General features: G+C 55.0%; 86 protein-coding genes and 1 tRNA gene (1 of these 87 cut by a window edge). 52 read left to right on the top strand and 35 right to left on the bottom strand.

From position 1 onward, the window contains the following. A protein-coding gene (locus G491_RS0101275) for a flavin reductase family protein (protein WP_028313299.1) crosses the window boundary here: on the top strand, positions 1-195 show its end. The gene continues 369 nt to the left of window position 1, outside the view; 195 of the gene's 564 nt are visible here — the last part of the coding sequence; its start codon lies off the left edge, out of view; it ends in the stop codon at positions 193-195. A 140-nt stretch (positions 196-335) separates the two neighbouring features. On the opposite strand, the gene G491_RS0101270 is transcribed toward G491_RS0101275, so the two are convergent. The 11 genes from G491_RS0101270 to G491_RS0101220 all read right to left on the bottom strand — a co-directional run bounded on the left by G491_RS0101270 (position 336) and on the right by G491_RS0101220 (position 12,180). Then, positions 336-1,841, bottom strand: a complete 1,506-nt coding sequence (locus G491_RS0101270) for a hypothetical protein (RefSeq protein ID WP_028313298.1) — start codon at positions 1,839-1,841, stop codon at positions 336-338. Between the two features lie 301 nt (positions 1,842-2,142). Further along, positions 2,143-3,714, bottom strand: a complete 1,572-nt coding sequence (gene lnt / locus G491_RS0101265; RefSeq protein WP_028313297.1) for an apolipoprotein N-acyltransferase — start codon at positions 3,712-3,714, stop codon at positions 2,143-2,145. Between the two features lie 408 nt (positions 3,715-4,122). Continuing rightward, entirely contained in the window at positions 4,123-4,965 is an 843-nt protein-coding gene (locus tag G491_RS0101260; RefSeq protein WP_028313296.1) for a hypothetical protein, read from the bottom strand. Between the two features lie 107 nt (positions 4,966-5,072). Beyond that, on the bottom strand, positions 5,073-5,696 hold the full coding sequence (locus G491_RS0101255; RefSeq protein ID WP_028313295.1) for a TetR/AcrR family transcriptional regulator: 624 nt from the start codon (positions 5,694-5,696) through the stop codon (positions 5,073-5,075). A gap of 991 nt (positions 5,697-6,687) precedes the next feature. After that, entirely contained in the window at positions 6,688-7,197 is a 510-nt protein-coding gene (locus G491_RS0101250) for a MogA/MoaB family molybdenum cofactor biosynthesis protein (RefSeq protein ID WP_028313294.1), read from the bottom strand. A 26-nt stretch (positions 7,198-7,223) separates the two neighbouring features. Then, positions 7,224-7,697 carry a hypothetical protein gene (locus G491_RS33175; protein ID WP_012610687.1) on the bottom strand — a complete coding sequence of 158 codons (474 nt, stop codon included), beginning with the start codon at positions 7,695-7,697 and terminating at the stop codon, positions 7,224-7,226. A gap of 167 nt (positions 7,698-7,864) precedes the next feature. After that, complete coding sequence (locus tag G491_RS0101240; RefSeq protein WP_136360589.1) at positions 7,865-8,671, bottom strand: NUDIX hydrolase; 807 nt, start codon at positions 8,669-8,671, stop codon at positions 7,865-7,867. Between the two features lie 189 nt (positions 8,672-8,860). Then, on the bottom strand, positions 8,861-9,634 hold the full coding sequence (locus G491_RS0101235) for a TIGR03943 family putative permease subunit (RefSeq protein WP_028313293.1): 774 nt from the start codon (positions 9,632-9,634) through the stop codon (positions 8,861-8,863). Further along, positions 9,631-10,677, bottom strand: coding sequence for a permease (locus tag G491_RS0101230; RefSeq protein WP_051326944.1), 1,047 nt, complete (start codon positions 10,675-10,677; stop codon positions 9,631-9,633). The genes G491_RS0101235 and G491_RS0101230 overlap by 4 nt, the downstream gene beginning before the upstream one ends. Before the next feature lie 90 nt (positions 10,678-10,767). After that, complete coding sequence (locus tag G491_RS0101225; RefSeq protein ID WP_028313291.1) at positions 10,768-11,742, bottom strand: metal ABC transporter solute-binding protein, Zn/Mn family; 975 nt, start codon at positions 11,740-11,742, stop codon at positions 10,768-10,770. 54 nt (positions 11,743-11,796) lie between these two features. Next, entirely contained in the window at positions 11,797-12,180 is a 384-nt protein-coding gene (locus tag G491_RS0101220; protein WP_028313290.1) for a hypothetical protein, read from the bottom strand. A 44-nt stretch (positions 12,181-12,224) separates the two neighbouring features. Between G491_RS0101220 and G491_RS35215 the strand changes: the two genes are divergently transcribed. The 6 genes from G491_RS35215 to G491_RS0101190 all read left to right on the top strand — a co-directional run bounded on the left by G491_RS35215 (position 12,225) and on the right by G491_RS0101190 (position 17,634). Then, positions 12,225-12,377, top strand: a complete 153-nt coding sequence (locus tag G491_RS35215) for a hypothetical protein (protein ID WP_157467890.1) — start codon at positions 12,225-12,227, stop codon at positions 12,375-12,377. 143 nt (positions 12,378-12,520) lie between these two features. Next, the gene (locus G491_RS0101210; RefSeq protein WP_028313289.1) at positions 12,521-13,102 is read left to right on the top strand and encodes an SCP2 sterol-binding domain-containing protein; all 582 of its coding nucleotides are present in this window, start codon (positions 12,521-12,523) and stop codon (positions 13,100-13,102) included. A gap of 67 nt (positions 13,103-13,169) precedes the next feature. Further along, positions 13,170-14,111 (top strand): AAA family ATPase, encoded by a 942-nt coding sequence (locus tag G491_RS0101205; RefSeq protein ID WP_028313288.1) that lies wholly within the window; start codon positions 13,170-13,172, stop codon positions 14,109-14,111. Positions 14,112-14,133: 22 nt separating this feature from the next. Next, entirely contained in the window at positions 14,134-15,441 is a 1,308-nt protein-coding gene (locus tag G491_RS0101200; RefSeq protein ID WP_028313287.1) for a DUF58 domain-containing protein, read from the top strand. Next, on the top strand, positions 15,438-17,480 hold the full coding sequence (locus tag G491_RS0101195) for a transglutaminase-like domain-containing protein (protein WP_028313286.1): 2,043 nt from the start codon (positions 15,438-15,440) through the stop codon (positions 17,478-17,480). The genes G491_RS0101200 and G491_RS0101195 overlap by 4 nt, the downstream gene beginning before the upstream one ends. Further along, entirely contained in the window at positions 17,446-17,634 is a 189-nt protein-coding gene (locus G491_RS0101190; RefSeq protein ID WP_028313285.1) for a hypothetical protein, read from the top strand. Before G491_RS0101195 ends, G491_RS0101190 begins: the two co-directional genes overlap by 35 nt. 27 nt (positions 17,635-17,661) lie before the next feature. On the opposite strand, the gene G491_RS0101185 is transcribed toward G491_RS0101190, so the two are convergent. Further along, positions 17,662-18,141 (bottom strand): CBS domain-containing protein, encoded by a 480-nt coding sequence (locus tag G491_RS0101185; RefSeq protein ID WP_028313284.1) that lies wholly within the window; start codon positions 18,139-18,141, stop codon positions 17,662-17,664. A gap of 319 nt (positions 18,142-18,460) precedes the next feature. Between G491_RS0101185 and G491_RS0101180 the strand changes: the two genes are divergently transcribed. Beyond that, positions 18,461-18,715 (top strand): hypothetical protein, encoded by a 255-nt coding sequence (locus G491_RS0101180; RefSeq protein ID WP_157467887.1) that lies wholly within the window; start codon positions 18,461-18,463, stop codon positions 18,713-18,715. 38 nt (positions 18,716-18,753) lie between these two features. Here G491_RS0101180 and G491_RS0101175 read toward each other — a convergent pair whose 3' ends face one another. Then, positions 18,754-19,233 (bottom strand): CBS domain-containing protein, encoded by a 480-nt coding sequence (locus tag G491_RS0101175; RefSeq protein WP_028313282.1) that lies wholly within the window; start codon positions 19,231-19,233, stop codon positions 18,754-18,756. Between the two features lie 228 nt (positions 19,234-19,461). On the opposite strand from G491_RS0101175, the gene G491_RS0101170 reads away from it, so the two are divergent. From G491_RS0101170 to G491_RS0101160, 3 genes are all read left to right on the top strand, one after another. Beyond that, positions 19,462-20,241, top strand: coding sequence for a cyclase family protein (locus G491_RS0101170; RefSeq protein ID WP_028313281.1), 780 nt, complete (start codon positions 19,462-19,464; stop codon positions 20,239-20,241). 20 nt (positions 20,242-20,261) lie between these two features. Then, entirely contained in the window at positions 20,262-21,185 is a 924-nt protein-coding gene (locus G491_RS0101165; RefSeq protein WP_028313280.1) for a beta-keto acid cleavage family enzyme, read from the top strand. A gap of 230 nt (positions 21,186-21,415) precedes the next feature. Then, a complete protein-coding gene (locus tag G491_RS0101160) occupies positions 21,416-22,960 on the top strand; it encodes a bifunctional GNAT family N-acetyltransferase/carbon-nitrogen hydrolase family protein (protein WP_028313279.1) in 1,545 nt (514 codons plus the stop codon). A gap of 110 nt (positions 22,961-23,070) precedes the next feature. Here the strand turns inward: G491_RS0101160 and G491_RS0101155 are convergent, their stop codons facing one another. After that, positions 23,071-23,667: a TetR/AcrR family transcriptional regulator gene (locus G491_RS0101155; RefSeq protein ID WP_051326943.1), complete on the bottom strand. Its 597-nt coding sequence runs from the start codon at positions 23,665-23,667 to the stop codon at positions 23,071-23,073. 473 nt (positions 23,668-24,140) lie between these two features. Here G491_RS0101155 and G491_RS0101150 point away from each other — a divergent pair, with 473 nt between their 5' ends. The 8 genes from G491_RS0101150 to G491_RS0101115 all read left to right on the top strand — a co-directional run bounded on the left by G491_RS0101150 (position 24,141) and on the right by G491_RS0101115 (position 32,179). Continuing rightward, a complete protein-coding gene (locus tag G491_RS0101150; protein ID WP_028313277.1) occupies positions 24,141-24,731 on the top strand; it encodes a hypothetical protein in 591 nt (196 codons plus the stop codon). A 241-nt stretch (positions 24,732-24,972) separates the two neighbouring features. Beyond that, on the top strand, positions 24,973-25,824 hold the full coding sequence (locus G491_RS0101145; protein ID WP_028313276.1) for an SDR family NAD(P)-dependent oxidoreductase: 852 nt from the start codon (positions 24,973-24,975) through the stop codon (positions 25,822-25,824). A 415-nt stretch (positions 25,825-26,239) separates the two neighbouring features. Then, positions 26,240-27,796, top strand: a complete 1,557-nt coding sequence (locus tag G491_RS0101140; RefSeq protein WP_028313275.1) for an ABC transporter substrate-binding protein — start codon at positions 26,240-26,242, stop codon at positions 27,794-27,796. Positions 27,797-27,883: 87 nt separating this feature from the next. Next, the gene (locus G491_RS0101135; RefSeq protein ID WP_012610666.1) at positions 27,884-28,858 is read left to right on the top strand and encodes an ABC transporter permease; all 975 of its coding nucleotides are present in this window, start codon (positions 27,884-27,886) and stop codon (positions 28,856-28,858) included. Then, positions 28,855-29,775, top strand: a complete 921-nt coding sequence (locus G491_RS0101130) for an ABC transporter permease (protein ID WP_012610665.1) — start codon at positions 28,855-28,857, stop codon at positions 29,773-29,775. The genes G491_RS0101135 and G491_RS0101130 overlap by 4 nt, the downstream gene beginning before the upstream one ends. An 11-nt stretch (positions 29,776-29,786) precedes the next feature. Further along, positions 29,787-30,767: an ABC transporter ATP-binding protein gene (locus G491_RS0101125; RefSeq protein WP_028313274.1), complete on the top strand. Its 981-nt coding sequence runs from the start codon at positions 29,787-29,789 to the stop codon at positions 30,765-30,767. After that, the gene (locus tag G491_RS0101120; RefSeq protein ID WP_028313273.1) at positions 30,764-31,786 is read left to right on the top strand and encodes an ABC transporter ATP-binding protein; all 1,023 of its coding nucleotides are present in this window, start codon (positions 30,764-30,766) and stop codon (positions 31,784-31,786) included. Before G491_RS0101125 ends, G491_RS0101120 begins: the two co-directional genes overlap by 4 nt. Positions 31,787-31,801: 15 nt before the next feature. Further along, on the top strand, positions 31,802-32,179 hold the full coding sequence (locus G491_RS0101115; protein ID WP_028313272.1) for a hypothetical protein: 378 nt from the start codon (positions 31,802-31,804) through the stop codon (positions 32,177-32,179). A gap of 1,442 nt (positions 32,180-33,621) precedes the next feature. On the opposite strand, the gene G491_RS0101110 is transcribed toward G491_RS0101115, so the two are convergent. Next, positions 33,622-34,449 (bottom strand): amidohydrolase family protein, encoded by an 828-nt coding sequence (locus G491_RS0101110; protein WP_028313271.1) that lies wholly within the window; start codon positions 34,447-34,449, stop codon positions 33,622-33,624. 119 nt (positions 34,450-34,568) lie between these two features. Next, positions 34,569-35,006 carry a MarR family winged helix-turn-helix transcriptional regulator gene (locus G491_RS28935; protein ID WP_051326942.1) on the bottom strand — a complete coding sequence of 146 codons (438 nt, stop codon included), beginning with the start codon at positions 35,004-35,006 and terminating at the stop codon, positions 34,569-34,571. A gap of 677 nt (positions 35,007-35,683) precedes the next feature. Between G491_RS28935 and nifH the strand changes: the two genes are divergently transcribed. The 13 genes from nifH (at position 35,684) to G491_RS0101030 (ending at position 48,998) form a co-directional block, all read left to right on the top strand. Further along, positions 35,684-36,508 carry a nitrogenase iron protein gene (nifH, locus tag G491_RS0101090; RefSeq protein WP_012610655.1) on the top strand — a complete coding sequence of 275 codons (825 nt, stop codon included), beginning with the start codon at positions 35,684-35,686 and terminating at the stop codon, positions 36,506-36,508. A gap of 41 nt (positions 36,509-36,549) precedes the next feature. Continuing rightward, on the top strand, positions 36,550-36,906 hold the full coding sequence (locus tag G491_RS0101085; RefSeq protein ID WP_012610654.1) for a P-II family nitrogen regulator: 357 nt from the start codon (positions 36,550-36,552) through the stop codon (positions 36,904-36,906). Further along, a complete protein-coding gene (locus G491_RS0101080) occupies positions 36,903-37,283 on the top strand; it encodes a P-II family nitrogen regulator (RefSeq protein WP_028313269.1) in 381 nt (126 codons plus the stop codon). Before G491_RS0101085 ends, G491_RS0101080 begins: the two co-directional genes overlap by 4 nt. Positions 37,284-37,467: 184 nt before the next feature. Next, positions 37,468-39,132: a nitrogenase molybdenum-iron protein alpha chain gene (gene nifD, locus G491_RS0101075; RefSeq protein ID WP_028313268.1), complete on the top strand. Its 1,665-nt coding sequence runs from the start codon at positions 37,468-37,470 to the stop codon at positions 39,130-39,132. Between the two features lie 63 nt (positions 39,133-39,195). Continuing rightward, positions 39,196-40,575 carry a nitrogenase molybdenum-iron protein subunit beta gene (gene nifK / locus G491_RS0101070; RefSeq protein ID WP_028313267.1) on the top strand — a complete coding sequence of 460 codons (1,380 nt, stop codon included), beginning with the start codon at positions 39,196-39,198 and terminating at the stop codon, positions 40,573-40,575. Between the two features lie 101 nt (positions 40,576-40,676). After that, on the top strand, positions 40,677-42,038 hold the full coding sequence (nifE, locus tag G491_RS0101065; protein ID WP_028313266.1) for a nitrogenase iron-molybdenum cofactor biosynthesis protein NifE: 1,362 nt from the start codon (positions 40,677-40,679) through the stop codon (positions 42,036-42,038). Positions 42,039-42,049: 11 nt separating this feature from the next. Beyond that, the gene (locus G491_RS0101060; RefSeq protein WP_028313265.1) at positions 42,050-43,426 is read left to right on the top strand and encodes a nitrogenase component 1; all 1,377 of its coding nucleotides are present in this window, start codon (positions 42,050-42,052) and stop codon (positions 43,424-43,426) included. A gap of 70 nt (positions 43,427-43,496) precedes the next feature. After that, on the top strand, positions 43,497-44,771 hold the full coding sequence (nifB, locus tag G491_RS0101055; protein ID WP_028313264.1) for a nitrogenase cofactor biosynthesis protein NifB: 1,275 nt from the start codon (positions 43,497-43,499) through the stop codon (positions 44,769-44,771). A 68-nt stretch (positions 44,772-44,839) separates the two neighbouring features. Further along, entirely contained in the window at positions 44,840-45,142 is a 303-nt protein-coding gene (locus G491_RS0101050) for a (2Fe-2S) ferredoxin domain-containing protein (protein WP_012610647.1), read from the top strand. Positions 45,143-45,197: 55 nt separating this feature from the next. After that, positions 45,198-45,593 (top strand): hypothetical protein, encoded by a 396-nt coding sequence (locus G491_RS0101045; protein ID WP_028313263.1) that lies wholly within the window; start codon positions 45,198-45,200, stop codon positions 45,591-45,593. Between the two features lie 49 nt (positions 45,594-45,642). After that, the gene (locus G491_RS0101040; RefSeq protein WP_028313262.1) at positions 45,643-46,101 is read left to right on the top strand and encodes a GNAT family N-acetyltransferase; all 459 of its coding nucleotides are present in this window, start codon (positions 45,643-45,645) and stop codon (positions 46,099-46,101) included. Between the two features lie 16 nt (positions 46,102-46,117). Continuing rightward, positions 46,118-47,242 (top strand): homocitrate synthase/isopropylmalate synthase family protein, encoded by a 1,125-nt coding sequence (locus tag G491_RS0101035; protein WP_028313261.1) that lies wholly within the window; start codon positions 46,118-46,120, stop codon positions 47,240-47,242. 280 nt (positions 47,243-47,522) lie between these two features. Then, positions 47,523-48,998: a vWA domain-containing protein gene (locus G491_RS0101030; RefSeq protein WP_169829374.1), complete on the top strand. Its 1,476-nt coding sequence runs from the start codon at positions 47,523-47,525 to the stop codon at positions 48,996-48,998. Between the two features lie 34 nt (positions 48,999-49,032). Here the strand turns inward: G491_RS0101030 and G491_RS0101025 are convergent, their stop codons facing one another. Further along, positions 49,033-50,175 carry a type III PLP-dependent enzyme domain-containing protein gene (locus G491_RS0101025; protein WP_169829373.1) on the bottom strand — a complete coding sequence of 381 codons (1,143 nt, stop codon included), beginning with the start codon at positions 50,173-50,175 and terminating at the stop codon, positions 49,033-49,035. Positions 50,176-50,465: 290 nt separating this feature from the next. Here G491_RS0101025 and G491_RS0101020 point away from each other — a divergent pair, with 290 nt between their 5' ends. Next, positions 50,466-52,715 (top strand): hypothetical protein, encoded by a 2,250-nt coding sequence (locus tag G491_RS0101020; protein ID WP_028313258.1) that lies wholly within the window; start codon positions 50,466-50,468, stop codon positions 52,713-52,715. 5 nt (positions 52,716-52,720) lie between these two features. Here the strand turns inward: G491_RS0101020 and G491_RS33170 are convergent, their stop codons facing one another. The 3 genes from G491_RS33170 to G491_RS0101005 form a co-directional block, all read right to left on the bottom strand. Next, a complete protein-coding gene (locus G491_RS33170; protein WP_051326941.1) occupies positions 52,721-53,731 on the bottom strand; it encodes an ABC transporter ATP-binding protein in 1,011 nt (336 codons plus the stop codon). Next, on the bottom strand, positions 53,731-54,426 hold the full coding sequence (locus tag G491_RS0101010; protein WP_012610636.1) for an ABC transporter permease: 696 nt from the start codon (positions 54,424-54,426) through the stop codon (positions 53,731-53,733). The genes G491_RS33170 and G491_RS0101010 overlap by 1 nt, the downstream gene beginning before the upstream one ends. Before the next feature lie 128 nt (positions 54,427-54,554). Then, on the bottom strand, positions 54,555-55,439 hold the full coding sequence (locus tag G491_RS0101005) for an ABC transporter substrate-binding protein (protein ID WP_012610635.1): 885 nt from the start codon (positions 55,437-55,439) through the stop codon (positions 54,555-54,557). 496 nt (positions 55,440-55,935) lie between these two features. Between G491_RS0101005 and G491_RS33165 the strand changes: the two genes are divergently transcribed. Then, positions 55,936-58,542 carry a PAS domain S-box protein gene (locus tag G491_RS33165; protein ID WP_169829372.1) on the top strand — a complete coding sequence of 869 codons (2,607 nt, stop codon included), beginning with the start codon at positions 55,936-55,938 and terminating at the stop codon, positions 58,540-58,542. A 13-nt stretch (positions 58,543-58,555) separates the two neighbouring features. Here the strand turns inward: G491_RS33165 and G491_RS33160 are convergent, their stop codons facing one another. Together G491_RS33160 and G491_RS0100980 are read right to left on the bottom strand one after the other, a co-directional pair. Next, positions 58,556-61,099 carry a response regulator gene (locus tag G491_RS33160; RefSeq protein ID WP_051326940.1) on the bottom strand — a complete coding sequence of 848 codons (2,544 nt, stop codon included), beginning with the start codon at positions 61,097-61,099 and terminating at the stop codon, positions 58,556-58,558. 345 nt (positions 61,100-61,444) lie between these two features. Next, complete coding sequence (locus tag G491_RS0100980; RefSeq protein WP_012610632.1) at positions 61,445-61,927, bottom strand: single-stranded DNA-binding protein; 483 nt, start codon at positions 61,925-61,927, stop codon at positions 61,445-61,447. 162 nt (positions 61,928-62,089) lie between these two features. On the opposite strand from G491_RS0100980, the gene G491_RS28915 reads away from it, so the two are divergent. The 3 genes from G491_RS28915 (at position 62,090) to G491_RS0100965 (ending at position 65,810) form a co-directional block, all read left to right on the top strand. Then, a complete protein-coding gene (locus G491_RS28915) occupies positions 62,090-62,896 on the top strand; it encodes a class I SAM-dependent methyltransferase (protein WP_168161166.1) in 807 nt (268 codons plus the stop codon). Next, complete coding sequence (gene amrS, locus G491_RS0100970) at positions 62,853-63,866, top strand: AmmeMemoRadiSam system radical SAM enzyme (protein WP_028313256.1); 1,014 nt, start codon at positions 62,853-62,855, stop codon at positions 63,864-63,866. The genes G491_RS28915 and amrS overlap by 44 nt, the downstream gene beginning before the upstream one ends. A 123-nt stretch (positions 63,867-63,989) precedes the next feature. Beyond that, on the top strand, positions 63,990-65,810 hold the full coding sequence (locus tag G491_RS0100965) for a C45 family peptidase (protein WP_169829371.1): 1,821 nt from the start codon (positions 63,990-63,992) through the stop codon (positions 65,808-65,810). 98 nt (positions 65,811-65,908) lie between these two features. On the opposite strand, the gene G491_RS0100960 is transcribed toward G491_RS0100965, so the two are convergent. The 6 genes from G491_RS0100960 to rfbA form a co-directional block, all read right to left on the bottom strand. Next, on the bottom strand, positions 65,909-66,421 hold the full coding sequence (locus G491_RS0100960) for a CGGC domain-containing protein (RefSeq protein ID WP_248635289.1): 513 nt from the start codon (positions 66,419-66,421) through the stop codon (positions 65,909-65,911). A gap of 146 nt (positions 66,422-66,567) precedes the next feature. After that, a complete protein-coding gene (locus G491_RS0100955) occupies positions 66,568-67,416 on the bottom strand; it encodes a lysophospholipid acyltransferase family protein (protein WP_028313254.1) in 849 nt (282 codons plus the stop codon). A 75-nt stretch (positions 67,417-67,491) separates the two neighbouring features. Next, positions 67,492-68,499, bottom strand: coding sequence for a glycosyl hydrolase family 18 protein (locus G491_RS0100950; protein WP_028313253.1), 1,008 nt, complete (start codon positions 68,497-68,499; stop codon positions 67,492-67,494). Positions 68,500-68,559: 60 nt separating this feature from the next. Beyond that, positions 68,560-69,966 carry a mannose-1-phosphate guanylyltransferase/mannose-6-phosphate isomerase gene (locus G491_RS0100945; protein ID WP_028313252.1) on the bottom strand — a complete coding sequence of 469 codons (1,407 nt, stop codon included), beginning with the start codon at positions 69,964-69,966 and terminating at the stop codon, positions 68,560-68,562. Between the two features lie 173 nt (positions 69,967-70,139). Next, complete coding sequence (gene rfbC, locus G491_RS0100940) at positions 70,140-70,694, bottom strand: dTDP-4-dehydrorhamnose 3,5-epimerase (RefSeq protein WP_028313251.1); 555 nt, start codon at positions 70,692-70,694, stop codon at positions 70,140-70,142. Positions 70,695-70,705: 11 nt separating this feature from the next. Then, a complete protein-coding gene (gene rfbA, locus G491_RS0100935) occupies positions 70,706-71,581 on the bottom strand; it encodes a glucose-1-phosphate thymidylyltransferase RfbA (protein ID WP_028313250.1) in 876 nt (291 codons plus the stop codon). Positions 71,582-71,867: 286 nt separating this feature from the next. On the opposite strand from rfbA, the gene G491_RS0100930 reads away from it, so the two are divergent. Both G491_RS0100930 and G491_RS33155 read left to right on the top strand, forming a co-directional pair. Then, positions 71,868-72,878: a transposase gene (locus G491_RS0100930; protein ID WP_028313249.1), complete on the top strand. Its 1,011-nt coding sequence runs from the start codon at positions 71,868-71,870 to the stop codon at positions 72,876-72,878. A gap of 258 nt (positions 72,879-73,136) precedes the next feature. Continuing rightward, positions 73,137-73,322 carry a hypothetical protein gene (locus tag G491_RS33155; protein ID WP_051326939.1) on the top strand — a complete coding sequence of 62 codons (186 nt, stop codon included), beginning with the start codon at positions 73,137-73,139 and terminating at the stop codon, positions 73,320-73,322. A gap of 175 nt (positions 73,323-73,497) precedes the next feature. On the opposite strand, the gene G491_RS28910 is transcribed toward G491_RS33155, so the two are convergent. Further along, positions 73,498-74,658, bottom strand: a complete 1,161-nt coding sequence (locus G491_RS28910; protein ID WP_035217271.1) for an IS4 family transposase — start codon at positions 74,656-74,658, stop codon at positions 73,498-73,500. A gap of 1,080 nt (positions 74,659-75,738) precedes the next feature. Between G491_RS28910 and ercA the strand changes: the two genes are divergently transcribed. From ercA to G491_RS0100865, 7 genes are all read left to right on the top strand, one after another. Beyond that, positions 75,739-76,902 (top strand): alcohol dehydrogenase-like regulatory protein ErcA, encoded by a 1,164-nt coding sequence (gene ercA, locus G491_RS0100910; protein WP_028313246.1) that lies wholly within the window; start codon positions 75,739-75,741, stop codon positions 76,900-76,902. Continuing rightward, positions 76,886-78,157: a two-component system sensor histidine kinase NtrB gene (locus G491_RS28905; protein ID WP_051326938.1), complete on the top strand. Its 1,272-nt coding sequence runs from the start codon at positions 76,886-76,888 to the stop codon at positions 78,155-78,157. Before ercA ends, G491_RS28905 begins: the two co-directional genes overlap by 17 nt. 230 nt (positions 78,158-78,387) lie before the next feature. Beyond that, entirely contained in the window at positions 78,388-79,176 is a 789-nt protein-coding gene (locus G491_RS33150; RefSeq protein ID WP_051326937.1) for a FadR/GntR family transcriptional regulator, read from the top strand. A 1-nt stretch (position 79,177) separates the two neighbouring features. Continuing rightward, positions 79,178-79,909 (top strand): V4R domain-containing protein, encoded by a 732-nt coding sequence (locus tag G491_RS0100890; protein WP_028313245.1) that lies wholly within the window; start codon positions 79,178-79,180, stop codon positions 79,907-79,909. A 219-nt stretch (positions 79,910-80,128) separates the two neighbouring features. After that, positions 80,129-82,624, top strand: coding sequence for a pyruvate formate lyase family protein (locus tag G491_RS33145; RefSeq protein WP_028313244.1), 2,496 nt, complete (start codon positions 80,129-80,131; stop codon positions 82,622-82,624). Between the two features lie 1,474 nt (positions 82,625-84,098). Further along, positions 84,099-86,540, top strand: coding sequence for a pentapeptide repeat-containing protein (locus G491_RS33140; RefSeq protein WP_051326936.1), 2,442 nt, complete (start codon positions 84,099-84,101; stop codon positions 86,538-86,540). A 46-nt stretch (positions 86,541-86,586) separates the two neighbouring features. Beyond that, on the top strand, positions 86,587-87,033 hold the full coding sequence (locus G491_RS0100865) for a hypothetical protein (RefSeq protein WP_028313241.1): 447 nt from the start codon (positions 86,587-86,589) through the stop codon (positions 87,031-87,033). Between the two features lie 948 nt (positions 87,034-87,981). On the opposite strand, the gene G491_RS0100855 is transcribed toward G491_RS0100865, so the two are convergent. After that, positions 87,982-88,368, bottom strand: a complete 387-nt coding sequence (locus G491_RS0100855; protein WP_012610611.1) for a nuclear transport factor 2 family protein — start codon at positions 88,366-88,368, stop codon at positions 87,982-87,984. A 31-nt stretch (positions 88,369-88,399) separates the two neighbouring features. Beyond that, positions 88,400-88,546, bottom strand: a complete 147-nt coding sequence (locus tag G491_RS35210) for a hypothetical protein (RefSeq protein WP_157467884.1) — start codon at positions 88,544-88,546, stop codon at positions 88,400-88,402. A gap of 221 nt (positions 88,547-88,767) precedes the next feature. Between G491_RS35210 and G491_RS0100850 the strand changes: the two genes are divergently transcribed. From G491_RS0100850 to G491_RS0100835, 4 genes are read left to right on the top strand one after another with little or no spacing between them, the layout of a single operon-like run. After that, positions 88,768-99,822 carry a right-handed parallel beta-helix repeat-containing protein gene (locus G491_RS0100850; RefSeq protein ID WP_028313239.1) on the top strand — a complete coding sequence of 3,685 codons (11,055 nt, stop codon included), beginning with the start codon at positions 88,768-88,770 and terminating at the stop codon, positions 99,820-99,822. Next, positions 99,819-103,778 (top strand): T9SS type B sorting domain-containing protein, encoded by a 3,960-nt coding sequence (locus G491_RS0100845; RefSeq protein ID WP_028313238.1) that lies wholly within the window; start codon positions 99,819-99,821, stop codon positions 103,776-103,778. The genes G491_RS0100850 and G491_RS0100845 overlap by 4 nt, the downstream gene beginning before the upstream one ends. Continuing rightward, positions 103,778-104,533 (top strand): rhodanese-like domain-containing protein, encoded by a 756-nt coding sequence (locus G491_RS0100840; protein ID WP_028313237.1) that lies wholly within the window; start codon positions 103,778-103,780, stop codon positions 104,531-104,533. Before G491_RS0100845 ends, G491_RS0100840 begins: the two co-directional genes overlap by 1 nt. Next, positions 104,530-105,456: a hypothetical protein gene (locus G491_RS0100835; RefSeq protein ID WP_028313236.1), complete on the top strand. Its 927-nt coding sequence runs from the start codon at positions 104,530-104,532 to the stop codon at positions 105,454-105,456. Before G491_RS0100840 ends, G491_RS0100835 begins: the two co-directional genes overlap by 4 nt. Before the next feature lie 1,012 nt (positions 105,457-106,468). Here the strand turns inward: G491_RS0100835 and G491_RS33135 are convergent. After that, positions 106,469-107,395 carry a hypothetical protein gene (locus G491_RS33135; protein ID WP_051326935.1) on the bottom strand — a complete coding sequence of 309 codons (927 nt, stop codon included), beginning with the start codon at positions 107,393-107,395 and terminating at the stop codon, positions 106,469-106,471. Positions 107,396-107,709: 314 nt separating this feature from the next. Continuing rightward, a tRNA-Asp gene (locus G491_RS0100820) sits at positions 107,710-107,788 on the bottom strand. Positions 107,789-108,088: 300 nt separating this feature from the next. Between G491_RS0100820 and G491_RS0100815 the strand changes: the two genes are divergently transcribed. Then, positions 108,089-109,888 carry a dipeptidase gene (locus tag G491_RS0100815; RefSeq protein ID WP_211239124.1) on the top strand — a complete coding sequence of 600 codons (1,800 nt, stop codon included), beginning with the start codon at positions 108,089-108,091 and terminating at the stop codon, positions 109,886-109,888. 487 nt (positions 109,889-110,375) lie between these two features. On the opposite strand, the gene G491_RS0100805 is transcribed toward G491_RS0100815, so the two are convergent. Beyond that, entirely contained in the window at positions 110,376-111,413 is a 1,038-nt protein-coding gene (locus tag G491_RS0100805) for an APC family permease (protein ID WP_157467878.1), read from the bottom strand. Positions 111,414-111,929: 516 nt separating this feature from the next. Here G491_RS0100805 and G491_RS28885 point away from each other — a divergent pair. After that, positions 111,930-112,685 (top strand): GNAT family N-acetyltransferase, encoded by a 756-nt coding sequence (locus tag G491_RS28885; protein WP_084511203.1) that lies wholly within the window; start codon positions 111,930-111,932, stop codon positions 112,683-112,685. A 515-nt stretch (positions 112,686-113,200) separates the two neighbouring features. Here G491_RS28885 and G491_RS0100790 read toward each other — a convergent pair. Beyond that, a complete protein-coding gene (locus tag G491_RS0100790) occupies positions 113,201-115,018 on the bottom strand; it encodes an acyl-CoA dehydrogenase (RefSeq protein ID WP_028313231.1) in 1,818 nt (605 codons plus the stop codon). Positions 115,019-115,343 lie beyond the last annotated feature (325 nt).

Genomic DNA, 115,343 nt, shown 5'->3' with positions numbered 1-115,343 from the left:
CAAAGCATGGAATTGGGCTTGCACACCATGTTTGTGGGCAAGGTCATGGATGTGAAGGCGGATGAGTCCGTACTGGCGGAGGACGGCCTGCCGGACGTCTCCCTGATCAAGCCCATTGTCTACGATCCCATGCACAAAATATACAGCGGCTTGGGCGAGTCCCTGGGCAAGGGCTTTTCCGTGGGCAGGAAGTAGACGGAAGGGGCGGAAAATTTCGCCTTTGCCAAATTCGATTTTGAACGGATTCTCCCGCCCCCAAAGCCTTATGGGGGCGGGAGATCTTTCACAGCAATCGGCTTGTTTTACCCCGGAAAGCACCTGCAGGGCGCCTTCAATTATGGAGAGACTCCGGAAACCACCTGCAAGGCCCCGACAGCGTCTTCAACCCCAATTTTCCCGTCATAGTTAAAATCCCCTTTGGGGCTGCTCAGATAGCCCAGGTCCCCGAACATGAGCGGGTTTTCCTTGGTGGGAATCCGTACGTTGTCCACCTTGGCGTTCAGGGTGGTCGCACCCGGGTCCACGCTCATGAAAATGCGAATGCTGTCATCCCTGTATGTAATGTTCGAGGGCAAGGGAACGGAGAATGAGCCCCGGCCTTCCGACCAGAACACAACATTGTCGTTGACCACGGCCAGCCCCATGGGCACGGGCTGGTTCAAGCTCCAGCCGTAGGTTTGGTTGACGCGTACAATTTCGCGATAAATGCCGCCGGCGTCGTTGCGTTCCCGGACCCGGCAGTGGATGCGTGTGTTTCCTCCGCTCCATTCCGAACGGATTTGGGCGGATATGTAAGTTCCTCTATTCGTGTCCGCCACGTTCAGCCGCAGGCCCACGGCGGCCCACTCGCTTTGGGCGGAGGTCGTGACGGTGAGCACGGTAACGTCGGCTATAAGGCCTATGGCGTCGCCCTTGGCTCTTCTAATCTGGCCGTCGGAAGCGTCCTGGTCCGTGGAGGTGCATTCAAAAAAATAGCGGCTGTTATCCACGGGGTCGATATCAAGATCAGCGCCGAATTCCTCCTCTTCCGTCCATGTGGAAAGGTCTTCCTTGTCATAGCCCCCATGCCTGATGACGTGGGCCGAACGGTTAAGCACCTGGTCGGTGTAGCGCGTATTTGTGTCCGACTCCGGATGATATTGCAACGCCCTGATCACTACCGGGTAGTCAACGCCGTTCTTAAACAGGTCCCCAGTATAGGTATAGGAATAAGGATCGGAAGATCCGGTGTCGGGAATCGGCGGAGAGAAGAAAAGCGGCTGGGAGAAAACAGGCTCCCGGTTCTGGTCCGGGGGGAAAATCACCACATCGTAGGCGTCGGCGCCTGCCGCGCCGTTCCAGGAGAACGTGGGGTTTTCGCCCGCAGTAGCCGACACGGAGGTGACAACCGGCAACTGCACCAGTGAATTGGATGGAATTTGCCATACGCTTTGGGCGGACGGCCCCACGGCAAAGGTATAATCGCCCACCCAGGTCTCGCCCGGCACGTCGTAACCTCCTCCCAGATACCAGGGAAGCAGTCCGTCCGAGGAAAGGTGGTTAAAACTATAATAAGGCCCATTGTAGGTTAATTCATGAAGGCCTGTGCGAATGGACACCAGTCTGACGGGAAAAGGCGCGTCTCCGTCCGTAAGGGCGCTGCCGATCATAAACCACCGAGGCTGATCATTGGCCCATGGATGGCCGTCAGCGTAATAATAATCCTGGGATGAATACTGGCGGTTTTCCGACATAACGGCCGCGTGATGAAAAACCTCGGCGGCGAAAAGCGCCGGGGCGGCAAAACACATCAATGCTGCGCACAAAGTGAACATCGCCATTGGGAACCTGGCTTTTTTCATGGCTTATCCTCCAAAAAATTCTTGTTATCCTGTCTTATATGCTGTTTCCGGCAATTTGGGGGCAGGCGGGGGACCGGACGGCGTCCGCTCCGGCGGTTTGTGGGGACTCTTCAAATAGCGCTGGCAATGCGATATCGGCCTTAATTCATAAAGATTTTTAAGGCGGTCTATAGGGCAGGTCCCCGATCATTTTTTGCAAAAATAAATAATGTACGGGCATCATACTGCAGGAAAAAAGGAATATCAAATTTTTTTACACGATCGGACAAGAACTTCGAAAATATACCCGAAAACAGCGCTATCACTTGGTTTTTGGGCCGGCGAACATGAGAATAATCACCAATCCCATGCAGATGAAAGCGAAGAGATCGCCCAGTTCCGTATACAGGGTCCCGGTTTTTAGAAGCGGAAGGCTTGTTGTTCTGGTATCCTCGACGAACAGGTTCGTGGCCGCCAAAATTTTGCCCGTGGGATCGATGAAACCGCTGACGCCCGTGTTGGCCGCCCTGGCCACGGCTCTACGATTTTCCACGGCGCGGAAAACCGCGGTGGAAAAATGCTGGTAGGGGGCGCTGGATCTTCCGAACCAGGCGTCGTTTGTGATGGTCACCAGCAGATTGGCGCCGTCAAGGACCTGATGCCGGGCAAGGGAGGGGAAAATAATTTCGTAGCAAATGAGGACGCCCAGGTTCACCCCGTTGGCGGGCAGGGCTTCGCCTTTTCGTCCCGGGGAAAAGTCGCTGACTTGCTCCACCAGGTTATTGATAAAGGGCATGTACTTTTTCAGGGGCACGTATTCCCCCCAAGGGACCAAATGGGCTTTGTCGTACTTACCGAGGACTTTGCCGTTTTGCCCGATTAGAAAGGCGCTGTTGTAAAAAATCGGGTCTTTTTCCGTGCGCTCAAAAGACATGCTGCCCGTAAGCAGATATAGATTGTCTTCCCGGGCTTCGTTCAGCACGCGGGCCGTTAAAAAAGGCTCTGTGGCCGAAAAATAAAAAGGCATGGCGCTTTCGGGCCAGATCGCCAATTCCGTCTTGGGGCTTACGGCGCTTTTGGTAAGGCGGACATAGGTGTCTACGGTGTGCTCCTGATAGGCCGGGTTCCACTTGATGTTCTGGTCGATATTGCCCTGGATCACGGCGACTTCTATGGCCTCGGCGTTTTTGCAGGATTGCTTCACCTGGTCCAGGCGGAGCACTCCGTAATAATAGGCGCCGCCCACAATCATGCCGGTGAGCAAAATGGCCAGCATTCCTCGCGTCCTGGATAACGTGGGGCCGAACAGCGTGCCCGAATACAGGGACGCTCCCAAAAGGTATAGGCCGTAGTTGACCAGGATGATTAGGGCGGAAACGCCATAGGCGCCCGTCAGGTCGGCAATCTGGATGATTTCAAGATTTTGATATTGGGTGTGGCCCAAAAGCCCCCATGGAAAACCGGTGATGAGATAGGTGCGGGCGTACTCCAGGCACACCCATAAGGCCGGCGCAAAAAACAGACTACGCAAGGGCCGGACAGGGCCTTTTCGTGTGAACGCGGCAAACAGGCCCATGTAGACGGATAAATAAACGGCCAGCAGGAACAATAAGGGAAATGAGGCGTACCATGGAATCCCCCCGTATTGACGCATGACTCCGTCCACCCAGTAAACCAGTCCAATATTATGAATCAGGCCGGTCAGGAATCCCAGGCCGAAAGCCGCGCTCCATGATTTGTTGCGCACGGCGAACAAGAGAGGCAGAAAGGCGAACCATGCGATCCACCATAAATCCGCCTGGGGATAAGCCAAGGTCAGGAGCACGCCCGAGCACATGGCTGCCATTAAACGGATCAGTGGGCCTTTTATGCTTTCCTTGAAAAAAACCGCCACGTTCCGATGTCCTCGCTATTCAATATCGAACCCAAAAAAAGCTGTCTGAGGGGCTAACCAAAACAGCCTGAGTCAAATTTCTCTATTCGTTCAAATCCCCGCCCTTTTGCTGTAAGAATCCGTTCCTGCATTTTTAATGCAGGCGGCGTCTTATCTACTTGTAATATCCGGCGTTTTGTTGCCCGGGAAGGGATTTTTGTGAATATACAGCCGAAAAAAATCATGGATGTTTTCCGGAAACAAATAATGCCTCGAAAAATCAGGCTTTGTCAATGCCTCCCGAGATTGTTTTTCTGCATGAGAGTATGAAATGCATCATAAAGATGGGCGGAACAGGCGAGAATTGAAAGCGCGGAACGGTTTTTTAACCGGTCCGCGCTATTTGCACTGCGTTAATAGACGCCCATGCTATGCAGCAGGCTCTTCAATGAACAATTGTTGAAACACCCGGTAACCCGGCATATGGGGTTTAAATAAAAGAAAATAGGCGGCCGCGCCAAACGCCGCCAGGCCAATAATAAACCCAAGCCCCTGGCTGCCCAGCAACTTGCCTATGTAATGGACGGCCAGTCCGGCCCCTCCGGCGGAAAGCAGGCTGACCGCAAAAATTGCGGTAAGAAGCCATACTCCCAGCATCACGGGATTTTGGCGGGATTTTTCCTTAGGCAGGGTGGCGTCCATGGCCGCGCCTTGGGCGATCCACCGGATGACCGGTATCCCCAGGCCGGGAACCACAAACAGGCCCATGCCCAAAAGGGTGTAGCATACATTGGAGGTTAAAAATCCCAGGCCCATGTGCATACCCGGCGCCCAGGGCGCCCCGTTGTTCACCGACGAATCGTACAAAAAGCGCTGCCAGCCCAGGCCGTCCCAACCATGGAGTAAAATAAAAAACATGAAAAAATATCCGAGAAACCATTGCATGTGGGCGGCGAAAAACTTCCCCATGCGAATGAATTTGTACGAAATCCAAAAACCTAATATTCCCTGGGTGATGTTGGTCACGGAAAAAATCACTACAAGCCAGGCCGGCAGATCCAAATGCGACCTGGCGACCTGCATGGTCTCCCAATCCGGAAAATTCCAAAGCAGGTAAATGCCTGACGGCGCGAATATGCACGAAAGAAAAAGCAGATTGTATACAAAATACTTGGAGGTAAAAGGCTTATCCTCCTCCTTCAACTGCCTGGCCGCCGCCGAGGCGAACGTCGATCCCAGGGCGTAAGCCCAAAACACGTCAACCTGTACCATGATATCCCTCCCGGTTTGCTTTGATTAACTATAGACCCCTCTAAACAATCATGTTCAAACCGGCTTATAGAAGGCCGCCGGCGCTATATCTCATTCATGACCTCGCCTCAGCCCATGCCGTTGATCATGAGTCCTGCGATGGTCCTGGACCAGCGCTTGGTCACGGCTTCCGGATCGGACGCGGCCATCACGTCGCGCACACCGGCGACCAACACTCCGGTGATCGCCTTGGACAGGATGAGCGTGTCCAGATCCTGGCGTAAAAATCCCTTTTTAACCCCGTTGATGAAATACAACTCCGTGGCCTGGGCGATGGCGTCCAGCAGGGCTTCCATCCTCGCGTTTAAAGCCGGGTCCACGCCCAGGGCTTCGTAAAAAAGGATGGGGCCGAACCGCATATCCTCCCGGAACACTTCAAAGATGCGTTCGCCCAGACGGATGATCTGCTGGTGGTATTCTTCGGCGGAGTTGGTCGCCGTGGGATAGTCCGACTCCACGATGGACGCGACCTTGCCGATAATCAGATCGATGACCGAAATGAAGATGTCCAGTTTGTTTTCAAAATACCGGTAAAAGGTTCCGTGGCCCATGCCGAGCCGCTGGGCGATGTCGGATATCTTGGTGGCGTGATATCCGTTTTCCGCAAAGGCGTCCATGGCCGCGGCCAGTATTTCAGCCCGTTTTTGTTCCGTCTTGTCGGGCTGGGCGGTTTTTGAGCTTTTTCCTTGCATCGTGAAAAACGGTCCTTTTATTTTCATGGATGAGCATTGATGACGCAGGATCAAAAACGGAATGACTCGTCATTCTGTACATTCGGATGAAAATTTGTGCAAGAAAAATTTTTCACGATGTGAAAAATACCAAACTTCCTGCCAATCATTAACCTTTGCAGTTGCAAAGGCAAGGATCCAAGGCTTGCCCTGCATCTTTAGGGTGGCCCAGGCAATGTAGTGTATTGCCTGGGTTGCTTTAGCAACAAAAGGAGCGGCCGGGATTGTTTGAGGAGTTTGGACAAGGTCGGCGGGCGAATGGACTCGGTTGATGCCAAGTTGGTGTCATTCGAGTAACTTGCTCATTCGTTTTCCTGGCTTTAGATCCACACCCCGCCGCTATCGGGGAATGACGTTGGGTCCCCGTTTCCGGGAGAGCGTCACGATGATTGCAAAACAGCCGACATCATCCCGCCGCCCTCCCTCCACGGGGATGACGGAGAGCGGCGGCCATACCAGGAACGCTGGGGAGAGGCCGCCCCCGGCAGCCTCATAAAAGGGCTTCAAGCGCCCTTTGCACTTTCGCTTACCGCAAACAATTGTCATCCCGGCAAGGGACGGCCTGTTTTTTTAGGCCCGCCCGCAAGCCGGGACCCAGCGTTTTGATTTAATCAGGAATATTATTACCTTTGAATGCAACTTGGTATGAATCCGTAGTTTGGCGCTGGATAGGGCGTTCGTGCACGCACCCATAATGGATTCTGCAGGCAGACCGGTTAAACTACATGTGCTTGCGCACCCCGGCAGGATACTGCTCTGCCGGGGCTGCCCTACCGAAGGTGCACGGCCTTTTGTTGGGCAGAGCATTGGAAGTGGTATTTGAGGTTCTGTTGGATGCTTTTTGCAAGCATGCATGTAAGGTTAAAAATATCTCCGCTGAACCCAACAAAAGACCTTTACGGCTTCTGTTCTCGGAAGAGCTTTGCAAGGCAAAGGGGGCGGCAAGATTTTATCAGGAATCCTTGGCGATGTGTTTGATGAGGTGGCCCAGTTCGGGAAAGATGAGGGATGTGCAGGCCAGCTTGCAGGCGCCCAGGCTGCCCGGCATGCAAAAGACGGCGGTTTTTCCCACGACCCCGGCGGCCGCCCTGGACAGCATGGCGGCGGAGCCGATTTCTTCGAAGCTTAACTGGGCGAAAAGCACGCCGTAGGCGGTGAGTTCCTTGTCAAACAGGGGGCGCACCGCCTCTACGGTCACGTCCGACGGGGTGACTCCGGTGCCGCCGTTGATGAGCACCACGGAGACCTCCCCGGATTGGACCAGCCTTTTCACGGCGCTTTGGATTTCCGGCGCCGAATCGGGCGTCACAAAGTGCTCGATCACTTTATGCCCCTGTTCCCTCAACTGCTCCGCTATCCAATGGCCGCTTTTGTCCTGTTCCAGGCTTCGGCTGGTGGACACAGTAATAACGGCCGCGTTTACGGAAACAGGGGCCTGGCTTTTATGTTCACGGACTCCCATGATAGGCGCCTTATCGCCGGGCGAGACTAGTCCAGGACGTCGTCGTCCGAGTCATCGTCATTGTCGTCAGCGCTGTCAGCGCTGTCGTCGCTGGAGTCGCCCAGGTCCAGGTCGTCGCTTTCCAGGATGTCTTCTTCCGGCATATCGTCATCCACGTCATCATCGTCTGACTCGTCTACCTCTTCGGCCTTGAAAACTTCTTCCACAATGACGTCGATTTCATCCACATACCCTTCCTTGACTTCCTCCCTGTTGGGTCCGTAGAGTTGATTGACAAGGTCAACCATATCCATGGCCACATGTTCGGGCGGATACATGCCGTGGGTGCGGAGGATGTCCACCACAGCCATTTTTCCCTGGGACAGGGCGGCTTGAATGGCCTCTCCGTCCACTTCCCGGGAGCCCATGATGGACAAATGCTCGTCCACTCCGCGGGCGAATTCGCTGATGGTGAGTTTGTTTTTAGAATCATCCCGGGTAAGGACATATCTATATTTCATCTAAGATTTCTCCTCGTAGCGCTTTTGGGCGCGTTTTGATTACGCCTTGCGGCGGCAGGAAAACCAACCCTAATAAAACAGGAACTCAAGAACCATAAAAACAGACGGCTGTCAACAAGACGCAAAACATTTTCCTGACTTGGCAGCCGATAAAATTTTGTGGCGCTTTAGGTCGCGGCCGGATACAAATCCGCCTTCGCTCGTACAGGCCCGTCCATGGGGGGGGTAAATCCAAACACCGTCTTTAAAAGGTTCATAAGAATCATAAAGGTGGCCCCCCAAAGAATATCGCGCGAGCCGTCCTTTCCGGCCACGGCGAAGCAGGGGAGGTTCCAGACGTCCGTTCCCGCCAGTTCCCGGTATTTTCCGGTGAGCTTGAGGGAGTACAACCCGTAATTGTCGGGATCCCACAAGTCCTCCAACGGCAGGCAGACGTTTTTTTCAATTTCATAGCTTATTTTGAATTTGACAGGCTTGGTCAGACGCCCAACCATGGGATATACGATCTTGCGTCTGCCCACAAGCCTATAACACGGCAAAGCTCCCAAAAAATCAATTTTTCGCGGCCCCACCCGCATTTCCTCCCAGCACTCCCTCAGGGCGTTGGCAAGGTAAAACGAGATAGTCTCAAAGGTTTTCGGCCTCCGTTGTCTGGCGGCTGCATACCCTTGGCTCTTCCGCATGGGCAGGACGTAAGGGATGATCCAGTTCGCCATGAAACGATCCGCAATAGGCAGGGGATGTCCGCCGGGAAAGCATAGATCTCCCGGCTGCGAGACCTCCTGGGACCTTTTATTCAGAATAAATGACAGGCCGTTTTTCCCTTCGGCCATCAGGACGAGCACGCCCGCCTCCTGCCAGGATATCCCTTTTTTCTTCTGGCTGCCCACAAAGGCCTTTTCCTCTTCATAATCAAGAGGGGCGCCGGCCAGGGCGTCCGTCACTTTTTCTATGGTCCTTCTATATGGCGTCACAACAAAACCTGCGTATATAGCCGCCCCCGCGCATGATGGTTTTCAAGGCTGCGCCCATACAAAAACGGGCGAAGAGGCTTATTTTAAAATTTAAGTCATTTTCCGGGTAGGGCCGGGGGCGTCCCCCGGGCCTTGCAGGAGGAAATAACCTTAGCAAGCAAGGGCGGAGCCGTCAAAGTAAAAACAGGGTTAAAAATACAGATATTGCTCGCTCACGTCCGGGGCGGGGAGGATTTGCGCCTCCTCCAGGGTCAGGGTCGGCAGCTTCCGGCCCATCACGTCCTCCTTGCTGCACACGCCTCGCACCCGCACCCATTGGTCGTTTTTCAGGGATTCCAGGCTTTTTCCCTTTACAAAGACTCCAACCGGAACCGCGTCGGCCGCACAGCATGTTATATAAAAACGGAAGACCATGCCCAGGCCTTCGGGCGCGTCCTCCGGAGCGTAGTACATGCCTTCGGTCAACACTTCCCCGCCCTCATAATCCTCCCAGTTGCGGAGCAGCTTGCTTAGGAGCACCGGCTTCTCCTCTTTCTTCACCGGCGGCAGGTCCTTGATGGCCATGGTCCATAAGCTGGGATCGTCCCGCTCGATCTTTTGCTTCAAAGACTTGCCTGGCACGGAGGTTCCCAAAGCCCTTTTGGAAAGGGCGAAGCCGCCTAAACCCGTATTATGGGCACCGATGATGAACAAAATGGGCAGCAGCAGGAATCCCGCCCGAATCCATTGTATATGCGAGGAGCCGCGGGCGTGTTTTCCACGCCCGGCGGAAACCGCGGCCAGGGCGAATAACCCCGCGATTATCAGCCCCATGTACATCAGGCCCGCAAACCTGGGCTGTAAAAAAGCCAGATACCGGTCCTGCTCAAGCAGCCATCCGTAGGCAAGCACCCAGGCGATAAGCACCCAGGGCAACAATCGTACCGCAAACCATTTTTCCAGGATATGGATGGTGGACCTCATAGGCTGATGTACTCCATGACAAGCAAGCTGAAAAAGACCAGTCCTGCGGTCAGTGCGCTAAGTGTGATGATCGCCCGTTTTTTAAACAAACTTAAATACATAAGCATCAATTTGATATCCAGCATGGGACCCAGAACCATAAAGGCCATCTGGGCGGAAAAAGGCATGCCCGTATACCGGAACGACGCGGCGACGAAGGCGTCCGCCTCGCTGCACAGGCTCAGGACTACGGCCAGGACCATCATAAGCAGGATGGAGAAGACCGGGACGCCTACGGCGGCGGCGAAAAGATCCCGTGAGATCATGGTCTGCATGAGCGCCGCCACAAAGGCCCCGATGATCAGGAATCGGCCTATGTCGAAAAAATCCTCCGCCCCGTGAACCAGGCCCGCACGGAGCCGGTGGAAAAATCCCCCGCCGTCATGGGAGTCATGGCAGCAGTCGCATCCTACGTGATTTTCCGGCAGGATGGCCTGTTCCCTTGTGAAGAACATGTCCATGAGGACTCCCGCCGCCGAGGCGATGGCGAAGCCCAAAAAAAGCCGGATCGCGGCGACCTTCCACATCATGCCGTAGGCCGCCAGGGTGGACGCCGCTACCAGGGGATTTACAATGGGGCCGCCCAGCAAATAAGCCACGGCCGCGCCCAAAGGCAGGCCTTTTTTCACAAGGCGCCTCACCACCGGGACGATGGCGCACTCGCACACGGGAAAGATCAAGCCCAGTCCCGCAGCCAGAAAAATGGTCAACACCGGCCGGTTGGGCAGCAGATTGGCGATTTTCTCCCGGGGGGCGAAGACTTCAATCAAGCCTCCGATGAGTGCGCCCAGGAGCATGAAGGGAAAGGCTTCCAGAACAATGGACGAAAAAATAATGCTGAAGGTCTGAAATTCCTCCCGCCTTCCCCACAAAATGAAAAAGAGCGCCGCAGCGAACAAAAACAAGCCTTGAATCCACAAGCCGGCGCGGCCGGACTTGGGCTCGGCGTGCTCATGCCCGCAAACAGGGTGGATAGGCGTTAAATGAATAGTCGGTTTTTCCATGATTCCGCAATGCAGTGTTAAAAAGAAGGGGCTCCGCGCCCCTAAAGAATAAGGCCGGCCCTTGCGGCGCCGGCCTCGTGGATTTTTGCTTTATTGGCTCAATGCCTGGGAAATGGCTGTCGCCATGCTCTTCATGTTGGTAAAGTAGTCCCGCGCCAACGGATTCAGGGCAAGAACCGCGCCGTTAATGGATCGGGCGATGTTTTCCGCCGCGTTCTTGTCAAACTGGGGCTGGACGAAGATCACCCGCACGTTGTCCTTTTTGGCTTTGGCGATAAACTGGGCCAGCTCCCGGCCTTTGGGCGTTTTTCCTTCCAACTCAACGGCCAGTTGCTTCAACCCGTAGGCGTCGCACAAGTAGCCGTATGCCGGATGGAACACAAAGACCGTGCTCCCCTTGACAGGCTTTAAAGCCTGGGAGATTTCACGGTCCAGACCGTCCAGCCCCTTTAAAAAGCTTTCCAGGTTGGCTTCGTAAAAAGCCTTTCCCTCGGGATCCAGGTCGATTAGCGCATGGCAAATGGTTTTCGCCTGGATTTTCACCAGATTGGGATCCAGCCAGATATGAGGATCCTTGCCCCGTGCGTGATCGTCCAAAGACTCGCCATGATGATCGCCGTCATGCTCATCTGCGTCGTGACGATGCTCTTCGCCCTCGTCCCCGTGCTCCTCCATGTCGTGGTGTTCCTCCTCGCCCTCATGGTGGTGATGGCCGGACATGGTGCGCAGGCGAATTCCCTGACGGGTGTCCACAACCAGGGTGTTGGGCGCAGCGGTTTTAATCTTGGGCATGAGCGCGTTTTCAAAGGGCACGCCGATGCGGAAAAACACCTTGGCCTTGGCAAGGCCCGACATCTGGGCCGGGGTGGGGGAATACACGGCGGGGCTTTTGCCCGGGGGGATCAAGACGTCGACGCTCACCCTGTCGCCGCCAATCTGCCCCACAAAAAAAGCCTGGGGCGAAATGCTGACATAAACCGGCATGGGGGCGTCGCCCGCAAAGGCTCCCGGCGCCCATAGCTCCAGGACGCAAAAAAACACTAGCATACGAAATAATATTTTCATAAGTCGCTCCAACGGAAAAACCACGTGAATAAACAGACGGATTCTAAAATGATGCTATAGTACGGCCGAGAAATGAAATCCAGGCGGCCCCCTGGAACACGGGGCGTCTATATTGGCGCCGGCCAACCTTTCCTGCGCAGCTTCAACAAGGCAAGACGCCGCCTCCTGCGCCCTTTCCATTGAAAAAGCCTTGAACTTTGCAGCGTTTTGGGGAACCGCGGAGTGCACAAGGCATAGCGGGCAGTCGTGTTTGTGCAAAGACGAGCCGCTAAGAGACGGCCCTTTATGGGGATGGCCGAAGCGGCCGCCCAATTGGCAATCGTGGCGGCAATGGTGATGATCGCCGTAGGCCAGGTGCAGGCCGTAAAAGGTCGGCGCCATGGAAAACAAAAGGGCGGGTATGATTATAAGCAAACGGACTATTTTGTTCATAATCATGGATCCCGTCCTTGTTTAACTATTGGAAAGCACTGGAGCTTTCCATGAAAAGCCGCTTCCTGCGCCCAACTGAATCAATAAAATATGCTTTCTTACACGAGTTTGTCAATCTAATGAAAAAATCCACAGGCGCGGCGCTGGGATTCTCCCGGGGTTTTGCAAAAGCTGTTCGGCTTTTTTCCGTCGACAGGCTGTGACACGGTCCGGGGGTCAAGGCCGCTTCCAGTAGGGGGGCGCCTTCAATTTGCACCTTCAATTTGTTGCGGAGGGGGGCCGGGTGTGATAGTCTTCCGGCATAAGTTCGCTGTTCTTCCAGTAACCCTTTTTATAGGGGCAAACCATGACCGAATCCATGTGCATCACCCTCAGGCTGGATGTAAAGGAACTCATGACCGAGTTCATTCCCAAGGTCGCCCGGGAGTTTATGCGCCACGCCGGCACGGGCGCCCAGTTTCAAGGCGCTGAATTGTCCCTGGTCGTGGAGATTTCCGGGAAGCCGTATTTTTATGTCTTCAAAGACGGAGAGGAGCTGTCGGCCGGGGAAGGGGACCTTGACTCGCCCACGGCCCGGATTTGCATAGACCTGAAAGACATGGAACGGCTTATTTGCATGAAAAACATCGACCTGTTTGTGGGGCTGCCCGCAGACAGCGCAGCCAGGGCCGGGAAGAAGCAGTCTGCCGTTAAGGAGGTCAAAGGGCTGTTGGGGCTGGAACTGACCAATGACGACGACAGCGTCAGCAAGGTCAGCGTCATACTGAACAACGCCAGGGAGCCCAACGCCGTATTTAAACTGACCATGAAAGACGCCCGAAAATTAATGTCAGGCAAACAAAACCCCGTCAGCATGTTCATGAGCGGCCAGCTTCGCATTGACGGCGACATCGGGTTTGCCATGGCTCTTCAACCATTGTTCACCTGAAAGCCCGCATGGGCCGCGGGGCAGGGCGTCCATCCCGCCCTTGCGCACCCTTCAAACGGAGAAACACATGCCTCATTCCCAGGCGCGGGAAATCTGCTCCCGCGTTACCGCGAACATAGAAACGGTCATGCGCGGCCAGGCTAAATCCATTCGTTTACTCATGGCGGGATTCGCCAGCGGCGGGCATGTATTGCTGGAGGACGTCCCGGGCACGGGCAAAACCACCCTGGCCAAGGCCCTGGCCCTTTCCGTGGACCTGGATTTTTCCCGGATTCAGTTTACCCCGGATTTGCTGCCTTCGGACATCCTGGGGGTGTCGGTTTTCGATCAAAAGGAAAACGCCTTTAATTTTCATAAAGGCCCTATATTCACGAATATTCTTTTGGCTGACGAAATCAACCGCAGCTCCCCCAGGACTCAAAGCGCCTTGCTGGAAGCCATGGCCGAAAGCCAGGTCAGCATCGACGGAAAGCTGCGCAGGCTGGAAAACGTGTTTTTTGTGATCGCCACCCAAAACCCCGTGGAAACCTCCGGAACCTACCCCCTTCCCGAAGCCCAGATGGATCGGTTCTCGCTTCAATTTTCCCTCGGATACGTGAGCCCCGAGGTGGAGGTCTCCATTATGTCGGACCAGGGCGCCAGGCATCCGTTGGAGCAGTTAGGTCCATGCGTGGGCATGGAAGAGGTTTTGACGTTGCGCAGCCAGGTTCAACAGGTGGCCATCAGCGAAGAGCTTAAGCGCTACATCGTGGATCTGGTGGGCGCCACGCGGAAGGAGGAAGGCATCCTCATGGGCGCCAGCCCCCGGGCGTCCCTGGCTTTGATGAAGGTTTCCCAAGCCCTTGCGCTGATAGACAACCAAAGTTTCGTCTCTCCGGACCATATCCAGGAGGTCGCCGTGTCCGTGATCGCCCACAGAATGGTCATGGATCCCCAGGCCAGATTCTCCGGGCAAACAACAAGGGCCGTGGTGGAAAACATACTCAAAAGGGTTCCGGTTCCTGCTTGACAGGCGGCATCCAAGGGGCAAGATGATCAGCCGCATCGTCCACAATTTTTTCAGGATCAGGGCTAACCTCAAATATTGGTGGCGGGAGCGGTTCACCATTCCCGGCAGACTGGTCTGGGCGATCATAATTTTTTCCGCCATGGTGGGGGTGGACACCAACCGAACCACCGCCTTTCAGGTGTTTTGCTTTTTCTGCGTGGTCATGCTTTTTTCCTGGGTTTTTAGCAAATTTTTTTCCTGCTCCATCCAGGCGGAACGGCGCCTGCCCAAATTCGGAACCGTGGGACAGCCGTTTCATTACGCCATTCAATTGAATAATCAGGGCAAACGCCGGGAAAGGGGATTGGGCTGCATGGAAATCATGCAGGACGACCGGCTTAGCCTGGATCAACTAAAAAAGGCCGATTGGCCCAAAGGCCTTTGGGCCAGGCTTGTGCGATTGGGGGAAAGCTCCAGGCGCTCCTATCCGCGTGGCGTGGTCTCCCCCGTGCCCGACATGGGGCCGGGAGCGTCAACCGAGATTGAGGCGAGCGTCACGCCTGCCTCCCGCGGGCGTTTAGGCTTTTTGGACGTCGCCATTGTCCGCCCCGACCCATTTAATCTGATCAACTCGTTCAAACGGGTTTCCCGCAAGCAATCCGCATTGATCCTGCCCAGACGATACGAGCTGCCGCCCATCCATTTGCCAAGCGTGCGAAAAAGGCAGCCCGGAGGCTTTTCCATCGCCCATTCCGTGGGGGATTCCGAGGAGTTCCTGTCCATGCGGGACTACCAGCCGGGAGATCCTCTCAGACGCATTCATTGGCGAAGCTGGGCCAAAACCGGCAAGCCCATCATCAAGGAGTTTCAGGAAGAGTTTTTCGTGCGCCACGCCCTGGTGCTGGATACCTTTCCGGAAGGCCGCTCCTCCCGGATTTTTGAAGAGGCCGTGTCCACGGCGGCGTCCTTCGCCAGTTCCGTGCAGACCAAGGAAAGCCTGCTGGACCTGATGTTCGTGGGCGCCAAGGCCTATTGCTTTACCACGGGCCGGGGCATGGGCCATGAAAGCCTCATGCTGGAAGTGCTGGCCTCCGTAACGCCCAGCGAGGGCAAGCCGTTTTCCGTCCTGCCTCCCGCCGTATTGCAGCGCGCTTCGGCGCTTAGCGGGGTGATTTGCGTGCTCCTGGCCTGGGACGACGAGCGGCGCAATTTCGTAAGGGAGCTGAAAGCCCGGAGCATCCCGGTGCTGGTGCTGGTCATTACCGATAAGGCCGCAGATCAGGATGAGGGCGGGGGCGAATGCCGCTATATACACGTTGATTCCATGGCGGAGGATTTAGCGAAGCTATGAAAACCCCCCGCTTGTTTTTAGGCGCCACGCTGCTTTTTTGGGGGTGGCAGACCAACATGCCGATCATGGGCGCGATCATGGCGGTTGTCATCGAGGCTTCCATTTTTCTGCCCTGGAGGTGGACCTTTACGGCCAAGGATCTCAACAAGGCCGCCGATGTTTGCGCGATTTTGTTTATGGCCCTGCTTGTATACCGTTTCAGCCAGGACGCCTCTTCCCAGACCCTGTTGGATTTGCTCCAACAGATTCCCATTCCGTTTTTTCCCTTGCTGGCCTGCCAGTATTACGGAGTGGCCGGCGGCATAGACGCCAGCGCCTTGTTTTACTCCGCACGCCAGAAGCGGAAGAAGGACCCCGAGTCGCCGCGCAAGGTGGTGGACATCGGTCTGCCATTCGCCCTGGCCTGCGTACTATCGGCCAGCGCCGCCAACGCCAGGACGACCTTTTTTTTAGGATTTCTTGTGTTGTCGGTTTGGGCTTTGTGGAAAACCCGGCCCAAACGATACCGCCGGAGCCTGTGGATTCCCTTGATTCTGTTGGCGGTGGGAGCCGGTTATGCGGCGCAAAACGGGCTTCATACCCTGCAAGGATATGCAGAGCAGGCGTTTCTGGATTGGTACGGCGATTCTCTGGAAACCAAAGAGGACGCATACAGAACCTTTACCCACTTGGGGGACATGGGCCGCCTTAAGCTGTCCCATCGCATTGTAATGCGCATTTTATCCAAGCCGGGGGAGCGCGTTCCCGCCCTGTTGCGCTCCGCCGCTTATAACGCGTATTTTTCGGGCAACTGGACGGCTCGGGATGCGGATTTTTACCCCGCTCCCCGCGACAACGCCAAAGACCTTTGGTTTTTCGGCGATGCGCCGGATTCCAGCCGGGAAACGGTCATATCCATGTTTATGAAAGACGGGGAGGGCCTGTTAAGCCTGCCTGCGGGGACTTATGAAATCCAGGGGCTAAAATCCCGAACCCTGGAACGCAATCATTACGGGGCGGTTGTGGTGGACTTTGCGCCCCGCCTGGCCGTATTTAATGTACGCTACGGAGACGGCCCTGACCTGCTTAAGCCTCCGGGCCCCGAGGACATGCGCGTTCCCGTGGAAATCGCTTCGCTTATTTCCTCGCAGGTTGACTCCCTGCCCCTGGAGGGAGAGACGGATTTGGAAAAAGTCCGCATTATCCAGGAGTATTTTTTGGATAATTTTAAATACACCCTGGATCTTGACGGCGGGGGAGGGAGGAACGCCGCTCTGGCCCGCTTTCTCCTGAATAGCAAAAAAGGGCATTGCGAGTTTTTCGCCGCAGCTACGGCCCTGTTTCTGCGCAAGGCCGGGATACCGGCCCGGTACGCCACGGGATTCGCCGTGATAGAGCAAGGACCGGACGGCCAGTGGCTTGTAAGGGCGCGCCACGCCCATGCCTGGGCTCTGGCCTATGTGGACGGCCGGTGGCGGGACGTGGACTCCACCCCGGCGGTCTGGGCGGAGGAGGAGAAAAGAGGCGAGTCTGTGTTTCAAGGGGTTTTTGACGCCTTTTCCAACCTATGGTGGCGCATGTCGCTAAAACGCATGCAAGGGCATGGGACGGGTCGAAGCCTCACGGATTATCTGCTGTGGGGGCTTATTCCCCTGGCGGCGTTTCTCGTTTGGAGGCTGTTTCGAAAGGAACGGGTGGGCAAGGATAAAAAATCGAGGGAAGAACGTTTTATGCCGGATTTTCAGGGCGGGGACTCCGAGTTTTATCCCATAGAGGAAATGCTTAACGCCCAGGGGTATTCCCGGCGGCAAGGGGAAAACCTCAACCAATGGGCGCTTAGGCTCGGGAACGACGTGCCGGAGGGCTTAAAGGTTGACCTTCTCCGGGAGATCATTAATTTGCATTATAGGTATCGCTTCGACCCCGCAGGGTTGGATGAAAATGATCGCCGCCGTCTTGCAGCTCTTGCCAAAGAGTGGCTGGAGAGTTATACCCGGGGCATGGACGTAAGAAAGGAAAAGGACCATGACCAAAATTTCGGAAACGACCTTCAGCCCTAAATGCATTGAATGCGGGGGCGAAACCTCCATCAAAGGCAAATGCGAAAACTCCAAGGTGGTTTGCAAATCCTGCAACAAATCCTACCCCTTTGAGGAGTATCAGGAGGCTTTCGAGGATTACATAGAAGACTCCTGCGTGTTTGAAGACGAGTAGGCGTTCATCCCGGCCCGCACCGGGCTGCTAAACTGCAATGCCCAGCCAGTCCTCGCACAATCTCTGAAACACCTCATGAATATAAACCACTCCGATCACGGTTCCGTTTTCCAAAACCGGAAGGCGGCGGATTTTTTTCCGCACCATGCGATCCACCAGAACCAGGATGTGTTCGTCCGCTGCTGCCGTGGACGCCTGGGTGGTCATGACATGCCGCACGCTTAAGCCTTTGAACCGTTCAATATAGGGCGTAATGTCGTCCATATCCATGCCGGCGTTGTCCTCCATATAATTGAAGAACGGCGGCCGCAGATTGTACAGGATGTCCACCATGGAAATGACGCCGGCCATTCCCCCTACGGGATCGGTGACTATCAGGCTGATGGTCTTGTAGCCCGATTCCCTGACCTTGCCGTGGGCGATTCTTTCCACAGCCTCCATGACGGGCGCGTCCATGGGGATGGTTTCGTACTCCAGATACATCACGTCTTTGGCGGTCAGCTTCATAATCTCCTCCTCCTGAAAATGAGAGTTTGACCCGGCGCATAAACGCCGGATGGCGTGGAGCTTTTCTTATGATAAAGCGGACGGATAGATTATAACCCGTTATAAGGTCTCAGGGCAAAATCCGATTAAAATGGAAAGCGGCGCGGCCTGATACCAAGTTGCTGTCATTGGAGTAATTTGCTCATTCGTTTTCCGGGCTTTGGATCCACACCCCGGCGCTATTCGGGGATGACGGAGCACCTCAGCCGTCTTTGTGGGTGGCCCAGGCAAGGCTTTTTTTGCCTGGGTTCGAAAGAACAAAAGGTGCGGCCGGGAAAGAATGCAGAAACTGGATGTGGTTGGCGGGCGAACGAACCCGCTTGAATTCATGTTTTTATTTGGTTTTGGAAAGGGCTTTCGTCCGCAGGAGATTGATGGTTTCCATCACGCTAAAGGCCGCTCCAACTGCGCTGGCGCGCCTATGCAGGATACTGCTCTGCCAGGCCCCATTATCGGCTGCGGCCCGGACCGTCATCCCGGCAAGGGCTCCAATAATAAAGCGAACAATAAAAAAGGCGCGGGAAGGGCTTCTTGAATCAAGCCCTCCCCGCGCCTTTCATTTTTGGATAGGGATTAAAGCTCCGCTCCCAGCCATTCCTGGCAGATCTTGCGATAGACTTCCGTAATGTACACGACTCCAACCAGAATGCCGTCTTCCAAAACCGGAAGGCGGCGGACTTTTTTACGCACCATCTGGTCGATAAGAGGCAGGATGTTTTCTTCCGGGTAGGCGCCGGAAGTCTGAATGGTCATCACATGCTTGACGCTGAGGCCTTTGAATCTGTCGATGTACAGGGAGACATCGTCCATGTCCATGCCTGCGTTGTCGGCCATGTAATTGAAGAAAGGAGGGCGCACATGGTAGAGGATGTCCAGCATGGATATCACGCCGGCCAGCCTGCCCATGGAGTCCGTCACCATCAGGCTGATGGTTCTGAACCCCGACTCGCGCACCTTGCCTTTTAGAATGCGTTCCACCGCCTCCATCACAGGGGCGTCCAGAGAGATGGTTTCATATTCCTTGGACATAACTTCTTTTGCGGTCAATTTCATAGACAAGATTCCTTTTCCGCGTAAGCATAAAGAGTTAAAGAACACATTTTACTCATTGACTGCGCCTGCTGCTGTACGGTGGTAGAATAACTCCATTTTAAGAGATTTTGCAAGGGCGGCGTGCAAAATCATCCGGTGTAAGCTTGCTCTCAAAAGCCTTTCAGGGGTACTATGCAGGCATCATAAGGCCCTGGACTCCCCACACCTATAACCATAGCGAGGCGAATTATGGGACAAACATTCATTGATTTATCCATAGCCATTGAAACCGGTCTGCCGTCCGACCCTGAAATGATGATTCCCAAGGTGGATTTCATCGACCACGCCATGGGCGCGGACCAGATGGAAACCTTCTTCCCCGGCCTGAAAAAGAACCAACTACCCAAGGGCCTGGGTTGGGCCGTGGAATTTGTGCAACTGACCACCCATTCAGGCACCCATCTGGACGCTCCGTACCATTACCATCCCACTATGGATAACGGCAAAAAGGCCCTGACCATCGACGAAGTGCCCTTGGAATGGTGCTTTCAGGACGGCGTGCTCTTGGATTTCGCCCACAAGGCGGACGGAGAACGCATTACCGCCGGGGACGTGGAAGCGGAGTTGAAGCGCATCGATTACACCCTCAAGCCCCTGGACATCGTCCTGGTGCGCACCGGCGCGGACGCCTATTGGGGGAAGATTGACTATCTGGTCAAGGGCGCGGGCATGACCCGCGAGTCCACCCTCTATCTCTGCGAGAGGGGCGTGAAAGTGGTGGGCATCGACGCCTGGTCCTGGGACCGGCCCCTGCCGTTTCTGGCCCAGGAGTTCAAGGAAAAAGGCGACCCCGCCGTCATCTGGGAAGCTCATTTTGCAGGCATTGAAATGGGCTACTGCCACATGGAAAAACTGACCAATCTGGATAAAATCCCCCGGCCCCACGGATTCAAGGTGGCCTGCTTTCCCATAAAGATAACCGGCGCTTCCGGCGGGTGGACCCGTCCCGTAGCCATAGTAGAAGACTAACCCAAAGAAAGGCCCCCATCATGCCCAAATTCATTCTCAATTGCGCTGTAACCGGAGCCATCCACACCCCCACCATGGCTCCCTATCTGCCCATCAAGCCCAAGGACATCGCGGATCAGGCCGTGGACGCCGTCAAGGCCGGCGCCTCCACCGTGCACGTCCACGCACGGGACCCGGAAAACGGCATGCCCACCGGCGATCTGGACGTCATGGGCGAGATCGTTTCCTCCATCAACGCCCGGTGCGACGGCGTCGTTTGCATCACCACCGGCGGCGGCATCAACATGACCGTGGAGCAGCGTCTGGCGGCCGTTCCCAAATACAAGCCCGAGCTGGCCTCCTGCAACCTGGGGTCCATCAATTTCGCGCTCTTTCCCGTGGCGGAAAAATTCACGGAATGGAAATACGAGTGGGAGAAAGTCTACCTGGAAGGCTCCAGGGATTTTATATTCAAGAACACCTTCAGCGACCTGGACATGGTTTTCAAGATCATGGGCGAGGCCGGAACCAAGCCGGAGCTGGAAGCCTACGACGTGGGCCATCTGCACAACGCCCATTATTACTTTCAGACCCGGCAGCTTAAAAATCCCGTGTACGTCCAGTTTGTCATGGGGATTCTGGGCGGCATCGCCTCCACCATTCCCCATTTGCTGCACATGAAGCAGACGGCCCAGTCCCTGTTCGGCGATAAGTGCATGTTCTCCACCATCGCTGCGGGCAGAAACGAATTCGCCATGGGGACCACTTCCATGCTGCTTGGCGGCGGCGTGCGCGTGGGCCTGGAAGACAACCTGTGGCTAGCCCCCGGCGAAATGGCGACCAATAACGCCCAGTTGGTGGAAAAAATGATCCGCATCGCCAAGGAGTTCGGGTACGAGCCTTACACCCCGGACGAAACCCGCGAAATTCTTCAGCTCAAAGGCCGCGACAAAGTGGCGTTTTAAGGGTTTAAGCAATACTCCGGGAGCGGGGGGACGGCAAAAGGATGCTTAGCCTAACCCTCCGCTCCCCATGCAAATCCATCCGGCGGTTTCCTCTTTGATTTTTTTTGGCAGGCTTTAATCAGATAGAATGTTTTGAATTGTTTCGGCCCTGAAGAGATGATAGGAGCGTGTCTCTTTCGGATTGGCTGAAAGAATAATCCCGGCTCAAACAATAAAGGCATGGATCTATTATGAATGATACGGAGCAGCAGGAACACAAGTTTATACTCAGGGGCCTGAAAGATAAGGACTACGCGGATATCAAACGTATCATGGATCGGGTCTATAAAGGAATGGGCGGCGCCTGGGAGCCGGAAGAGTTCGGCGCCTTGATCAAGCAATTTCCGGAAGGCCAGATTTGCATCGAGGATAACGGCAAGGTGGTGGGGGCGGCCCTTGCCATTCTGGTCAACGCCGAGGCGTTTGAAAACAGGCGGCATACTTATGAGGACGTCGTCAAGGGCGGAGAGATGTCGGCCCATGAACCCGAAGGGGACGCCCTCTACGGCGTGGACATCTTTGTGGATCCTGATTATCGCGGCCTTCGCCTGGGCCGGCGCCTGTATGACGCCCGCAAAGAGCTTTGCGAAACCCTGAATTTGAAAAGCATCATTTTCGGCGGCAGGATTCCCGGTTATGGGAAGCACTCCCATGACATGACGCCGGCAGCCTACATCCAAAAGGTGAAGGACAATGAAATCTACGATCCGGTTTTATCCTTTCAGTTGCTCAATGATTTTCACATAAAGAAAATAATGAAGAATTATATTCCGGAAGACGCCCAGTCGGACTCTTACGGGGTGTTGATGGAATGGAACAATATCTACTACGAAAAAAAGCAGAAACTGTTCGGCGGCAGAAAGTCCTATCCGCGCATCGGGGTGGTGCAGTGGCAGATGAGGCCCTTTGACAAAGTGGAGGACTTTTTGCATCAAGCCGAGTTTTTCGTGGATGCGGTGGCCGGCTATAATTCCGACATCGTCTTATTTCCCGAGTTGGTTAATGCCCCGCTTTTAAAAAATTTCAACCAGGAAAATCCGGCGGAAGCCATGCGATCCCTTTCCGAATATACCGAGGAAATCCGCATGGCTTTTGTTAACATGGCAATCACCTACAACATCAATATTGTGACGGGCAGCATGCCCGAGCTTCGGGACGACTTCCTGTATAACGTGGCTTTCGTCTGCCGGCGGGACGGAACATGGGACGCCCAGTACAAATTGCACATCACGCCGGACGAGTCCCAGTATTGGGGCTTAAAGGGCGGGGATCAATTGAAAATTTTCGATACGGACCTTGGGAAAATCGGGGTCCTTATTTGCTATGATGTGGAGTTTCCCGAGCTTTCACGCAATCTTGCCGACAAGGGCATGACCCTGCTGCTTGTGCCGTTTTTGACGGACACGAAAAACGCCTATTTGCGGGTCCGAAGATGCGCCCAGGCCCGGGCCATCGAAAATGAGTGTTATGTGGCCATTTCAGGCAGCGTGGGCAACCTGCCCAAGGTGGAAAACATGGACATCCAATACTCCCAGTCCGCCGTCTTCACGCCGTCCGACTTTGCCTTTCCCCACGACGCCATAGCCGCCGAGGCTACGCCGAACACCGAAATGACCCTGATGGTGGATTTGGATCTTGACCTGCTCAAGGAACTGCGCCAGCAGGGAAGCGTGCGGAACCTGCAAAGCCGCCGCAATGAGTTGTATGAAGTCGTCTGGAAAATGACGGAAGAGTGAAAAGTCCTGAGTATCGCCCTGTAGAAGCGGTCTCTGCGTATTTTACAGTTCCTGCGCGACGGCAAAGCAGCGTTTTAAGGCATTGAATAAAGATTGAAAGGGGCGGCCGATCAGGTTATCCCTTTTTTTTGCCGTGCTTTGGCCCGGGCCGCGGCGCCGTCTCCGGCGAACACCCATAAGGCCGCCAGATCGTCGATGAACTGCTCCCGGGACATGGCGATATTGCCGTCAAGCCAGGTGAGAACCGCCTCCATGCTTCCTCCGATCAGCAATGCGGAGGCCAGAATGTCCAAGGGATCCTCTTCCCCCTGGGCGTTATGATGCTCGTGCCCGTAGGCGGACAGGGCCTTTGCAAGGCCATGGATCGTGGCTTTGCGATGGGCCATGGCCTGGGGGCTGGCTGCAACTTCCGTGAATAAAACACGCGCCCTGCGCGGGTCGTCCGTGACGTACTCCACCACGGCTGCAATGGCCTTGCGAGCCAGGTCATCCGTGGACAATCCTTCCTCCCAAGCCTCTTGAACCGCCTGAAAACCCTGCTCCAAAAGCCCCTGGGCCAGCTCGTCCACCACCGCGGCCGCAAGCTCATCCAAGCCCGGAAAGCTCTCGTAAAAATAGCGCTTGTTCAACTTTGCCTGCCTGCAGATTTTGTCGATGGTCGCTTGGCGCCAGCCGTCGGAGGCCAGCAATTCAAAGGCCGTATCCATCAACAGGCGGCGGCGCCCCTGTATGCGCTCCTCGGCGGATTTGCCTAAATATGGTCGTACCGGAGATGTTGTCATAATCGCACCATGGCAAAATGTTCTTGACTTTGCAACGCAAACTTGGTTAAACTTGGTACAAGCTCGTACCAAAATTGTTTGAAGTATGTTCCAGTGACGGCTGGCGCCATTGCCATAGATGCGGGCGATAAGACTTTCAGCAGCGGAATGGGGCGAAAAAATTCCCTCCCCCTTGACGGGGGAGGGTTAGGGTGGGGGTGATATGTTGCGCCTTTTCAGATAGTTCCCCCCCCATCCTGTCCTTCCCCCGCCAGGGGGGAAGGGACGAAGACTCATCGGCTTTCGCTTTAAGGCAGTTCGTAGACGCGCACGTATGGACCGGTTTCATTTATTTCTTTTCGACCATGGCAGTTTTGCTGACACGTTTAATTTTCGTGGGTAAATCAGGAGGGGAGATCATGACAATACCTTTGGATGCCACGTTGACGACAGCCCTGGGCGTTGCTTTTCATATGGCGGCGGGGGAGCGCCTGGCGGCCGGCGGTTCGGCCGAAGCAGTTGCAGGCGCCCCGTCCGGCGCCCGATCTTTGTTAAGCAGCCCGTATTATCGTTGGGGCATGGCTTACAATGCGGCGGTGGGGATGGGCATTGCGGTATCGGCCTACGCCTTGCAGCCGGACTGGATGTGGATGTACTGGCTGGACGCCTCGCGTTTGCCGATTTGGACGGTCCTGTACGTTTTTTTGCTGTATCCGGCCATGTTTACCTTTGGGTTTTTGCTTGCCCATGAGGCGAAAAAGCTCAGGCCCGGGGGAGGGGCTGCGCTTTTAACCGGTCTGCTGGCCTTGCTTCTCTGCTTCATTGTCGTCACCTGGGGCCGGATCTGGAACGTGGGGACGATTTCAGAATGGGACGTCGGCGCTTGCACGCCTTTGATCGGCGCCGGGTTTGCGACCCTGCCGCTCACTTGGGTTTTGTCGATCGGGTTTGTTGTTGCCATTGTTTCTCTTGTTTGGCTGTTTAAGAAATTCGCCAGGGGGCTGGAGTAATGCCGGTGCGTAGCGGCGGTTGATATGTTGGGTTTCGCAAGCTCTACCCAATCTACGTCATTTCAAGTAAAAATAGTAGGTTGGGTTAAGAAGTCCTGCTTTCCGCCTTCAATCGCCTAAAGAGCTATTGGACTTCGAACCCAACATGCGGATTGGCTGCGGATGTGTATTGTGAAGGAGTTTGCGTCAAAAATAGTCACTATTTCTCGTTTTCCGTCTTCCTAATCCAAGGAGAGGATCCATGACCCAATTCAAGGATAAAGTCGCCATCGTCACGGGCGGCGGCTCAGGCATGGGCGAATCCCTTTGCCGGAAGCTGGCGGCTGCGGGCGCAAAGGTCATTGCAGCGGACATAGCCTTTGATGATGCAAGCCGGGTCGTTGAAGAAATTCGCTCCGCAGGAGGAAAGGCCGAGGCCGCATCCCTGGATGTGACCGACAAGGACGCGGTGTACGCCCTGGTGGAAGAGGTTGCGCAAAAGCACGGCCGTCTGGATTATATGTTCAACAACGCCGGAATTCTTGTGGTGGGCGAAGTTCGGGACATGGCGCCGGGCCAGTGGGAAAAGCTCATGGCGGTAAACGTCATGGGCGTATTGCACGGAACCCTGGCCGCTTATTCCGTGATGCTTCGGCAGGGCTTCGGGCATATTGTCAACACGGCTTCCATGGCCGGGTTGATTTATCAGCCTGTGACGGCGGCGTACGTCATGACCAAACAGGCCGCTGTGGGGCTTTCCCTTTCCTTAAGGGCCGAGGCGGCGGCCCTGGGCGTCAAGGTTTCCGTGGTTTGTCCCGGCTTGGTGGACACCTCCCTGTACACCAATTGCCAGTCCGCAAAGGCGGACGTCCAGGATGTGCTGGGCATGCTGCCTGTCCGGGCCTGCTCGGCGGATAAGGCGGCGGACAAGATTCTTTCCGGCGCAAAAAAGAATAAAGCCGTGATCGTCTTTCCCCTGCACGCCCGCATTCTTTGGTGGGCCTATCGCCTTTCTCCCATAGGCATGCTGAAAGTCATGGAAGTCCTGACCTGGGCTTTTAGAAAAAAAGCCCGCAATGATGAGCAGCAAGGGGTTTGCATAGACGAATTATAAATGGCCTGTTCCAGAAAAAACAGAGATTTATTTAGGCCTTTCGACTATAGTCGGCGCTTGTCAAGTGCGTCCACAATTGTTACGCTCCGTCGTTCCGTCCGCAAAACGGCCTTATTCAACTTCCGCCCAATTTTTTTTACTTCCCGCAAAAATTTTTTCGAGGTTTTTACACAAGTTTACATGAAGTTCTCTAATGTGTATAATGCGAAAATAAGAATCATCACCAACATAAAAGCCCGAGGCGCCGTTTTTCCTTGACCCCTGTCCTAACATTGTCTAAACACAGCGGCGGTTGATCCACGGGAGGGCGTCAATAGCTGTTTAATGCTGAAATTAAAGCATATTTAAACCTTAATGCAGTGAGGCTATGCCTGGATTTTCAACCGACCACAACTCAATTACCAGGAGGTTTGCCATGAAAAAGATTTTAATCGCTGCGTGTCTGGCCCTGTGCATCGTGCTTGCGTTCGGTGCAACGGTTCAGGCCAAAACCCTCAAGCTCGCCATGGATGCTGACCCCGTCTCGTTAGACCCCCATGTTCAGCTTTCCGGCGGAATGCTGCAGTACAGCCACATGGTGTTTGATCCGTTGGTGCGCTGGACCAAGGATATGCAAATTGAACCCCGTTTGGCGGAAAAATGGGAAAGACTCGACGACCTGACCATGCGCTTTTATCTGCGCAAGGGCGTCAAGTTCCATTCCGGAGCCGAGTTTACGGCCAAGGACGTGGTTTTTACCATTGATCGCCTGAAAAAAAGCCAGGACTACAAAGCCCTGTTCGATCCCTTTACGGGCCCCGTGGCTGTGAGCGACTATGTGGTTGATTTGAAAACCACCAAGCCGTATCCCCTGGTTCTGAACATGGCAACCTATGTTTTTCCCATGGATTCCGCTTTTTACACGGGAACCGATGAAAAAGGCCAGCCCAAGGACGCCATCGTCAAAATCGGCCCCTCCTTTGCCCTGACCAACGAATCCGGCACCGGCCCCTACAAGGTGACCTACCGGGAACAAGGCGTGAAAAACGTGTTCACCCGTTTTGCAGACTACTGGGACAAAGCCTCCCCCGGCAACGCCGATGAAATCGTCCTGACTCCCATCAAGAACGACGCCACCCGCGTGGCCGCCCTTCTTTCCGGGGACGTGGACTTCATCATGCCCGTGCCTCCCCAGGATTACGAACGCATCCGCAAGGAAAAAGGCGTACAGTTGGCCACCATGGCCGGCTCCCGCATCATCACCGTGCAGTTGAACCAGAAACGCCGCCCTGAATTCGCCAACCGCAAGGTGCGTCAGGCCATCGTTTACGCCATCAACAACGAAGGCATCGTGAAAAAGATCATGAAGGGCGAAGCCCTGGCCGCCGGCCAGCAGGGCCCCATGGGATTCGCCGGTTACGATCCCGCCCTGGTTCCCCGTTACGACCTGGAAAAAGCCAAAACCCTCATGAAGGAAGCCGGTTTTGAAAATGGCTTTTCCTGCTCCATGATCGCCCCCAACAACCGGTACGTAAACGACGAAAAAATCGCCGAAGCCATCGTGTCCATGCTGGCCAAGATCAACATCAAAGTGAACCTCAAAACCATGCCCAAAGCCCAATACTGGGATGAATTCGACGCCCAGGTGGCTGACATCCAGATGATCGGCTGGCACTCCGACACCGAAGACTCCGCCAACTACACCGAGTTCCTGTGCATGTGCCCCGACAAGGAAACCGGCTACGGCCAGTACAACAGCGGCAACTACTGCAACCCCCAGGTGGACGAGCTTGTTCTGGACTCTCAGAGCGAAACCGATCCGGCCAAGCGGTCTCAGATCCTCAAACAGGTGGAACGCATCCTGTATGACGACGCCGCCTACGTGCCTCTGCATTGGCAGAACCTGTCCTGGGCCGGCAAGTCCAATCTGGACATCGACCCCATCGTCAACGTCATGAACTTTCCCTACTTTGGGGATCTCGTGATCAAATAAGCTGCTCCCAAACCCCGGATCGCAAACGCGGTCCGGGGTTTTTTTCGCTGGAATTCCAAACAATCATTTAAAAATTGCGCGGTAAATATGTTCGCCTTTGTCATTCGACGCATTATTCAATCCTTGTTCGTGATTCTGGTCATCGGCTTTATCGGATTCGCCATCAAGCACCAGATCGGCGATCCCGTGCGCGATCTGGTGGGGATTTCCGTCTCCAAGGCCGAAAGGGACGCGCTCCGGGAACAGTTGGGGCTGAACGATCCTTTTATGTCCCAGTACGTGCGTTTTATGAAAAACGCCGTCCACGGGGACCTGGGCATGAGCTTTTTCTACAAAAAGCCCACCCTGGAGGTCATCGTCAAAAAGGCCCCCGCCACCCTGGAGCTGGTTTTCGTCTCCAGCCTGATCATCATTTTTCTTTCCATACCGGCCGGAGTCTATGCGGCCATACGCCCTCGAAGTTGGCTGACCCGGTTTATCATGGGCGCCAGCATTGTGGGCGTCTCCATTCCCGTCTTTTTAACGGCGATTTTATTAATCTATGTATTCAGCGTGGAGTTGGGGTGGCTTCCTTCCTACGGACGGGGCGCCACCGTCAGCCTGTGGGGATGGGAAACCGGCTTGCTGACTATCGACGGGTGGAAGCATCTCATCCTGCCCAGCATCGCCCTTTCCTCCATCATGCTCCCTTTATTTATCCGTTTAATCAGGTCCGAAATGATGGAAGTCCTTCAGAGCGAGTACGTCAAATACGCCTGGGCCAAAGGGCTGGCCCCCAGACGGGTGTATTTCGTCCACGCCTTTAAAAATACCTTGTTGCCCGTCATCACCGTGGGCGGGGTGCAGTTGGGAATACTCATCGCCTACACCATCCTGACGGAAACGGTCTTCCAGTGGCAGGGCATGGGGTTCATGTTCCTGGAAGCCGTGGAGCGCTCCGACACCACGCTGTTAGTGGCCTACATGATGGTTGTGGGCGTGGTTTTTGTGGCGGTGAATACGATGGTTGATATCATTTACGGGTTGGTCAACCCCACGGTACGGATAGCAGGCAGGAAATGAAAAAACTTTGGCGGCGTTTTAAAAATTCTTTTTTCTGGTTCAGCTTTCGCCGGGATCCGGTGGCCATCGCCAGCTTTTCCATCCTGGTCATCCTGACGATTCTCAGCTTTTCCGCGCCCTGGATCGCTCCCCATGACGTTTACGAGTCCGCATCCATCGACATCATGGACTCCGAGCTTCCCCCCGCCTGGATGGAGGAAGGCTCAAGCAACTACCTCCTTGGCACGGACATCCAGGGGCGCGACATGCTGTCGGCCATGCTATACGGCATGAGGCTGTCCATTCTCATCGGGCTTGGAGCTGTCTGTCTTCAGGCCTTTCTGGGCGTGATGATCGGTCTGATTGCCGGATACGTGGGGGGCAAGGTGGACTCCTTTCTCATGCGGGTGGCGGACGTGCAGCTGTCTTTCTCCACCCTCATGGTGGCTATCATCATATCCGCCATATTCCAGCTGGCTTTCGGCCTGTCCAAGTATGAAGAGCTTGCCGTGCCCTTGCTGGTCGTCATCATCGGCCTGGCGGAATGGCCCCAATACGGGCGCACGGTGCGGGCCAGCGTTCTGGGCGAAAAGAAAAAGGAATACGTGGAGGCCGCCCGGGTTATCGGCCTGCCCCGTTGGTGGATCATGTTTCGGCACATCCTCCCCAACACCTTGAGCCCGGTGCTGGTTATCTCCACGGTGCAGGTGGCCAACGCCATCATGAGCGAGGCGGCCCTGTCCTTTTTGGGCCTGGGCATGCCGGTAACCAAGCCCAGCCTGGGTTCTTTGATCAATTCGGGCTTTGAATACATCTTCTCCGGGTCCTGGTGGATCACCCTGTTTCCGGGCGTCCTCCTCGTAACCCTGGTGGTCGTGATCAATCTTCTGGGAGATTGGGTGCGCGACGTGCTCAACCCCAAACTGTATAAAAGGTAATTCAAGCGGCTATGGATCATTTGCTGGAAATACACAATCTGGAAGTAAAATTCCGCCTGCGCTCCGGAGAGGTCACGGCCATCAATGACGTGAGCTTTTTCCTGGATCAGGGGGAGCGCGTGGGCCTGGTGGGCGAAAGCGGCGCGGGCAAGTCGGTAACCGGCTTCGCCATTATCAAGCTCATCAGCAAGCCCGGTTTCATCTCCGGCGGCAAGGTGCTTTTTGAAGGCCGGGACATCGCCGGGCTTTCCATCGAGGAAGTGCGCAATATCCGGGGCAATCGCATCAGCATGATTTTTCAGGACCCCATGATGACCCTGAACCCGGTGCTTTCCATCGGAACCCAGATGACGGAAACCATCCTGGCGCACAAGAACGTTTCCAGGGCCGAAGCTCAGGCCATAGCTCTCGATAAGCTGAAAAAGGTGCACATTCCCTCCCCGGAAAAAAGGCTGGATCAATACCCCCACGAGTTTTCCGGCGGCATGCGCCAGCGCATCGTCATCGCCATAGCCTTGTTGACCGACCCGGCCGTCATCATAGCCGACGAACCCACCACCGCCCTGGACGTGACCATCCAGGCGGAAATCATGGATCTTTTGTCCGAGCTTTGCGAATCGGAAAGAATGGCATTGATCCTCATCACCCACGACTTGGGCGTGGTCAGCCAGGTGACCGACCGGATCATCGTCATGTACGCAGGCCGCATTGTGGAGCAAGGCCTCACCCGGGACGTGGTCTCCAACCCCCGTCACCCCTACACCCAAGGGCTCATCGCCGCCCTGCCCGAAAGCCAGCAGCGGGGCAAGACTCTGTGCCAGATCCCCGGAAACATGCCGTCTTTGACCGACATGCCCCAGGGATGCTCCTTCCATCCCCGATGCGAACTGGTCATGCCCATATGCAAGGAAAAAGTCCCGGAATTGATCGAATTGGATAACGGAAACGCCCTTGCCGCCTGCCACGCCCTGGCGAAAGGAGGGGCCTCATGAACACCCAGGCCAAGCCCCTTCTTAAGTTGGAAGACGTGTACAAGGAATTCGACGTCACCGGCGGCTTCTGGGAGCAGTTCCGATGGGAAAACGGCCGGCCCGTGCGCAAGAAGGCCATCGTCAAGGCGGTCAACGGGGTTTCTTTTGACATCTATCAGGGGGAAACCTTCTCCGTGGTCGGGGAGTCGGGCTGCGGAAAGTCCACCCTGGCCAGGACCGTCACCGGCCTGTTGCAGCCGGAATGCGGAAAGATTTTCTACGACGGCGACCGGATAGACGATCTGTCCTACTCCCAAAAGACCCCGTACAAAAAACGCATGCAAATGGTCTTCCAGGACCCCTACGCCTCCCTGAACCCCCGGTTCACCGTACGCAAAACCCTGGAGGAGCCCCTGTTTTTTCACTACCCGCAGCTTACAAGGGAACAGCGGCTGGATCGCATCGCAGAGGTTATGGAGCAGGTGGGCGTCCATCCCGCCTGGGCCGAACGCTTTCCCCACGAGTTTTCCGGCGGGCAGCGCCAGCGCATATCCATCGCCCGGGCCCTGATGGTGGACCCGGAGTTTGTCGTGGCCGACGAGCCGGTGAGCGCCCTGGACGTGTCCGTGCAGGCGCAAATTCTCAATTTGTTCATGGAAGCCCAGGAAAAACGCGGCCTGACCTATATGTTCATCACCCACGATCTTTCCGTGGTGGCCCATATTTCCACACGGGTGGCGGTCATGTATCTGGGCAGCCTGTGCGAGCTTTCCCCGGGCGGCGAGATTTTCAACAATCCCAGGCATCCCTACACCAAGGCCCTGTTATCCGCCATTCCCAGACTGGGGGAGAAAAAAGCCAAGCATATCCGCCTGAAAGGAGAGGTCACCTCGCCCTTGCACCTGCCTTCGGGCTGCGTGTTTCATCAAAGATGCACCTACGCCAAGGACATCTGCACAAAGGAAATCCCCCAGCCCTTCAACGCCGGAGATAACGCCGTCGTCGCCTGTCACGGCGTGGAGCAGGGCTGGGTGGAATAAAAAAAGGAGGTTATAATGGCTGAGAGAACAGAATTTCAAGTATTGTTATTTTCGCCTCGTTGGGGAAGAGATGATACCTATAATTTGCAATTTTCCAGAGAAAAAATGCAAATTGATGGGCCAAAAAGTGCCGAATGCACCTGGGTAGAGGATGGCGATCCAGTATGGACTGGTTATCAAATTGGACAAGGAAATCCTCTTGTAAACATTATGAAAAATGATCATATTTACCCTCCTTCTGTATTTGTTTCCGCTCTGGAATGGGCGTGGAGCGAGTGGCGGAATACTGGTTTGAATGAAGATATCATTCAGGAAGTTAAAGGCCTTTTCGAATGGGTAAATCAGATCACTATGTCCAAACCTTCCTCCGCTTTCTGGAGTAAGTTCTTTTAAAGTATAAAGAGGGCACTGAAAAGCGTCAAATCAACGTTTGACGTTTGAGAGTTTGTAATATGTAGATGCAGGCCGAACTCTGCCCAAGGCGCACTAAGCGCGCCGGCGGCGCCCACAGGGGGGCGCGTCTACAATGGGGTTGGGTAGCCCCGGCAAAGTAGTATCCTGCCGGGGTGCGTGAGTACATGCAGTAAAACCTAAGCGGCGTTAGAATCCTGAATTGTTTAATAAATGGCAGACCATCCAAAACAAGGGCAAAAAAAAAGATCTCTCAAGAAAAATTTTCATCCGTCCATAGTTCCCGATTTCAACAATTCCTTATGGTCGCACCTACTGTTGCTTCGCAACACGGCGGCAAACGACGCTGCCAGTGCCACCCTTTCATATGATCGACCTCGGTTCACAGCAGTCCATTGGCCTTTGAACCTTTTTCGGTCGACATATTGGCCTGACGGCCCCTGGCATTGCATGCCAGGGCTGGCCTGGGGAGAATCCATTGCCATGGAGGCAATTAATAATCCTGTGCAGATGGAGGGTGGCCGCGGCAGGGCAGTATCCTGCCGGGGCGCGTGAGCGCACTTGGTTCGGCCTCGTCAGCCGTGGAAATCAGAGGAGATTATTCGTTCGGACGCTCTTCCCAACGCCAACCTCGTTCCCATGCTGCGCGTGGGAATGCATATGGAACTATCAGAAATCACATTATTTTCAATATGTCCATAATGCACTGAAAATCCAAAAAGCGTGGGTTCAACAAAATTCATACGCCCGCCGACCTTGCACAATTTCAATGCTCTTTTTTGGCCGCACCTTCTGTTGCTTCGCAACCCAGGCAACAAACTGCCTTGCCTGGGCCACCCATAAAAAAACACGCGAGAGTTTGCCGCCGGAAGCGCGGCCGAAAATCGCCCCCCTCTCCGGGGCTCTGTAGATTCAGGGCTTGCCCTGCTTATGCGTGCTTTGCACGCCGTTGGCGCCCACAGGGGGGCGCGTCTACAACGTGGATTGTGGCGCTCTGGTCGCCGTCCGTAGTAGGGTGGCCGCGGCAGGGCAGTATCCTGCCGGGGCGCGTGAGCGCATTTTTTTCGGCCTATGCTGTAGTGGAAATCAAAAAAGATTAATCGAAGCGACGTTCTATCCAACACCCAACCTCGTTCCCATGCTTTGCGTGGGAATGCATATGGAAGTATCAGAAATCATATTATTTTCAATGTATCTATGATGCATTTAAAATCCCAAAAAATAGGGAATTCAACCCACTCCAACCTCCCGCCGATCTTTCACCATTTCAAGACTCTTTCTTGGCCGCACCATCTGTTGCTTAGGCAACCCAGGCAAGAAACCCTCTTGCCTGGGCCGCCTAAAAAAAACACGGCCCCCGGCATTGCATGCCAGGGCTGGTCAGGAATATGTCACGCCCGGCGCCACAAATCCGTCGCCGCCGGCTAATCCAGGTTGAACACCTCCCGGGCGTTTTTGTAGAGGAAGCATTCCCGGGTTTCTTCCTCCAGGCCCAGGCTGTCCAGATCCTCCAGGCATTTGGCATGGGGGATCATGGGATAGTTGGTGCCGAATATCACTTTTTTCTTTCCGTTGGTTTTCATATACCGGACCAGTTCGGGCGGGAACCGCTTGGCCGTGTACGCGGATGTGTCGATGTATACGTTGGGATGCTTGGTGGCCACGGCGATCATCTCCTGGGTCCAGGGGTAGCCGATGTGCCCGCACACCATCTTCAACTCCGGAAAGTCCAGGGCAACCTCGTCTATATAAGGGATGGGTCTGCCCGGCTCGGACGGACATAAGGGGCCGGTATGCCCGACTTGAAAGCAGATGGGGACGTCCAGTTCCACGCACCGGGCGTATAGAGGATAGTAACGCCTGTCCGTGGCGGGGAGGTTCCAGAACCACTGCACCTGCCGCACTCCCACGAACCCGCGCTCCTTGATATAATAGGTCATCTCCCTTAAGGCCTCCATGGGCTGATACAGGTTGACCGAGGCCAGGCCCTTGAACCGGTCCGGATAGGATTGAATCAGGGACAAAACCTGCTCGTTGGAGATCAGCGGGCCGCAAGGCCCATGCCATGCGCAGAGGATTCCCAGATGGACCCCGGCCTGATCCATGGAATCCAGGGTCCATTCCATGGGCAGGTCCTGTTCGATCAAATCGATTCCCATCCATTTCCTTAAGGAAGCGAACATGGGGTGGTTAAGGAATTCCCTGGTGGGCTGCTGCATCCATACGTCGATGATGGGGTTATCTGATTTCATTGCTCCTCCTTTTTTTTGCCTCAAAATGCGGCTGCGCATTCACACATCCCGCATATTTTATTAGATATCTAACTAATTGAGTGCACAAATACACGTTTCATCCCAATTTAGACCATATTTTATTCGCCGGGATTAAAATTGCGCAGGGCTTTTGCCGCCAGTCCGGCCAGGACCTGCTTCTCGTGCTCATCAAAACCCGCGTACAGCCGCTCCCGAAGCTCCCGGGAGATGGATTCCAGGTCCCGGGCCAGTTCCAGGGCCTTGGGCGCCAGGCTCACCTGAAAGACCCGCCCATCCTCGGAATCCCGGACTTTTTCCACGTACCCGTGCTTCATGAGTTTGCGGACCAGCACCGTGACCGTGGGCTTGGTGCGCCCGGTCAGGCGGGCCAGGTCGCTCATGGTCAAAGGGCCCTGGACGTGCAATTGCCGCAGGATGACCCCGTGGGAAGGCTCGATCCCCTGGACGCCTCTTTGCTTGAGGGCGTTGGAGAGAAAGCGGTGAGCGCTTTCCTGAAGGCGTGTAACGAGAAAAACAATGTGGTCCGGATTGGTCATGGCGTCTCCTGGGCGCATCTAATTAGATATCTAACTAAATGTCAAGGGGGATTTCCATCCATAAATAAAATGGCGACGACGTTTTGGAGGCGCCGACATTCCCTATACACATTTTTGTATGAACCCTGGCGGGACAGGGCCTTAGGGGCGTGCGTTCCTTGGGGGCTGGACAATTTTTCCCCGGAAGGGGCCGTGTAAATAAGGGGCGACCCTGTTTTTGCCTGCGGGGAGGACAAAAGGATCATGGGGCCCCGGGCGGCCTGGGGTGGGGGAGGGGGCTTGGGGATCGGCGGGGAGGGGAGGGCCGGGTCCATCGCTTCAGAATTCAAAAATTTTTTTATCTAATAAAAACAAAGTATTAATTTAATAGAATAGGGTCTGTTTCATTTTTCTTTCAGTCTTTATATACAAAATTGTAAAAAGTAGATAGTTCATAAACAAAAACGTAGATTGAAAAGAGTCTATGCACAAAATTGTAATAAAATAGGGGTTGTTTTCGCCTGCAAAATGCCCGGCTTCGCCCTTTTTTTAAGAAATATCTCCCATGATACCAACCTGTTATAATTATATGAAGCATTCACTCCCCCCCTTGGCACATGCGTTGCTCTTATACCCAGGCAACCGGTTGGGATTAAGTCACCCTATACCCCTGGCTAACTAACAAAGGAAACAGAAAAATGAGAAAAATCGCAATTTACGGCAAAGGCGGAATTGGCAAATCCACAACAACCCAGAACACAGTGGCTGGTCTGTCTGAAATGGGCAAGAAAATCATGGTGGTCGGCTGCGACCCCAAAGCGGACTCCACAAGACTTCTTTTGGGCGGTCTGGCCCAACGTACGGTTTTGGACACCCTGCGGGAAGAAGGCGAGGATGTGGAACTGGACGACGTGCGCAAGGTCGGATACGCCGGCACCCTCTGCACCGAGTCCGGCGGCCCTGAACCAGGGGTGGGCTGCGCCGGCCGCGGAATCATCACCTCCATTAACCTTCTGGAGCAACTGGGCGCTTACGCCGACAGCGAAGAATTGGATTACGCCTTTTACGACGTCCTGGGCGACGTTGTCTGCGGCGGTTTCGCCATGCCCATTCGCGAAGGCAAGGCCCAGGAGATTTACATCGTGGTTTCCGGCGAGATGATGGCCATGTACGCCGCCAACAACATCTCCAAAGGCATCGTGAAGTTCGCCGAAGCTGGCGGCGTCCGTCTGGGAGGCCTCATTTGCAACAGCCGCAACGTGGATAACGAGCGTGAAATGATCGAAGCCTTTGCAGCCAAGCTGGGAACCCAGATGATTCACTTCGTCCCCCGGGATAACATGGTGCAGCGGGCGGAGATCAACAGGAAGACCGTCATCGAGTTCGATCCCGCCCATTCCCAGGCGGACGAATACCGCACCCTGGCCAGAAAGATCGACGCCAACGAGATGCGGGTGATTCCCTCGCCTCTGGAAATCGAAGAACTGGAAAAACTGCTCATTGACTACGGCATTGCGGCCTAAGAAAAAATCCGGAAACCAGAACCTTAAGGAGAATTTAAACCATGATAATGATCCGTTCAATCGTCCGTCCCGAAAAAGTAGACAACGTGCTGGCAGCTCTGATGGAAGCCGGCTTCCCGGGAGTCACCAAGATGTCCGTGGTGGGGCGCGGCAAGCAACGCGGAATAAAGATAGGCGAAATCACCTATGATGAAATCCCCAAGGAAATGCTTCTGGCCGTAGTCAAGGACTCAGACAAGGATTTCGCCGTCAGAACCATCGTAAAAGCCGCTCGCACCGGCGACAAGGGCGCCTTCGGGGACGGCAGGATCTTCATCATCCCCGTTATCGAGACCTACACCATCAGCTCCGGCATCAAGGAAACCGAAGACGGCGCAACGGAAGAGGTGCAGATATGAAAGAACTGATCGCCATCGTACGCATGAACATGATGAACAAGACCAAAAAGGCGCTGGCGGATGTAGGGCTGGGCTCCATGTCCGCCCGGGACGCCCTCGGCCGCGGCAAGGGAATTGTGGACCTCAACCTGCTGCAAGGCGCGGAGCTGGGATACGAAGAAGCCATCTCCCAACTGGGCCAGAGTCAACGCCTGATCCCCACGCGCGCCATCATCATGGTGGTGAACGACGACCTGGTGGACAAGGCCGTCAAGACCATCATCAAGGTCAATCAAACCGGCAAGTCCGGGGACGGAATGATCTTTGTGATGCCCTGCGCGGAAGCGGTCCGGGTTCGCACCGGGGAAGAGGGAGAAGATACCCTGGACGAAGGATAAGGCCAGGATTGGAGGCAAGTTCCTCAACCGGAACCCTGTAACGGCCCATGCCAAAGCCTTTGAGACGCCGCTTGAAAAAGCGGTGTCCGAATCTCAGGGCGTTAACGCGACTAGGTCATCCCTAAAAAAGACGGGATGCCGGGCAATGAAGACACTGAAATGTTTTGAAATAGGAGAATAACCCATGGCCGAGGCCGCAAAGGATTTATCGACCGAAAAGGTAACTCTGGATAACCTTGATCCGGAAGAAGTCAAAGCCAGAATCATGGCCAAATACCCGCCCAAGGTGGCGCGTAAAAGGTCGAAACAGTTTGTTATCAACAAGGTGGGCGAAGACGGCAAAACGCCCGTGATCAACGCCAACGTGCGCACCGTTCCCGGCCTCATGGGCCAGCGCGGCTGCTGCTACGCCGGCTGCAAGGGCGTGGTTTTGGGACCCACAAGGGACATCATCAACATCACCCACGGCCCCATTGGATGCGGTTTCTATTCCTGGCTGACCCGCCGGAACCAGACCGATCCGGAAAGCACCCCGGACGGCCACAACTTCATGACCTACTGCTTTTCCACCGACATGCAGGACGAGGAAATCATCTTCGGCGGGGAAAAGAAACTGAAACAGGCCATCCAGGAGGCTTACGACAATTTTAAACCCAAAGCCATCGCCGTATTTTCCACGTGCCCCGTGGGGCTCATCGGCGACGACGTGCACTCCGTATGCCGTGAAATGAAGGAAAAGCTGGGCATCAATATATTCGGCTTCTCCTGTGAAGGATACAAGGGCGTCAGCCAGAGCGCGGGCCACCATATCGCCAACAACGGCATCTTTAAACACGTGGTGGGCCTGGACGACACTATTAAGGAAGGCAAGTACAGGATCAACCTCCTGGGTGAATACAACATCGGCGGGGACGCTTTTGAAATTGAAAGAATCTTCGACAAATGCGGCATCACCCAAGTGGCCGCATACAGCGGCAACTCCAGCATCGATGCCTTCGCCAACTCCCACACCGCAGACCTGAACTGCATCATGTGCCACCGCTCCATTAACTACGTGGCCGAAATGATGGAAACCAAGTTCGGCGTGCCCTGGATCAAGGTCAACTTCATCGGCGCGCACGCCACGGCCAAGTCGCTCCGCAAGATCGCCCAGTACTTCGGCGAGCAGGAATTGATCGACAAGGTGGAGGAAGTCATCGCCGAGGAATTGCCCGAAGTGGAAGCGGCGTGCGCCGAAGTCAGGCCCCGCACCGAAGGCAAGCGCGCCATGCTGTTCGTGGGCGGCTCCCGCGCTCACCATTACCAGGAGCTGTTCGGCGAATTGGGCATGAAAACCCTGTCCGCCGGCTACGAGTTCGGACATAGGGACGACTACGAAGGCCGCAAGGTGCTGCCCGATATCAAGGTGGACGCGGACAGCCGGAACATCGAAGAATTGACCATTGAAAAGGACCCGGAACGCTTTAATCCCCGGATCAGCGAAGAAAGAAAAGCGGAGTTGGAGAATTCCGGTTTTGAGTTCAACGATTACGACGGCATGATGCCTGAAATGCCGGACGGAGCCATGGTCATCGACGACTTGAGCCAGTGGGAGACCGATCAGCTCATCAAGATCTTCAAGCCTGATCTTTTCTGCGCAGGCATCAAAGAAAAATACACCGTGCAGAAACACGGCATCCCGCTCAAACAGCTCCATAGCTACGATTACGGCGGACCTTATGCAGGCTTTAAAGGCGCTGTCAATTTTTACCATGAGATCGATCGCATGGTGAACAGCCGCGTATGGGAATACATGAAGGCGCCCTGGGACAAGAACCCCGAACTGGCGGCCACATACGCCTGCGATTAACGGGCGCACGCTTAGAATTACATCGGGAATCAACACCGATCGATAACAGGAGAAAGAATTCTCATGCTACTTAGACATACTCCAACAGAAATCAAAGAACGCAAGGCCCTGACCGTTAACCCGGCCAAAACCTGCCAGCCGATCGGGGCCATGTACGCCTCCCTGGGCATCCACGGCTGCCTGCCTCACAGCCACGGGTCCCAGGGATGCTACGCCTACCACCGCAGCGCCTTGACGCGTCATTTCAAGGAGCCTGTGGTTGCGGCCACCAGCGCATTCACCGAAGGCGCTTCGGTATTCGGCGGGCAGGCCAACCTGCTGCAGTCCATAGACAATATCTTTACGGTATACAACCCGGACGTCATCGCCGTGCACACCACCTGCTTGTCCGAAACCATCGGCGACGACATTCCCCAGATCGTGGCCAAGGCCAGAGCGGACGGCAAGGCGCCGGCCGGCAAGTACATCATCCATGCCAATACTCCCAGCTATGTGGGATCGCATGTGACCGGCTACTCCAACATGGTCAAGGCCATGGTGGATTATTTCGCCACATCAACCGGCGCCAAAACCAAGGCCGTCAATCTGATTCCCGGATTTGTGGAGCCTTCGGACATGGCGGAAATCCAGCGCATCGCCGAAGTCATGGGCGTGCCTTACATCATGTTCCCGGACACCTCCAAGGTCCTGAACGGCCCCCTGACCGGGAAATACAAGATGTTCCCGGAAGGCGGAACGACCATTGAGGACTTGCACATGACCGGCGACAGCAAAGGAACCATCGCCCTGGGCCGCACGGGCGCCATGGCGGCCGCCCGCGCTCTGGATTCCAAGTGCAAGGTCCCCTGCGAAATCCTGGACCTGCCCATCGGGCTGCAAGGCACGGATGCGTTCGTGGATAAGCTCCGTCTCATGGCCGGCGTGAACGTTCCGGACGTCCTTAACCTGGAACGCGGCCAGTTGGTGGATTGCATCTCGGACTGGCACCAGTACTTGTACGGCAAGCGCGTGGGCGTGGTGGGCGATCCCGATCAGGTTTTGGCCCTGACCAAGTTCCTGGTCTCCCTGGACATGAAGCCGGTGCACATCGTTTCCGGCAGCCCGGCCGGCAAGAAGTACGTCAAGGCCCTGGAAGAAGTTGTGGCGGACATTGGGGAAGAGGTTAACATCAAGGTCCCCGGCGACATGCTGCTTTTTCACCAGTGGATCAAGAACGACCCCGTGGACCTCATCATTGGCAACACCTATTGCAAGTACATCGCCAAGGACGAGGACATCCCCATGGTCAGGCACGGGTTCCCCATTTACGACCGCATGGGGCACTCCTACTTCTCCACCATGGGATACCGGGGCGCCATGCGCCTGATGGAGCAAATCCTGGGCGTCCTCATGGATCGTCAGGACAGGGACGCCACGGACATCACCATGGAACTGGTTATGTAGCAGAGAGGAAATATGACGATGGACGGAGGTCCCTTGCAAAAGGGACTCCGGCCCGGAGTCAAAGTCCTCCATAAAAGAGCAGCATGGATTAGGAGTGAAATATGCCGTCCATACCCATCCTGAAATCGCGTGAGGCGCAAATACACACCAAAGGCGAAAAGCCTTTTGACATGACCTGCGGAAAGCACAGCGTAGCGGGTTCCGTCAGCCAAAGGGCCTGTGTGTTCTGCGGATCCCGGGTGGTGTTGTACCCTATAGCCGACGCTTTGCATTTGATACACGGCCCCATTGGTTGCGCAGCCTACACCTGGGACATCCGGGGAGCGCTCTCTTCCGGACCCCAATTGCACAGGCTCAGCTTTTCCACGGACCTGCGGGAAAGGGACGTCATATTCGGCGGCGAAAAGAAATTGGAAGCCGCCCTGGACGAACTCATCGACCAATATAAACCCAAAGCCGCCTTTGTTTACTCCACGTGCATCGTGGGAATCATCGGCGACGACGTGGCCGCAGTCTGCAGCAAGATGCAGGCCAAAAAGGGAATCCCCGTCCTGCCCGTCCATTCGGAAGGGTTTAAGGGCACCAAAAAGGACGGCTACAAGGCGGCCTGCGACGCCCTGTTCAAACTGGTGGGAAAAGGCTCCACCGAAGACGTCTCCCCCATCAGCATCAACATTCTGGGCGAGTTCAACATCGGCGGCGAAGCCTGGCTCATCAAGGAATACTACGAACGCATGGGCGTGCAGGTGGTCTCGGTCATGACCGGCGACGGCAGGGTGGACGAGATAGGCAAGTCCCACGGGGCGGCCCTTAACGTGGTCCAGTGCTCCGGCGCACTCACCTTTCTGGCCGAGATGATGAAGGAAGAATATGACACACCTTACATCCGGGTTTCGTACATAGGCATCGATGACATGGCCAAGTCCCTGTACGACGTGGCCGCCCGGTTCCCGGACAACCCGGAAATCATGGAGCGCACACGGAAGATCGTCCGGGAGGAAGTGGAAGCCATACTGCCCGAGCTTAACGGGATCCGGAAGGACCTGGAAGGCAAAAAGGCCGCCATCTATGTGGGCGGGGCGTTTAAAGCCTTCTCCCTGATCAAGGCGCTGAACTACCTGGGCATGAAAGTGGTGCTTGTGGGCTCCCAGACCGGCAACAAGGAAGATTATAAAACCCTGCAGGAGATGTGTGATGACGGCACTATTATTCTTGATGACGCTAATCCCCTGGAACTCTCCAAGTACATCATCGAAAAGGACGCAGACCTTTTCATTGGAGGAGTCAAGGAACGTCCCATCGCATTCAAAATGGGCATTGGCTTTTGCGACCATAACCACGAAAGAAAGATCCCCCTGGCCGGATTCCGGGGCATGCTCGCCTTCGCGCGGGAGGTCCATACATCGGTAACCAGCCCGGTTTGGCAGTTTTGCCCGGCTCGCCTGGGCAATAAAGAAGAGTAGAGGAGGCGATCATGAAATTTGCGGGAAAGACCGATAATTATGCAGCCACACAGAACGCCTGCAACCTGTGCTCCCCTCTGGGAGCGGCCCTGGTGTTCAAAGGCGTCTCCAATTGCGTTCCTCTGCTTCACGGGTCTCAGGGCTGTTCCACCTATATCAGGCGCTACATGATCAGCCATTTTAAAGAGCCCATGGACATCGCCTGCTCCAATTTCGGAGAAGACACGGCCATTTTCGGCGGCGGCGCCAACATCAAGCTGGCCATCGATAATATCCGCAGCCAGTACAGCCCGGAGTTGATCGGCATCGCCACTACATGCCTGTCCGAAACCATCGGCGACGACGTGCCCATGTTCATCCATTCCTATAAGGAGGAATGCGAGGACAAGGAAAATCTGCCCGCCCTGGTTCATGTGTCCACCCCCAGCTACCAGGGGACCCATATGCAGGGCTTTCACGGAGCCGTAAGGGCGTTGGTGGAAACCCTGGCCGAGGCCGTGGAAACCGGAGACAAGCCTCTGATCAACCTGTTTCCCGGCATGGTCTCTCCATCGGACTTGAGGCTGCTTAAGGAAGTCGTCGCGGATTTCGGCATGGACCCCGTCCTGATCCCGGATTACAGCGACACCCTGAACGGTCCCCTGTGGACTGAGTACCAGCGTATTCCCGAAGGCGGAACCACCATCGAGGCCATCAAATCCGCCGGCGGAGCCGCAGCCAGTCTGGAATGCGGAATGATCCTGGCCGGAGAGACTGAGACCGCCGGAACCTGGCTGGACAAAAAATTCAGCGTGCCCGCCCATCGGATCGGCCTGCCCATGGGCATTCGTGAAACCGACAAGATGATGGACATCCTGGCGGAAGTGAGCGGAAACCCCATCCCGGACAAATACCTGGGGCAGAGGGGCCGCCTGCTGGACGCCATGGTGGACGGGCACAAACATCTGAACGGCGTGAAAGCCGCGCTGTTCGGCGAGGAGGACCTGGTGGTCGGACTGGCCGCCTTCTGCGGAGAAATCGGCGTGATTCCCGCTCTGTGCGCAACGGGCGGCGGCGCCGGACGGTTTGAAAAAACCATCAAAAGCGTGGTTCCGGAAAGAATCCATAGCAAAATGGAAATCATGGAAGACGTGGATTTTGTAACCATAGAAAAGGCCCTGGAAAAAACAGGCGTGGACCTGCTCATTGGTCACAGCAAAGGCTACGCCATGTCACGGAGACTGAAAACCCCCCTCCTGCGGGTGGGATTCCCGGTCCATGACCGGGTGAACGGCAGCAGAACGCTGCACCTGGGCTATCGCGGCGCACAACAGCTTTTTGACAGGATAGTCAATAAAATCATCGAAATAAAACAAGATCGCTCGGACGTAGGATACACCTACATGTAGCTTCGGACGGAACGAACAGGCCGAAACCCTCTAAGAATAATAAAAAATCCGAGATGGAAAGGGTCGCACCATGAATTTTGACAACCATCCCTGCTTTAATCCCAATGCATGCAAATCCTTCGGACGGGTCCACCTGCCGGTGGCCCCCCGTTGCAATATACAGTGCAAATTCTGCAACCGGAAATTCGATTGCGTCAACGAAACCCGCCCCGGCGTAACCAGCGCCGTGCTTTCGCCAGCCCAGGCCATGGTTTACCTGGACGAAGTTTTCGCCAAAAAGGGCAACATCTCCGTGGTTGGCATAGCAGGCCCCGGCGATCCTTTCGCCAATCCGGCGGAAACCCTGGAAACCCTGAACCTGACCCGGGAGAAATACCCGGACGTCATGCTCTGCCTGGCCACCAACGGGCTGAACCTTTACCCGTACGTGCACGACCTTAAACAGTTGAACGTCAGCCACGTGACCGTCACGGTGAACGCCATTGATCCCGCCATTGGAGCCAACATCTACTCCTGGATGCGTGTGGGCAAAAGGGTGGTGCGTTCCGAGGCCGGCGCGGCCGTGCTTTTGGAGAGGCAGTTGGAAGCCATCCAGGCTTTGAAAGCCGAAGACATGATCGTCAAGGTCAACAGCATCATTATTCCCGGCATCAACGAAGATCATATCGTCGAGGTGGCGAAGAAGATGTCCGACCTGGGCGTGGATCTGTTTAACGCCATGCCTTATGCGCCCAATCCGGGCTCGGATTTTGAAAATCTGCCCGAGCCTCCCAAAGACACGGTGGACAAGATCCGGTCCGAGGCTTCCCAGCACGTCAAACAGATGCGCCACTGCACCCGGTGCCGGGCCGACGCCGTGGGCCTCCTGGGCGAGGCCCATGATCAGGGCCTGATGAAAACCCTCCAGGCCTGTCAGCGCCTGGACGTGGAGCAGGCTGTGGTCGGCAAGGTTTCCTCCAGGCCGTGCGTGGCGGTTGCCAGCATGGAGGGCGTGCTGGTCAATCAGCACCTGGGCGAGGCGGAAACCCTGTTGGTCTACGGCGAGAAGGACGGACGGGTCCAGTTGCTGGAAGCGCGCACCACTCCGGCGGCGGGCGGCGGCATGGAGCGCTGGGCGCAGTTGGCGGAAACCATTTCGGACTGCGGCGCGCTGTTGGTAAGCGGCATAGGCCCTAATCCCCAGCAGGTGCTGTCGGAGTCCGGCATCAAGGTTTTTGAAATAGAAGGATTAATCGATGAGGCGATCCGTGCGGTGTTCGCCGGACAGCCCTTGAATCACATGGTCAAACGCTCGCTCACCGCCTGCGGCGGCGCGTGCGGCGGCAACGGCATGGGGTGCGGTTAACTAGGGAGAGCGCCCCCAGGCTAAATGGTAAGAACAACCCTTTATTGAGTGTGTAAGGAGCATCACAAATGGAAAAACCTGAACATCACATTTTTGTCTGCGCCAGCTTTCGCGCCGACGGCGACGCCAAAGGCGTTTGCAACAAAAAAGGCGCTGTCAGCCTGCTGCCGTACATTGAAAACGAAATCATAGACCGGGGCCTGGACGCTCAGATTACCAGCACAGGCTGTATGAAGGCCTGCGACCACGGCCCGGTCATGGTGATCTATCCCGCCGGACTTTGGTACGGCGGAGTGGAAAGCGAAGACGCCGTCGACGAAATTCTGGATGCCTTGGAAGACGGCGAAGTAGCCGAGTCTTACGCCTTGTGATGAAAAAGCGCGGCGCCCTGTATGCGGGCGCCGCCTTTACCTTGAGGAAAAACTCATGTCCAAAGAAAATTGCGGCCTTTTTGTGGATGAAGCCAACAAGTTCCTGCAGACTGCCAGGCGCGGCCATCGCCGCAGTGCGGTTTTCAACAACAGCATGATTTACCACATTGTGTGCCTGAGCATCGAAAAATACCTGATGGGCCTGTTTGCCTTTCATAACACATTGCCCATGCATAACACCCTGACCTCCATGATTCGGGAGGCGGCCCCGTTGGTCAATCTGCCTCCTTTTTTAATCGAGGAAGTCACGGCCATGGACAACATTGTCAACCTGTGCGATCCCGGCGCTCCTTTGGAGACGACCCTGACAGACGATCAGTTGCAGGGAATGATTATGACCGGGGAAAAGGTGCGGGAACTCGTCAACGGGGTCGTGCTCTGCGCCGCCTAAGGCCGCCCTTCGCCGACTGAGGCGCAACATTGCGGGAAAGGCCAAGGCTATGAACATAACGATTCGCAATGCGGAGTTTGAGGATCTGGAGGCCATGATCGGCCTGCTGGATGAGTTGTTCGCCATAGAAGCCGATTTCGTCGCTGATAAGGCTAAACAGGAAAAAGGCCTCAAGCTCATGCTGGACGGATGCGGCAAGCATCGTTGCGTGAAAGTTGCAGAAGCCGGCGGCAAAGTGATTGGCATGTGCTCGGCCCAACTGCTGGTTTCCACGGCGGAAGGCGCCTACTCCGCTTTGGTGGAGGACATGGTTGTGTCCCAATCCATGCGGGGCCGGGGCGCCGGGACCATGCTGCTAAACGCCGTCGTCGAATGGTCCAGGCTCCGGGGCGTCACGCGTATGCAGCTTTTGGCGGATAAGAACAATAAACCCGCTCTCAGCTTTTACGGAAAGCAGGGATGGAGCGGAACCAAGCTCATTTGTCTGCGAAAAGCGGACGTCAGTTAGAAATGCGAGATTCAAGATGGAAGAAAAAGTTCCGGTCCATATCATCGACACCACTCTGCGCGACGGAGAGCAGGCGCCTGGCGCAGCCTTTGACAAAAAGGAAAAGATCGCCCTGGCCATAATGCTGGATCAGGCCCATGTGGACGAACTGGAAGCAGGCATTCCGGCCATGGGGGCGGCGGCCCAGGACGAAATCAAGGCCATCGCCGGCTTGAATCTAGATTGTCTGCTCACCGCCTGGTGCCGGGCTTTAAAAGACGACATCGATCAATCTTTGCCATGCAATGTGACCGGAGTGCACATCAGCTTTCCGGTTTCAGACATTCATTTGGATGCCATGGGCAAGACAAGCAGCTGGGTTTTAGATCAGCTCAGCGAGTTAATTCCTTACGCCTTAAAAAGGTTTTCCCGGGTTTCCGTGGGCGCGCAGGATGCCTTCCGGGCGGACATGGCGTTTTTGAAGCAGTTCGTTCACTCAGCCAACCTCTGCGGCGCCCATCGGGTGCGCATCGCCGATACCGTGGGGCTTGCCAGGCCCTCCCAGGTGGAAAACATGGTGCACGTTTTATCCAGGGCCGCAGGGAAAATGGCCCTGGAGTTCCACGGTCATAATGACCTGGGCATGGCCACGGCCAACACCATTGCAGCCATCGAGGCCGGCGCCCAGGCCGTCAGCGTGACGGTCAACGGGTTGGGGGAACGGGCTGGCAACGCTCCCTTGGAGCAGGTTGTGGTGGCAGTCGGGACCCTGGACTCCCGCTCCTCATGCGTGGACGCCAGACATATGAATAAAATATGCCGGTACGTGGCCGAGGCCGTCAACAGGCCTATCCCCGCGGATCAGCCCATAACCGGCCAGGCTGTTTTCACCCATGAGTCCGGGATTCATTGCGCAGGCATCCTGAAAAATCCCGATACCTATCAGCCTTTCAACCCCGAGACCGTAGGCCGGGAAAGGGCGCAGCTCGTCATCGGACGCCATAGCGGCTCCGGGATGGTTCGGCACGTGCTGGCCAAGGCTGGGGTGCGCCTGGAAGAGGGCAAGACCGAATCCCTGATGGCCGCCGTAAGAATGGAGGCCCTTAAAAAACGCTCCGTGCTTTCCCCCGGCGAATTGGTCAGGATATACAACACCGTTTAGCGAAAACATGCGCTCATCCCGGCAGGGTGCAAGGCTGCATTCTGTCGGGGCTTCATGGCTGAAAAATCTCCTCTCTCTTGACAGAATTCATCTTTTAAAAATATTCTGGCCTCATCATCCCCGAACAATGCCTCCGTTCGCCGGCTGCGCCCGGTTGTACGCCGTATCCATACGAATTGGAAATTTTGGGGAAAAATATTATTATTTCATCGGGTTGTACATAGTTTAAGAAAGGAAGAGCATGCGAAAAGGTTTTGCTTGGCAATGTCTTCTGGCGATTATGTTGTTTGCTTTCATCTTTGATCCGGCTGCGGCCGAACCTCCCGGAAACATGCTGGTTCTGGATTGCTCCCAAAGCATGCAAAGAACCCTGGATACAAGGCCGGGCATGGAAAATGCGCGGCCTGCAGCCTTGCGTTTCGTTAAGTCGCTGCCCCAGAACTCCCTGGCGGGCATTGTGGCTTACGGCCAGAACGCAGCCAAGGGCTGCGACGACGCGGAGGTGCTCGTCCCTCTCGCCCCCTATGACAGGAGGGCGCTAATTTCAGCCATCAAGAAAGTGCAGCCCCAGGGCAAGGCGCCTTTGACCACGGCTTTGCGCAAGGCCTGGGAGCAGGCGGCGGGCCTGAGTCAGGGCTGCGTCATCACCTTGATAACGGACGGTTGGGACGACTGCTGGGGCGATCCCGTCTCCATGGTGCAGGATCTGAAAGCCCGGGGCGCCGGGATTATTGTGAATATAATCGGAGTGGCGCCCAATCGCGAGGACGCCGCCAAGCTGATGCGGCTGGCCCGTGCGTCGGGAGGCGCCTATAGGGCTGCAGATACGCGTGCGGACCTGATTCTTAAGGCTGCGGAAACCGCTGAAAGCGTCTCTGCAGCAAACCCCTTCGTCCAGGTCGATCAGCCTGGCAGAAAGCCGAGGAGGCCTCAAGAGCAATTCGGCCATGGCTCCAGGCGGCCTCTTGCTGCGACGGATGAAGTCCAGGGAGGAGGCGGCGCCCCCGGAGCGCTGCAGGCGCAGTTTGTAAAACTGCCTGGTTGGACCGGAAGCAAGGTTTCCATTCAGGATTACACAAAAAGCGGCGCGTCCATGCTCATTGCCGACCAGACCCTGCAAAAAAATCATGCGCGAATCCGGACCGCGGTCAAGGCGGGCTCCTCAGGCATCGCCTCCAATCCGTATTCCGTTGAGGGAATGCCGGACCTGACGGACCCGGGCGTTACAAAAACAACTTCCACAATTAACGGGTTTTCCGTGCAAAATGTCTATGACAAGCGCCGCAACAAGGGCTGTTTGGTCATCCTGCTGCATAAGGACAATAAATCCAGGCGGCACGCCCTGTTAGCCCTTGTATACAATAACATCAGCGCCGACCGGGCCATGGAGCTTTCGCGGTTTTATGATTGGCGGGCTTTAAGGGAAATCACGCGCGACTATAAGGCCATATTGCGGGAGGCCGAAGGACAGGGGAATGCAAATGCCTATCCGGGCCCGGGCTTTAAAGGCGATGGAAAAATATTCATGACGGCATTAAAAAGAGGGAAGCCCGTACCGGCCAGGGTGCGCTTTTTCAAGCGCGGAACCATGGAAGTGGTGTTCACCAAGGAGATTCCCGGCCGCCGGCGGGTTGAACTGAAAATTCCCTATGGCAGGTACGATGTGGGCGTTAAGCCCGAAGGCGAGCGCGAAACCATAGAAGCCAATGTGGACGTGCTGCGCGGCGAGTCTCCGGAAGTGGTTATGCGTTTTTAAAGGTTCGCGGCGGCGGTGCGGCAATAAAATGCTGTTAGTAGTCTTTTACCAGTTGTTCTCCCTTGAGAAAGTACAGCCCGGGGGCCTTGGACCCGTTAAAACCTGTTCTGACGGAATTCCGAACGAATGAAGCGCAATAGGCGCCGGCGTTGCATATGACTATGCGGCTGGATCGGCTCGGATTCACATGATCCACGCGCACTTCGGGAAGCAGGGCGTCCGCCGCGAATGTATCCACCCCGGAGCTGGTGCATCCGTGCACTTGGTAGTGGTAGAATCTGCTCGCCGGCGCCAGACCGCAAATAGGGTATTGGAGGCGATTGTTCATGGTCAGAACCTCTCCATGCCCGGCAAAGACCGAGGCGTCCACAAAAAGCCTGCGGGGATAGCAGGATTCGTCGGTGTGGACCGCTGTCGTCAGGGTCACGGCCGCGTCAGCCGTCAGAAAACGGCTGGGCTGCATCCACAAAACCGGGGTGAAGGGGTAATATTTGCCAATCGCCTGTCTGATGGCGTCCGCCACAGTGCATGCATCCGGCGCGGAGCCTTGATAAAGAGCGGGAAAACCGCCTGCAATATGAAGGATTTTCAGGGAGGGATATTCCCTCGCCAGCCTGGCGCAGGCAGAAATTCCCGCCTTCCAGTTTTCCAAATTCACGCATTGGGAGCCCGGATGAAAAGATAAACCGCAAACCTCCAACCCCCTTGCCGCCGCATAATCCAACAGCCGATTGGCGTGGTTCTCCTCAACACCCAAACGGTGGCTGTCGGCGATCACGCTGCCGGCGTTGGATGATGATACTCGGATAAGAACCTTGGCGTTAGGCGCATTGGCCGCCAGGTTTTCCACCTGACTGGCGCTGTCCGCGGAAAAAATGCGGAACCCCTGGGCGTACATTTCCCTCACGCTGTCCGCCGAGGCGATGGGGCATCCGTTAAAGCAGTCAGCCCCGTCCCCTGCAACCTGTTTGACATACTCCAACTCCGCCGGATTGCCCACGTCAAAACCGCATTGGTTCTGGTGCAGAATTTTTAGCACCTGAGGCAAAGGGTTGCACCGGACGCCGAACAGGATTTTATCCGGTCGAAGGGCCTGTCGTAATTTCTGGATGTTTTTTTCTATAATGTTTAGATTATAGACAAAGCAAGGGGTGTCCAATTCATGGATACGGGGCATCAAGATTTTAAATAACGTATTGAGATCCATTCCTTTTAGAGCCTGCCTTAAAAACCGAACGGGGGACGAGCGCTGGAAAAACATACATCAATCGGGATAGGGGCGCAAGCAATAAATACGCAAATAATTGAAATAAATTTGAAATTTTTATGGAAATAGCGATTTCAACGAGAATTATCTTGAAATTTCATTGAAAAAATGAAATATCACTAAAGTAACGCTGAAATAATTTTTCCGGTTTCATTATACTGCTTGGTATTATTTTTTTCATATGACTTAGGGAGTCAAGCATGCCCCATTTTGATCAAAGTACGGAAAATGTCCGCGAAGCCTTTTCCCGCGCCTTTCCTTCCCCCAAGGATTTTCGGAATTTCAAGGAAAATGACTTGAAAGTTTCACCGGGCGCTCTGGCGAAAATCCTGGAGATCGCCGACTCACAGGGCTTCCTGGTTTCGGATTACCCGGACATTCCCATGAATAAGGAGGCTGCCTTTCAAAGATTTCTGGCTCGGGAGGGGGCGGAGAGGGATAGGAGGCAGGTTGAGCCCATACCCTCGGATCTTGGCTTTGCAGGGTTTCTTAGGATACTGTGGGACCATACCGGGGTGGGGTCCGCCTCCGCCCTGGTTGAGAGTCTCAATGAGGTTGCCAAAAGGCTCGGCATGGCGCCGGTTCAGGAGTCCATGGTCAGCCGGCTCAAGGCCCATTTCAGCCTCAATACCCCCAAAAAACGCAACTTCATCAGGCTGTTATGTTTTTGGATCGGGTTGCGGGCCGCCCAGGCCTTGCCTTGGGATTACAACACCTTTTCGGCCCTCCCCTTGGATGAAACCGCCCCTGCTCCGGTTCCTGAGACCGAAGGCGTCCGGCTGAGTTTGATTGCGTCGGACAAACGGATGATGGACTGGCTGCATAAGGAGTTGTTGGAGAGCCTGAAGTATCTCCGGTTTCACCATCTGGACCCTCGAAAAGCGGTGCGTTTTGAACGCATTATCTCCATGGACATCCCCAAATCGCCCGGGCCGTCCCGTGAGCCCAGGCTGTTCGGAAAAGCCGTCACCGAGGCCTTGTCCCTGTCCCACCAGGCCACAGTCCGGTGGCTGCTGTCGGATTATCACGAGCCGGATGTGCGTTTGGGCGTTCTGATATGCGCAGGAAATTTCGACGCGATGGAAACCAGCGTGAAACTGTTATCGGCGGCGTCCTCTTTCGTAGGGGCAGGCATACTGGTAAATGATTTCGGGAGGTTGTGCGCTCGTATGGCCGAGGTTAAGGTGGTTTTCAGCCAAGGGCCCATGGGCTTAAATCTTCAGGACGAGGCGGATCCTCTTTGGGAAGTAAAAGGTTTTTGGCCGTCTTTTTTTAAACTCGTCCCCCAGCTCCACGAGCCGGATGTGATTCCCGGGAAAAAGGAGCAATTTCAAGCCTTTCAAGAGGCCCTGTATACGGCGGATCATGCAAACGCCCCTTCCTTCCGCGTCCTGACCGCTATCAAAAGATACCCCCAGAACTCCTTTGTCATATTGGAAGTTTTCAAGGCCTTGTTTTTAAGGCGGATGTTTCAGGAAGCGAACGAGGTCCTTTCCACCCTGCTGGCTGTCGAACCGGCCAACATCATCGCCCGATCCATGCGCATCTCCTCCTGCTTTTTCCTTGGCATGAAACACGCTTCCAAAACAGCCGTGTCGGATTTATACTTTGACAGGGCTCTGCAGGAAGCCAGGTATGTCGAAGAGCATTGCTTTATAGACGACGAGGAGTTTTACGGCAAGGTGGGGAGGATACACCTGGCCAGGGCCTTGCGGGATCTGTCTTCTTTGTGGGAGGGAAAAGGCCGGGAGCGGGTCTGCCTGGAAGATGTGCTCGACTCTCTTAAAAAATGCCTGGCCTGCTATGAAAAGGGCGTTGTGGCCTCCCCCACGGGCAAAGGCGCTCAATCCATCTTTTGGATGATTCATGTGAAGTCTTTGTTGGAGATTGTGGAGAAAAATCCGGCGCCTCCTCCCGACGGCGTTTTGATGGACGAACAAGGGATTTACCTGCAGAACGCATGGGATCTATTTGTTTTTCATGGCTGGGTGGATCCGGAGGACGGACGATTTCTCATGCACCGCGTTCAGCCATTGGTGGCGTCCTATGGAACTGCATCTCAATTAGCGTCAATCACGCCGTATTCATTATATTCCGTGGCCGCATTTTTGCATGACATGGCGCCGGTCCTTTCGGTGGGCGGCGTCAAACTAGCCCTGGCCTATATCAACGAGGCGGAAAAGGCCGCCGTCCGGGTCCCCCGGTTCGTGGGACTGTACTCCATTGGAGGTTGCTTATGTCTTATTCAATCGCTGGAGGAGTTTTTAGAGTGTTGCGGCGCATCCCGGCAGGCTATCCGGAAGAAGTATAAGGACTATTTGGAAGGAGATCGGGATGACCAAGTGATTTCCTGGAAGGATCGCATGGGGCTTCGGCTGTGCTTGATTAATTTAAACCGGCAGCCGGGGTCGGACGCCCTGTTTTGGGAAGAGGACGAGGAGGAGGAATAAGGAATTCAGCCGTTGAGGATTTTTACGGCATTGGGTGGAATGGCCACTTGCACCTTATCCCCGATGCCGGGCGCCATGGCCTTGTACTCTTTCTCCGGCATGATGACCGAAATCAGGGCGCCTGCGTCCACCACGATGCGTATCCCGTTTTTTTCCCGGCTGATCTGATGGACGCGCCCTGAAAGCCCGTCTCCCTGCCCTGGGGCGCTGGAATGGTTGATTTTCAGGGCGGAAGGGTCCAAAGACACCCGGACTTGCCCCTCAATGCCTTCGGGCAAGGGGAGCCTTGTGCCGTCTCCGGAGGCGAACCAGACCTCCCCGGCTTCCGTCCTGGCTGCATTGCCCGAAAGAATGTTTTCCAGCACGGAGTCTACCGGCTTGCCTCCATCCAGATACACCGTCTCGTGGGCCAGGTTTCTGGCCCAGACCGCGTCATGACTGGTGAAGATGACCGTGATGCCCCTCTCTTTATTGATTTGCCTGAGCAGACTGACAATGATCGCCTGATTTTGGGAGTCCACGCTGGCCAAGGGCTCATCGCATAATATCACCCTGGGCGACAGGGCGAGCGCCCTGGCTATGGCGATCCGTTGCGTCTCCCCGCCGGACAGCTTGTGAGCCCGCGCCTGCTCAAAATGGTCCAAGCCCACCAGCTTCAGGTTTTCCCGGATGATTTTCCTGCGCTCCTCCTTGCCGACCTTGCGCAGCTTAAGCCCGAACTCCATATTTTTATATACCGTCTGGGAAAACATGATGGGGTGTTGGTTCATCAACACCACTTCCCGGCGCAGGGGATGCATATGGGATTCCGTAAAACGCACTTCCCGGGAGTCATAGGCCAGGGAGCCGCTGGCGGGCCGGCTTAAAAAGGCGAGGATGGACAGCAGGGTGGTCTTGCCGGCGCCATTGGGGCCCAGCAGGGCGGTGATTTTGCCCTTGGGAATATCCAGGGATTCCACGTCCAGGACAGTCCTGCCTCCGAAAATTTTGGTCATTCCCCTGATGGAGTAAATCATCAAGCCCGCACCCGCGACTGAAAAAGATTAAGGGCGAAATTCAACCCAAAAGCTATGGTTAAAAGCACCAGCCCCAAGGCCACGGCCAGGATGAACTCCCCTTTGTCGTACTCCAGGGCCATGGCGGTGGTCATGGTGCGGGTGAAGCCTTTGATGTTTCCGCCGAGCATCATGGACACGCCCACTTCGGCGATCACCCGGCCGAACGCCGCCGTGATCGCCGCCATGATTCCGTACCTGGCCTCCATGGCGACAACCATGGCCGTCTGAAACCGGTTGGCCCCCAGGGTCATGGCGGTTTGGCTGTAGCGTTTATCCACTTTTTTAACAGCGGTGATGGTAAAGGCGGCTACGACCGGAATAATGAGGATGGACTGCCCGATAATCATGGCCTGCTGGCTGTATAAAAGGTCCAGCGGGCCGAGAATTCCCCGGCGGGAAATAAAAGCGTAGACGAACAGGCCCACAACCACCGTGGGCAAGGCGAGCAAGGTGTGAAGGATTGTGGTGACCATGCCTTGCCCTCGAAATCGGCCGAAGGCGACCCAAAAGCCCAGCGGGACTCCCGTAACAGCCGCGATAAGCGTGGAAAAGCCGGAAACCGTCAAAGAAACCTTGACGATTTTCAATAATTCCTCATCGGCGCTGGCCAGCAGCAGCAAGGCCGACCAAAAGCTGTCAATCAGTAAGTCCACGGTTATCCAAAGTTCTTTAGGGTCAGAAAGCAGTCCTTTTGAGTTGGTAACATACTAAGGCGGATGAATCGAGATTAAAACAGGGAAAGGCCGGAAAGCATTCCGGGCCTTTCCCTTATTAAAATCTTCTATTTGGCGTCTCCAATGAACAGAGGACGTCCCACCAGGCGGTAGTCGTTGATGAGCTTCTGTCCACGGGCGGAAACCAGCCATTCGGCGAATTGCTTGGCCAGGTCGTATTTAACATGGGGGAACTTTTCGGGGTTGATGGGAATGACCCCGTAGGGGTTGAAAAGCAAAGGATCCCCTTCGCAAAGCACTTCCAGGTTCAGGCCCTGGTCCCTTCCGAATTTGTACTTGAGATACGTGCCCCTGTCGCTGATGACGTATCCGGCCTTTTCTTCCGCAAAAGTAAGGGCTTTGCCCATGCCCTGGCCAATGGAGTTGTACCAGTCGCCATTGGGCTGCACGGCGGTTACGGAAACCTCCTTGCCTTTTTTGACAATGGTCTGGGTTTTTTCTTCAAGCTGCAAACCCGTGGCCTGCCACAGCGCCTGCTCCTTGGTATGCGTTCCGGAATCGTCGCCGCGGGACACGAACAAGGCTTTCGCCAGGGCGATCTTTTTCAAGGCGTCGGCGGCGCTGGCGTCGCCTTTGATCCCGGCGGGGTCGGAGGCGGGGCCCAAAATCACGAAATCGTTGTGCATGACGGCGTAGCGCTTGGTCCCGTAACCTTCAGCAACAAAGGCTTCTTCGCGGGATTTGGCGTGCACGAAGATAACGTCCACGTTGCCGTCCATTCCGTCGCGGATGGCTGCGCCCGTTCCCTTGGCGATCACTTTCACCTGAATGCCCGTGTCCTTTTCCAACGCAGGAAGCAGGATGTCCAGCAGCCCGGAGGCCTGGGTGCTGGTGGTTGTGGACATTTTGATGACCTTGTCGCCGGCGAAAGCTGACGGCGCCAGGCAAAGGCAAAGCAAGGCGATCACAAACAGAGTGGCAATGCGTTTCATTTGATAAGTCTCCCTTTCTTTATGAAAATGACGATAACCCCAGGTACTGGAGCCGAACGATAATAGGTATTTGTATCTTTTTGTTAATATTTTTATCAAGAAGTTTTTTTAATTACCTTAAGGGGGTAAAAATAACAAGAATTAACTTATATGGAGTGTAAATGCCGCCTTTTGCAGGCCTTCTTAGGAAAAACACTTCATTTAAGGGCTGCGAATGAGACCCTGCCTCAGAAAAAGCATCCGGGAAGCCGGCAAAAGGACGAGAGAGCGCCGACATTTCTTTTTTTTGTGCTGAGACCTGGGAAAATTTGATACATGATACAATTATGTGCTTTTAAATAATGTTATGATATTGCATAATTGCCTGAATTTCATGGAGGATGCGTAAGCTCCCTTGACTCGTATGACAGCGTGTTATAGTTCAATAGCCGTATTCAAATTTAAACCGACTCCCCGCCCCATTCAGGGTTTTGTTGCGGCATTTTTGAGAGCGTTCATGACCTTTTTGTCGTCCTTGCACATATTATCCATGGCGTTTGGTTTGGTTTTGGCCGTGCATGTCACCGGCAAGGACTTTCGTTCCTGGACGGGGCGGTGGTGCTCCATACTCATCGTATGCTTCAGCATCTGGAACGGAGGGATGGCGTTCAAGCATCACCCTCTTTCCACCGCGGAGCTTCAACCGATTTTATCCAGCGTCAACGCCATTGGATGGATATTCGCCCCAGGGGCGGGTCTGTGTTTTGTTTTGGCCTTTACCGGGCGGGAGTGGATTTTTCGGACCAAATGGTTTTGGGCGATATTCGTAGCGTTGCCCGGGATGCTGCTCTATCAGCAGTTTACCGGGAACATTGTGGTCAGGCACGAGCTGCAGCCTTTTGGGTGGTACGGAGTGTTCGGCGACACGCTTTGGGCGTATTTGTTTTTGTTGTACGAAATGGTGTGCATTGCGAGCCTATTGGTTATAAGCTGCCAATACGCCAAAAGGCCTCATTCGGGGCCCCGCAAGACCCAGGCCCGGATTGTTTTTATCTCATTGCTGCTTTCCGCCATTCCAATCACCATCAATACGACGCTAAGCATTGTTTTTGGCGCCACTTCCGTTCCCGAGCTGGAAAGCATATTCATGCTTATTTTTTGCTGCGGCATTGTTTACGCCATGTCCCGGTACCGTTTTCTGGATCTGACCCCGTCTCTGGCCGCCGAGAGCATTGTTTCCAACATGCCCAGCGGATTGATGCTTTTGGATCAGGACGGCGTACTGGCCATCGCCAATGAGCAGGCCATGGATATGCTTGGAATGCGCCAAGGAGAGATGGTGGGGCGGCATATCAGCCAATTTTTGCATGAAGACCAGATGGTGGAAGGCCTCCGGAACGATATCGTCCATGGAAGCAATTTCAGAAACCGGGAGATCAATTTACGAACCAGAGGGGGAGACTCCCTGCCTGTCAGCATGTCGCGGTCCGTTATTAAAGATGACAACGGCGATGTAACGGGCATCGTCTGCCTGGCTACGGACCTCACCTACGCCAAGGAAAAAGAGATGCTGCTCCGGGAGAGCGAGGAAAAATATCGCGACCTGGTGGAGAACATCAATGAAGTGGTCTACTCTCTGGATGAAAAAGGGAGCCTTACTTACATCAATCCCAGGATCAGAACCTTGATGGGATATCATCCCGAGGAGTTATTGGGGAGAGACTTCAATCGGCTCGTTCATCCGGCTGATCTGGAAGAAGTGGCCAAGCGTTTTCGGGATGTTCTGGCCGGATACGCTTGGTCCCATGAATTTCGGGTGTTGGACAAAACCGGAGAGGTCCGCTGGGTGTATTCCTCCAACCGGCCGGCTCGAAAAAATGACGTGATCATGGGCGTCCAGGGGACGCTCATGGACGTGACGGGGCGCCGCAAGAGCGAAGAGGAGAAGCTCCGGCTGGAAACCGATCTGCGCCGGTCTCAAAAAATGGAGGCCGTCGGGACCCTGGCCGGAGGCATAGCTCACAATTTCAATAATATCCTCTATCCCATCATGGGATACGCGGAAATGGCCCTGGAAGACGTGCCGGAGGACAGCCCGGTGCGAGAGGAGTTGGAGGGCATTCTCACAGCCACCCATCGGGCCAAGGAGCTGGTTAAGCAGATTCTGGCCTTTTCCCACGTGGCCAAAGAGTCTTTGCATCCCCAGGACCCGCGCCCCATAATGGATGACGTCATTACTTTCATCAAAGGGGTTCTGCCTTCCACAATTCGGATAGAAACCCACCTGGAAGACAACGCCGGCTTTGTTATTGGAGACAGGGCCCAACTGCACCAGATGGTGCTTAACCTGTGCACCAACGCCTATCAGGCCATGGCTTCCAGGGGAGGGGTTTTGGAGTTGCGGCTGGAACGGTTTCAGCCTTCACCCCGGGAGGTGATTCCAGGGCTTCCCCCCGACTCAGGACCGTACATGCGATTCAGCGTGATCGACACCGGGGAGGGAATGCCCCAGGAAGTGATGGATCGGATTTTCGACCCCTATTTCACCACAAAGCCGGTGGGGGAGGGCACGGGAATGGGCCTGGCCGTCACGCACGCCATGGTGGAGAAGCACGGAGGCGTCATTCAGGTTTTCAGCCAGCCGGGAAAAGGCGCCCGGTTCGACATACTATTGCCGGCCGCCCCGGCCTCCCGTCAGGAAGTCAAGGCTCCTGAATCCCATGAAAAGGTTTTGGGAAACGGAGAACGCATTTTGCTGGTGGATGATGAATCCGCGGTGAGAAAGGTCACGAGAAGGGCTCTGGAGCGCCTTGGCTATGATGTCATGGAAGCGCCGGACGGCTTGACCGCCTGGGGGGTTTTTCAGCAGGACCCCAACGGCGTGGATCTCATCCTTACAGATCTCACCATGCCCGGCCTGACCGGGGAAGTGCTGGCCCAACGCATTCGTAAGGAGCGTCAAGACATGCCGATTATCCTGATTTCCGGTTACAGCGAGTCGGACGGCGACGGCGGCGAGGATGCGGATCAGTCATCCTCGTGGGTGCGCATGATGAAGCCTTTGGAGCAAAATCAGCTGGCCCGGATTGTTCGCCAGAGCCTGGACCGCACCCGGAGCGTATAGCCGCCTGGGCTTTCTACGCCGCTTTTTGCAGGGATCTTTTGACCTCAGCAGCCAATTCGTTCATGGATATGGGCTTCCGGAGATAAGTGACCCCGCCCAGGTCCAACTCCCTCAGCTTTTGCACCTTTTCAGAAAAACCCGTACAAATGATGATGGGAATGTCGGGTCTGACAGCCCTGGCTTTCTGGGCCAATAAATCGCCCGAAAGAGTGGGCATGGCCATATCGGTTATTATCACATCGAAATCGTCGGGAGATTCCAGAAATCTTTTAATCGCCTCCCGGCTGTCCGTAAACGAAGTGACCTGATATCCGAATTTCTCCAACATCAGGGTGTTCATTTCAATAATCTGGGGCTCGTCATCCACCACGAGCACTCTCTCCGTCCCCCCTTCCGGAAGCCCGGGCGCGGGCTCCGGCTCCGGGAGGGCCTGATCCGAGGCCGGAAAAAGAATGGAGATCCGGGTTCCTTGATTGGGGGCGGTATCCACTTCAATGGCGCCGGAGCAGGAGCGGACAATCCCATGCACCACCGATAAGCCCAAACCCGTTCCTTTGCCTAATCCCTTGGTGGTGAAATAAGGATCGAAGATGCGATCCGCCGTTTCCTTGCTCATGCCGGTTCCCGTATCCGCAACTTCCAGCCGAATGTATGAGCCGGCTTCCAGATTAAGGTTCCGGGCGGCGTCATCATCATTCAGCTCCACGGATTTCACGCTGATATCAAGCATCCCGCCTTCCTCCTCCATGGCGTGGGCGGCGTTGGTGCACAGGTTGATCAAGACCTGATGAAGCTGAGTGGCGTCCGCCAGGATTATCCCCTCGTTTTCCAGGCCGGTGCAGCGAATTTTAATATTGGCGGCCAAGGTTGCCTGCAAGAGGCCCACTGACTCGTTTACGATGGATGACAAGAGCACGGGCTGCTTGGATAAGGGCGTATTTCGCGAGAAGCTCAGAAGGCGCCTGACCAGATTGCGCGCCCGCATGCCGGCCGATTTGATTTCGTTTAGCTTGGCGTAAGTGGGGCTCCACGTCGGCGCATCCACGGCGGCCAATTCGGCGTTGCCTATCATAATGCTGAGAATATTGTTGAAATCGTGGGCGATTCCTCCCGCCAAAGTGCCTATGGCCTCCATTTTCTGAGACTGCATCTGGTCCTCCTCCAGTTGCAGGCGCAGAGAAATATCTGAAAATGCGCTGAAGACCGCCTCTATTTCCCCATTTTTCCCATAAACAGGCGAGGCGCTCACTTCCAAAGGAACCTGGCGCCGGTCCCGGCCAATGGCCATGATGCGCTCATTTTCCACGGTCTCTCCGGCAAAGGCCCTTTGCGCCGGCAGCATGGAAAAGGAGATGGGAGTGCTTGATGCAATATCCCGAAACTCCAATTCAAAACAGTCCTCAAGAGCAAATTCATCCTCCCCGTCGCCCAGGCAACAAAGTGCGTCTTTGATTTTCTGGGACTCCTGATTCTCAATGAGCAGCTGTGTCCGGCCGTCCACCTTCTTAAGAATTTCAATGGCCATTGGTGCCTGTTCAAGGGTTTCATGCAGGATGCTCAAAGAGGTGTGCAGATCGCGCTCCGTGGCCTCTCTTAAGGCGATTTCACAACCCAGCCGCCTGTTCCAAGCCAGGATCAAGCCAATAATCAAAATCAGGGATGCGCCGATGCCCGCCCCCCATATCAGAATGTCCTGCAGCCGAATCCCGTGCTCATAACGCAAGGATAACCATTTTCCCTTGATTTCGTTTTTTTGCTCCTTGGGCATGGCCGCCAGCGCCTTGTTCAGGATGGATTGGAGTTCGGGCCAATCGTTTCGCACGGCGAAATGCAGGCTGTACGCTTCATAGGCCGTGGGGGCCGCCACCTTGAGGTTGGAAAGCCCGTACCTATCTATATTGTACACCGAAGTCGCCAGGTTTTCGATGGTGGCGTCGGCCTTGCCTTCGCTCACCATGCGAAGCGAGTCCAAAGGGGTGGCGGCCGGAATCCATTCGTACGAAACGCCCGCCTTCGCCAGCCAGTCCCTCCAGGCGATGTTTTTCACACCGGACAACTTTTTGCCGTTCAGATCATGGATGCCGCCGATAAAACCGGTGTCCGGAGTCGCAATGATGAGCATGGGGAAGGACATAAATGGATCGGTAAAGCTCCAAAAGGCCTTTCTTGGCTCAGAGACTGCAGCGCAGGGTATCCAGTCCACCTCACGGTTTTTCGCCATTTCCAAAACCTGGGGCCATGGAATGTCCGGGATAACCTCAACCTCCACCCCCAGCGTCCCGGCCACGGCCCGCATGATGTCCGCCGTTACGCCTTTGGGCTCCGGGGCGTCCTCGTAAAAATAAAAGGGAGGAAAATTCCGGGGTCCGGCCACGCGGATTTTACGGTGCCGGGCGAGCCAGTCTTTTTCAGCCTGGGTTAATGACAACGCTTCCGGGTATGCAGGCTGGTCAACATCTGCGTGTCCCGCATTGCTGAACAGAAAGATGTTAAAAAGATATAACAGGATAATGCCAATAAAAAAGATGGTGTATTGCCATCTAAAAGCATGTTTCATATAGAAAATGATCCTTAAATTACAGCTACTTAATAAGTCGCGCCTATCGGAGGATTCTATGGACGCAGTTGTCCTTATCGGAACAATTTTCAAAAATATTGAATATAAAATTATTGGCCCAAACGGGCGCCATAGAGAATATATGGACTGAACGCTATTCACATAAGGCGCGCATACAACGCAGCCTACATGCTTTTTCGGCTTGGGTCAAAAAAAAACGCAACCCCCACAGGGAGAATACCGCCTGGCAATAAAAAGCCCTGAAAGCGCTATGTAAAGCGTCTTCAGGGCTTGTGTTTTATAGATCAATGGTCGGAAGGCGGCACGTCCCGCAGATGCGTCTCTTTAGAAGGGGATGTCGTCATCGTCCATACCGCCCTGGTCGTAGGAAGGTCCGGGCATATCATCCTGGTAGCCTCCGTCCGCAGGGCCGTTGTTTTGATATCCGTTGTTTTGGGGGGCGGGCCTTTGGGCCGGCCTGGGCTGATAATTGGAAGGGCCTTGTCCTTCCCCGCGTCCTCCGAGCATGACCATATTATTGGCGATAATCTCGGTGGTCCATCTTTTGTTGCCCTCCTTGTCGGTCCACTCCTTGGTCTGGAGGCGCCCTTCAAAATAAACCTGCTTGCCTTTTGTGAGGTATTGGCCGCAGATCTCCGCCAGTTTATCAAAGACCACGACCCGGTGCCACTCGGTCCTGTCTTCGCCTTTGAACCTTTCGGTGGTCGCCAGGTTGATATTTGCAATGGCCAGGCCGCTGGCGGTGTAACGGATTTCAGGGTCTCTGCCTAAGTTGCCGATAAGCATTACTTTATTCAATCCCGCCATTCAACGTCTCCCTTTTTGCTTGAAGTTCATTCGGATGATTTATTAAGGCATGAAAGTATCGGTTGCCGGGGCGTGTGTCAAGCACTTCCCGAAAAAGGCGCCTTCAATGATTAATAGTTGAAAAATCAGGCATCATGCCCTATTATTTATGGTATGGGATACGTGTTCGAAATTCAAGACGCCGCCAGTTACGACGACTGGCTTTTCGACCCTTCCAGAAGGGCCGCAGCGCAATTGGAAATGCGTCTCATGACCCGTATGCTCGGTAAGGGGCAGGGGCGCAGGCTGCTGGATATCGGGTGCGGAACAGGTTGGTCTTTGGAGCTTTTTTTGCGCCAGGGGTTTAATTGCACCGGCCTGGACCCCTCCATACCCATGCTGGAAAAAGCCAGGGAGCGTCTGGGGAACCGGGTGGATCTCCATCCCGGCTTGGGGGAGAGCCTGGACTTTGACGACAACAGCTTTGACGTCGCCTCCCTGGTCACCACCCTGGAGTTCGTGGAAGATCCCAAAGCATGCCTGGAAGAGGCCTGCCGGGTAGCCAAAGATCAGTTGTTTGTGGGGTTTCTCAACCGCTACGCCATCAAAGGCCTGCAGCGCAGGCTTAAAGGCCTTTTTTCCGCAACGGTTTACAACAAAGCCCAGTTCTTTTCGGTCTGGGAAATGAAGTCCCTGATCCGCTCCGTGGCGGGGGACGCGCCGATCCGGTGGAGAACCACCTGCCAATTGCCCGGAGTCTACGGCCAGAGATCCTTGCAACTGGAGCAGTCCCCCATCGTACAGCGAGCGCCCACAGGGGCTTTTTGCGGCATGATAGTCGTACTCAATCCCAAATTCAGGACAAGGCCCCTCCCTCTGAGGGTCGAGCCTTCCCGCAAGGAAAAACTTCTGGCCTGCTATCGAGATTACCCGGGGGTTTGCAATCATGAAGGCATATCTTTTCCAACCCATGGAGAACTCCAGGGTTAAGTGCAACCTTTGCCGCCATCAGTGCATTATTCCAGAAGGCAAAAGAGGAATTTGCGGAGTCCGGGAGAACCGGGACGGGGAGTTGTATACCCTGGTTTACGCCCAGGCCATTGCCGCCAGCGACGATCCCATTGAAAAAAAGCCCTTGTTCCACGTGCTTCCCGGGTCGCGGTCTTTTTCCATTGCCACCGTAGGGTGCAACTTTAAATGCCGGTTTTGCCAGAACCATAACATCGCCCAAATGCCCCGGGACCATAACGGGAAAATCATGGGACGGCCTTTCCCGCCGGACCAGGTGGTGGCCCAGGCAAAAAAAACCGGCTGCCAAACCATTGCCTACACCTACACGGAGCCCACGATTTATTTTGAGTACGCCTACGATACGGCCAAGCTCGCCAGGCAGGAGGGCATCCGCAACGTATTTGTGACCAACGGATACGAGTCCCCCGAGGCGGTGGAGATGATCGCCCCGTACCTGGACGCCGCCAATGTGGATTTAAAGGCTTTCTCCCCTGAGTTTTACAAAGAAATGTGCGGGGCGAAGCTGGAAAACGTTCTGGACTCCCTGAAATGCATGAACGAGGCCGGAATTTTTCTGGAAGTAACCACCCTGGTTATCCCCGGCCTCAATGACGATCCGGACCAACTGCGCCGGCTCGCCGGATTCATTTCTGAATCGCTGGGGCCGCAGACTCCCTGGCATGTCAGCCGGTTTCATCCCATGTACGAACTGACGGACAGGAACTCCACGCCGCCTTCCACGCTGTTTGAGGCTTTTGAAATCGGCCGCAAGGCCGGGCTGCACTACGTGTATACCGGGAACATCCCAGGTCAGGGCGGAGAAAGCACTTTTTGCCATCATTGCGGGCAATTGTTGATTGACCGGATGGGGTACGTCATTCAAAGGAACGAACTTGTGGACGGAGCATGCCCCAATTGCCAAACTCCGGCCCATGGGATATGGAAGTAAATTGATTAAAGAGGAATTGTCACTTTCCACCGGGAAAAAACGACTATAAACTTGGAGGGAGTTTATCTTCTGTTCGTTTTCTTACCGGAAAGGTCTTGCCTAATCATGCGCCTTGGATTCCAATTGAAAGCTGTTTGCATCAGTGCGTCTATATTTTTCTTTTTGCTTATCGGGTCGGGGGGGGCTGCGCCGCATATTTTTCGCGTCGACGCCTCGGGAGACAGGACTTCCCAGGAGGTCGGCCAGGACCTTGGCGCCCAAATTCTGGAGCAGGAGCCCGACTTTCCGGTTCTGGTGGACAGCCTGTTGGCCGGAAGCCTGGAGGTCCTGGTGGGCCTGTACAACGGCTATTACAGCCTGAACCTGAACGCCCAGGGCCTTTTTGACGACCTCATGAACTCCAAGGCCAGCGGCGATCATATCCCGGAACTTGTCGCGGATATGCAGTCCGGCTCAAAGGTTGACCAACGATACCAGGAGGAGATGCAGGGCCTGGCCTCCCAGTTGGATTTGACGGCGGATGACGTTTTAGGCGACGGGGCGTTGTCTGCAAACGAGTTCATTCTATATCAGTTTCTTTACGACGCGCTTCAACCGGTGTCTTGCTCGGGATTCGGGGTTTACGGAGATTATTCGGACACAGGCAATCCCATAATTGGAAGAAATCTGGATTTGCCCTATGTCACTACAGACACCCTTAAGCTGCAAGCCGTCACCATTTACCAGGGCGATTCCTATTCCTTCGTCAATATCGGCTATATGGGTATGGCCGGGACGATCACCGGTTTACGAAGCGACGGTCTTTTCGGCGCCGTTATCGGTTCCAGCCTGTCCGGCGTCCCCTTTCTGGAAACCGGCCGCAGGTCCATTCTTTTCGACCTTCGCTACGCCCTGGAAAACCTGGACGAAATCGGAGCCCAGGGGGGGGACGAAGGCATCCACGGCTACACCAAGGATCATAAGTACCATTTTAGCCATAGCCTGCTCCTCGCCGATTCCAATAAGGTCATGATCCAGGAGCATCCTTGCGGCAAGACCGTGAATAATGAGGAATCCCTTCCCGGCAGACTTCGGGGATGGGAGGCCGACTTGTATCCCACCACGGTTTCCTGGGGAGGCCGGAGAAACATGGTCGCCGTCACAAGCCGATTCGTCCTGCCCCCCGGCCTGCCTTATCCCTGCGAGCTCTGTCCTTCCGGCTGCTTCTCGGGCGCTTTGGATGTCGCCGACATAGCCGAATATGGTTACTATTCCATGGATCACGCCTGCGACTACATAAATGAAACCTGTTACGCCTATGACGCGGATCAACCGGACGACTGCACCTTGGCCGAGCCGCAAACCAATTGCTGGGAGTATTGCAACCGCGAGTCCGATTACGCCGGGGATTACTGGCCCGGGACTTATAATGAAGGCTTCTATAGCGAAGATTTTGACCGCAACGGATACTATCCGATTATGGAAGAGGAATTGGGGTTCAGCACGGCCGAAAAATGGGAGCGGTTTGTGGCGTTGGCCAAATTCCTGCCTAACACCCAGGCTCACCCGGGAAGGGCCGCCGCTGTCGCCGATATAGCGGCCATGATGACCGACCAGGAAAATGAAACCGACCCGATTTTGGCCGAGGGCACTGGGTTGGTCATTGCCGTCGCCACGGTGGAGTCCATGGTGATTCAACCCGTGGAGGGGCGCCTTTACCTGTATACTCCCCCCATCTATAACGCCCATGCGGACAAACCCTATTTGGAGGAAATCGGCTTGTACAATCCTTTAAAGGGGGATATCAACGCCTCCGGCCTGTTGGACCTGGACGACGCCGTCCTCTGCCTCCAGGCCCTGGCCGGGTACGATGTTCAAAATTTTGAGAACAACGGCGTTAACGGTGAACTGGACATGGAAACCGCCCTGTACATCCTGCAAAAAAAGGCGGAGACCAGGTACTAACGCCTTTTACGTCCAAGGATTACAAACGCCTCCTCTCAACGAATGGATTCTTCCATGCCGCCGCGTCCCGGAAAATATTATTGGGAGCCCGGTATGCCTTAGTTGTATGCCAGGCGCATCTTTTCATCATTCAATGTCGGCTGGATAATAGCCTGCCATTCATCGCTGTTCCATGTTTCCAGCTTTTCATGCATTTGCAAATATTTTTCCGGTATGGGATGGGTGCCGTATACAACCTCCAGGCCATACTTGGCTTCAATATAGTCATGAAAATAAACGATATGTGGACAAGGCGGATACCCGACAACCAAGCCGGTGGCCAGATGAATTACATCTGCTCCGTTTGCCTTCATTTCGTCCACCGCATATTCGATGTTGCCCCCGGGACACCCGTCGCAACTGCTGTATCCGACGACTTCCACTTCCATGCCTTTGTATTTGCTGAAGGCGCCTTCGCGATTTTTAAGAGATCTGAAACATTTTCCCCCGGCGCATCTGCGATAGCGGTCGCAAATAAGTATTCCAATTTTTTTTGTTTCTTTCATAAGGTCTCCTTTACATTGATATACGGAAAAACTATTGGGACAGTTTCCGTATATTTTCAAATCCAAGAGAATGTGTCCAGAGTTTTGACGAGTCTGTGGGCAAAAATCGGGTGGACGTTTGAGGCGGCGAGCCTTGTCAAACGCCGCGTTCCTCCATGGACGGCAAAACGGCAGGGACTTCCTCGTCCCGCATTCCCTTGGCGTCCGCTTCTCTAAAAAAACACCTTTTCCCTTTGGACCAAAAGGCGGTTGACCGTCTTTTGGATGTGGTCCCGGACCTGGGCGGTGATGCGGCTGACCAGCAAGGGCTCCTCCGAGGGTCTGTATTTCATGTCCGGAATTGGGATGGGCTTTCCAAAGTCGATGAACCATTTGCTGGGCAAGGGCAGGGCGCCTAAAGGCCCCAGCCACGGCCAGGTAAAGGTGATGGGCGCCCAGGGAAGCCCCAGCATTTTCGCCAGGGGCTTGACGTCGTACAGCATGGGATAGATTTCTTCGGCCCCCACGATGGAAACCGGGATGATGGGCGATTGGGTCTTGAGCGCCACCTTGACGAATCCGCCCCGGCCAAAACGCTGCATCTGGTATCTTTTGGCGAAAGGCTTGCCCAGGCCCTTGCCGCCTTCGGGAAAAACCAGGGTGAGGCAGTCGCTTTCCAGGAGCTTTTCCGCATTTTCCGGCATGGCCTGCACGCCGCCCAGCCGGGAGACCAGATAATTGGCCCACGGCCAGTTGCTCAGCATGTCCACGTGAAGGGTTTTGGGCAGCCTGGGGTTGGGATGCTCACGCATGATGGCCGCCATAACCATGGCGCCGTCAAAAGGCACCGCGCCGCCGTGATTGGCGGCCAGCAAAGCTCTTCCCTGATCCGGGATGTTCTCAATGCCCGACGCCGTAACCCGGAAGTAGCGGCTGTAGAAAAAATCCAGGATGGGCCAGAAGGATTGACGAATCCCTTCGTCCATGCCCCATTCGTCTACGTGATAATCCCCCTCCAACCGCTTTTTCGCGGCCCGCGCCAGGGAGTTTACGCCCAGCGCCCTTTTCAGCGATTTATTCATCAAGGCCTCGCAGGATTGTCCATGCTGATTTTACGGCGCGTTTTCGGCGGCGGCCTAATGGCCGCTCGTGGCGGACTATTGCAAATTGGCGGACTTGGACAGAAAATGCTCCCTATAATACTCCCACTCCCAGTCGTCCATCTCCCATTCGCAATAAATGGCCGTCCCCTTGTAATTGGCCGGAAGCCGCTCTGATGACAGCAGCCCCGCATGAATGCCGGACAGCGCCGTTTTGATGTTTTCCACCCGGGGGCTATGGTACAACACCCCGGTGTCGTCGTAAACCGGAATTCCCAATAGCACGTCCGAATCCTCGGCCCATGACAGGATTTCCCGGGTCCAGCCGGCCATAAGGTGTTCGTAGATTTTGGGCATGGGCGCGGCCGAATCGTAGGTCATGACGGCCATTTGATCCACCGGTTTTGAGATCGCCCGGTAATACTCCTCGCTCCAGTGTAAGGAGATGACCGGCTGCAGCCAGGTGGTGGGCGGGTAGGCTGCTATGGACAAAACCTTTCCCGGCGGCATGCGTTTTTTCAGGGTTTCAAGCAGCAGGACAAAGTCCCGATTGCCCGAAGGCATGGGCTCGATGTTGACGTGCAGTCCGGCCAGCCGGGGATGTTCTTTCAGCAGGGCGATTGCCGACCGGCAAAAAGCGTCCCGCCACTCCGGGGATTCCAAAAAGCAATGGGTGTCCAGAATTCCGCCGATCCAGGGCATAACGCGAATGCCTTGAAAATGGTCCAGCAGCAGTTCCGTCTGGGCTTCGTCCACGGGAGGGATCGTCCCGTCGGGTTCGGTGGGGCAGAGATGGGGGTATACGTCCCTAATATGATATTTTTGCAGTTTTACGGCAAGTTCCTGGATGCGTTCCGGATCGCGATACAGGGCGGCCTTTTTCCTGTATTTGGAAAACCAGCCGTCGTCGCCTATCCAGCCGTGGCTCAGCCACATGCCGTTGGCGCCAAGGTCGTGAATCCCCCGAACCTCGCGGGCGCCCGGGGTCCAAAGGGTATACGCGGCCGTGGCCAGGCCGGCTAAGGCCAGGCACGTAATCAGAATGCGGGAAAGTACCCTTAACATGAAACTGCAACCACCTCGCTCTATGCGTCTTCCGGAGAATTTCCGCCGGTTATCGGCCTGTTATCGGCCGTACACGTCATCCAGACGGACTATATCGTCTTCACCCAGGTAGGCGCCGGACTGGACCTCGATCAATTCCAGGGGGATTTTTCCCGGATTTTCCAGCCGATGCACCACGCCCAAGGGAATATACGTAGACTGGTCTTCATGAAGGGTGATTTCCTCGCCGTCACGGCTGGCGATGGCCGTGCCGCTCACCACCACCCAATGTTCGGCGCGATGAAAATGCTTCTGGAGCGAAAGCTTGGCGCCGGGCTTGACCGTAATCAATTTGACCTGAAAGCGGTTGGAAACCTCAATGCTTTCGTACGATCCCCAGGGGCGGTACACCTTTCTGTGGCTGACCGCTTCCTCCCGCTGCCGTTTTCTCAGCTCCTCCACAATGTGCTTGACGTTCTGCACCTTGTCCCGGTTGGCCACCAGGATGGCGTCCGCCGTCTCCACCACCACCAGATCCGAAACGCCCACGGCCGCCAGCATACGCTTTGTGGCGTGCAGATAGGAGTTGGTTACGTCCACCGTGGTGACGTCGCCCACCAGCACGTTGCTGTTTTCGTCCTTTTCTCCGGTCTGCCACAAGGATTCCCAGGAACCCAGGTCGTCCCATCCGATTTCCAAGGGCAGGACCACGCCCTGAGACGTCTTTTCCATGACCGCATAGTCAATGGAAATGGACGGCGACTGGCCGAAGGCCTTGGCGTCCAGACGGAAAAAGTCCAGGTCCTCCCGGCCTTCCTCCACGGCCTGCTTGCAGGCCTGGACAATTTCAGGCGCATGCTTTTTCAGTTCCTCCAGCACCACCGAGGCCTTGAACATGAACATGCCCGAATTCCAGAGATAATCGCCGGAGGCCAGATATTGCTCCGCCGTGGGCAGGTCCGGCTTTTCCACGAATTTATCCAGGATGAACGCGCCTTCGGCGAAAGACTCGCCTTTGCGGATGTAACCGTATCCGGTTTCCGGAGCGTGAGGGACTACGCCGAAGGTGATCAGGCGGCCTTGTTCGGCCAGAGCCTCTCCGGTCTTGGCGGATTTTAAAAAGCCTTCTGCGTCCTGAATGTGGTGATCCGCCGGCAGCACAAAAAGCACCGGGTCCTCGCCCAGGGCCAAAGCCTTTATGGCCGCGGCCGCTACGGCCGGCGCCGTGTTTTTTCCCACAGGCTCCAGGACGATGGAAAAAGGATCGATTTCCATTTGCAGGAATTGCTCCGCCACGAAAAAACGGTGCTTTTCATTGCAAACCACCAGGGGCGAGGCAGCCCCCTCCAATCCCTGAAGACGCAAAGCCGTCCTTTGCAGCAGGGAATTATCCCCGGAAAGGGCAAGCAATTGCTTGGGATATTGATATCGGGACAAGGGCCACAACCGGGTGCCGGACCCTCCCGCCAAAATTACCGGTAATATCATGATGTGCTCCGTAAAGATCCAAAAAGGCCGAGACAACGCAATGTAGCACGGAGAGCAAAGTCTATCAAGCATTGGGAATGCAATCCGATCCTTATTGAATCGGTTCGGCGTTCAACAATCGGACGAATTTTCCCATGGGGGCTTTGCATTACGCAGGAAATGCCAGGGCGTCCTTATTTGTATACAGGCAAACGGTTGGGGGGGATGTCCTTAAGCCTGGGTCCGGCCTGGTCTTTTTCCGACAGGATGGGATCGGACAAGGGCCATTCAACGCCTACGTCCGGGTCGGACCATAAGAGCGTCCCTTCGTCTCCGGGGGCGTAAAGGGCGTCGCATTTGTAGCAGACCCGGGCTTCCTTGCTGAGCACGCAAAACCCGTGGGCGAACCCGGCCGGGATGAACATCTGCCTGTGGCTTTCATCGTCCAGGACTGCGCCCGTCCATTGGCCGAAGGAAGGCGAGCCCTTGCGGACGTCCACGGCCACGTCAAAGATTCGTCCCTGGACGGCCTGGACCAGTTTGGTCTGGACGTGTTTTATCTGATAATGAAGGCCGCGCAGCACGTTTTCGCCGGAAAGGGATAGGTTGTCCTGGACGAACTTCACGTCCAGGCCGTGGGCTGCAAAGCGGTCGCTGTGATAGGTCTCCATAAAAAGGCCCCGGTGGTCGGAAAAGACCGAGGGTTCTACGATCAAAACTCCGGGAAGGGATGTTTCCTGTATTTTCATAAAGCCTGTTTTCAGTATTTTTCCTGGGCCAGCATGTCGAGCAGATATTGGCCGTAGCCGCTGGAAAGCAGCGGGGCGGCCAGTTTCTCCACCTGCTCCCCGTTGATAAAGCCCATGCGATAGGCGATTTCCTCCACGCAGGAGATTTTCAGCCCCTGGCGTTCCTGGATGATGCGCACGTAATTGGACGCCTGCTGCAGGGTGTCGTGAGTTCCGGTGTCCAGCCAGGCCATGCCCCGGCCCATGACTTTCACCTTTAATTCGCCTTTGTCCAGATACAGCCGGTTCAGGTCCGTGATTTCCAACTCCCCCCGGGGGGAGGGCTTCAGGCGCCGGGTCAGCTCCACAACCCGGTTGTCATAAAAATACAGCCCTGGAATGGCGTACTGACTTTTGGGCTTCTCCGGCTTTTCCTCGATGTTGACGGCCATGCCCTGGGCGTTGAACTCCACCACGCCGTATTCCTCCGGGTTTTTCACCGGATAGGCGAAGATGATTCCGCCCTTTTCCAACTCCACCGACTCCCGCAGCAAAGGCGTCAGGGTCTGGCCGTAAAACAGGTTGTCTCCCAATATCAGGCAGACGGAACCGTCTCCAATAAAGGATTCTCCCAAAAGAAAGGCCTGGGCCAAGCCTTCGGGCCGGTCCTGCACCGTGTAAGTCAGGGACAGGCCAAGCCTGCCGCCGCCGCCCAACAGCTTTTTGAACAAGGGCAGATCCTGGGGCGTGGAAATAATGAGGATCTCCCTGATTCCCGCCAGCATAAGCACCGAAAGGGGATAGTACACCATGGGCTTGTCGTAAACCGGCAGCAACTGCTTGGACACCACCTGGGTGAGCGGGTAAAGCCGGGCGCCGGTCCCTCCGGCAAGGATAATCCCCTTCATGAACGGTTCTCTCCAAAATTCCGCGGGTTGACTGAATAAACTGGGGCTGAAATCCAGTATTTGACTATTATCACAGAGAATCCCCGCCTGCAAGACTGGCGAGGGAAAAGAAAAGCCCGCTTGGTTTTACAACTTTTAGGGGACGTCTCTCAAAAACTCAGAACTTTTAGGGGACGTCTCTCAAAAACTCAGTAACTTATAATATTGCAACTTTTAGGGGACGTCTCTCAAAAACTCAGTAACTTATAATATTGTCATATATTTTCAGGTGTGTTACAGTAGGATAATGCCAAGGTCTTCCCGAATAGACGCCCCAGGCGTTTTGCATCATGTGATGATCCGGGGAATCGAGCGTAAGCCGATTTTTTTCGATGATCAGGATCGCAACGCCTTGGAGGAGCGGTTAAGCGACGTTCTCCCGGAGACAGGTGCAGCCTGCTACGCCTGGGTTTTCATGGAAAACCACGCCCATTTCCTGCTGCGCAGCCCTGTCGCCGGGATTTCTCATGTGATGCAACGGCTAATGACCAGTTTTGCCATGTATATCAACCGGCGTTATGGCCGTCATGGGCCGTTGTTCCAAAACCGATTTAAATCGGTAATTTGTCAGGAAGACGCCTATTTCAAAGAACTGGTGCGGTATATTCACTTGAATCCCGTACGGGCCGGTTTGATGCAGAAGTTGTCCGAGCTGGCGTTGCACCCATATTGCGGCCATGGCAATCTAATGGGGAAAAACCGGCATCCTTGGCAGGATGTTGATTATGTTTTAAGCGGCTTTGGAAAGAGCGTCCGTGAGGCGCGAAAGAACTACCAAGCCTTTGTGGAAGCAGGGATATCCATGGGCAGGAGGGAGGACCTGACAGGCGGAGGCCTCATTCGAAGCATGGGAGGTTGGGAGGCAGTCAAGCAGGCTTTCCCGTCTAAAGAACACCGCCAGAAGAGCGATCAGAGGATTCTGGGGGACGGGGATTTCGTCCAGGCAGTTCTGGCGCAAGCCAAGGAGCATCTTTCCAGGAAGTATGTGCTGCAATCTAAGGGCCTTGACAAAGGGGCGATTCTCCTCAGAGTTGCGTCTCTTTATGGAATTTCGCCTGATTCCGTGCTTTCAGGGACCCGAAGAAAGCCCATTCCCGACGCAAGGGCAGTCTATTGCTATTGGACCGTTAAAGAACTGGGAGTCGCCCAAATTCAAATGGCCCGCGACTTGTCCATGAGGTCAAGCACCATTGCCTACGCAGTGCAGCGCGGAGAGAAGATCGTCAAAGAGAACAGGTGGGATATTATGGATGGCTGATGTCAGTTATTGAGTTTTTGAGAGACGTCCCCAAGAACGTCTGGGTTTCACGGACATGTAGGTCCAGTGGATCATATTCCTGGAAAAAAGTAGTATTACGCAGGAGGTAATATGAATCATGACTTACTGATAGAAAAATGAAATATTGCTGCTGAAGATCTTGGCTTCGAAATTATCGCCAAGTATTCTCTGAAACTAAAAAGTGGTCATAGAGTTAGTGCGGACTTATTGGTGAAAAATTTTGGAGGAGTGAATGGGATGCTGATTTTTACCAAGTCACAGGAAATTTTGCCTATTTGGGAGGATGTTGCTGATGAAGGATATGGATTTTCCATAATGCGGGAACCAAAAGAAATTGATTATGATCGCAATATAATGATTGAAGTTCTAAGTGATTGGGGATGGAGCGGAATGCCAGAAAAAAAACCTGAATGGCTTCTATGAATTTCAGTGAGATTTAGGCAAATGGTTCCGGGGGACGTCCCTGATTAATTCACTAACTCAATATCATATTGAAATCAGGACTTATTTTCAAATGAAATTAGCTTGATTAAGGGTGATTTCAGAACAAAAATGGCGGCGAGGCGGGGGGCATTATCTTTTGGTCACTACTGTCCGGTTAAAAGATACTGAAATTCAAGGGTAATTGGTTCTGAGTACTGGGTGTTTCCCCTGGATCTGGCGGTTCGAAGAGTTCGTAGAGATTTCTCCGCTCCATGAGCGTAAGTTGTAGGAGTTTGAGCATCTCAGTTAGGGTTGCTCCTATCTTTGCCCGCCATTTGTAATAGGCCAGGATCAGCATCGAGATCATGGCCGTCCAAATTTGGGTTAGAACGGCGTTTCGGCTATTGCCCAAAAAGGATTTGATTCTCAGATTCTGTTTGATCCACTTGAAAAACAGCTCAATCTGCCACCGATCCTTGTAAATATCAGCAATGGTACGGGCGCTCAGTTTGGTTAAGTTGGTCAGGTAAACGTAATGCTTTTTGGTGGTTTCATCCCAATAGCCCACACGGCGAAGGTTCGGGCAATCCGCAGCCTTTTTACCTGTCAGCTTAATGATCTGGTCCGATGTAATCCTTTTGTTTTGCGGGACATCCCGGCGTTCAAGCACTTTGTATTTGATGTTCTTTTTGAGGCGGGTCACGAAAAACTGTTTGTTCTCGTGCCAGTTTTTGAACCAAGTGAAATCCACATAAGCCCTGTCCTCGACCAGAATGGAGCCTTTGGGCAACGATAAGGTGCGGGCGATTTCAATATCCGAGGTTTTGGCGTCCGTGATCCGGACAAAGGCCGGGATATAGCCGCTGTGGTCTAAAACCGTATGGATTTTGATCCCCGCCTTGGTGGACCGGTGCTTGGCCCAGGGAAAAAGGTTCAGGCATAAATCCACGACGGAAGAGTCCATGGAATACAACGGGTTTTTAAAGCGAAACTTGTGTTTAGGAGCATAGCTTTGGCATTTGGCCGCCACGTGGTAAAAAACCTCCTCAAAAAACTCGGCGGGGCGCTGGTTATTGGCGTCTGCCAGCGTGGAGCGCTTCACCGGTGCGGCTCCCGCATGGTAGAGCTTGGAGGAATGGGCGTCAAACTGGCCTTCCAGGTCTCTGAGACTGGTCCTTTGGGTGAGATGAGAGAAAGTCATGGCTACAAATTGCCCCCACCGTGTGAGCTTGCGATAAGAACGGCCGGGAAGGAAGCCCTGTTTTTCGATGCGGTTAAAATCATGTCTATCAATCGATTGTAGCAGTTGGGAGAGGATTGTGCTATGATGACTCATGGGTCTGATTTTTCCTTTGTTATTAGTGCGTTGTGGTGAACACATTATAACATAAAAAGGAGCTTCAGACCCTCTTTTTTTGACCTCTTAACCGGACAGTAATGTCTTTTGGTTAAAGGCATTGGAAACATTGCCAACTCAGCCAAGTTGCAGGCTATCCACGAACTCTTCGGTTGAACAAAATGTCGCCTTGCTCCCGTTGAAAAGACTTTCAAGCCGTGTGAGGCGCGGAAGTTTTCGATTCCGTGTTTTCCGTGCCATCCGTGGTTAAAATAGGGTTTTGGGGGCAAAAGAAAAGCCCGCTTTGGAGAGCGGGCTTGTTGATGGCGTAAAACGCGGAAAGGGTTCCTAAAGCGCCGTGAAGAACTGCTGGCCGAGCGCATTGGTCAGTAGTTTTTCACTCGAAGCGTTCGCCAGTCAGACCGGGCACGTACACCCAAGAACCCTTATGTAAAAGATAAGGCTTTGAGGCGTTTCGTCAAGAAAGAGAGAGCTTGATTTCGAAGGGGCAAGATACCTATTTCAAGCGTTATGCCGGGCGCCATATCATTAACGATGCAAAAACGGTTTTGGAGAATCTTTTTTTCCCGCCGTCCATCCCCATTCCAATTATCGGTCCCGGCCGCTCCTTGTGCGCCATCGCACCCAGGCATCAAACCGCCATGCCTGGGCCGCCCTAAAAACTACGACTGCGGAAACCGCGCAACTACGGGCGAGGAGACCTCGCCACTACATTGCGCGGGGACCGCGGGGCTGCACCAACGCGGAGCGCATGTCCATGTGTTCCGGCGAGTCAATACTAGTTCCGGCGCCTGGATTGCACCTGTTACGCAGCGATAGCAATAATTCTAACATTTTATTGTTTCTAGGCGTCAAAGCGTATGTTTTTTAAATTCACTTCAGGTTGAAGGGTGTGGTATTCTGGACTTGATCAGTTTACACTGTTTTTCCTGCAAGTCTGAGCGGCCGCAAACCAAGTAAAGCGTCCGATTCCATTAAATCCGGGCCGCGTAATACATCGCTTCACATGTTCTTACCGTAAACTGCTGCGTCAGCCATTTCGGAGCGAGGAGGCCCTTTATGGAACTCGATGTTTTGAATCTCAGAAAGTTTGTGGCCCCCGAAATCGTGTTTGGAAACGGCTCCCGCAAGTTGGCGGGCCGGTACGCCAGGCTTTACGGGGCGGGCAAGGTGTTTCTGGTTACGGATCCCGGGGTTATAGAAACAGGCTGGGTCAAGGACGTCATAGCCAGCCTGGAGGCTGCCGGACTTTCCTATGTCATGTTTTCGGACGTATCCCCCAATCCCCGAACCTTTCAGGTCATGCAGGGGGCGGAGGAGTATCTGGCCAACAAGTGCAACCTCATCGTATCCGTGGGAGGCGGCAGCCCCATGGACTGCGCCAAAGCCATCGGAATCGTGGCCACCAACGGCAAGCATATCGTGGAGTTCGAAGGCGTGGACATGATTCCCGTGCCGGCGCCTCCGCTGATTCTCATTCCGACCACGGCGGGAAGCTCCGCCGACGTATCCCAGTTTTGCATTTTGTCAGACCAGGACAGACTGTTGAAAATGGCTATTGTCAGCAAAACCTTGGTCCCTGACGTGGCCCTGATAGACCCTGAAACCACTTATTCCATGGACGCGTACCTGACCGCCTGCACCGGGGTGGATGCTTTGGTTCACGCCATCGAGGCCTTTGTCTCCAAGGGCAGCGGCCCCTTGACCGATCCCCACGCCCTGGGCGCCATTAATCTTATCGGGGAGCATTTGCCCGGCCTTGTCAACAATCTGCAAGACGTGGAACTGCGTGAAAAAGTCATGCTGGCCAGCTTGAAGGCGGGCCTGGCCTTTTCCAACGCCATCCTGGGCGCGGTCCACGCCATGTCCCACAGCCTGGGCGGCAGGCTGGACCTGCCCCACGGGGAGTGCAACGCCCTCTTGTTGGGTCAGGTTATGGAATACAATTTTCCCTATGTCGAAGATAAATTCAAGGTCATCGCCGAGCATTTGGGAATCGACGTGCGCGGCATGGCAGCCGGAGACGTGAAAAAATCTCTGTTAAAAAAGGTGCGGGACCTGAAAAAGGAGGTGGGAATCGCCAAACGCCTGGGGGACACCGGCGTCAAAACCGCGGACATCCCTTCTTTGGCGGCTAACGCGATCAAGGACGCCTGCATGGCGACCAACCCGGCAAAAGCGAACCAGCGGGATATTGAGGTAATTTATGAAGAATCACTCTGATGAGGACGCAAAACAGATCCAGAGCCTGCTGGGCTTTGGCGAGTTTTCCGCCCGAAAGAGTTATTACCCGGAACTGCAAAAAAGAATCGAGGAACTGGAAGACCTCCAAAGCCTCCTTTCCGGCATTATCAATTCCATGCCCTCGGCCCTCATCGCCCTGGACGCCCAGGGCCGGATCACCCAATGGAACGTCGAAGCCGAACGCTTGTCCGGCCTGAGTTTTTCCCAGGCCCTGGGAATGCCGGCCGTCGAGGCCCTCCCCCTGTTTAAGGAACACAGGGATTGGGTCCAAAAAGCCGTGCAGGAATCCGCCGTCAGCAAAAAGGAACGGATCAAAAGCGGAGACCAGGAACGCCTTAAATATTATGACGTGACCATTTATCCCCTTGTTCAGGATCAAGTCAAAGGCTCGGTCATCCGGGTGGATGACGTCAGCGAAAAGGTCCGCATCGAAGAAATCATAATCCAGTCCGAAAAGATGCAGTCCATCGGCGGATTGGCCGCCGGCATGGCCCACGAAATCAACAACCCGTTGGCCGGCATCCTTCACAACGCCCAGATCATAGCCTTCAGGCTGAGCAAGGAACTGCGGAAAAATCATGAGATCGCCGCCCAATGCGGCGTCACCATGGACCTCATTAACGATTATGCAAACCGAAGAAGCATCATGGATAAAATCCGCGACATCCAAACCTCGGGGGAGCGCGCCGCTGACATCGTCTCCAACATGCTCAGCTTCAGCCGTAAAACCGAGGTTGAATTCGAGTCCCAGGACCTTCACGTCCTTTTGGATCACACCATCGAACTGGCTTCCAAGGATTACGACCTGAAAAAAAAGTACGACTTCCGCCAAATCCGCATGACCAGAGACTACGCGCCCAACCTGCCTTATCTCTATTGCGTGGGAGGGCAGATCCAGCAGGTGGTCCTCAATCTGCTCATCAACATCGCTCAGGCCATGAACGAGAACAAGGAGCAGGAGCGGTCGCCCCAGATCACCCTCCGAACCGCCCTGGAGCCGGATATGATCCGCATCGAGGTGGAGGACAACGGACCGGGCATGACCCCCTTTGTGAAAAAACGGATCTTCGAACCTTTTTTCACCACAAAACGCCCCGGCAAAGGCACCGGTCTCGGCCTGGCCGTTTCGTACTTCATCGTCACCAAAACCCATCACGGAACCATGCACGTGGAATCCACCCCAGGCCAGGGCGCCACCTTCATCATCCGCCTTCCCCTGGCTCAATCCGAATGATCCGAATGATTTTTTAAGAAGGTTTTATTCCCTGATTCCGGTTTTTCCGTTCTTGAATGTTCTTGGAAAAAGTTGCTTGCACGATTTGGGAAATTTTGGATCCATGCATTGAGAAAAAATTTGCTTTGCGATGTAAAATAGTCCGCCTGATGAAATTTAACTTGACCTTTCGTTGAAAAACCGGGATACTGGTCCGACCAGTAACCCAGTAGACCAGTTGGGAGACTCCCATGCCATTCGACCCCATCAGAAAAAAATACCAGGACCAACAAAGCGCCCCCGCCTTGTTCAAGCCCCTGGAAAAAACCCTCCGCACCTCCCAGGTGCTGGCCGGGGAAATCCGGAAATATATCGTCCAGGGCAGAATCAAGCCCGGCCAAAGCCTGCCGTCAGAACGGGATATGGCCGAATCCTTTCAGGTTACACGCACGGTGGTCAGGGAGGCGGTGCGGTCTTTGGAGCAGTTGCGGCTGGTTTCGGTGCGCCAGGGCGGCAAGATCAGGGTGCTGGATTATCTTGCCAGCGCGGGCATCGAATTCGCGGCGGACCTGTTGTTGGGTTCGGATGAAGAACCTTCGGAAATGATGAAGGATATCGCCGATGCGTGGTGGGTGATTGGCCGGGCCATGATGTTCTACGCCGTGGAAAATTTCAAAAGCGAGGACCTGGACGATCTGCTGGAGGCGGTCCTGGCGTATATCCGGGAGTCCGATAAAAAGCGCGGCGATTACAAGCGCTTGCAAGGCCTGGATTATGAGGTGCAAAACCGCCTCATGCGGTCCACGGGCAACCGGGCCATGATTCTTCTGCATAATTCCATGCGCCATGTGTACTCCCACGTGGCCGATCTTTTTACGCCCATTGTGCAAAATTCGGAGCATATTGCAGGCAACTACACCCGGCTGATGTATCACTTGTCCAAGAAGGACGTGAAAGGGGCGAAAAAGGTGTTTGAGTCTTATTTCAACCACGGCAGGGAAGCCCTGCGCCGCGGCGACGGTAATTTTTGGGAGGTTTAACATGGATAGAAAATCGTTGCAAATTAGGGTCTTATTAGGGGCCGTCGAGTTTCTGGAAAAGCATCCGCTATTGGTAAAAGCCTTTCTCAAGCCCGCTGCCAACGCTCCTTTCATTTCGTCAAAGTTGATGGTTTTGTTCCGGGCGTACATGGGCGCCACGGCCTTTGAAATCCACGACGTGGACATGAGCCGGGGCCGCATCGGCATTGGCGGGGTGGAGGAAATCATGGCCGGCGCCAAGATCGTCGAGCTTCTGCACCACACCCTGGACGAATGGCTTTCCCCTGCCGACAAAAAACAAACCCTGTATGAAATGGGAATCAAGCTCTGCTCTTGGGAGGTCACCCAGGCCCTGGAAGGCGGCAGGTGGGCGCCGGCGGTGCTGGTCCCATTGATCGCTCATGCCGAAATTTTCGACGAAATCCGAACGGATCCTATAATGGCCCGGTTTTTTTCAAAAACCATGGATATGATGTCGCGTCTGATAACCGACGAAGGCGGCTGGGGACATCTGGAGTTCGATTTTGACAAAGATCCCATGACCGTCACCTTGCATCATTCCCAGGAAGCGGCCTGGCTGGGGCCTTCGAGCGAGCCGGTCTGCCATTTTTACGCAGGCATCGTGGCAGGCTACGCCGGCACAATCTCCGGCGAAACCGTGCATGTGACCGAAAGGGAATGCGCCGCCTGCGGCGCCCCCGCCTGCGTGTTTGAACTGCATAGAAACAAATGAAAAGACTTGGGGGAAACTTTTTGAAAAAAGTTGTCCCCCAAACCCCCTTCAAAAACTTTTAAAAAGGAAGATGGGCCTTCAACGGCTGACTTTTCAGCTATTATACGACTGACTGGGCATAAATCATTTTCTCTTGAGAAAATAGGAATAAACCACAAATACCGTTCAAATCGAACCAATCCGCTGCATCACACCTACCTGCCTAAGGGGGGAGCGTCCATGGCCATTCATTCTTTTAACCAGTGGTACAAAGATCTCATACTGACTGCGCCTTATGAAATCTGCATAGAGCGCGTGCGGTATTACACCCAATCCTACCGGGAAACCGAGGGGATGCATCCTTCGCTGCGGGCCGCCAAGGCCTTGCACCTGACCCTGTCCAACATGAGCCTGAACATCCTGCAAGGCGAGCAGATCATCGGCAATCGATCCAGCAAGACGCTTGGCGTGGTCATCCCGGTGGAAAGGGGCGATGTGAACGCCATCCTGGAAATGGAGCTGGACTTTCTGCTGAAACGCAGACGCCAGCCGTTTTCCATAGACCCGGACGACCGCCGGGAGCTGGAAGAGGACATTTTGCCTTATTGGCGGGGCAAGACCGTGCGGGACCGGAAAAAGGTTTTGTGGAAGGAAAACGGGCTGAATTTCAAACCGGCAGTGGATCCGTTGAGCCTGTTTAAGCGCCATAAAAGCCTGGACTTGTTAAAGATCAAGAAGGCCGCCAAGGTCCCCGGAGGCGACGCTGCTTACGCCCTGAAAGGCATGAAGGAAATCCTGCACAATAATCCGGCCTTGGTCATGAACGTGTTTGACGTGCAAGGGCATTTGATCCTGGGGATTAAGAACGTTTTGAGCCGGGGATTTTCCGGGATTATGGCGCAAGCCGAAAAAGGCCTGGCCGAGGCAAAGGCGGCGGGCAAGGCGGATGATGCGGCTTTTTATGAGTCCGTGATGATCAGTTGCGAAGCGGCGAAAATCCTGGCTGACCGCCTGGCCCGAAAAGCCGAAGAGGCCGCCTCGAGGGAGAACGACCCGGACCGGCAGCGGGAGCTATTGGCTGCGGCCAAACGATGCCGCCATTCCCCTTGGAATCCTCCCCGAACCTTTCACGAGGCGGTGCAGGCCATGTGGCTGATATTGCTGGGCGGGCTGGTTTCCCACGGCATGGTGGGCATTCTGGCTGTCGGGCGGCTGGATCAGTACCTGTATCCCTATTATAAAAAAAACGTTGAAAGCGGACGGATCGATCAGGCCCAGGCCGTGCGGCTCATGGAGGAGTTGCTTATCAAGCTGGGGTCCAACCTCATGATTCTGCCTTATGTGGGCAAGAACACGGGCAACGAACTGGGCTCGGATTCCTGCGTCCCGACAATCGGCGGGGTGGACGCCCAGGGCAGGGACGCGGTCAATCCTCTGACCTATGCGGTCTTGGAGGCCTTTGCAAACGTCAAGTCCCTGGGCAACAGCTTTACGGTGCGCTTGTCCCAGGAGTCGCCCCCGGAGTTCTGGCAAAAGGCCCTGGAGACTTATCGCGAAACGTCCGGCGCCGCTTTGTTTAACGACGAAATCGTGACGCCGGCTTTGCAGAATTGCGGCATGACCCTGGAGGACGCCCGGGATTACGGCGTGATCGGCTGCGTGGAGCCCACGGGCGACGGCGACGCTTTTGGGTGCACCTCGGGCAATGATGTGTCGCTTTCCGCCGCCCTGGAAATGGCCTTGGGCGACGGCTATCTGCGGGTGATGGGCAAGGCCATCGGCCCCAAAACAGGCAATCCCAAAAAATTCAAGACATTCGAGCAGGTTTTGGAGGCCTTTAAAAAGCAGGTCGAGTTTATGGTCGATACCGTGGCCCGGGCCGTCAACCTGAAGGATCGGATCTATATGGAGGAGTACCATAATCCCTATATTTCCTGCACCTTAAAAGGATGCCTGGACAACGCCCGGGACATGACCCAGGGCGGCGCGAAATACAATTTCGGGTCCATCAGCGGCCGCGGCATGGGAACCGCGGCGGACTCCCTGGCCGCCATCAAGTATTTTGTGTTCGATCAAAAGACCTTCTCCATGGCCAAAATCCTGAAAATGCTGGATTGCAATTTCAAGGGGTACGACAAGGAGCGCGCCATGCTCGCCCATCGGGCGCCCGCCTTCGGCTCGGACGATCCTTACGCCGACGACATCGCCAAAGAGGTGTGCGCGTTTTTCTGTAAGACCGTGGCTTCCAAGCAGACGCTCCGGGGAGGCCCCTTCCGGCCCAGCTTTTTCTCCTACGGCGTGCACGTCCTGGAGGGATTGTACATCGGCGCCACGCCCAACGGCAGGCTGGCGGGAACCCCGGTGTCAAACAGCCTGTCCCCCACCAACGGGTCGGAAAAGCAAGGCCCCACCGGGGTGCTGGGCTCGGTGGCCAAGCTGGATCACAGCCTGATTTCCAACGGAAGCTCGGTGAATATCAAGCTCATGCCGTCCATGTTCCAGGGCGAGGAACGCCTTAATAAAATGATCGGCCTGGTCAAAGGCTTTTTCGCATCAGGCGGTATGGAAGTGCAGCCCAACGTGGTTTCCAACCAAACCCTGTTGGACGCCCAAAAACATCCTGAAAATTATCGGGACTTGGTCGTCCGCGTGTCCGGATACTCCGCCTTTTTCACCGATCTCGGCAAACCCATCCAGGACGAGATTATCCAACGGACGGAGTTTGAAAGGCTATGAGAAAAGGGAAGAGATTCTTGGGGGAAAATTTTTGAATATAGGGCGCCTGGGTCAAAGCCTGAAAAGTATGAAAATCCAGGGACTTTCCGATAGTAAAGGGGCTGACATGCGGATAAAAAATGTCCCCCAAACCCCCTTCAAAAACTTTTCGATCGTGTCGTCTAATGTCCTCTCAATGGAATAGTGAGCAATGTAGTTAGAGGCTTGCCCTGCTTTGCCTGTGTTACCCACGGTTTTGGATAGGGCGTCCTTCCGCCTTGCATTATTGGATTTCAGGTGACAACAAGGCCGCACCTTCTGCGCTTACACGCCCAGGCAAGATACTGCTTTTGCCTGGGGCGCCCGTTTTGGAGAGATCATCAGGGAACGCAGGATTCCAGGCTTCTATTACTGAAACGGCCTAACAAAATGCGCTTATGCGCCCCGGCAGGATACTGCTCTGCCGCGGCCACCCCGCCAAATTGCAGCAGCGGCCCCCTGTGGGCGCCTGTCGGACTTGCGGAGATGTATCCTTCCAGGCCAGCCCTGGCATGCAATGCCAGGGGCCGCCAGGCCAATAAGGCGACCGGAAAAGATGCCAACGCCAATGGACTGTTGCGAACCCAAGCCGATCATCAGAAAGGGTAGCCCAGGCATGAAATGCCTGGGTTCGCAGAACAAAAGGCGCGACCGGGTATGATTGTCAAAATTGGAGGAGGCCGGCGGGCGGATAAGGTTGGGTGAAACCCGGTTTTTGTTTGGTTTTGGATGCATCATCCTTTCGCCCATACTCCATGGATTTCACTATCTGATGTGACGGAACTACATACGCTGGCGCGCACTGGCAGGATACCGCCCTGCCAGTGTTACCCACGCTTATGGATAGGGCGTCCGTCCGGCTGAGTTTCAAGGCGTTACCCCACTTCAAGGGCCGCACCTTCTGCGCTAACGCGCTCAGGCAAGATACTGCTTTTGCCTGGGCCACCCACTCTTACACCGCCATTCCCGAATGCCCCAGTAGGTAATCCAGGGGCAATCTGTCGTTTCTTGGAAATCTTCAGAACACAATGTAGTGACAGGCCCCCGTGCCTGTCTGCTTTTTGTCCGTCATTCCCGAGTGTCGTTGTCGGGAATTGATGCCGATTCCAAGAGAGGGTGGCACTGGCAGCGTTGTTTGCTGCCAGTGTTGCGAAGCAACAGTAGGCGCGGCCGGAAATGATTTTAGGAATTGGGAATGGTCGGCGGGCGGCCAAGGTTAGCTGACACCCTGTTTATGGATGCGCTTTCCCATCTGACATAAAATGATTGTATGAAAATAATATCATTTTGTTGACAAACATATACCCCAAATATTAGTTGATTCTTGTAAACACAGTAAATATTTCCCATGAAAATTTGAAAATAAATAACGGCGGCATTTTATCACGCGCTTAAAAGCGAAGCATTGCTGCATCAATGGACAACTCTATCTCTTTCTGGAGAGACGAAAAACAAAATGGATGAAAAACTCGAAAAGCATGATGCGCCGAATAATCAGGAGGACCGAAAAACTACACTGGAAATCCTGAATTCCTCCTCTGCACGCAACCGCACGGCCCTGTATTCCTTCCTGTCGCTGCTGGTCTATATGCTGATTACGGTGGGGAGCGTGACGGACCTCATGCTTCTTATCCCGGACAGCAATGTCACCCTTCCTTTGTTCAATGTGGACATTTCCCTGTTTGCGTTTTTTATCCTGGCGCCTGTCTTTTTATTGGCCTTGCATTTTTCGGTTTTGTACGGGCTTACGCAGCACGCCGCTCTCCAACTAAAATGGAGGGTCCCGGAAGACCCTTGTAAGGATTGCCACCTGGTGCATCCCTTTTTCGCCAATTTCAATATACGTTTTGCCCCCAGACAGGTTAGCTGGCATTTGGCCAGGGCGGTGATTGTCCTGTCCGTCATTGTCTTTCCCCTGGCCTTGATGATCCTTATCCAATGCACCTTTTCCAAGTACCAAAGTGTGTTGATGACAGGCTGGCACGTCATCTGCTCCCTGGCCTCCGTGGCTTTGGTGGTTTTCTATGGGGACAAAATAATCTCCTTGGATATGCACACGGAGGAGGCTGAAAAGCCAAAATGGTTTTGGGGGCGATTAAAAGAACTGCTTGCTGTGTACGAACCAGGGACGTCTCCATGGCATTGGCTGGTTTTTATTGTAAGAATGGCGTTTTTTTTCGGTATAGGCATTTTTCTGCCTATTTTGGGCGTTGTCTGGAGCGTCAACCGATTTCATCACGATTTCTACATGCCTATCTGGTTGATTTTAATTCTAATTATTGGGCTTTGGGGGGGGAGCTTGGCCTATCCCATTAGAATAAAAAAGCCGCAAGGTCGGCTTATGAAAATGGCCCAAGCCATTGCTGGACCGGCCTTATGTCTGGGGCTTTTGGGGCTTTTATGGCAATTTATTTGTTGGCTTTTAGGCAGGCTCACACGCCTCTTATCGGGCTGGTATATCAGCCTGATAGAGGGGGGAAATGGCATAGAAAAAGCTAACAAGAAAAATTTGGATCTTAAAGAAGAACACAAAAAATTAAACATATTGCTTGGCCTGATAGGATTTTTTATCGGCATGATATGCCTGAATGCTGTCTTAATGGGAGCGACATGGTTTGGGCATATCGACCTCATTAAAGACAATCGCTTGCTTTTTCCTCATTTGACCGTGCGGAACCAACTACTTGTAGCCAAGGACGCCCCAGATGAAATCAAAGCGGCGTACATCCGCGCGCGGGCGCCTAAGGATAAAAATGAAAACGCCTCGTATGAACCTGAATATCCCCCGCCCTGGCTTGGTCAAATGCGTACTCTTAGCCTGGACAACCGGCGCCTTCACCTTGCTGATCTTTCGGATTCTTTGTTGTACAAGGCTGAACTAAGAAAGTCTCATCTACAAGGCGCTAATTTAAGCGGCGCCCATCTGGAACAGGCCGATTTGGAAGAAGCCCATCTAGAAGGCTCTGTTTTAGAGGGTGCCCATCTAAAAGGCTCAAATTTGGAGGGGGCATGGTTGGAAGACGCTTATTTAAGGGACGCCCATTTGGAATGCAGTGTTTTATGGGATGTGCATTTTGAAGGAGCAAACTTGTTTTCCGCCCATCTGGAAGGCACCCATCTGGAAATGGCTAATTTGGTTGACACAGAGTTGGATTTCGCACATTTCGAAGGGGCCAATTTATGGTCCGCCCAACTCCAAGGCATTTCTGTGATTGGAGTTAACTTCCAAGGAGCTGACTTATCTGAGGTACGGGGCCAAGGAGCTTTTTTGCGGTGCGTTTGTCTTCAAGGTGCTAACTTTTCGGGCGCCCAACTCCAAGGTATTGATCTTCAGTACCAAGATCTGGAAGGTGTAAATTTGAGGAGGGCACACCTGGAAGGCGCGCATATGCAGAACGTACGCCTCGAAAACGCGTTTGTGGACGGAATGTTCATATATGGGGGCGATTGGCAAGACTCTTCCATGGGCGATATAATGGGATACCCCAATGTCTCATCAAGCGACGATATTAATGAATGGGATGAATGGACCATTTATTGGTTAAATCAAACGCCTTTATCTGCACATAAAGCCATGAAGAAAAGGTTGGATGAAGCTAAGGAACGCATTGAGGATTTCAAAGCTCAAGAGGCTGACAATAAAGCCAAGCTGGAGAGTCTTTTTAAACAACATCAGGCCTCAAACTTGGAAAGTTTCCTTGAGGAACGTATGAAACTGGCGTGCAAGAATAAATACGTGGTAATAGGACTATTGAATCAGTATTATGCCCGTTCTCACGAAAAGGAGTATGAAAAAGCTATAAAACAATTATTGGAATACACCAAACAATGCCCGGACCCAGCCATCCACAAGGCATTGGTTGCTGAGTATAAACAGCTTCAACGGGAAAAGTTTTAACTTTGCTATGCGCGTCAGGAATCTTTGACAATTTTGGAGTAAAAAGTTGCAGCCGATAGATCATGAAAAAGTAAAGGATTTTATCAGTTCCTTGGACGAATCCGTACCCAAAGAGGGCGCGGCGGTGCGAATGGACCAGTATGGAGGAGGCCCGGATGAAAGCGGAATTAGGGCGAACCAGGCCGGATATTTGCGCTTGGGCATCGAGTTCCTGAAAGCGGCATATGCCGAACCAGCATACAGGGATAAAGGCGGAGACGATGTCGACAGGGAATATCTTGATGTGGACCTGGAGTACTTGGTGAGTCTCGAGTCAGACGTTAATTTTGACAGCTTTGAACGCACGGAAAATGTGGAATTGATTAATGAGGATCTGGCGAACATAGGCAGGTTAAATGTTTTGGCGGGATGTGTAATCACGGTAGGACTCATATTTTTCATTATATGGGGAGTATCGTCATTTTTTATGACCGTATCCAAATGGATTTTGTAATAGCCGGATGTCTTTCGCCCACAATCCATGGATTCCACTATTTGACGGGCGTTTTTTACCGGCAGGATACTGCTCTGCCGCGGCCACCCCGCCAAATTGCAGCAGCGGCCCCCTGTGGGCGCCTGTCGGATTTGCGGAGATGTATCCTCCCAGGCCAGCCCTGGCATGCAATGCCAGGGGCCGCCAGGCCAATAAGGCGACCGGAAAGGGCGTCGCCTCTAACGTGTTGCCGGGAATTGATGCCGATTCCAAGAGAGGGTGGCCCAGGCAGCGTCGTTTGCTGCCAGTGTTGCGAAGCAACAGTAGCGCGGCCGGAAATGATTTTAGGAAAGGGGAATGGCCGGCGGGCGGAAATGGTTGCTTGAATTTCTGCTTTTTGGTTTTGGATGCATCATCCTTTCGCCCACATTCCATGGATTCCAAGGTCTGATGGGTCGAACGACATACGCTGGCGCGCACTGGCAGGATACCGCCCTGCCAGTGTTACCCACGGTTTTGGATACCGTTTTCGTCCGCCTGAGTCTCAAGGCGCTGCCCAACCGTAAGGGCCGCACCTTCTGCGCTAACGCGCCCAGGCAAGATACTGCTTTTGCCTGGGGCGCCCACTCTGACACCGTCATTCCCGAATGCCCCAGTAGGTAATCCAGGGGCAATCTGTCGTTTCTTGGAAATCTTCAGAACACAATGTAGTGACAGGCCCCCGTGCCTGTCCGCTTTTGTCTGTCATTCCCGAATGCAGCTATCGGGAATCCAGCGTCGTTTGTGCGGCGCGGGCGCTTCTTGACGCCCATCATAGAAGACGGTTTTCACTTGTTTTGCGACTGCTTGAAATAGAATGGATTTCAGATGCTTACGTATGTATTCCCACGCAAAGCATGGGAACGAGTGGTTTGAGGTGCATGGGTTGCAAGAACAGCGTAGTTGCGCCCCTCTGTGGACGCCGCCAAATCAGCTTATGTCCGTAATGCGCCGGATTTTGCCGTCCTGAAAGACGAACTCGGTGCGGCCTTTCAGGGAAAGGGTTTCGCCGGCTTTGGGGCCTCCGGGGAGATCCTGCTTTAGAACTGCGGAAAATGCGATTTTGACGTCCACCCGGTCTTCCTCCTGCGTCATTCCGAGAATCTCCTGCTTGCGGAAGGAAAACAACGCCGCGCCCTGGCGGGCGAGAGCCATGAACTCCTCCAACCCCTTTGCCGAGGCGTTGACCTCTCCGTCGGCAATGTTCTCAAATTTCACATCAGGGTGGAGAAGGGACTCCATGCTCTCCAGGTCAAATGCGTTATACGCGGCGATGTATTTTTCAATGAGGATTTCATGCCGTCCTTTTGCCTTCATATTTTCACTCCAGCAAAAAGAATTGTGAAGGTTATTCCTGGCTTGAAAGAGCTATTACTCCATAGCCTGATTTGGGCGTTTTTGCAACAATCAGTGCTTTCTCTATAGATAAATAATCATATAAATACCATATTTTATCCTGAAATTTTAGCACGCTTTTCGAACCGTCACTTCCCATGGGTTTTCCGGTTCGGCGACCCATAAAAACGCGCGATAACGAGCGCAGAGCCCAGCTTTTGGGGATTTGCTTCGTTTGCAGGCATGTGTCGGATTTCACATAAAAGCCTATGGTAATCGAAAAATTAATATGTTATGCGTTTTTATCCTACAGAAGAAACACCCCAAAACGCTGCTAAATATTAATACGAACCGATTAACGGTTTAGTAACAGGTGAGCCCATGAAAAAGCGCCCGCTGCGGAACCTGCTTATTGCCTTTGCCTTGATGGTTTCCATCCTGCCCCATACGGCTTTGGCCGAAACCGCCGTGAGCGGTTACATCAACACGGATACAACCTGGACCACGGACGGCAGTCCTTACATTTTGTCCGGCGTGGTTTACGTGGCCCATAGCGAGCGGAGCGGCTCCACCGCCACCCTGACCATTGAGGCCGGGGTGGAGGTGCTGTTCCAGCCGGGCGCTTATCTGGTGATCGGGCGATACAGCTACGGGCCCTATTACGGCGTGCTGGACGTCAACGGTACGGAAGCCCAACCCGTGGTTTTTTCCTCCAACGCAGACGAGCCCGCCCCTGGGGATTGGAAATCGGTCCGTTTTACAAACTACACCACGGCGAATTCCACTGTGGATCACGCCATCTTTGAATACGGCGGCGCAACCTACGACGGCATGGTGTATTGTCAGGCAGCCAGCCCGGAGTTGACAAACTGCTTTTTTCGTGACTCCGCCTCCAACGGCCTGTACGCGGACTCGAACGCACGGCCTGTGCTCTCGGACTGCACCTTTGAGGATAACGCCGAAGGCGCAGCCTATGTGTATCCCAGCGCCGCGGACGGATTTACGGGATGCGAGGGAACGGGCAACGGAATAAACGGAATCCGGGTGTACGGCTCAGGCATGATGGAATCGGGCGTGTGGCATGACCAGGGCTTGCCATTCGTCCTGGAGGGAAACGTCACGGTCCGCTATTCGGATAGAAGCGGAACGCCGGCGACTTTGACCATAGAGCCGGGTGTGGAGGTTTTGTTCCAGCCGGGTTACGGCCTTACCGTGGGGTATTACAGCAGCGGCGATTTTATGGGCGCGCTGTACGCCGTGGGTACGGAGCAGAAGCCCATCACCTTTACGTCCTATGCGGAAACCCCTTCTCCGGGGGACTGGAAAGGGCTGTACTTCTCCCGGTCCACGGACGAATCCTCCACCGCCTTGGATTACTGCAACATTTCCTATGGCGGACTGACCTATAACGCCAACATTTATATCCTCAATTGCGAACCGCCGGTGAGCAATTGCACCCTGACCCATTCTTCTGCATACGGAATCAGGTTGGCCGACAACGTCACGCCCGCGATTGAAGACAACATCATATCCTATAACCAATCCTCCGCCATATACACCTTTCCCGTAGGTGTGGGAGGCATGTCCGGCAACGCGGGCGTGGGCAACGGCCGGGACGCCATTGAAGTTGCAGGGGGACTTCTTCGAGAGGACCAAACCTGGAAGAGCCAGGGCCTTTATTACTACATCGCAGGGGATCTTAGCGTTTATTACGCGGATCGAAGCGGAGAAAACGCCCTTTTGACGCTGGGGCCCGGCGTTAACATGGCCTTTGCGTCCAATGCCGGTTTGAATACGGGTTATTACAGCAACGGGGATTATAAAGGCGCCTTGCACGCTGTGGGCACGGAAGGCGCGCCCATCAAACTCTATTCCGCCCAGGACCCGGCGGTTCCCGGGGATTGGGACGGGGTGTATTTTCGAAACGGGACGGACAGCCCCAACTGCCGCATGGAATATTGCACGGTGCAGCACGGCGGGGCGGGAGGCGCAGGCATACGGATGGTGGACGCTTCCCCGGTTATTTCAGCCTGTACGGTCATCAGCAACACGGGCATGGGCGTTTGGTGCGACGACAAATCCCGTCCCTCCCTTTGGAATAACCTTATATCGGACAATGAGGATGAAGCGGTTTATATGCATCCCATCTCCGTGGGATACACTTCCGGGAATCAAGGCTCGGGCAACGGTCTGGACGCCGTCCATGTAAGGGGCGGAAAATTGGAAGTAGACAGCACATGGGTTCCCCAAGGCCTTCCGTATCAGATCGAGGGCGACCTCAACGTCTGGGCGGCTTCATCAGCGGACCCTCCGGTCACTTTTACAGTCTCTGCGGGCTGCACCCTGGCCTTTGAATCCGGCAAGTATATGCAACTGGGGTACCGTGCAAGCTATTCCGTAATATACGACGCCTGCTTCCAATGCCTGGGGACGGAGGAGAAGCCCGTAACCTTCACGTCCGCGGCTTGCAATCCCGCGCCCGGAGACTGGGGCGGCTTGTATTTTACCAAGGGCTCCCTGGATGAGAGCGTGTTGCAGCATGCGGTGGTGGAATACGCCGGAAGCGAGCTGTGGGTCGGCGACTCGGAATCGGGGATTTACTTGTACAATTCATCGCCCGTCATTCAATATTGCGACATCCGGGCCAATAAGGGCGCGGGAATTTTCAGCCGGGGCGACGACTGCAACAACGCCCTTTTCCAGTGCAACAACCTCACCGAGAACCATCAGGGAATCAAGCTGGATTACAACGCGCAGCCGGCCATCGTTAACAATAATTTCGTGCGCAACCGCGACTACGGCCTGATTCAACTGGACGACGAGGGCGTGATTGCGATCAATAATTATTGGAACAGCGCAGGCGGCCCGGGAACCGGAGGCGACGACGTTTCCGGCAGTGTGAACGCGACGCCCTATCTCACGACGCCAAGCCCCTGCAAGGATATGCCGCCGGACAACCTGCCTCCCATCCTTCCCAACCGGCCCGCGCCTGCGGACGGCGAGACAGACGTTATGATGAGCGGGGACGCAGCGGAAATATCCTTTTGCGCGGGCGATCCGAACCCCGAGGACTCGGTGACCTACCGCCTGTATTGGGGAACGGATCCTGAATCGTTGGCCTACGCCGACACCGTGACCTTGGGCGTTCCGCACGCCCAGGGCGGCCTTGTTCCCGGCGAGACTTATTACTGGCAGATCTGGTCCCAGGATGCGGCCCTGGAACTGGTCAAAGGACCTGTCTGGAGCTTCACCACCCGAAACCTGCCCCCGACTTTGGGAGACGTGGAGGTGGACGGCGCCCACGACGGAACCACCATCACCCTGGACTGGTCCAACTACGATCCCAGCGTGCACGGCGACGTGGCCGGGTACCGGATTTATCAGCACTCGTCCTCGTTCGACGCCGTGGCAAGCGCCACCCTGCTGGACTCCGTGCCGGTCACACAAACCACCTATGAGATAACCGGCCTCACCAAAGGGCAGACCTATTGGTTCGCCGTGGTCGCCGTGGATTCGGAAGGCGATTTCGACGAAAACGTCACCTCAGCGGAAGGCGTTCCCACGGACGCCATAGCGCCCGAAGCGCCCACCAATCTGAAAGTGGAGTGCCTGGGCGATTCCCTCATCTACACCTTCAAGCCTTCGGCGGACAGCGCAGGCGATCTTGCCGGTTACAACGCGTATTGGGATGGCTCGGCCTCGCCGGACGTCCTGGGAACAGACGTTACATCCTACACCAAAACCGAACTGGCCCCGGCGACTCAATACGATTTTTCACTCACCGCCTTTGACGGGGACGGCAACGAAAGCCCGGTGCTTTCCCTGCCCGGCGTCACCCTCATGGCCAATCCTGCGGTCATCACGGCCACGGCCGGAACCGCCTGCGTGGATTTCGCCTGGACCCCGTCCCAGCCGGAAAGTCTGGTGGATCATTATAACGTGTACGTGGAGACCGAGGATTTTGACAGCGTCTCCGGCATTCTACCGGTCATGCAGGCCAGCGGGGCTTCCGCCGTGCTGTGCGGCCTCGAACTTAAGGATACCTATTACGTCGCCGTGACCGCCGTGAACCTTTCCGACGGCGAGAACACGGTAGTGAACGCCGTTCCGTTCGCTATTCCCGCGCCGGTGATCGTCCGGGTGGAGGCTTCGCATGATGATCCGGTTCCCAATACGGACGATTTTTCCCTGTCCATTATTTTTAACACCACCATGGACGCGGGCGTCACGCCCACATTGAACCTGAGCAACACAACAGGCGGGACGGCTCCAGCCGTTCCCTCGGGCGGCGCCTGGCTGACCACCACCCTGGCCAACGACACGTACCAGACCGGGGATTTTTCCTTTGCCGCGGGCAATGAAGGGACCATCAGCCTGAGCGTTTCCAACGCCCAGGACGCGGACGGCGCGGTCATGGACCCGGCCGCCGCCGTGTTTTCCTTTGAGCTGGACATGACGCCGCCCCCGGCCGTGTCTCCCGTCCTGGACAACGTCGATTGCACCCGGGCTACATTAGCCTGGGGCGATTACGTCAAGGCCGCCGATCACGCCGGATACAACGTGTACTTGAGCGGCTCCGGGGATTTCGCCTCCACGGACGAGGCCTCCCTGATTTCCACGCGGCCGGGTTGGGCGTCGTCGTACACGATTTACAATCTGGACCTGGACTCGACCTATTATGCGACCATTTGCGCCAGGGACGATGCAGGCAACGTATCGCCGGTGTCGGCCACAGTGCTTATTGAAACGCCGCCCATCATCCCGCCTGTCGTTAATGCAACCGCGGCGCCCGGCCCCGACCCCGACCAGGTCCTTCTGGATTGGGGCGGATACGAGGCGTGCAGCCTGTCGGGCTTCAAGGTTTTTCAATCCTCCTCCACGTTCAGCGACGTCACGGGCATGAGCGCTTTAGCCAGCGTGGGATTGAACAAGGGGAACGAGTACACGGTCAGCAACGTGGATCGCACCGCGACCACCTATTTTGCGGTCGTGGCATACAGCAAGGACGGCGAGTGCAACCCCAATGTCTCGCCCATCGCCTGGACCGATCCCTTCGCGGGAGACATTGAGGAGGATACGACCATCGGCGCCGGAGACGAAAAGGAAGTGGTCATCCACCAGACCATGACGGTCAAGAGCGGCGCAACCCTGACCGTGGCGCAAGGGGCTTCGCTGCAGTTTGAGGCGGGCGCCGGCCTGGTTGTGGAGGACGGCGCGCTAATCGCCCAGGGCACGGCGCTTTACCCCATTATATTCACTTCGGCGGAGGAAAACCCGGCCAAGGGCGATTGGGAGGGGATCACGCTCCAGCAAAAGGCCGGGGATTCCAATTTGACCCATGTGTTCATCAATTACGGCAAGGGTTTGACCGTGGACTCATGCTCGCCCGCCACCGAGGCCCTGACCTTTTACAACAACGCCGATCACGGCCTGTTGGCCAAGGGTTCGGCGGTTGTGACCGCGGCCAAGACCTTGGCGGCGTATAGCACGGCCGGCCTGGAAGCCCAGGATCAGGCCGACTTGACCGTAAACGGCTCGGTGATCAAACGCAATGCAACCAATGCGGCGGGCTCTTCCAGCACGACCCTGGACGCCCAAACCAACTACTGGGGCGTGAGCGACGAAGCGGACATTCCCGGTACGCTTTCCGGAGACGTGGATTACTCCAGCCCCTTGCTTAGCGAACCTTGCCTGACTCCGGCCATTGGCACGGCGTCCGGGCGCACGCTTATTTCCCAGGAGGACGTGACCTTGCGGCTGGCCTGCCGGACCGCATCGGAAATGCGGATCTCGGAGGATTCCTCCTTTACAGGCGTGTATTACCAGGAATTCGCCCAGGAGGCGGTGCACTCCCTGTCCACCGGCGGAGGCGCCAAGACCATTTACGCCCAGTTCCGCAGCATCACCGGGGATGAGAGCGAAGTGGTTCAGGTGGATTTGACTTACCTTACGGGCGGTCCGGTGATCGAATCCTTCAACATCACCGAAGGGCAGGTCATTACCCGGCCTTACACCATCGCCGCAACGGTCCAGTCTCCCCTGGGGATGGAGGAGATCGAGCTGTATATCGACGGCGCTCTGGTGGAGGAGTCGGGCGCAACGTCCATCGATCATACCTGGGACGTGAGGAATTACACCGGGGGCGTGCATACCGTCACCATCGAGGCCGTGGACAACTCCGGCGCCTTGCTGATTGAAGACCGGAGCGTGATTGTGGAACCCGGACCGCCTTTGGCGCCTGTTTTGACCTCTCCCGAAGCGGGCCTGATCCTGGCCGACACCCTGGTGACCGTGGGAGGAAGCGCCGAGCCCAACATTGGGGTGCGGGTTTACGTCAACAGCGTGTTTGCGGGCTCAACCCTTTCGGATTCCAGTGGCGATTTTTCCCTGTCCAACGTGGAACTGGCGGAAGGGGACAACCGCATCAAGGCTTACGCCGTGGACGACACAGGAACCAGCCCGGCTTCCAATGTGATCTTGATCGTTTTGGACACGGTCATGCCAGGGGCGCCCCAGAACCTGAAGGCCGAGGTCAATGCGGGTTCCGGCATTGCATTGGAGTGGGAGTATTCCTCCGCCGGAGAAATTCCCGTCGCATACAATGTTTATAAACTGGACAGTTATTTCAGCGACGTCTCCGAAGCGACGCTTCATGACCAGTGGGTGAAAACGACCCAGTGGTATGAAACCAATCCGGGCACGGCGGTCTGGTATTACGGGGTGACCGCCCTGGACAGCGCGGGCAACGAAAGCGGCCTGAGCAATGTCGTCCAGGCGGAATACGACGCCGTACCGCCCGCCCTCTCCATCACATACGTGCCTGAGGCCGACGCTTACGGACCCGGTCCGGTGGAAGTGCATTTGGCTTCGGACGAGGAACTTGTCGGAGATCCCTACCTGGCTTTTATTCCGAGTTTTGCGACTTCGCCCATAGCGCCGGCCCTCACGCCGGTGCAAGGGGAGCCTCTTTCCTGGACCGGCGTGTTCACCGTGACCGCCTCCATGGAATCCGGTCCCGTGGGCGTGTACACGGGAGCTCGGGACGAATTCGGCAACACCTTCAAGGGAGTCCCCAGCGGCCCGGCTTTGATTCTGGACACCCAGGGCCTGACCGGAACCTTGGCTTGCGACCAGGGATTTGTCATCAGCATCGCCGGGTCCACGGATCTGGACCTGACCCTGACCCTGAGCGAGACGCCCGGGGAGGCGCCTCAGCTCTTCTTTACCTCTCCCTTAGGGGCTCAGACGGAAATCGTCCTGGCAGGCGCTGATGCGGAATACACCGGAACCCTGACCGTAGACGCCTCCATGGGCGCAGGCTCGGGCGTATTTACCTTTATCGCTGTGGACGGCGTGGGCAATTCCATGAATACGGAGCCGGAAAACAGCATCCTGGAGCTTTACGACACGGCCCAGCCGCCCGCGCCGGAAGGCGTGCCATGGGTCACGGCCGAATCCGCTCCGGCGGGAATCATCAACCTGGAATGGGGCGCCAGCTCCAACGCCTATACGTATCGGGTTTATCGGGGGGAGGGCGGCTGTCCGGGAGATTCGCCCACCCTGGCCGCTCAGGACATTGCAGGCCTGACCTACGCGGATACGCCGCCGGCCGACGGAACCTACCGGTATGTGGTCGCGGCGGAAAGACTTGGCGTGGAAACCGTTATCACCGGGTGCGTGGAGGCGGTTTCGGACGCAACTCCGCCCGGCGCGCCGGAAAACGTATACGCCGAGGTGCAGACCCGGGGCGTGGCCGTCGCGTGGGACGCTCCTTCCGCAGGCGAAACGCCTTCCATGTACAAGATTTATCAGGACGGCGAGTTGGCCGGCAAAGTATTGGACGGCGCCGACCTGAGCTTCATGGGCAGGCCCGCTTCCGGCGGGACAGTCTCATATACGGTCAGCTCCGTGGATGCCGTGGGCAACGAAACCCCGGCCGCCGCCGTGGAAATCAATCTGGCCGTGGGCTTGATCCACAGCCTGAACGCTTTGGTCTACAGGGATTATTATCCTCAATTGACCTGGGAGTGCGACGATCCCAACGCGGTGGGATACAACGTGTATCGGGAAAATGCTTTGCTTACCCCGGAGCCCCTGACTCAAGCCCAGTTTACGGACGAGCACTTCACCCTGACCTCTGCGGCTTTGTATAGCGTGGCGGCCGTGGACGATACGGGCCGGGAAGGCCCCCGGCGCTCCGTAACCGTGCATCCTGTAAGCATGGACGTGGCGTTCAACCCGGACGATGATGGCCTGAACACATACTTGACCGCCAACTCCTTTAATAACGTTGTGGTGACTATCACCAATCATGATTCGGCCGAGGCTTTGGACCTGGACGAGGTGGGGATTGTCCTGCTTTTGGATGATGAGGAAAAAGCAGCCGTATCCATGGACGGGGAAAGCATACCGCCGGGCGAGAACCGCAGTTTTGCGTTTTGCACCCCTCTGGGCGAAAGCCTGAACGAGAGGGCTGTCCAGGTGCAGGCCTTTGTGGAATATCCGGACAATGGGCAGGTGGAGTATCGCGGCCAAAATATCCTGGACGACATTTACTGGCCTTCGGGCATGATCAACCTGGCTCTGCAAAGCAGCCCCGTGGCCGGCGTTACATTGAATGTCCAGGCCTGCCTTGTGAACAAGGGGCATGACGTCATGGACGTCATCCTGGCCAGGAACGGCGGCCTGTCCGCTGGCGACATGTACGCGGCGGTGCGCACAGCCGACGGCCTGGAACTGGCCCGGGGCTATAGCGTGGGATATCCCTCGGGGGCGGCGGCCATGCCGGACGGAACCTTGTATTACTCTTTGGCGCCCGGAACCGAGGTTTGCGTGGACATTCAGGTTCTGGTTCCCTCCGGCGTGCAGGAAGGGGACGCGCTTTTGATCTTTGCGGGCGTGGAAAAAGTGTATCATGACCTTGGCCTGGATACGGAAACCTCCCTGGGGCCTGTGGAAGACAAAACCCTGGCTTCGGCCGACGTCCTGCCATATTACGGCACGGCCCAGTGCGATCAGGACGCCTATGTTGACGGGGCGGCCGTGGTCATAAGCGGCTATGCGCGCGATACTGCCACGGACGAGCCCGTGGGCAATGCGCCCTTAAAGATCGGCTTTTCCCTGTGGGGATACAACTGGTTTGAGGCAGTGACCACGGAAGCCGACGGTTCCTACTCCTTGAGTTATGTCCCCAGCGTGGGCCTGTCCGGCAGGATCACCGTGTGGGCGGCCCACCCGTCGAACGAGGACGCGTTGGTGCATGACTATTTTACGCTACAGCGCATGTACTGCACGTCGCCCAACGCGGAAATCCGCACTACCCAGGCCCGGTCCCTGGATTTTGACGTCAACCTCATGAATCCTGGAACTTCCAACATGAATTTGGCTTCGGCGTCGTTCGAGGCTTTTGTGGAGGATGCGGAAGGAAACCGGACTGCTATAGACGACCTGGACTTTGACTTTAACTTCAACCCCGGGGAAATTACCGTGCCCGCAAGGGGGTATGTGAATGCGCCGTGCACCTTGCATACCGGGGCGGACGCGCCGGACGAAGCCATAGCCGTTTTAACTTTTGTTTCAGACATGGGAGCAACCGCGGTCATGACGGCCACGGTGTATTGCCTGCCGGCCAATCCGCTGATCGCGGTGGATTCTCCGGAACAGGGCTACCTGGATCTTGCCATGGATCGGGGGGACATCAAAACCCGGACCGTGACCTTCAGCAACATGGGCCAGGAAACCCTGGAGGACGCCAAGGTGACGCCGCCGGAGAATATTTCCTGGATGCAGACAAACCTGCCTTTGGGAGACGACGGCGCCGTGGAATTGGGCGACATCGCAGTCGGGGAGTCCCGGTCCTTTGACGTGGTTCTGGTCCCGCCGGACGATACGGAGTTCGGATATCACAACGATGTCTTTAGGGTCACGGGAAGCAATTCCATCCAGGAGTTTGAAATCCCCGTGTATGTGAACGTCACCTCGGCCCTGGAAGGCGACGTGTTGTTTGTGGTGGACGACATCGTGGGACAGAAGGTGGAGGGCGCCAAGGTAAGGTTGTACAACAACACCATTGGGGTGCAGTTGGACATCGCGGAAACCGACCAGAACGGGCAGGCGCTTATATCGGGGATTCAGGAAGGGATGTGGTCCTGGCAGGTGAGCGCCTCGGGCTGCAGTTCCGAGACCGGCGTGGTGGAGATCATTCCCGAGCAGACGGTGCAGGAGAACTGCATTTTGTCCCGGAGCTTTGTGAACATCAATTTTTCCGTGGAGCCTGTGCCGTTTACGGACCGGTACGAAATCGTGCTGGAGCAGACCTTCATGACCCATGTGCCCATGCCGGTGCTTGTGCTGGATCCCTCATACAAGGAATATACAAACGTTGTGGCCGGGTTCTCGGACACATTCAGCGTGGAAGTGAGCAACGTGGGGCTAATGGCCGCGCAAAACCTGACCATAGAATCCTTTAACGTGTCCTGGGGTTCGCTGGTTCCCTTGATCGAGTACGTGCCCGTCCTGGGCGCCAACCAGAGTATGATCATTCCATATCGGGTGTGCTATTTCGGCGATGAGGACGACTCAGGGTCTGCACGAAAAAGCAGCGTCAATTCGGCTGACGATCCATTTCCTATATCCAAAAAAGGCTCCCGGCCCTCCAAGAGCGGTTGGGGTGAACTTCCGGACCCGGACGACGGAGATTGGGAGGATTTCCTGGATTGCGTTCTGGGCGGTTACCAGGGACTGGGCAAAGCGCTCAAGGCCATGATATCGCGCATGATGGCCAACGGCGTTTGCATCACCAGCGGCGGGGCGGTCCTGGCGGCGGCCACCATGTTCCTGACTCTGAAAGCCATGGCCGACGTCATGCAAGGCCCCTGGGATTTTATAGCCAATGTCTTTAGCTGCCTGTGGCAGAAGATATTCAAAATCAAGGATACCGGGTCCGTGCCCGACGCCCCACCCGGAGTGTCAGGCAACGGGGCCTGGACCTATGGAGGAGGCCCGCCCTGTTTCGCCCAGGGAACGCCGGTTTTGATGGCGGACGGAACCGAAAAGCCCATTGAGCTCGTGGAGGCGGGCGATAATGTCATGGGCTTTGACGGCAAGCCGGACAAGGTCCGGCGAAAAACCAAGCGGGGATCCCCAAGCCTGCGCGAGATATGGGTGGAGATGGAGGACGGCCTGGTGCAGCGCATCGTCACCACGGACGGCCACCTGTTCTACACCCGGGAAAACGGTTGGACCAAGGCCAGGGAGGTCGAGGTGAATGACATCCTTTCCCGGCCCGGAAACCTGCCCGCCGTGGTCACGCGAAACCGGGCCATAGACAAGGAAGCTGACGTTTACAGCCTGGACGTGACCAGGAACCGGTCCTTTTTCGCCGGCGGGGTGCTTGTCCACGAACGCTGCGGCGCCGGGGAAGGAGGCGCCTTATGAAAAAGACAACCTCATTCATCAGAATAACCGGTTTGGCTTGTGTACTCCTCCTTTTGGTCTTGGGGCAAAACGCCCTGGCCGTGCAGGAGTTTCGCGGCGTGTGCGCGGGCGTTAAAATCCAGATTTTGCAGGAGCTGACCTTTGAACGGGTGGGATTTCTGGCCACCCTGGAGCTTACCAACAACGAGTCCGAGGCGCCGATCACGGATTTTGCGGCGGCTCTGACCTTTATCAAGCCTGCAACGGAAGAGGGCGGGGAGGATGCGGACGCCTCGGATATGTTTTTCGTCACGCCCCCGGATTTGACCAATATTTCCTCCATCGACGGGGACGGAACCATTCAGGCGGGGGAAAGCATAACCATTGAGTGGTTTATCATCCCCAAAACCGACGCCGGAGGGACGGAAGTCAGCGGCCAGATTTACAAAGTGGGCGCCAGTCTTTCCGGGGCGCTTTATGACGTGGAAATCGACCCGGAAACCCTGGACGTCATTCCCGACACCATCACGGTGCGGCCCGAACCCAGGCTGGCCATCACCTATTTTCAGCCTCGCGACGTGGACGGCGACAATCCGTTCACCCCGAACGTGGTGGAAAGCCCCATCCCGTTTACCTTGGGTGTGCTTGTGCACAACGAAGGATACGGAACGGCCCGTGACGTGCAAATCCGGTCTCAACAGCCGGTGATCGTGGAAAACACCCAGGGTTTGATTTTGATCGCCCAGTTGCTGGGATGCCGGGTGATGGATTCTCCGTTGGATGACGCCAACCTGACCGTGAACCTGGGCGACGTCCAGCCCGGAGGCTGCGCCAAGGGCGCCTGGGACATGATCACAAGCCTCTCCGGCGAGTTTGTGGATTTTTCGGCTACTTACACTCATAGCACGGATTTGGGCGGGGAGGACACTTCGCTCATCACCAGCGTGGACACTCATTTTATCGCCCAGGAGGTTTTATGCGACCTGCCTGGCCGGGACGGCATCCTGGATTTTTTGGCGGATACGGACCGGGACGAGAATATGATTCCCGACACCGTGTATGAAAGCGATTGCACCACAAACCCCGTCAACTACCTGTCCGGGGCAGCGGTCATCGGCGACGAAAACGTGGCCACGGTTACGGTGCATGCGGACGTGGAGGGTTGGGTGTATATGCGGGTGGAGGATTTGGCCCAGTTCACCCGGGAAATCGATCAGGTTGTGCGCAACGACGGCAAGACGCTGGCCGAGCCTAATACCTGGCTGAATATTCGTTATGATCCCATAACCAACGACCGGAGCGAATACCTTAATATCTTCGATTTTGTGAGCCTGGGGGATTATGCCTATACGGTAACCTATTCCGATCCGGCGCCGGACTTCACGGCGCCGGTCACCACCCTGCGCTTTTCCGGCTCCTCCTCGACGTTGGAGGGCGTGACTTACGTAACCCCGGACACCTGGCTCTATTTTACGGTGGAAGACGCCAGCCCGGTGGGCACCAAGGTGCGCGTGGATGGGGAGGGGGATTTTGAGCCGGCTTATCCGTTCTTCATCGACGAGTCCGGCGTGCACACCATCGAGTATTACTCGAAGGACAGCGAGGGCAACACCGAAGAGGTCAAGACCGCCACGGTGGCCGTGCCCGGCGGAGGCCCGGCCGTGGATGGCTTTGGCTTGGATTTGAACGCGCTTTACGCCGCCGGCGCCATGACGGCTTTGCGGCCGGATTCCTTGCGGATCACCGCCACCGTCGCCAGCGACGCGGGTTATGTGGACGCACAGGTGGACGTTTTTTCCGGGGTTCTGGCCTGGCCCGCGCTGGAAGGCGTTCCCTCCACTCCCACCCGGAGCGATTCCGCAACCCTGACGGTGGGCGGGGTTCTGGCGGATTATTACAAGTATCAGCTTAACGGCGGGGATTGGAGCGCGGAATATCCGATTTTGCAAACCATTTCCCTGAACGGGCTCAGCGACGGCCGGCAAACGCTCACCGTAAACGCCCGGAACGCTCACGGCGATTATTTGCCCGAAAGCGATGCTTTGACTGTCACCTGGAGCGTGGACGCCTCGGCGCCGCCCATCATGGGGCATGCGGAGTTTGCCATTCCTTCGGCGGAAGACGAGGCGCGGTTCGGCTTTTCCGGCGCGGATATGTTCCGGTATCGCATTGACGCGGGATATTTTCATGCGGAAGCGCCCATCACGGAAACCGTGGAACTGGATCGCCTGACCGAAGACACGCACGTGCTTGATTTCATCGGCAAGACCGGCGTTGACTGGCAAAGCCAGGATTCGCCCACGTCGTTCACGTGGCTGGTGGATTATATGTACGGGCATGACTTCAGCGATTTGACCCTGATGCGCACCATGCAAGCCCAGCAGGTGGGACAGGATCTGGACGTGACATGGAACGGCAGGGACGATGCCGGCAACCTGGTTCCGGCGGGATGGTACACCATCCGCCTGACCCTGACCGACGCCCTGGGCAATGCGGATTATGCGTCGAGGATCGTGGAAATCCGCGAGATGGCCGGAACCGCCGTCAGCGGCGGCGCCCAATCCTCCAATCCGGACGCCAGGGGGCGTTTTGCGGTCTGGCAGAGCCAGGAAACCGGGACCTGGAACATCATGGCCCAGGATCTGGCCAATGAGGCGGCGTCTCCCTACGCGGTCACGACCGAGTCTTTGAATCAGCAGAACCCGGCCACGGACGGAAGGATGGTCGTGTGGGAGGCCGTGCAGGCTGACGGCGTGCGGGATATCATGATCAAGGATCTGCTTGCCGGGACCGAAGCCGTGAACATCACCCAAAGCGGGGATACGGACGAGCAGCGGCCGGACGTGCATTGGCCTTTTGTGGTTTACGAGGCCAAGGCCTCGGACAACCCGGACGATCCCTGGCAGGTCAGGATTTACGACCTGGAAAACAACGTGACCGTGGGCGCGGATTCCTCGTCATTCGACCAGCTTTATCCCACGGTCTGGGGCCGCTGGTGCGCCTGGCAGGACATGCGGGATACGGGATGGGGCGAAATCTACATGACCGACATCCTGACCGGCGAGGTTTACCGCATCACCGACAGCATCGACGGCCAGTATCGCCCGGACCTGGGCGCAGGGTGGCTGGTGTGGCAGGATAACAGGGAAGGGCAGAACGATATTTTCGGCTGCGCCACGTCCGACCGCAAGGTCCGCCGCCTGACCGCCACTGACGAAAACGAAACCCTGCCCAGCATCAACGGGCGCTTTATAACCTATGAAGAAGACAGCATGGGCGCGGACATGCAGAACATCCGCACCCTGGTTTTGGGAACCGGCGCCTGGATGCAGTTGACCGGCGCTTCCACGCAAATGGAATCGCCCCGCCTTGCGGCGGGCAAGCTGGTTTGCCAGTCGGGATCTTCGGTGAGCATCGTCCCGATTCCCAAAACCCAGGCCGTGTTTTCGGGCGCCAACTGCGTGGTCGTCACCCAGACCATGGTTGACGCATGCTCCGATGCGTACACATTGCTGGAAGAATACAACGCCAAGGCAGGCGCGGCTTCGGTGTCGCGCTTTACGTCCCTGGCGCCCGCACCGGTCATGGAGACGGCAACGTGGGCGGACGGTGCGGCTCAGGGCGAGAATTTCAGCCTGGAAGCCGGAACCTTTGTATGGACGGATTTAGGCGCCGCCAATCTGCTGGAACTGGGCATGGAAGGCAATCCCATCCCAGCCCTGGCCGAAGGCCTGAATGTGCTGTCTGGATCGTATTTCCCGGACGACTTGACCGCCTGGACGCTGATCAAGTCCCTGGGCGTTGAAAACGTAAACGCTGTGCGCGGTCTTAACTCCGCCGCCGGCCGCTGGTCCGTGGCGTATATTGATGGAAACGGCGAACTTGCCGGGGAAGACTTTGTCATCCCGGCGTCAAGCGTTCTGCTTGTGGACATGGCTCAGGCCGTGAACGATTGGAATCCTTGGGAGGAGCAATAATGAAACCCCTTGTTTATTTGCTGACCATAGCCGCGCTGATCCTGGGCGCGCAATCGGGCCATTGCCTGAGCCCCGAAGCCCTGGACGCCATGCTGAAATCCGGCGATCCGCCCACGGTGGTGGACGTGCGTCCGTCCTTTCATTACAGCAAGTCCCATATTCCCGGAGCCATCAATATTCCGGCCAGCGTGTGCCAGGAGAAAAACCTGCCTCCCTTGGGCCAAGTGGTGATCTACGGCGATGGCATCGTCATTGAATGGGAGGACGAATGCCTGGACTCCCTGAACGCGCGGGAGGGGATTACGGCCGAGCGGCTGGACGGCGGTTTCAGCCGGTGGGCCGCCCTGGGATACGCAGCCACGGGCCCCAGCGGGCTCAGCGAGGAGAGTTTTCAGTATGTGACCTACAACATGCTGTCACGCGCTGTGGAAACCAACCCCGACGTGCTGCTGGTGGATCTGCGGAAAGAGAGCGCCCGGAAGGAAGGCGGCGAAGCGTTGGCTGATCTGCAGGCATTGTTTCCCAAAGCCCGGGTGGTTAAGACGGGCCGGAAATCGTCCGGGCTGGTGGATAATTCCAACGCCCGGGACCTGCTTGTACTCATCGATAACGGAGACGGCAAGGCCCAGGAATACGCCCGGCATCTCAGGGCTGCGGGCATGCATCGTTTCATCATCCTGGCCGGCGGCGAGCCCACCCTGCAATCCAAGGGCAGGCCTGTAAAAAAGACCATTACCAGGGAGATTCCGCAATGAAAAAAATATGTTGCATGATTGCAGCGGTAATGATCCTGGCGGCGGGGCACGCCCTTGCCGAGCCCGGCGTGTGTCTTCTGGACGTAACCCCCGGCGGGTTTGACGTCCTGTGGCAGGCGGACCCGGACGGCGAGCCTTCGGTCACGGTCTATACGGACAGCGCAGGAACCATCGAGGCGGGCGACGAGGTGGTTGTCCGGGCCTTTCCCTTGAGCGGAGGAGATCCCCTTGCGGCCGACGCTTACGAGGCCATGTCCGCCAAATACGCCTTTCGGGAAAAAGCCAAGGCCCTTGGCCTGTATAAAATAAGGGTTTCCGGCCTCAAGCCGGACACGGGATACTATTTTACCGCAGCCATTGCCTACGACAGCGGCGAGACTCTGACTTATCCCGAAACCGGAACCCGTTCGGTTAAAACGCCCAAGGCGGCCGGATTCGCCGCCAATACGCCCATACTGGCCATCCAACTGGACGACGGGTCTGGAACGCTCGACGTCGAGGGTTACGTAGCCTCCGCGTTTTGCCCCCGAACCAGGCACGGGGTTTCAGCCTATGTGGGCGACGGCGCACAAGACGATACGGTCAGCCTGAATCTGTCCAATGTGTTCGGAGAAGACGGCGTCAATTGGACTCCCGAGGGGGAAAAAGAGTTGATCCTGGTCATCCTGCGCGGAACGGACGGCCCGCCCGTGTGGGCGACCATCGCCATGCAATTCGACCAGGAATTCGCCGTGGCCGAGGCTCAATCCCTTGCCCTGGAAACCACAAACGCCGGCAGTGAGATTTATGAGGCGGGCCTGAGCCTGCGCGTGCTGGCGTCCAACCTGGATCAGCCCTGCGCCTGCTCCATAACAGACCCGGGCCAGGACGGCGTTGAACCTAAAGACGTCCTGTACCTGCTGCAACAAGCCGCAGGCTACTAAAATCGAAAAAGCGAAACAGATTAACTACATAACTGCAAAAAAGGAATAACTACGCGCCTCCGGCGGCAAACTCTTTATCTACACGCCGCAAAGCGGCAAAAAAGTTTAATCAAAAATTTTTCAATGGTGCTTCGCGCCAAGGCGCCTTTGCCAGAGGATTCCTTTTCCAAAATGATTTTTTTAACCACGGAAGACACAGAAAACACGGAATTTAAAAACTTCCGCGGCGTCCGTGCGTTCCGTGGTTTGGAGATTTTTCTTCGTCATTCCGAGCGTCTTCCATCCGCCATTCCCAGGTATTCCAAGAGCACGTAAGGACGCCGCTTGCCGCGCCCGCGTAGGGGCAGGGTGTTTCCCATCCCGATTTTTTTGTTAGTAGTTCCCCGAGCGTCTACAATCCTTGTAGGGGTTGGGTCTCCCAACCCTTCCTTATCGGGAATCCAGGGTCTTTGTCCTTGGGTTTTTGTGCCGCCCGGAAAAACACTCCCCTGTATTACCAAGTTGCTATCATTCGAATAACTTGCTCATTCTTTTAATCCACGCCCTGCATTTTTTGCACAATGACTCTGGGTCCCCGTTTTCGGGACGGCGTCACGATGATTGCATAAAAAGGCAATCATCCCGCCGCCGCCCTCCACGGGGATGACGAAGATCGGCGGCTATTGCAGCGGACGGGGCTTGGAATCACCTTCGGAGTTTTCGTTAACCTCTAAAGATCGTCATCCCGGCAAGGGACGGACTTCTTTTGGAGACCGTCCCGCAAGCCGGGATCCAGTGTCTTTTTGGACTCGCCTTTGAGTATTATTACCTGTTTGAACGCAGCTTGCTATAAGGCCGTAGTTGGAGGTTGGGTAGCCCAGGCAGAGCCGTATCCTGCCTGGGTCGCAGAGCGACACGTAGTACAGCCGCATAGCTGCCGGACGCCCATAACCCGCACGAAAAGACTAAGTTTTCCAATGCTTGAAATAGAGTTATTGATTTTTTGTCTGATGTCCTCTGAAAGAAGATCAATTCAATATTCTTGAATGCTCCAAACTTCGATTGGAAGGTTGTATTGTTCGATTTCCTGATTTAGTCGATCCATGTACTTTTTATCATCCTTTGACCTCAAAATAAGCACGATCCCCGGCTTTTTTGCCGTCATCCTGGCAAAGTGGAGGGCTTGGCCAACAGCTTCGGTCCAATTTTCTGCAAAATCGAATTCAACGGCGTGGGTGTCTGTCACGCAGTCGCAGAGGGTATTATCTCTTAAAAGAACCTCCTTTCTGCCGGAATTGGAGGAGCACCAGGGGATGATGTAATTAACCTCGTTTTTCCTTTCCTGCTTAATATTGCCGTTCAAAATGTCTTCTGCGACATCCCACTTTCCCGTTGTTGATTGCTTATTTGGCTGATCTTCTAAATCGCTATTATTTTGTCGATCAGAAAAGAAAACAGTATCATCTGAAAGTCGTGCGCTACAAGTCATAACAGGTCGTATGGTGTTTTCATCTCTTATATGGATATGTAAATAAATTCTTGTACTCTCGTACAACTGTTGTGAAATGTCATCAATATTTGGGCTATCCTGTGATTGCCAAAAATGATGACTTATATCTTCTCTGTATGTAGTTTTTGTTTGAAACAGTTTTATCCAGTCAATAGCATCTTTGCAGGATTGCTTGAGTGTTTCAATATTATCTTCCTGCCGTATATAAATATTTCTATAAATAACTATCTCATTTGTAGAAAAACTATACATCGCGTTCATTGAACAGTTATAGCTATCTTCAGGAATACATAAATCACTAAATCGCTGCTCAATTTCAAAAAGTGTCCAATCGAGCATTGATACAGGTTCATTCATCAGATAAAGAATCTCTTTGCTAGGATCAGCGTGTACTGGGTTAAAAATGCTCAAAATAGTAAAGCCTATAAGTAGTGCTGTTTTTCTTATCATTTAGGCTAACCTCCGGTTTACTGGTTCAATTTAGCAATACAATGTTTGTTTTGGGCGGTGTCGCTGGTTCGACGGCATCCAATCCTATTATCCCAATGATGTCGGCCACAGGGGGGGGGCTATCGCCGGGATTCCTAAAGACATCCTTGAAAATATAGACTATTGCCTATCTGGTAATATCTTGCATAGATTGGTCTGTATTTTCGTCAGAGAATAACTTATTTTCAACTATTCGTGAAGAAGAATATTTTGGTGTATGCTGGAATAAAAAAAGGGCCGCCCGATAAATCGGATGACCCTTGGAAGTGTCTTTGTGGCGGGGACGACGAGACTTGAACTCGCGACCTCCGGCTTGACAGGCCGGCGTTCTAACCAAAGCTGAACTACGCCCCCGTATTGGGTGGATCTTTTTCCGCCCTATGTTGACTCCGTTGCGTTCGCTCCGTCTTCAACTCAAGTGGAAATGGCGATTTACCAGATGTTTTTCAAAAGGTCAACTGCCTTTTTCACTCAGCCCTAATTTTTTTGCCGTCCTCATTTGCCGTCTTCCCTGTATGCTTCCGCAACAGCCTGACATCGGGTTAATAACCTTGACATGCGCCCGTCCCGGAGTGTTAGGTAAATATCATCACAGAATAAATCGGACAGCATTATCTTATCCACGGTTTCTATAACTTGCATGGAGGGACTGAAATGCGCATTCAAAAAAACGGTTCGGCGTTTACGTTTAGAAAATTTCGTCAGGCGGGAATGGTTTTTATCATTTTTGCAGGCCTGCTGCTTTTTTTATGCCCAATGTGCAGCGCCTGCACAACAACCATTGTCACCCCGGGGGCGTCCGAGAGCGGGGCCATGTTCGTGTCCCATTCGGATGACGGGCATCTTGCCGACGCCCGTTTGATGTACGTCCCGGCGGCGGACCATAAAGCCGGAAGCTCCCGCCCTGTTTATTATGACGCGGTTTCCATCGGGGAGTTGCCGGAATACGCCAGCTTCACCTATTGCCGGTATACGGGGATCTCCCGCGGGCCGGATTATGAAAATCCCGGAGCTCCCCAGACGGAGCCCTTGGGATACATCCCCCAGGTTGCCCATACCTACGCCTATTATGACGGCAATTACGGGATCATGAACGAGCACCAGCTCATGTTCGGGGAATGCACGGACGGCTCCAAGACGGACACCAACATTGAAAAAGAGGAACGCATGCCCGGGCCGAAACGCTTGTTTTACAGCGCGGAATTGGCCCGTGTGGCCCTGGAGCGGTGCAAGACGTCCAAGGACGCCGTGAAGTTGATGGGCGACTTGATAGATACTTACGGCTATTACGGAACCGGAGAAACCCTGCCCGTGGCCGACCCCAAGGAAGCCTGGGTCATCGAAATGGTCCCCGGCCCCAAGGACGTGCCCGGGTTGTGGGTCGCCCAAAAAGTGCCGGACGGGGAAGTGTTCGTCGCCGCCAATGAGTTGCGCATTCGCGAGATTGATCCGGACAACCCGAACCAACTGTACAGCAGGCATCTTTATTCCACTGCAGAAGCCATGGACTGGTGGAAGCCCGAAGACGGCAAGCTGGACTGGCTTCGCACCGTCAGCAAGGGGGAGTACAACCATCCCTATTATTCGCTGCGCCGCGTGTGGCGCCTCATGACCAAGCTGGCGCCATCGCGCGATTTCAGCCCATGGGTGGAGGACGGCTTTACCAAGGCTTTTCCGTTTACGATCAAACCCGATAAAAAATTGTCGCGGAAAGACGTGATGGCCTTGCATCGGGATCATTACGAAGGAACGGAGTTTGACATGACAAAGGGCGTGGCCGCAGGCCCCTTTGGCTGCCCTTACAGAATCCTGGGGCCTTACGACGCCGGCGGAGACGTGAGCGATCCCTCGAAAAAGCTGGAAGGCGCCTGGGAACGCCCCCTGTCTGTTTATTATTGCACCTACGTGTTTGTGTGCGAAGGCCGCAGCAGCCTGCCCGATCCCATCGGCGGGGTTCTTTGGTTTGGCAACGGCAAGCCTTCGGAAACCTGTTTTACGCCATTCTATGTGGGGGCGACCGCCATTGCCGCTCCGTACAAAACCTGCGATGCGCGCTACTTTACCCGCGATTCGGCCTTTTGGACTTTTAACTTCGTGGAAAACTGGGCGGCCTTGAACTACAAGCATATCCACCGCGACATCGAGTCCAAACGCAACCAAATGGAAAGGGAGCTGGGAGACGCCGTTCGCGAAATGGATCAAGAGGCCCTGGCCGCCTATAAAAAGGACCCGGAAAAAGCGCGGGCCCTGTTGACGGAGTTCAGCGTGAGCTCGGCTAATGACACCTTTACGACGTGGCAGGCCTTTGGCGATCTACTGGTTGCAAAATACGCTGACGGCGGCCTGAATTATCCCGGTAAACTGAATATCGAAATGGGATATCCCAAGGAGTGGCGGGACACCACAAGCTGGCCGCACGGGCCGATCAAATATGACAAGCCCGATAAGGAATAATGGGATCGGCCGCCGGCGGCGAACTGCCAAACTGCGCCTCCGGCGGCGACCTGCTAAAGGGCGGAAAAACATGCCTCCGGCGGGTCGCTTATTTTTTCTACCCGCAGCAAGCTGCTAAAAAAGCTCCGCAAAAAACTTTAAATGGCGCTTGGCGCGAGGGTAAGTTTATCCTAATACTCTATCTATTTAAAATAATTACCTTAAGCACGGAAGACACGGAACGAAAAAATTCCGTGTCTTCCGTGCTTTCCGTGGTTTGAAACTCTTGAACGCGCTTTTTCGCCGTCGTTATCCGAATATCGGCGTACGGCGAACTCGAATTAACGCACTTCCCCCCAAGCCGGGCCGTAACAAAGAAGGCTCCCAAAAAAAGCGCTATACACAGAATCTTTATGGATCGCTTAAATTGGCTCATTTTTTGACTCGCCGTGCGATAATTGCCGACTCCCCCTGGTCTTCCGCCGCTGAATCGTTTGGCTGCTTATGATCATCCGGCGGGAATGCCAAACAGCGTGACAAGCACGCAAACCGCCCCAAGGGCTCCAAACACGCCCGTCTTTATTGCGGAGGACCGAATTGGTCGAACCTTTTGCATGACCAAAATAGCTACGACGCACTGAATGGCGTAATACAAGGCGAAAGCGCGTGATGCGAAGCTGATGATTTGGTAGACATTGGTTAACCATGTGAGCGTAATAGCCAACAAAGACACGATGACATAATTGTCTTTGGCGGGGATTCTCTTTTTTAAGATGGCCTCCAACAGGCCGGAGCAGCCGGCGTCGTCAGCCGTCGCTGCTGAAAATTGGCTTCCGATTGCCGTAACTGTAATCAGGACGGGAAGAATCGGCGCGATGATCTTGGAAAAGCTCACAATGGCGGTTATCCCGGTTTGGGCGTTATCGCTTTGGTTTATGACAACAGCCATGAGAAAAATAAACAAGATGTATATGGCGCTTGAAACGAGCTGCGCCAGCTTCATTGTCCGGATCCGCTCTTCCTTGGGATGCTCGGCGCCCAGGAAGCGGGAGGTTTCAAACCCCTGCACGACAATCAGCATACCCATCAATAAACGGACAATGTGAATCTTGTCTTTTGGAATGGCCATGGGGTGAAGACTCCAGGTCCCATGGCTTAGGGCGGAAATATTAAAAAAAATCAGCCCTGCAATCAGGGCCGCTATCATGGACAGGTTAATACCCACCACAACGCGTTCCACGCGCTCAATTCCCTTGAGGCCCCGTGTGACTCCGACAAATCCGATCCCCGCGAGAATGCCTGTAACCAGCGTTTTTCCGAGCCAGACCCCATCAAACGAGAATGGCTGCAAGGCGAAGCTGGCAAGCAACTGCAAATAATAGGACACGGATATGCAATAGGCGCCCGCCATTGCCAAAACAGCATAGTTCCCAATGCCGGCGTACAGCAAAGGCGCGCAAACCAGAAAACCGCTCCCCATGATCGAAGCAAGGGGCGTGATGGCGGCTCGCCATGTTGAGGATGCAGCTAGGGGACGATAAAACAAGAGTACTCCGGCTGATGCTATAGCCGTTACGATGACAATGATGCTGGACGCTGAAACGACCAAAATATTTCTATTCTCTTTCCCCTTAAGATGGGCCGAAAAGGCGAAACGCGGGCTTGGATGGCGTCAAATTGACAAATGAAAGGGGCAATTTCAATAAATACGTATAAAAATTTATTGGGGATGTCAAAGTCAATATGGAACCGGACTCCGGCGGCGGGGAACTGCCGAAAACAAAACAGCGAGCCTCCGACGGCAAACTTTTTGTATAAAGTTCGATCAAAAACTATTCCATGGCGCTTCGCGCGAGGGCGCGGGACGTTGATTTGTCATTTCCCAAACGCCCTATGGGCAATCCGGCTCCCCAGAAATCAAGTATGCCTTCCGGAATTCAAACATCCCCCGAATGGGGGATTCATCCAGCGGCGAAAACGTGGTAGGGATTCCCGGTTTAACAAGGAAGAATCGTAAAACGAATCCTCCCAAATATGCACGGAGCAGGCGATAGACCCGACCATGAAAATCAGGCCTGAAAATAAAGATGATCACGATGCGATCTCCAAAACCACCATCGTTGCGTATGAGGATTATCCATTCAGGCAAGAAACGGAACACCAGATCATCGATGATCTAAGGAAGGCCGACGCCCTAACGGTTTCTTTGGTGGCAGTGGTTGAAGGGCAGGTCGTAGGGCATATTGCCGTGTCGCCCGTGACGATATCCGACGGGACCAGCGACTGGTTCGGACTGGGTCCGATCTCGGTATTGCCTGAGTTTCAGGGGCTGGGCATAGGCGGCAAACTTATCAAAGCGGGCTTATCCCGTGTAATGAACGGCATTGGAGGGCGCGGCTGCGTCCTCGTGGGGCCGCCCAATTTTTACTGCATGTTCGGCTTTGCAAATTATCCGCAGCTTATTCATGAGGATTGCCCTCAAGAGCTGTTTCTCGCCCTGCCTTTCAAGGGAAAGGTTCCTTGCGGGATTGTTAGGTTTCACCCTGCGTTTATGCAACTGGCGGAGGTTGAAAAGGACGTGGTCGTCGATGTCATCATAGACTACGCCATGGCCGGCGTGAAGATGGATCTTGAAAACCCAACGGTGCAACGTCTGATCGAAAAAGGCATTTTAATGGAAATGCCGGGCCATAAAGTCATCATGCGGCCGGCAGTCCTGGAGGCGTACGATTCGATTTTGGCCAGCCTCACCCAATTCAGAATGACGGAAATGGGCCGCGTCCATAAAAATCCGTTCATGGCGGCGATCAGATCATAAAGAATTGAAAATATTTGAAGTTAATGAAATTTCAAGGAGGTGAAAAAACGGAGTTGAATGCCTCCGGCGGCGAATTGCGGAAAAGTGTGCCTCCGGCGGCAAACTTTTTAAAAAAAGTTTGATCAAAAATTTTTTAATGGCGCTTCGCGCGAGGGGCAGGGAGGCTGAAACACGTCACGCCCCAATGCCTTGGACTATGTGTAGGGGCAGGTTTTCCCTGCCCGATTTTTTGCCCGTCATCCCCAATGCTTCTTAAATATGCCAATGTCATCTTAGAATAGATTATGATTCCAAATCGATATAAAGTTATTGAGTTTTTGAGAGACGTCCCCAAAAACCTATTGAGTTTTTGAGAGACGTCCCCAAAAACCTAAATATTTGAATCTAAAGGGTTATCAATTGGTATACTGATTGATTAAAACACGAGTTTCCGAATTCTAACCACGGAAGACGCAGAACACGCGGAACGAAAAAATTCCCCGGCGTCCCGCGCCTTCCGTGGTTTTGAATCTATCTTAAAGTCCTCCGTACTCGGCGGAGGTCATTTCCATGGCCACCCCGGACCCGGCGTTGACGGCGTTCATCTTGCCCAAAACCTCGGGCAGGACGGTCTTGATATAAAACCGGGCCGTCTTGACCTGGCCGTTATAAAAATCCAGGTCCTTTTTCTTGGCGCCGTCCGCAAGCTGTTTGGATGAAATTTCCGCCCGCCACAGCAGCATCCACGCCATCATCATATCCCCCAGGATATTCAGGAAGGGCAGGGAATGGGCGAAGGCGGTCATGAATTCCGGAGATGCGGCTCTTTTCAGAATTCCCTCGGCGGTTGCAGCGAACGCGGGAATAGCCTGCTCAAGATCTTCGGCCAGGTCTTTCAGCCCTTCAAACTCCTTGGCCCGCGAAACCGTGGCGTTCATCTCTTTCAGCAGATGTGCGAACACGGCTCCTTTTTTCCGCCCGAGCTTCCGGGCCAGAAGGTCCATGGCCTGGATTCCTGAGGTGCCTTCGAAAATCGAGGTGATCTTGCAATCCCTGGCGTACTGCTCCACCAGGTAGTCCCGGGTGTAGCCGGCGCCGCCAAAGACCTGGATGGCCTGGACGCAGACCTCATGGCCTTTTACGGCCAGGTAGTCTTTGATGGACGGGGTGAGCATTTCAAAAAGATCGGAATAGATTTCCCTCTCCTCTTGCGTGGCGGCCGTCTCCATGCGGGTGGAGCAGGAAACCAGATAGTGGAAAAAACTCCGCATGCCGTCCACGTAGGATTTCATCCACAAAAGGTTCCGCCTCACGTCCGGATGCTCGATAATGGGGACGGAGGGTGCGCTTTTATCTTTAAAATCGGCGAGGCTCCTGCCCTGGACGCGCTCCCGGGCGTAGTTGACCGCCAACAGATAGGCCGCCGACGCGTAGGAAAGCCCCTGGAGGCCCGTGCCCATGCGCGACCCGTTAATCATGTTGAACATGATGTTCATGCCTTTTCTCTCTTCACCCAAAAGGAAGCCCGTGCACTTTCCTTTTGTGCCCAGAGACATGGAGCAGGTGGCGGAGCCGTGGATGCCGAGCTTTTCCTCCACGCCCGTGCACACGATGTCGTTCCGGTCGCCGAGAGAGCCGTCTTCATTGACGAAGTATTTGGGCACGATAAAAATGGAAATTCCCGAGGTGCCGGGGGGATCTCCTTCAATCCGCGCCAGCACCGGGTGAATGATATTCTCCACCAAATCGTGCTCGCCGTTGGTGATGAAAATCTTGTTGCCGGTCAGGGAAAAGGTCCCGTCCGTGTTCCGCACCGCCGTGGTTTCCAGGGCGCCCACATCGCTGCCGGCGCAGGCCTCGGTGAGGAGCATGGTCCCGCCCCATTTTCCGGCGACCAGATTCGGAATGTATTTGTCTTTCTGCTCCTGCGTGCCGTACAGATGGATCATCCTGGCCGTGCCCGCTCCCATCTTGGCGTATCCGCTCACGGCGTAGTTGGCGGCCAGAAAATATTCAGCCACCGCATAGGCGATGTGACCGGGAGCCCCCTGGCCGCCCATGTCCTGGGGGACGCCCACGCTCTGCCACTCGCCTTCCAGAATTTTTTGGTGGACCGGCCGGAAGCACTCCGGCGTCGTCACCACGCCGTTTTCAAACTTCACGCCTTCCCGGTCCCCTTCAGCCAGGGTGGGAAGGATTTCCTTGATGGCGATGGCCCTGGCTTCCTTGAGGATCATTTCGCAGGTTTTTTTGTTGAATTCCGCATATTTTTCATTGGCAAGGATTTCTTCGGCCTTCATCTGCTCCCAGATGACAAAATCAAGATCCCGCTGGTCAATCAATTGCTGCGCCATGTGATTGTCTCCTTATAAATTTCTATTTTTTACTGTAATGGCGCCGGCCTTTAGCGGCGGATATCGGCGCCCTTTTATTTACACAAACGTGTGAATAATATACTCCCAATTTAATTTGTTTTTCAATATTTTTTTTAAAAATTATTTAGCTTGATTTCAAAATGTTATGATGTAGTAGCTGAACGAGTGTTCGTTCTAATATTTCAGGCTGTTGAAAAAATGGCGGGGCGCTAACTATTCATGACTAACTGCCGAAAAGCCGAAAAACGGAAAAGCATGCCACCGGCGGCGAACTGCTAAACTGCGAAAGGCCTGCCTCCGGCGG

It is taken from the genome of Desulfatibacillum aliphaticivorans DSM 15576, from assembly GCF_000429905.1.
Lineage (GTDB): Bacteria > Desulfobacterota > Desulfobacteria > Desulfobacterales > Desulfatibacillaceae > Desulfatibacillum > Desulfatibacillum aliphaticivorans.
This window is presented reverse-complemented; position numbering and strand designations above follow the sequence as displayed.

Coding starts and splice junctions, on each gene's coding strand:
- ercA (WP_028313246.1), top strand. CDS start 75,739: ATGGAACTCGATGTTTTGAATCTCAGAAAGTTTGTGGCCCCCGAAATC.
- G491_RS0101145 (WP_028313276.1), top strand. CDS start 24,973: ATGACCCAATTCAAGGATAAAGTCGCCATCGTCACGGGCGGCGGCTCA.
- G491_RS33145 (WP_028313244.1), top strand. CDS start 80,129: ATGGCCATTCATTCTTTTAACCAGTGGTACAAAGATCTCATACTGACT.
- G491_RS0100815 (WP_211239124.1), top strand. CDS start 108,089: ATGCGCATTCAAAAAAACGGTTCGGCGTTTACGTTTAGAAAATTTCGT.
- G491_RS0100790 (WP_028313231.1), bottom strand. CDS start 115,018: ATGGCGCAGCAATTGATTGACCAGCGGGATCTTGATTTTGTCATCTGG.
- G491_RS0101040 (WP_028313262.1), top strand. CDS start 45,643: ATGAACATAACGATTCGCAATGCGGAGTTTGAGGATCTGGAGGCCATG.
- G491_RS0100845 (WP_028313238.1), top strand. CDS start 99,819: ATGAAAAAGACAACCTCATTCATCAGAATAACCGGTTTGGCTTGTGTA.
- G491_RS28885 (WP_084511203.1), top strand. CDS start 111,930: ATGAAAATCAGGCCTGAAAATAAAGATGATCACGATGCGATCTCCAAA.
- G491_RS0101020 (WP_028313258.1), top strand. CDS start 50,466: ATGCCCCATTTTGATCAAAGTACGGAAAATGTCCGCGAAGCCTTTTCC.
- G491_RS0101150 (WP_028313277.1), top strand. CDS start 24,141: ATGACAATACCTTTGGATGCCACGTTGACGACAGCCCTGGGCGTTGCT.
- G491_RS0100980 (WP_012610632.1), bottom strand. CDS start 61,927: ATGGCGGGATTGAATAAAGTAATGCTTATCGGCAACTTAGGCAGAGAC.
- rfbC (WP_028313251.1), bottom strand. CDS start 70,694: ATGAAAATACAGGAAACATCCCTTCCCGGAGTTTTGATCGTAGAACCC.
- G491_RS0101180 (WP_157467887.1), top strand. CDS start 18,461: ATGCAGAAACTGGATGTGGTTGGCGGGCGAACGAACCCGCTTGAATTC.
- nifK (WP_028313267.1), top strand. CDS start 39,196: ATGCTACTTAGACATACTCCAACAGAAATCAAAGAACGCAAGGCCCTG.
- rfbA (WP_028313250.1), bottom strand. CDS start 71,581: ATGAAGGGGATTATCCTTGCCGGAGGGACCGGCGCCCGGCTTTACCCG.
- G491_RS28905 (WP_051326938.1), top strand. CDS start 76,886: ATGAAGAATCACTCTGATGAGGACGCAAAACAGATCCAGAGCCTGCTG.
- nifB (WP_028313264.1), top strand. CDS start 43,497: ATGAATTTTGACAACCATCCCTGCTTTAATCCCAATGCATGCAAATCC.
- amrS (WP_028313256.1), top strand. CDS start 62,853: ATGAAGGCATATCTTTTCCAACCCATGGAGAACTCCAGGGTTAAGTGC.
- G491_RS0101195 (WP_028313286.1), top strand. CDS start 15,438: ATGAAAACCCCCCGCTTGTTTTTAGGCGCCACGCTGCTTTTTTGGGGG.
- G491_RS0100930 (WP_028313249.1), top strand. CDS start 71,868: ATGCCAAGGTCTTCCCGAATAGACGCCCCAGGCGTTTTGCATCATGTG.
- G491_RS0101190 (WP_028313285.1), top strand. CDS start 17,446: ATGACCAAAATTTCGGAAACGACCTTCAGCCCTAAATGCATTGAATGC.
- G491_RS0101030 (WP_169829374.1), top strand. CDS start 47,523: ATGTTGTTTGCTTTCATCTTTGATCCGGCTGCGGCCGAACCTCCCGGA.
- G491_RS35210 (WP_157467884.1), bottom strand. CDS start 88,546: ATGGGAAGTGACGGTTCGAAAAGCGTGCTAAAATTTCAGGATAAAATA.
- G491_RS35215 (WP_157467890.1), top strand. CDS start 12,225: ATGAAAAGCCGCTTCCTGCGCCCAACTGAATCAATAAAATATGCTTTC.
- nifH (WP_012610655.1), top strand. CDS start 35,684: ATGAGAAAAATCGCAATTTACGGCAAAGGCGGAATTGGCAAATCCACA.
- G491_RS0101050 (WP_012610647.1), top strand. CDS start 44,840: ATGGAAAAACCTGAACATCACATTTTTGTCTGCGCCAGCTTTCGCGCC.
- G491_RS0101175 (WP_028313282.1), bottom strand. CDS start 19,233: ATGAAATTGACCGCAAAAGAAGTTATGTCCAAGGAATATGAAACCATC.
- G491_RS0101270 (WP_028313298.1), bottom strand. CDS start 1,841: ATGAAAAAAGCCAGGTTCCCAATGGCGATGTTCACTTTGTGCGCAGCA.
- G491_RS0101235 (WP_028313293.1), bottom strand. CDS start 9,634: ATGAGGTCCACCATCCATATCCTGGAAAAATGGTTTGCGGTACGATTG.
- G491_RS0101085 (WP_012610654.1), top strand. CDS start 36,550: ATGATAATGATCCGTTCAATCGTCCGTCCCGAAAAAGTAGACAACGTG.
- G491_RS0101210 (WP_028313289.1), top strand. CDS start 12,521: ATGACCGAATCCATGTGCATCACCCTCAGGCTGGATGTAAAGGAACTC.
- G491_RS0101005 (WP_012610635.1), bottom strand. CDS start 55,439: ATGAAACGCATTGCCACTCTGTTTGTGATCGCCTTGCTTTGCCTTTGC.
- nifD (WP_028313268.1), top strand. CDS start 37,468: ATGGCCGAGGCCGCAAAGGATTTATCGACCGAAAAGGTAACTCTGGAT.
- G491_RS28910 (WP_035217271.1), bottom strand. CDS start 74,658: ATGAGTCATCATAGCACAATCCTCTCCCAACTGCTACAATCGATTGAT.
- G491_RS0101260 (WP_028313296.1), bottom strand. CDS start 4,965: ATGGTACAGGTTGACGTGTTTTGGGCTTACGCCCTGGGATCGACGTTC.
- G491_RS0101045 (WP_028313263.1), top strand. CDS start 45,198: ATGTCCAAAGAAAATTGCGGCCTTTTTGTGGATGAAGCCAACAAGTTC.
- G491_RS0101120 (WP_028313273.1), top strand. CDS start 30,764: ATGAACACCCAGGCCAAGCCCCTTCTTAAGTTGGAAGACGTGTACAAG.
- G491_RS33170 (WP_051326941.1), bottom strand. CDS start 53,731: ATGATTTACTCCATCAGGGGAATGACCAAAATTTTCGGAGGCAGGACT.
- G491_RS0101125 (WP_028313274.1), top strand. CDS start 29,787: ATGGATCATTTGCTGGAAATACACAATCTGGAAGTAAAATTCCGCCTG.
- G491_RS33175 (WP_012610687.1), bottom strand. CDS start 7,697: ATGAAATATAGATATGTCCTTACCCGGGATGATTCTAAAAACAAACTC.
- G491_RS0101140 (WP_028313275.1), top strand. CDS start 26,240: ATGAAAAAGATTTTAATCGCTGCGTGTCTGGCCCTGTGCATCGTGCTT.
- G491_RS0100850 (WP_028313239.1), top strand. CDS start 88,768: ATGAAAAAGCGCCCGCTGCGGAACCTGCTTATTGCCTTTGCCTTGATG.
- G491_RS0101035 (WP_028313261.1), top strand. CDS start 46,118: ATGGAAGAAAAAGTTCCGGTCCATATCATCGACACCACTCTGCGCGAC.
- G491_RS0101200 (WP_028313287.1), top strand. CDS start 14,134: ATGATCAGCCGCATCGTCCACAATTTTTTCAGGATCAGGGCTAACCTC.
- G491_RS0101080 (WP_028313269.1), top strand. CDS start 36,903: ATGAAAGAACTGATCGCCATCGTACGCATGAACATGATGAACAAGACC.
- G491_RS0101165 (WP_028313280.1), top strand. CDS start 20,262: ATGCCCAAATTCATTCTCAATTGCGCTGTAACCGGAGCCATCCACACC.
- G491_RS0101135 (WP_012610666.1), top strand. CDS start 27,884: ATGTTCGCCTTTGTCATTCGACGCATTATTCAATCCTTGTTCGTGATT.
- G491_RS0101110 (WP_028313271.1), bottom strand. CDS start 34,449: ATGAAATCAGATAACCCCATCATCGACGTATGGATGCAGCAGCCCACC.
- G491_RS0101130 (WP_012610665.1), top strand. CDS start 28,855: ATGAAAAAACTTTGGCGGCGTTTTAAAAATTCTTTTTTCTGGTTCAGC.
- G491_RS33135 (WP_051326935.1), bottom strand. CDS start 107,395: ATGATAAGAAAAACAGCACTACTTATAGGCTTTACTATTTTGAGCATT.
- G491_RS0101185 (WP_028313284.1), bottom strand. CDS start 18,141: ATGAAGCTGACCGCCAAAGACGTGATGTATCTGGAGTACGAAACCATC.
- G491_RS0101025 (WP_169829373.1), bottom strand. CDS start 50,175: ATGCCCCGTATCCATGAATTGGACACCCCTTGCTTTGTCTATAATCTA.
- G491_RS28935 (WP_051326942.1), bottom strand. CDS start 35,006: ATGACCAATCCGGACCACATTGTTTTTCTCGTTACACGCCTTCAGGAA.
- G491_RS33160 (WP_051326940.1), bottom strand. CDS start 61,099: ATGAAACATGCTTTTAGATGGCAATACACCATCTTTTTTATTGGCATT.
- G491_RS0100835 (WP_028313236.1), top strand. CDS start 104,530: ATGAAAAAAATATGTTGCATGATTGCAGCGGTAATGATCCTGGCGGCG.
- G491_RS0101255 (WP_028313295.1), bottom strand. CDS start 5,696: ATGCAAGGAAAAAGCTCAAAAACCGCCCAGCCCGACAAGACGGAACAA.
- G491_RS33165 (WP_169829372.1), top strand. CDS start 55,936: ATGACCTTTTTGTCGTCCTTGCACATATTATCCATGGCGTTTGGTTTG.
- G491_RS0101205 (WP_028313288.1), top strand. CDS start 13,170: ATGCCTCATTCCCAGGCGCGGGAAATCTGCTCCCGCGTTACCGCGAAC.
- G491_RS0101060 (WP_028313265.1), top strand. CDS start 42,050: ATGAAATTTGCGGGAAAGACCGATAATTATGCAGCCACACAGAACGCC.
- G491_RS0101230 (WP_051326944.1), bottom strand. CDS start 10,677: ATGGAAAAACCGACTATTCATTTAACGCCTATCCACCCTGTTTGCGGG.
- G491_RS0101155 (WP_051326943.1), bottom strand. CDS start 23,667: ATGGATACGGCCTTTGAATTGCTGGCCTCCGACGGCTGGCGCCAAGCG.
- G491_RS0101225 (WP_028313291.1), bottom strand. CDS start 11,742: ATGAAAATATTATTTCGTATGCTAGTGTTTTTTTGCGTCCTGGAGCTA.
- G491_RS0100950 (WP_028313253.1), bottom strand. CDS start 68,499: ATGTTAAGGGTACTTTCCCGCATTCTGATTACGTGCCTGGCCTTAGCC.
- G491_RS0101115 (WP_028313272.1), top strand. CDS start 31,802: ATGGCTGAGAGAACAGAATTTCAAGTATTGTTATTTTCGCCTCGTTGG.
- G491_RS0101220 (WP_028313290.1), bottom strand. CDS start 12,180: ATGATTATGAACAAAATAGTCCGTTTGCTTATAATCATACCCGCCCTT.
- G491_RS33155 (WP_051326939.1), top strand. CDS start 73,137: ATGCTGATTTTTACCAAGTCACAGGAAATTTTGCCTATTTGGGAGGAT.
- G491_RS0100840 (WP_028313237.1), top strand. CDS start 103,778: ATGAAACCCCTTGTTTATTTGCTGACCATAGCCGCGCTGATCCTGGGC.
- G491_RS33140 (WP_051326936.1), top strand. CDS start 84,099: ATGGATGAAAAACTCGAAAAGCATGATGCGCCGAATAATCAGGAGGAC.
- G491_RS0101160 (WP_028313279.1), top strand. CDS start 21,416: ATGAATGATACGGAGCAGCAGGAACACAAGTTTATACTCAGGGGCCTG.
- nifE (WP_028313266.1), top strand. CDS start 40,677: ATGCCGTCCATACCCATCCTGAAATCGCGTGAGGCGCAAATACACACC.
- G491_RS0100890 (WP_028313245.1), top strand. CDS start 79,178: ATGGATAGAAAATCGTTGCAAATTAGGGTCTTATTAGGGGCCGTCGAG.
- G491_RS0101170 (WP_028313281.1), top strand. CDS start 19,462: ATGGGACAAACATTCATTGATTTATCCATAGCCATTGAAACCGGTCTG.
- G491_RS0100945 (WP_028313252.1), bottom strand. CDS start 69,966: ATGATATTACCGGTAATTTTGGCGGGAGGGTCCGGCACCCGGTTGTGG.
- G491_RS0100855 (WP_012610611.1), bottom strand. CDS start 88,368: ATGAAGGCAAAAGGACGGCATGAAATCCTCATTGAAAAATACATCGCC.
- G491_RS0100955 (WP_028313254.1), bottom strand. CDS start 67,416: ATGAATAAATCGCTGAAAAGGGCGCTGGGCGTAAACTCCCTGGCGCGG.
- G491_RS0101250 (WP_028313294.1), bottom strand. CDS start 7,197: ATGGGAGTCCGTGAACATAAAAGCCAGGCCCCTGTTTCCGTAAACGCG.
- G491_RS33150 (WP_051326937.1), top strand. CDS start 78,388: ATGCCATTCGACCCCATCAGAAAAAAATACCAGGACCAACAAAGCGCC.